Here is a 115,343-nt window from a genome sequence, read left to right on the forward strand (position 1 = left end):
TTATTACAATCGTGAAGTCATCCAGAAGGCGATCAAGATGGCCGCCGCCGCCGGTTTCGGCAAGGTTCTGGTCGGTCAGGGCGGCATTCTCTCCACGCCTGCCGCCTCCAACGTCATCCGCAAATACAAGGCCTTCGGCGGCATCGTGCTTTCCGCCAGCCACAACCCCGGCGGACCGAACGAAGATTTCGGCATCAAATACAATATCGGCAATGGCGGCCCCGCACCGGAAAAGATCACCGATGCGATCTATGCCCGCTCGAAGGTCATCGACAGCTACAAAATCTCCGACGCCGCCGATATCGATCTCGACAGGGTGGGCAGCTTCAAGATGGACGACCTGACGGTCGAGGTGATCGACCCGGTTGCCGATTACGCCGCCCTGATGGAAGAGCTGTTCGATTTCGCCGCCATCCGTGCGCTGATCGCCGGCGGTTTCAAGGTCGTGGTCGACTCCATGAGCGCCGTCACCGGTCCCTATGCCGTGGAAATCATCGAAAAGCGTCTCGGCGCGCCGAAGGGCTCCGTCCGCAACGCAACGCCGCTGCCGGATTTCGGCGGCCATCACCCTGACCCGAACCTTGTCCATGCCAAGGAGCTTTATGACGACGTCATGAGCCCGGAAGGCCCTGATTTCGGCGCCGCTTCCGATGGCGATGGCGACCGCAACATGGTGGTCGGCAAGGGCATGTTCGTCACCCCGTCCGACAGCCTCGCCATCATCGCGGCCAATGCCAAACTGGCCCCCGGTTATGCCGCCGGCATTTCCGGCATCGCCCGCTCGATGCCGACGAGTGCTGCAGCGGACCGTGTGGCCGAAAAGCTCGGCCTTGGCATGTATGAAACGCCGACCGGCTGGAAATTCTTCGGCAACCTCATGGACGCCGGCAAGGTAACGATCTGCGGCGAAGAAAGCTTCGGCACCGGCTCCAACCATGTGCGCGAAAAGGACGGCCTGTGGGCCGTGCTCTACTGGCTGAACATCGTCGCCGCGCGCAAGGAAAGCGTGAAGGACATCGTCACAAAACACTGGGCCGAATATGGCCGCAACTATTATTCCCGCCATGACTATGAGGAAGTGGATTCGGACGCCGCCAACACACTGGTCGCAACCCTGCGCGAAAAACTCGCCACACTTCCCGGCACCAGCTACGGCAATCTGAAGGTCGCGGCGGCGGATGATTTCGCCTATCACGATCCGGTCGATCAGTCGGTGAGCAAAAATCAGGGTATCCGTATCCTGTTCGAAGGCGGCTCGCGCATCGTGCTGCGCCTTTCCGGCACGGGTACTGCGGGCGCCACGCTTCGCCTCTATGTCGAGCGTTACGAGCCGGATGCGGCGCGTCACGGCATCGAAACGCAGGAAGCGCTTGCCGACCTGATTTCCGTTGCCGATACGATCGCCGGCATCAAGGCCCATACCGGCCGCAACGCACCGAGCGTTATTACGTAAGGGCTTGCCGCCCGCTCATGAGGGACGCACTGAAAGCGTCCCTCACTCGGCCTTGCCTCCCTTTTCCATTCTGGAAGAAAAACACCATTTCCCGGAGAGACAGACCATGCAGACACCTTCCGTTTTCCCCAAAGGTGCAATCCAGACGGAAAACGGAACGGAATTCACGGTCTATTCCCGGCACGCATCGCAGATCGATCTCTGCCTTTTCGATACCAAGGGCGAAAAAGAAACGGCCCGTTTGCCGATGACGCGCGGTGAAGATGACGTTCACCGGTTGACCGTCTCCGATGCCGGCCCTAGCACAAGATACGGCTTCCGCGCTCACGGCATTTACGCCCCCGAACACGGCCTCTGGTTCGATCCTGCGAAACTGCTGCTCGACCCCTATGCCACGGAGATCGACCGCCCCTTCCGGCACGATCCCGCGCTTTACGCCTTTGGTGCGGAGACCGGCGGGATCATGCCGAAGGCGATCCTTTCGCAGCATGAGCCGGTCCGGCGTCAACCGCCGCTTTTTGCCGAAGGCGGGCTGATTTACGAACTCGCCGTCAAATCCTTCACCCGGCTGCATCCTGAAGTGCCGGAAGAGATCAGGGGCACCGTTGCCGCCCTTGCCCATCCCGCCATTGTCGCGCACCTTAAAAAAATCGGCGTCGATGCGGTGGAGTTGATGCCGATCACCGCATGGATCGACGAGCGCCACCTGCCGCCGCTCGGCCTTTCCAATGCCTGGGGTTATAATCCCGTCGGCTTCATGGCGCTCGATCCACGCCTCTGCCCCGGCGGCGTGCGGGAATTGCGCGATACGGTTGCGGCACTGCATGCGGAGGGCATCGGCGTCATTCTCGATCTGGTCTTCAACCATACCGGCGAAAGCGATATCGAAGGTTCTATCCTGTCGTTGCGCGGGCTCGATAACCTCACCGCCTTCCGCCATCCGCCGGGAAAGCCGGGTGTGCTGGTCAACGATACCGGCACCGGCAACACGGTTGCCTGCGATCATCCCTATATTCGCCAGATCATTGTCGATTCCCTCCGGCATTTCGTTCTGAATGCCGGGGTGGACGGCTTCCGTTTCGACCTCGCGCCCGTGCTCGGGCGAACGGTCAATGGCTTCGACATGGCAAGCGAAACGCTCGCGGCCATGCATTCGGACCCCTTGCTTTACGACCGCCTGCTGATCGCCGAACCATGGGATATCGGCCCTGGCGGATATCAGCTCGGCAATTTCCCCGAAAGCTTTCTGGAGTGGAACGACCGCGCCCGCGACGATATGCGCCGCTTCTGGCGCGGCGACGCCGGCACCACCGGGGCGCTGGCCGACGCGCTTTCCGGGTCTTCGCCGATCTTTTCCCGCCATGGCCGGTCGAACAGCCGCAGCGTCAATTTTCTCGCCGCCCATGACGGTTTCACCCTGTTCGATCTCGTCAGCCACGAACACAAGCACAATGAGAAAAACGGCGAGAACAATCGCGACGGCCACAATGAAAACCACTCCTGGAACAATGGTTTCGAAGGCCGGACGGATGACCCTGCCATTGTCGCCGCCCGCATTGCGGATGTGAAGGCGCTGCTTTCCACCCTGTTCGTCAGCCGCGGCGTCTTGATGCTGACCGCCGGCGATGAGGGCGGCCGCAGCCAGCATGGCAACAACAACGCTTATTGTCAGGACAATGACATCACCTGGGTCGACTGGTCTTCGCTTGTCCCCGAACTGATCGATCACACCGCATTTCTCGCAGCGCTTCGCAAACGCTTCGGCGTCTTTTCCGAGACCGGCTTCTTTTCCGGCAGCGGCGATGTGACATGGCTTGCCCCGGGCGGGGAACCCATGACGGTTGCGGACTGGGAAAGCCCGAATGGACCGGCCTTCGCCATGGTGCTTTCAACATCGGACCGGGAAACGGGCGACGAGGTCGAGCTTGCGGTTCTCATCAATCGCGGTCGCGAAGTCGTTCCTTTCACGCTGCCCGGCAATGGCTGGCATGCGATCGGCACGGATTTCGGCAATCCCGCCTTCCTGCCAGCCCGCTCCGTGGTGTTTTATCTGCGCAGTTGATCCCTTCGCGTCGCCAGCCGTATAAGTCCCTGGAAACAATGCGGACGAGGTAACATGACAAAAGAAATTGCGCTGGCGGAGATGAAAAATCTGGTCGGCACGGAAATGGGCGTCTCCGACTGGATCACCGTCGATCAGACGATGATTGACGCTTTCGGAAAAGCGACGCTGGACGAACAGTTCATCCACACCGACCCGGAACGCGCCAAAGCGGAAAGCCCCTTTGGCGGCACCATCGCACATGGATTCCTGACGCTGTCTCTGCTTTCGGCGTTGAATTACGATGCCCTGCCCCGCATCCGCGAACAGACCATGGGCATCAATTACGGCTTCGATGCCGTTCGTTTCGTTACGCCGGTCAAAAGCGGTGCGCGGGTGCGCGGCCGCTTCACGCTGGCGGAGGCGCGTTTTCGCGGCGCGGCCATGTTGATGACGACCTATGACGTGACGGTAGAAATCGAAAACGAGAAAAAGCCGGCGCTTACCGCCCGCTGGACCACCATCAGCCAGTTCAATCCGGAGGACAGGCCGGAAGACGACTGAAACCGCCGCAAGGGAGAGACCGCATGCATGACGAAGCCGTAAGGAATGCGTTTCTCGTGCAGGCAAGAGCCTGCGACAGCCTCGGCTCGCCTTTTACCGCACGGCTCTGCCGCGCCATGGCAGCAAGGCTCGACCGCCATACCGAGGTGGGCGAGCGGATTTTATCCTGGCCCGGCGATGTCGGCCCCGCGGGCGATTCCGTTCCCCTGCGGCTGGCGGGCGCCCTGCATGCGCTCGCCATCGAGGAAAAGATCGCGCCGCTTGCCGATATCCCGCCGGAAGACGAAGAAGCGCTCTGGCAGGCCTGCGCCAGCGCCCTGCGTTTTCATTCCCCTTTCATCCTCGAAAGGTTGAAATCACCGCCGCAGACCAACGAGGTTCGCCGCTCCGCCGTTCTGCTGCCGGGCTTTCTTTCGATTGCGAAATTGACCGGAAAGCCGCTGGTGCTTTCCGAAGTCGGAGCCAGCGCTGGCCTCAACCTGCAGTTCGACCGTTACCGATATCGCCTCGGCGATCTCACCTGGGGTGAACAATCCGATGTTTTCCTGTCACCGGAATGGCGCGGCAACACCCCGGCCCATGAGCAGATCGAGGTTATCGAGCGCGCCGGCTGCGATCTCAATCCGCTCGACCCGTCATCCGCCGAAGATCGCCTGCGGTTGATGTCCTATGTCTGGGCCGATCAGACAGACCGGCTGGAGCGAACCGCCGCCGCCCTGCGGATAGCGGTGGAACATGGTCTGCATGTCGAGAAGGCGGACGCGGTCGACTGGCTGAAACGCCGCCTTGCCACACAATATCCGGGCGCCACCCACGTCGTCTATCATTCCGTCGCCTGGCAATATCTGCCCGATGGACTGAAACAGGCCGGCGAGGCTGTGATTGCCGAAGCTGGAACCCGCGCCACGCCGGATGCCCCGCTTGCCCGGTTGCAAATGGAGGCGGACGCGACACCGGGCGGTGCCGCCATTACCCTGCAGATCTGGCCGAGCGGTGAGAAACAGGAAATCGGCCGGGCCGATTTCCATGGGCGATGGGTGGAATGGCGGGGGTGGACAACAAATTAAGACGAATTGATTGCCCAAAAACCAACTAGTACTTGTAAAATGAATACAACCATGCTCCTCTTCTCAATATCTTATCTAGAGGGGAATTTTAATTGCATACTAAACCCCTGAAAATCATAACTATTCTTATGTTTTTGACATCAATTGCGGCTCCAGCGACCGCCCAGCAACAAATGGGATCGCAAGCCGCCATGAATGCATGTGCAAATATTGCCACCTTGCTGCAAATTGGAGGACCGCAACTACAATCCGCATTTGGTCAGCAGGCACTATTTGCAATTTTTCAACAAACAGGCGGAACAGGTCGCTATCCCCCTCTAGTTCAACTTGGACCTGTTCATAATGTAATGATAGGCGGAGAAAACGTACTTCCGTTGGGCAGTTTTTTGACTTGCCGAACCGTTCATCAAAATGGATATGCGGATTGGCAACTTGCATTTTCTCAGATGACGCAAAGGTTTGAGAATTTTCAGTTCAATTCGGTGCCTGGCGGAAATCCGAATCCGACACCGAATCCGATACCCAATCCCAATCCGAACCCCGCGCCCAATCCGGTGCCCAAACCACCTTCGGATAATCAGGCCTGTCAAAAATTTCCCGAACTTTGCCCCTGAGGTGAACGCCATGATCACGAGACGCGGCCTTATTGTCGGATGCGGCGCAAGCCTCGCACTGCCCGGGATATGTCAGTGTCAGACATATAACGGATGCACGCTAACCGCCGCGGAGATTGCATCCGAAACGAACAACAAAACGATGGAGTTCTCCTATGTCGACGGCCAGACTCCAATCGCCACGTCTGGAGACAAAGACTTTGACTATGCGCTGGCACAGACTCTGAACTATCTCAGCAATCTTTTCGATGTCCTGCCCGGCTTCACTTATCTAGACGACGCGAAGGGAAAAAATGCCTATGCCAGTTCGGCCAACTATATGGGTCGCTCGGACGGCACGGTTCTCTTTGGCCTGCGTTTTCTTCAGGAATTCCTCAGTCAACCAGCCTACCCCGCCGCTTACATCGCAGCCGTATGTGCCCATGAATTTGGGCACATTGCACAATATAAGTATGGAATAGACGACCGGTTGCGTGGGCAGCCGACCGTAAAAAGAATAGAATTACATGCGGACTATCTAGCAGGATATTTCGCAGGCCGCCGCAAACTAGATAATACGAATTTTCCAGCAGCGGTTATCGCTCAGGCACAATTCAGCGTCGGAGATCACGCGGTTGATAATCCCGGGCATCACGGCACACCGGATGAACGCGGCAATGCCGTAAAAGCCGGTTTTCTAGCCAGTTATCATCAACGCCTAACATTCAAAGATGCGCTGGAAGCCGGCGTTGCATATGTCCAAACCCTCTAAGTTGAAACAGCATGCGTGATACTGGTTTGAAAACCCGTATCACGCATGCAAGCCGATCTCTTTTCAAGGCGCGTGAAAAGTTCAAACCGCCACGTCCTCAGCCGCTTCCTGCAACAGCCCGCCGACATATTCCGCAAAGGAACGCCAGCATTCCACCCGGAACGTATCGTCCGCCGTGCGCAGCAGCACCACTTCCGCCTTGCCGAAAACAGTGCGCGAGCACGCGCCGACAGGGAACTTTGCGAGAGAAAGATCCTGCGGGCAGCCGGCATTGAGTGCCGCTTCCGCACCGGCGCCGGAGACGATGACGGCCGTATTGCGGTGGGAAATATCGGTTGCCGAAAACAGGCCGGAGACGCCGGCGAGAACCGCCATCAGGTCGCTTTCGCCCTGATCGATCACCAGCCATTCATCCGGGCCGAGCCACAGGGCGGACCGCAGGCCCGAGGTGATAGAGCTCTTCGGGCGGGCAGGCAAGGCAAAACCCAGCGCTTCCGAAAGTGCCGGCAGGGCGCTTTCCCGGGCGCGCAGCGACAGCCGCGATGCGGAAGCCGCGGGCTTCAGCGAAACGAAGGGAGAGCCGCCGTGAAAATCCTCGAGCACGGATTTGCGTTTTGCGTGAAGTTTGTCAGCCATTGAGACGGGCTCCTTCCTTGTCGAGGAAGACCATGTCGGTCACTTCGACGGCAATGGTTTTATCGGCAAGCGGAATATAGAGCGTTTCGCCCATGCGCGCCCTGCCATCCGCTACCAGCGCGAAAGCGACGGAATGGCCGAGATTTTCCGACCAGTAGGCGGAGGTGACATGGCCGAGCATGCTCATGGGTTTCGGCTGGTTTGGATCGACAACGATCTGGCCGCCCTCGTCCGGAACGGTCAGCCGGTCTTTCGTCTTCAGCCCGACAAGCTGTTTGCGGCCGGAGCGCGTGAGATCGGGGCGTTTCAGCCCGCGAATGCCGACAAAATCCGTCTTCTTCTTGGAAACGGCCCAGGCAAGCCCGGCATCGTCTGGCGTCACCGTGCCGTCCGTATCCTGCCCAACGATGATATAGCCCTTTTCCGCACGCAGAATGTGCATGGTCTCGGTGCCATAAAGGCAGCCGCCGACGGCTTCCGCCCTTTCGCGGATCGCCGACCAGACGGCTGCGCCGTAATCAGCCGGAACGTTGATTTCGAAACCGAGTTCGCCGGTGAATGACACGCGGAAGAGCCGCGTCGGCACACCGCAGAATGTGCCTTCGGCCACCGCCATATGCGGGAAGGCCTCCGGCGAGAGATCGATGCCCTCGACGAAGGGAGCGATAACCTCGCGCGCCTTCGGCCCCTGCACAGCAATCACCGCCCATTGTTCGGTGGCCGAGGTGAGCCAGACATTGAGATCGGGGAATTCGGTCTGGAGATAATCTTCCATGTGCTGGAGAACGCGCGGCGCACCGCCCGTGGTCGTCGTCACGTGGAAACGGTCTTCGGCAAGACGTCCGACAACGCCGTCGTCGTAAACGAAGCCGTCTTCGCGGGTCATGATGCCGTAACGGCAGCGGCCGGGTTTCAGCGTATCCCAGGCATTGGTGTAGATGAGGTTCAGGAACTTCGCAGCATCCGGGCCCACCACTTCGATCTTGCCGAGCGTGGAGGCATCGAACACGCCGACGCTTGTCCGAACCGTCTTGCATTCGCGGTTGATCGCCTCATGCATGTCCTCGCCCGCCCGCGGGAAGAACCAGGCGCGCTTCCAGTTGCCGACATCCTCGAACACCGCACCGGCCGCAAGCTCTTCCTCGTGCATCGGCGTCTTGCGGGCCGGGTCGAACAGCGCACCGCGCGAATGGTTGATGAGCGTGCCGAAGGTGACCGGCGTATAGGGCTGGCGGAAGGTCGTGAGACCGACCTTGGGCAAATCCCGGCCAAGCGCTTCAGATGCGATGGCAAGGCCATGCATATTGGACATCTTGCCCTGATCGGACGCCATGCCATTGGTGGTGAAGCGCTTGATATGCTCGACGGAATGCATGCCTTCGCGCACGGCGAGGCGGATATCCTTGGCGCAGACATCGTGCTGGAAATCGATAAAGGCCTTGACGCCGGTGCCCTCACCCGCGCCTTCGGCCGCACCGATCATGCCGCCGGTCCAGGTCCGCGCATTCTCGCCGGAAAACTCCACGACGCCGCCACCGGCAGCCGCAGCCTCGGCGATCAGCGCGGAAAGATCGTCCGTGCCGTTGCAGGCGCCGATGGAAACACCGTTCTGCACATGGATATCCGGCAGGAAACGCTGGTTAGCCGCGTCAAACTTCAGCTTGCCACGCGATTGCGAGAAGAGATGCACCGAAGGCGTCCAGCCGGCGGAAACGACAAGCGCATTGATGGCGATCTTGCGCTTGTTGGAGCCGCCATTGCGGCCGACGGTCATCGAGGAGACGCGCAGGCGGCCGGCGGTGTTGTAAACGCTGTGGCCCGCCAGCACTTCGATGCCGAGCGAGCGCGCCTCATCCAGCAGGCGCTGATCCGGGTTCTCGCGGCAATCGACGATGGCGGCGATCTTCACCCCGGCCTTTTTCAGATCGAAGGCCGTCTCATAGGCCGAATCATGGGCGGTGTAGACCCCGACATTGTGGCCGACGGCGACACCGTAATGGTTGAGATAGGTGCGTGCGGCCGAGGCCAGCATGATGCCGGGGCGGTCATTATTGGCAAAGACCATGTGGCGTTCGATCGCACCCGCCGCCAGCACGACCTTTTTGGCGCGCACCTGCCAAAGTCGCTCGCGCGGCTGGTGTCTCGCGGGCGTGGCGAGATGATCGGTCACCCGCTCGGCCAGCGCCACGAAATTGTGGTTGTAATAACCAAAAGCGGTGGTGCGGGTCAGAACCCGCACATTGGGCAGGGACTTCAGTTCGGCAAAAACCTTCTGCGCCCATTCGTAACCGGGCAGGCCGTCGATGACAGTACCAGTGTCGAAACGCAGCGCGCCGCCGACTTCGGCATTTTCATCGACCAGAATGACGCTGGCGCCGGTTTTCGCGGCAGCAAGCGCCGCGGTCAGACCAGCGACGCCGGCGCCGGCCACCAGCACATCGCAATGGGCATAACGGCCGGAATAATGATCCGCATCCGGCTCGCTCGGCGCCTTGCCGAGACCGGCGGCGCGGCGGATCAGCGGTTCGTAAACCCTGTGCCAGGCGGCCTTCGGCCACATGAAGGTTTTATAATAAAACCCGGCCGCGAACATCGGCGACAGGAGGTCGTTGATCGCGCTCAGATCGAAGGAGAGCGACGGAAAGCGGTTCTGCGAGGCGATAATCGCGCCGTCGAACACTTCCTGCACCGTGGCGCGCACATTGGGCTGCTTGCGCAGACTGTCGCGGGAAACGTCGATCAGCGCATTCGGCTCTTCCGGCCCGGCCGACAGGAAGCCGCGCGGCCGGTGATATTTGAACGAGCGGCCAATCAGATGCACGCCATTCGCCAGAAGCGCGGAGGCGACCGTGTCCCCCTCCAGCGCCTGATAAATCTTGCCATCGAAGGTGAAGCGCGCGGTTCTGGCCGGGGTGAGACGACCGGCCCCCTTGATACGATAATCGCCGCTCATTGCCCGGCTCCCTTTTCTGCGGAAAGGACCGTCTCAGTATCGGGTTTCGGCTCACCCGCCTTGTAGGTCATCAGGAATTTGTCGCTGACCGAATCGCGGGCGGCGTTAAAGAAGCGGCCGCAGCCGTGAATGTGACGCCAGCGCTCGAAAACAAGGCCCTTGTCATTGTCGCGAATGAAGAAATATTCGGCGAAGGCCTCGTCGGAAATATCGGCGATGTTTTCCGGTCGGGCAATATGGGCTTCGCCCGCCCAGCGGAATTCCAGTTCGGAACGGTCTTCCCCGCAATAGGGGCAATGGATCAGAAGCATCGTCGCTCCACCTAGAGAGAATTTTCCGGAAGCGCTGTTCCGGCGGGTTGGTCACACAGCCGCTTTCCCATGGCTACGAAAGGGGAAAGCCGCTTTAAAAGCTGCTCGAAATTATCGAAAGGGCGTAGCGCCGAGGCCCGGCCCATATTGACGATGGCAACCGCCATCATGTCGGTGTCGATCGCGAAGGGGTAATCCTGCTCGCCATCCTCCTTCTCACCGACAAAATAAACCATTTTGTTCGCGAGACTCGGAGCACAGAGAAGCAGGCCTTTTTCCGCCGTGAAGGGCCAGTCTTTCTCACCCTGCATCTTCGCAATCTTCTGACTACGAAAATCCCTGGCCTCGGGAATGACGCTGCCGGCGGGCACGGCCACGGCCGCGCCTGATATGTTGATCGCAAGCATGGCCGCCGCCAGCATCAATGCGCCACCGCGGCAGCGGCAGCCTCATCGATAAGACGGCCGGTACGGAATCGGTCGAGCGTCAGCCCCGCCGCCAGACGATGCGGTTCACCCCGCGCGATGAGATGCGCGAAAAGATTGGCCGAACCCGGCGTCGCCTTGAAGCCGCCCGTGCCCCAGCCGCAATTGACGAAGAGATTCTGTACCGGCGTCACGCTCTGGATCGCGGAGCGGTCGGGCGTGTTGTCGGTAATGCCGCCCCATTGCCGCATCATCTTGACGCGGCGGAAGATCGGGAACAGCTCGCAGATCGCGTCCAGCGTATGGGTGATGATCTGCAGGCCGCCGGTCTGGGAATAGGAGTTATATTGGTCGGTGCCCGCGCCGATGACCAGCTCGCCCTTGTCGGATTGCGAAATATAGGCGTGGACCGTGTTGGACATGACGACGCAGGGGAAGATCGGCTTCAACGGCTCCGAAACCAGCGCCTGCAGCGGGTTGGAATGCAGCGGAACGCGCACATCCGCCATTTTCATGATGACGGAGGAATGACCGGCGGCGGAAACGCCGATTTTCTTCGCGCCGATGAAACCGCGATTGGTCTCCACACCCGTCACCGCCCCGTCCGGCCCACGGCGAATGCCCGTGACCTCGCAGTTCTGGATGATGTGCACGCCGCGATCGGAAGCCGCGCGGGCATAACCCCAGGCAACGGCATCGTGGCGCGCCGTGCCGCCGCGGCGCTGGAGCGCTGCGCCATTGATCGGATACCGCGCATTGCCGGAAATATCGAGCGGCGGGCAATAGGCCTTCGCCTGCTCCGGCGTCAGCCACTCATTGTCGATGCCGTAAAGACGGTTGGCATTGATATGGCGGCTGAAGGACTGCCGGTCATGGATATTGTGCGACAGCATCATCACGCCGCGCGCCGAATACATGACGTTGTAATTGAGATCCTGGCTCAGGCCTTCCCAGAGTTTCAGGGAATGCTCGTAAATATCCATGCTCTCTTCATAGAGATAGTTGGAGCGGATGATGGTGGTGTTGCGGCCGGTATTGCCGCCGCCGAGCCAGCCTTTTTCCAGAACTGCGACATTGGTAATGCCGTGTTCCTTGGCAAGATAATAGGCAGCCCCCAGCCCGTGGCCGCCGCCGCCGATGATGATGACATCGTAATCCTTGCGCGGCTCGGGCGAGGCCCATTGCGCATCCCACCCCTTATGACCCCTGAGCGCCTCACGCGCCACGGCAAAAACGGAATATTTGCGCATTCGCAATCTGCTCCTTAAGAACCGGCCAGAGGCCGGAAACATGGCTCCGGCCCTCATCATACACATGGCAAATCGGGATGGGAGGCAATATCCATTTTGCGACGTCGCAATGATTTTGTTTCGACATCGCAGGCACAATTCCGGGCAAGCCGCATTTTGCTGGGTGATTATGCGCTACCGGCTGGACTTGTTGCAAATGATCTGTTATTGCACGTCACCAATCGCCCGGCTCGACAGCCGAACGAACGATTTTTTATTTGCGTGCGAATGCCTTATTCACATAGCAAATTAACCAAACCAAAGGAACGGGATTCACGTGCAGGTACTAGTCCGCGACAATAACGTTGATCAGGCGCTCCGCGCCCTGAAGAAAAAGATGCAGCGCGAAGGCATTTTCCGTGAAATGAAAATGCGCGATTACTACGAAAAGCCCTCCCAGAAGCGCGCTCGCGAAAAGGCTGAAGCCGTTCGCCGCGTTCGCAAGCTGGCACGCAAGCGTGCACAGCGCGAAGGTCTGGTTGCAGGCCCCCGCGCAGGCCGTTAATAGGCCGTCTTTTGGACGTTTTTGAATGCTTGTTGGGCGGGGGCGATCAATTCGCCGCCGCTCTTTGTGTTTGTGGCCGGAGAACGCTCTTGAAAACGACCGTGAGACCGGCCTGCGAGGGAACCCACACCGAATGATCGCTGTCGACGCCTGTGTTGTGAAAAACTCCGATGCCTCCACGCACCGGGTGCCATTGAAAAACAACAGAGGGTTCCGCGCTTCTCTGGTCGTCTGTACCGTCCTTGCCGGTCTTTCCGGCTGCGCGACATCCAACCAGACGGAAGATGTATTCAGGATCGACCGTGCCCAGGGTTCGCAGGAAAACATCGCCTCGCTCACCTCGGTCATCAACGCCAATCCGCAGGATCCAGAAGGCTATAACGTCCGTGGCTCGGCTTACGGCCGCGCCGGCGATTCGCGTCGCGCCATCGAGGATTTCAACAAGGCGCTGCAGCTCAACCCGCGCTTTTATCAGGCCTATGCCAACCGCGCGCTGGTCTACCGCAACTCCGGGCAGCAGCAGCAGGCCCTGCAGGACTACAACGCCGCCCTGCAGATCAATCCGAGCTACGATGTGGCGCTGATCGGCCGTGGCAATCTTTACCGCCAGTCCGGCCGTGTGAACGAAGCCTTCAACGATTTTTCCCGCGCCATCGAGCTTGAAACCACCGACGGACGCGCCTGGCACAATCGCGGCCTGATCTACCAGCTGCGCAACCAGCATGCCCAGGCCATCGAAGACTTCTCCAAGGCAATCTCGCTGTCGTCGACCTCGCCGGAGCCCTATAACGGCCGCGGCCTTTCCTATGTCGCCTTGAACGACGATGAAAACGCCTTCGCCGATTTCAACCACGCCATTTCGCTGGATGGCAATGTGGCGGAATCCTGGGCCAACCAGGCGCTGGTCTATGAGCGTCGCGGCGAGATGGCCAAGGCCGCCAAGTCCTATGGCCATGCGGCCCGACTCGACCCGAAATACAAGCCCGCACTCGATGGCGTTGCCCGCACACGCGGCGCCAGCGCTTCCTGATCAAACGGGCATAAACAAAAAAGCCGGCAGGTTTGACACCTGCCGGCTTTTTTATGGAAAATGCTGAGGCCTCAATGGCTGTCGCGGCGTGCCTCTGGCGTGGCATCGCCCGCCCACAATTCCGCCTGCACCGCATTTTGAAATTCCATGACCTCACGCCGCATGGCGGCGTCCTCATAGCCAAGCGCCGTCAGACGTGCGGCCAGCTCGCGGCACTCCCTGCGCCAGAAATCATTCGCCTCCACACCATGCAGCCGGTCGAGCATGGTTGCACATCTTTTTACGTCGGCAATACGGTTCTTTGCCGGAAAGGCGATTACTTCTGAACTCGTTGTCACGCGGGCACCTTGCTCTTGCTGAGGAATCAATACCGACTTTTTAAAGGCGAGATGGTTAACGAAGTCTGCAGAGGGCGTAAGACAGCCGATAATGGCGGCAAGAGAACGATTTTACGCCTCTCAAAAGCAGGAAATCGCCTGGCAAGGCAGCCCCGATTTGGGGAAGTCATCGATTACCGAGGAATTTACCAATCAAGATTACCGAAATTTCATGCCGCAACCGTTAGAAGAAGTATATGTGTGTTGAAACAGCACCGGTCTCATCGTATATTTCTTGCAAAGAAGAAAAATGCCGCAGCGCAGTCAAAAATGGAGAAATCGTTCTCGGGAGGAGAGCACCATGTATGCACCTCGTGTTTTTTTCAGCATGATCGGTGCATTGCTTACCTTTGCGGTTGCGACATATTTCATCCACGGCTCGTTCTATACGGCATTCATCCAGACCCTCATCTGCGCGGTCATTCTGCAAGTCGGTTATTTTATTGGGATTCTTGTCCTGGTCGCCCGGGAAAAGCGGCGGATGCGCGAAACCTTCGCGCGGGACCGTGGCGCCGAGGCAATGCAGGCGGACGCCGTAAAAAGCCCGCCGCCGCACGGTGCAAAACTGACCGATATGTGAGCTTTCAAGCAGCTTCTTTTATTGCGTCGCAAAAAAATCGCTTGCATCCATACCCGTGACACTTTCTGCTGGCCAAATCCTGACGGTTGGTCAAAGCAGAAGGACAATACATGGTGAGCGGTTCACAGCCCATTTGCGTCATCATCGCTGCGAAAAATGCATCCGAAACGATCGATATCGCAATACGTTCCGCCCTCGTGGAGCCGGAGGTCGGCGAAGTCGTGGTGATCGACGATGGTTCCACCGACACGACGAGCGATGTGGCGCATGCAGCGGATGACGGCACGGGCCGTCTGCGGGTCGTGCGATTCGAGGTCAATCGAGGCCCTTCGGCTGCGCGCAACCACGCCATCTCGATTTCATCGGCGCCGCTCATCAGTATTCTCGACGCGGACGACTTCTTTTTCAGGGGCCGTTTCGCCGCCATGCTGGCCGATGACGAGTGGGATCTGGTGGCCGACAATATCGCCTTCATCCAGCAATCGGTCCCCGGCGCATCCTCCATGCAGCCGGCCCGTTTCGAACCGCAGGCACGGTTTCTCTCGCTCACGGAATTCGTGGAAGGCAATATTTCCAGGCCCGGCGTCGAACGCGGGGAAACCGGGTTTCTGAAGCCAATCATACGCCGCGCTTTTCTCGACAAACATGCGCTGCGTTACGATGACGGCCTGCGGCTCGGTGAAGATTACGAGCTTTACGTGCGGGCGCTGGCCGCCGGCGCGCGTTACAAGGTCATCCGCCATTGCGGTTACGGCGCGATCGTGCGCGGCAACTCGCTGAGCGGCCGCCATCGCACCGAAGATCTTCGCCGCTTATATGAGGCGGACAAGGCCATTCTCGCCGGCTGCCGGCTTTCGGCAGAGGAAACGGCGATCCTGCGCGAACATGAAAAACACATCCGCGCCAAATTCGAGCTTCGCCATTTTCTCGATGCGAAAAAGCAGAAGGGCATGGGCGGCGCGCTGAGCCATGCCCTTGCGCGGCTCCCCGCCCTGCCCGCCATCACGCGCGGCATCTGGAGCGACAAGACCGCCCGGTTCCGTAAATCGCCGCCGGTGCGGGATGTGCGTTATCTGCTGGACGGTACGCCGGTTTCGTAAGGGCAGATCCACTGCCGCAAGAACCGCGACAAGTCCGCCTTTCCAGCTTCCGTCATGCCGGTCCCCGGAACAAGCCCGAGGATGATCCGGCATCCAGCCACGGCGCGTCTGCGCCGTGAAAAGAGTCTTTCGCGATCAATGACTTGATCGCACTGGACCCCGGATCAAGTCCGGGGTGACGGCCTGCGGATTCTCTGCTTTTGCCAAACGCATAGGTGCCACTGCACTTTATCCGCGGCGCGAAAGCAAGCACCGCCGCGGACTATGTAGACCCTCAGAGATAATCCCGCTTCACCGTTTCCAGAACGGCGGCAAAGCGCTCCTTGCGCTCTTCCAGCCGGCCATCCGGGCTGAGACGCGGCTCCGCGCGGCTTGCCTGCCAGAGCGCCAGCGTGGAAGGCGCGGCCAGCACCTGCTTGGCCAATTTGCGCAATGACCGGGGCTGCGTTTCCTGCGGCCGCACCAGCACGTCCCCCTCATACGCCGGGCCCTCATGCGCCGGCCCCTCATGCGCCGGAACGGAACCGGTCTCGGCAATGACGGGGCCGGGCGGCGGCGGGAAGCTCATGCCCCAGAAGCGCGAGCCCTTTTTCGCCGCCTCGGCGCGGGTCGAAACCGGCACGTATCGCGGCTGATATTCGACACCCACGCTGCCGGCCCAGTCGCTCCATTTGAAGCTGTTGATCGACGGCGAGGTACTGACCGCGACCCATGGCACGCGGAAGGCATCGGCAAGGATTGCGCCGTGCATGGATTCGGCCACGATGAATTCCGATTGGGCGATGGCGCGGATCACCGCTTTCGCCTCGCCGCGCGGGTCGAGATAGGTCAGCCCCGCCGGTTCGCAGACGGTTTCCCACATGCCGAATTCCGCCGATTCCCAGTGCGGAACGAAGGTCTTCTTGTAGAGCTTCGGCAGGCCTTTGAAATCGGGCATCTCGGTGACCATGACGGCCGGGTCGACAATGCCCTTTTCGGGCGCGAGCCCCAGCTTGGCGGCGGTTTTTTCGCCGCGCACGCAGCGAATATCCCAGAACTCGGTGCTGGTATCCGGCACCGCGCCATAACCATAACCGCTGCCGATCACCAGCTTGCGCTGCTTTGCGGGCAAAAGAACATCGTTCAGCACGGTGCCGACGCCGACGAGCATGACGTCGTCATGCACATCGCGCAGGCCCGGAAGCAGAAAATCCCACAGCCACAGGTTGAGATCGTCACCGAAATTTCCGTGATGAGATTCCCAGTGGTAAGGTTTCATGAGGTCACTCCTGGGTGAAAAAACATATAAATTCTTGCGGGCGAGAATTCGCTCATCTGGAGCGGACGATTTTTCCAGCACCGAGTTCAAACGCGGCGCGCAGCAGTGCCGGATCGCGCATTGCCCATTTCAGGAGCAGCCCGAATTCGGGCGCCTTGCGCCGTTTCAGATTGCCCGCCTGGCTCCACAGCGCCTGTTTGCGCGCCGTGTTTTTATAGGAAGCGATGGAGGCGACATCGTCCGGCCTGCGTGAAAAACGCCCCTCCAGCGTATCGAGCGCCACCCAGGTATTGAACTGCTGGCGCAGGAATTCCGGCGAGGTATTGTCGATGCTGTGGAAGATATTGACGCCCATGCCGCGCATCGCGCCGGCGTCGTCACAGAGAAGCGTGCGCTTCGATGCGAGGATGGAATCGCAGAAAAACAGCACGTCTTCCGCCGCCAGACGAAGCGCCGGGTCGAAGCGGATTTTCTCAAAAAGAGGACGGCCGATCACCATGCAGGAGAGATGCAGGAAGCTCCAGTTGCGCAGCATCACACTTGCCAGATCCGGCAGTTCGATCACCAGCGGCTTCTCGGAAAGCCGTGCCGCACCCTCGTTCTTCTCCAGCTCAGAAATGGCGAAATGATAATAAAATTCGTCACTTGCCTGCATGGATGCCCAGTAGCACTCACCGCCATAGGTCTGAAGCGCAAAGGCCGCATTCTGCAGATGATCGGGTGTCCAGATATCGTCGGAATCAAGAAAGGCGACATAGTCGGTGCCGTCAGGCACATTGTCCAGACCGGTGTTGCGGGCGCCGCCCGGGCCGGCATTGGCCTGTTTAATGACGAGAATCCGGTCTTTCTCCCCCTGCGAAAGTTCCGCAAGTTCCTGATCGATCGGGTATGGCGATTCGTCATCGACGATGACAAGATCGAAATCCTGGTAAGTCTGCGCAAAAACCGATGCGAGTGCACGTCCCAAGACACCGTGCTGCTTTTGGTAGTAGGGAATGACGACAGTAAATCTTGCCATTGTTTCGCCCCTTGCGTTGATCAAGAAGTGTCGGGCCCGATCCTAAAAGCGGCCCCGATGGTATCGGCAACTCCCAACCGGCTTTCCTCCCGCCGGCCTCCAGAAACAGGATGCTTGTATGCCCCCAGCGCCAAATGTAAAGACCATCACCACGAATGTCGGCTGGAGCGTTTTATCAAAAACAGGGACATTCGGGCTTAAATTTGTCACGGTCCCAATTCTCGCAAGACTGCTTTCCCCGGAGGAATTCGGGGTGGTTGCGGTAGGACTAACGGTTGTACAGTTTCTGACGATGATCGCCGGCGCGGGGCTCACCTCCGCGCTCATCGTCGAAAAGGAAGAGGATATGGAAACGATCCATACCGTCTTCTGGGCCAATCTCGCCATCTCCTGTACCATGGCCGCCGTCCTCTACATCTTCGCGGAATTTTTCGGCGGGCTGCTGGGCGCGGTGGAAAGCGCTTACCTGCTGCGCATCATGGCGTTCCTCATTCCGCTGCAGCTTGCCGGCGATGTCGCCTATTCGCTGCTCGCCCGGCGCATGAATTTCAGCAAGGACGCGCTTTGGAGCATGGCGTCGGAAAGCATTGCGGCCATCGTCGCCGTCGCGCTCGCCTTCATGGGCTTCGGCGTCTGGGCGCTGATCATCCAGCTTTTTGCCGCAGCCCTCATTCGGCTTGTCGGGCTTTATGCCGTTTCGCGCTATTGCCCGCGCTTCGTCATGAAACCGCGCCGGCTGGTGCCGCTTCTCGGCTTCAGCTCGGGGCTGATGGGCTCGGAAATCGCCAATTTCGTCACCTTCCAGTCGCCGATGGTGGTCATTGCCCGGCATCTTGGGCTTGCGGATGCCGGCGCCTATTCCGCCTCCAACCGCTTTGCCAGCATTCCCAATCAGGTGGTTCTGTCGGCCGTCATGGGTGTCCTGTTTCCCGCCTTCAGCCGCATGATGGACGATCCGCAGCGCCGGCGCGATGCGCTGATGTTCAGCACGCAGGTGCTGACCGTGCTCCTGGCGCCGATGATGTTCGGCCTCTGGGCCGTGGCGGAGCCGGCCATGCTTGTCATCTTCGGGCAGAACTGGGCCTATGCCTGGCCGGTCCTCGGTCTGCTCGCCCTGTCGAAGGCCATTCTGACGCCATGCAGCACCTTCATCCCCTATCTGAAGGGGGCAGGTTACGGCCGCGTGCTGTTCTGGTCGGCAACGATCCGCGCCATCGTCACCACCGTCGCGGTCTGGCTTGCCGCGCTTTATGGCACCCTGATCGACGCGATGGTGTGGCTCTGCATCGTCAATGCGGTAACGCTGGTCGCCTATTCATGGGCCGTGTTCAAGGCAAGCGACACGCCATTTTTCCGTGGCCTCTATGTCAGCAGCCGGCCGATGATCGCGGCGCTGGTGATGGCCGTTTCGGTACGTTATCTGCTTCACCTTCTGGCTGAGCGCGTTCCCAATGCCACGCTTCAGGTCCTCATCGGCGCTGCCGTCGGCGGGCTCATCTATGCGGTGCTGATCCTGCTGACCGAACGGGCGCTGCTGGGGAAAATCCTGGGTATGGTAAAGTCGCGACGGATGCGCGAATCCGCAACCCAGGGTTAGGAAATTCATAAAAAAACGCGCCTCATTTCCGCCGTGAACCGGCTTTTCCGCGGTGATTTCATTCGCCGCGGCAAGGGCGTGCAGGTACGCTTTTTGCAGCGCAACATCACGACAAATGACAATTTCGCACGCTTCAGCGATTTTTAACGATGCGGGAATTTGTATAAAATAAAGTAATTTCAATTGGTTGATTTTTTATAGCCGCCGGAATGGCGTTAACGCCAGACATTCACCCGCAAAATCTAATCTTGTGTTTTTCCCGCGTCGCCACATTTTATCCCAAAGTCGAAACCAGACTTTCCAGTGCGGGCTTAAGTTCGCTCTGGTTGCAACGCGGCGTGGGTGGACGCCGCCCAATAGGGGTGACTGATGTGACTGTCGATCAGAACCTATCCTCCCGTATCAATTTGATGCGCATATTGCTGATCTCCGGGATCGTGTTCGTCCATGTGCCGCACGATGCCGAAACCAGCCCTTTTCTCGGCCTTTACGGTTTCTTCGACTGGCTGCGGGTTTTTCTGGGCGATGCGCTGTTTCGCATCGGCGTGCCCTGTCTCAGCGCCATTTCCGGCTATCTGCTGTTTCGCCGCGGCATGAGCGGTTTCGATTATCCGGCGACGATCCGTTCCAAGTCGAAAACCGTGCTGCTGCCTTTCCTTCTGTGGAATGGCGCGCTGTTTGCGGCCATATTGCTGATCCAGCTCTTCGATGTCGGCGTGGGGTATTTCCCCGATCTGTGGAACGCCAGCCCGCGTGAAATCATCAGCCATGGAACGGCGCTTGAGGAGCTGCCGGTGAATGTGCCGCTTTATTTCCTGCGCGACCTCTTCGTCTGCATCCTGCTGTCGCCGGTGCTCGCCTTTCTGATGCGCCGTTTCGCCCTGCCGACGCTCGCCATCCTGCTCTTCATCACCGCCATGCCTGACCTGACGATTTTCATCGTTCAGAAGAAATCCATTCTTTTCAGCTTCTCGCTCGGCATTGCGCTCGCGCTTCATCGTATCGACGTCAAGGCGCTCGACCCCTATGCCGTGCCGATCATGGCGTTGACCTTTGCCGCCTCGGCCATATTGGCGACGGGACTTTATTTCACCGGCCCGGAATTCACCTTCTGGCTCAACATGTCGCGCAATCTGCTTGCCGTCTTCGGCGCGCTCGGTTTCTGGGCGTCTTCCGCCCTGTTGATCCGCAGCCGGCTTGGCCAGCGGCTTGCCGAAACCGGCAGCCTGAGCTTCTGGATTTTTTGCGCCCACTATCCGCTGCTCGTGATCATGTGGATGGTGTGGAACAAGGGCGGGCCGGATTTCTACCCTGCTTTTTATATCAGCGCCACGCTTTCCGCCTTCGTCATTCTGGTGATCAGCAATGCCCAGACCCGCAAATACCTGCCGGCCGTCTATGCCGTGCTGACCGGAAGCCGCAGCGGCAAAGGCAAGACGAAGGCCGACTTTGCGGCAAAACGGGCCGCCATGATCGGCCCGCCGACATCCGAAACGCTTTATTCGCAACGACAGAGGTGAACCAATGACAACATTTGTCACCCGCGTTCAGGCACGCATTCTTCTCGCCGCGGCCCTTCTGGCCGCTCCCTTCGCGACACCGGGCCAGGCGCAGGAAGGCAATGGCGCATCCTTCATCGAGAACTTCGATTCCATGGATAGAAGCTTCTGGTACGTTTCCGACGGCTGGAACAATGGCGCGCATCAAAACTGCACCTGGTCGAAGAAACTGGCGACGGTGGAAAACGGCCAGCTGACACTCGGTTTCGAAGAAGCCAAGGCCGGCGACCGCAAATTCGCCTGCGGTGAAATCCAGACCAAGGGGCGTTATCGCTACGGCACCTATGAAGCACGCATGAAGGCCGCCACCGGCTCAGGCCTGAACTCGGCCTTCTTTACCTATATCGGCCCGACCGACAAGAAGCCGCACGATGAAATCGACTTCGAGGTTCTGGGCAAGAACACCGACAAGGTGCAGCTGAACCAGTATATTTCCGCCAAGGGCGGCAATGAGAAGCTGGTGCCGGTGGAAGGCGGAGCCGATGCCGGCTTCAACGATTACGCCTTCGTCTGGGAGCCGCAGCGCCTGCGTTATTACGTCAACGGCAAGCTCGTCCATGAAGTGACCGACGAGTCGAAAATCCCTCAGAATGCCCAGAAGATTTTCTTCAGCCTGTGGGGCACCGACACGCTGAAGGACTGGATGGGCGCCTTTTCCTATTCCGGCGCGACGCAAATGATCGTTGACCGGTTTGCCTTCACGGCGCTCGGCGACAAATGCCAGTTCCCGGAATCCATTGCCTGCCCCCTCAACTGATTTTTTTGAACCAAACCGTCATCCGCGGCGTCTCTGACGCATGAACCAACCGGACCCTTGCATGACCCATGTTCTATATCTCGCGCATGATCTGTCGGACCCCGCCATTCGCCGGCGGGTGCTGACCCTGCTTGCGGGTGGGGCGCGGGTGACGCTGGCGGGCTTCCGGCGCGGACAGAACCGGCTGGCAGAGATCGAAGGCGTCGTACCCGTCGTGCTCGGAGAAACCGCCGACGGCCAGTTTCTGCAGCGCATGGCGGCGGTGGCGAAAGCCAGCCTTTCGCTCGGCAAGACATTGAGCCGCATCCCCGCCCCTGATGTCATTCTTGCCAGAAATCTGGAAATGCTGGCGCTGGCAAAGCGGGCCATGTCGATCTATGCCGGGCAGCCGGCGCTGGTTTACGAGTGTCTCGACATTCACCGCCTGCTTCTCAATACGGGCAAGCCCGGACAGCTGCTGAATGCCGCGCAGCGTTATTTCGCACGCGACGCCAAGCTGCTTATCACCAGCTCTCCGGCCTTCGTGGAGCATTATTTCAAGCCCGTGTCGGGCCTCGACCTTCCCGTCCTGCTGCAGGAAAACAAGGTGCTGGCGCTCGACGCCACCGTTGCCGCCACACCGCAGCCACGCGCGCCCGCCCCCGGCGAGCCGTGGAAAATTGGCTGGTTCGGCGCGCTTCGCTGCCGCAAGTCGCTCGAGATTCTCGCCGAATTTGCCCGTCGAATGGAGGGCAAGGTCGAAATCATCCTGCGCGGCCGGCCGGCCTATTCGGAATTTGCCGATTTCGACGGCTTAGTGGCCGCCGCCCCGCATGTGCATTTCCATGGGCCTTACAAGAACCCCGAAGACCTTGCCGCCATCTATAACGAGGTGCAGTTCACCTGGGCGATAGACTTTTTCGAGGAAGGCCAGAATTCCAGCTGGCTGCTGCCCAACCGGCTTTACGAAGGCTGCCTTTATGGCGCCCTGCCGATTGCGCTTGCCGGCACGGAAACCGCCCGCTTCATCGAAAAGCGCGATATCGGCTTCGTCCTGCAAAATGCGGGCGCTGACGATCTCACCGCGCTGTTTAGCCGGATGAACCCGCAAACCTATGCGGACGCCTTCAACACCCTCTCGGCACTCGACAGGAAACAATGGCTGACCGACCGCGACGATTGCCGTCTGCTGGTGCAGCAATTGTCCTCTCTCGCCAAATCCGCTTCCGGCCATGCCCGCGAAGCGCAGTTTTCACCCGTGTAGTGCGTAGGGGGCAAATCATGGAAGGTCTTGGTCATTCCGGCATCAGAACGCTGATCGTCATTCCCTGCCTCAATGAGGCGAAGACGATCGAGGGGCTGCTTGTCAAATTCACCGGTGCGATGCAGGGGCGTCTCTTCCGCATCGTGGTTGCCGATGGCGGCAGCACGGACGGAACCCGCGATATCGTGACCGCCTTCGCCGCGAAGGATGACCGCGTGACGCTTCTTCCCAATCCGAAGCGCATCCAGAGCGCCGGCATCAACCTTGCCGTCGCCACCTTCGGCGAGGATTTCGATTACCTCATCCGCATCGACGCCCATGGCGATTATCCCGATGATTATTGCCAGCGGCTGATCGAGGATGCGGAGCGCATCGGTGCGGATTCCGTCGTCGTCGCCATGGATACGGTCGGCCACGGTCTGTTTCAGAAGGCGACGGCCATCGCCCAGAATTCCAAGCTCGGCAATGGCGGCTCCAAGCACCGCGAAGGCGCGAAAGGCCACTGGATAGACCATGGCCACCACGCGCTGATGCGGATCGCCGCTTTCGACGCGGTCGGCGGTTATGATGAGAGCTTCAGCCATAATGAGGATGCCGAGCTGGATTTCCGGCTGCGCAAATCCGGTTTCCGCATCTGGATGACCGACAAGACCCGCATGACCTATTATCCGCGCGCCAGCGTCATGCCGCTGTTCAGGCAATATCTCGCCTATGGCCGCGGCCGGGCGAAGAACCTCCTGAAACATCGCTCGATCCCGAAAATCCGCCAGATGATCCCGCTCGCCGTGCTGCCGGTTTTCATCCTCGCGCTGCTGTCGCTCGTGCATTGGGCGGCACTTATTCCGCTTGGCCTCTGGATCGCCGCATGTGTGGGTTATGGCTTGTGGATGGCAATAGGTCAGAAAAACCCATACGGCCCGCTCGCCGCCTTTTCGGCGATGGTGATGCATCTGGCCTGGTCCACCGGCTTCTGGCTGGAACTCCTGAAATTCCGGGGAAGAAAGGCTGTCTCATGACCGACAACACCGTCACCCGCACCGATGATTCGAAAACCGTCGATATCGGCATCTGCACCTACAGACGCCCCGCGCTCGTCGCCACACTTCTGTCACTCTTCGAGCTGGACGTGCCGGAAGGCGTGAAAGTTCGGCTGATCGTTGCGGATAATGACGAGGAGCCGAGCGCCAAGGCCAGTGTGGACCGCCTGCGCGAAACAGCACCCTTCGAGATTACCTATGTGCATTGCCCGAAATCGAATATTTCGATTGCCCGCAATGCCTGCCTGTCAGAATGCAGGGCGGATTATCTGGCCTTCATCGACGATGACGAGACCGCCCCGCCGCACTGGCTCTCCGCCCTTCTGGAAAAGGCCGACGAGACCGGCGCGGAAGCCGTTCTCGGCCCCGTTACGGCGGTTTACCGGGACAATGCGCCGGGCTGGATGAAACGCGGCGATTTCCACTCGACCGTTCCGGTCTGGGTCAATGGCGAGATCATCACCGGCTATACCTGCAACACATTGCTCAAGATGGATGCGCCCTCGGTGAAGGGCCGGCGCTTCGCGCTGGCGCTCGGCCAGAGCGGCGGCGAAGACACCCATTTCTTCTCGCATCTTCACGCCGCCGGTGGGCGTATCGTCTTTGCGGAAGATGCCATGCTGTCCGAACCGGTGCCGGAGAATCGTGCAAGCTTCATGTGGCTTGCCAAACGCCGCTTCCGCTCCGGCCAGACCCACGGCCGCGTGCTGGCGGACAGGAAACCCGGTATACGCCGCGTGGTGCAGGTGATGAAAGCGGGATCGAAAGTGCTGTATTGCGCCGTCTTCGCCGCCTTGAACGGTTTCAACGCCGTGCGCCGCAACCGTTATGCGCTGCGCGGTGCATTGCATATGGGCTCGATGAGCGGCGCTTTCGGCGTGCGTGAAATCCGCCAGTATGGCGCGGTGGAGGCAACCTGATGGAAAACCTTGCCTTGCCGCCCGATATCAGCTTCGTCATCGCCGCCTATAATGCCGCCGATACGATTGAAGCCGCCATTCAAAGCGCGCTCGACCAACAGGGTGTGACGCTGGAGGTTATCGTCGTCGACGACCGTTCTGCAGATGACACCATTGCGCTCGTGGAAGGTATCGCCATCGTCGATCCGCGCGTCCGCCTGCTTGCTCTTGCCGAAAACCTCGGTCCGGGCGGTGCACGCAATGCCGGCATCGAAGCCGCGACCGGACGCTGGATCGCCGTGCTCGATTCCGACGATGTCACTCGCCCGGAACGCTCCGCCTGCATGATGTGCCGGGCGGAAGCCGCCAATGCGGCGATTGCGGTCGATAATCTCGATGTCGTTTATACCGACGGCAGGCCCATGGAGACGATGTTTCCGGAAGAATTTCTGGAGGAACGGCCGGTTCTCACGCTGGAGGACTTCATTTCCTCCAACATTCTTTTCCGCGCCACCTTCAACTTCGGCTATATGAAACCGATGTTCCGGCGCGATTTCCTCAATGTCGAGGGACTACGCTTCCGCGAGGATATCCGCATCGGCGAGGATTATATCCTGCTCGCCTCGGCGCTCGCCGCCGGCGGTCTTTGCGTCATCGAACCGAAGCCGGGTTATGTCTACAATATCCGCGAGGGCTCGATTTCGCGCGTGCTCGAACTTCATCATGTCGAAGCGATGATGCGGGCGGATCAGGAATTCCTGAGCCATTACACTTTGCTGCCTGCCGCCATGGATGCGCAGCAGGCGAGAGCCCGCAGCCTGCGGCTAGCGCATAATTTTTTGACATTGGTGGAAAACATCAAGAGCCGCTCGGTACTGGGCGCCTTGAAGACCACGATAAGGGATCCTGCCGTGCTGGGGCACTTAAGAATGCCGATAGCGGTGCGGCTGAGGAGGCTGCGGGACGCCATGTTTGCGCCCGCAGCGAATACTGGGGTGAAAAGACAGATTTCGTGAAATTGACGCGTGGACGAAATCTGCGCGGGGACTGGGGACAGATCAAACCTTGATGAAGGAGAACGCGATGGACCTGAACAAAACTGTCAGAAAAGCCGTCATTCCCGTAGCCGGCAACGGCACGCGGTTTTTGCCCGCCACCAAGGCGATGCCGAAGGAAATGCTGACGATTGTCGACCGTCCGGTCGTGCAATATGCCGTTGACGAGGCCATGCAGGCCGGTATCGAACACATTATTTTCGTGACGAGCCGCAACAAGACCGCCATCGAAGACTATTTCGACAGCGCGCCGGAACTCATCAACACGCTCACCCGCTCCGGCAAGACCGTGCAGGTGCTGCAGCTTGAAAAGATGCTGCCGGTTGCCGGCACCGTCAGCTATACGCGCCAGCAGGTGCCGCTCGGTCTCGGCCACGCCGTCTGGTGCGCGCGCGAACTGGTGGGCAAGGAGCCTTTCGCCCTGCTGCTGCCTGATATGGTTTCCTATGGCGCACGCGGCTGCATCGCTGGCCTGATGGAGCTTTATGACGAAGTCGGCGGCAATATTCTCGGCGTCGAGGAGTGCCTGCCGGAAGAAGTCTCGTCCTATGGTGTCGTCGGCGTCGGTCAGAAGGTCAATCATGGCTTCGCCGTCACTGAAATGGTCGAGAAGCCGGAACCATCCAAGGCGCCTTCGAATTATTACCTGAACGGTCGTTACATCCTGCAGCCGGAAATCTTCGATATTCTCGCCAGGCAGGAGCGCGGCGCGGGCAATGAAATCCAGCTGACCGACGGCATGAAGCGGCTTGCCGAAAAGCAGTCTTTCCATGCGCAGAAATATAGCGGCCGCACCTTCGACTGCGGCAGCAAGCAGGGCTTCATCGCCGCCAACGTCGCCTTCTCGCTGCTGCGCGCGGACATGGAAGCCCAGGTTCTCGCTTCGGTGAAGGAACTGGTGGCGAACCACGAAAGCCGCGTCCAGGCGGCCTGACTTTAATCGCGCCGCCGGGGGAGGCGGCCGGCGCACCAATAACGGGAGGCGGGAAGGCGAGCATTTGTTCGGCTTCCCGCGTACCATTTTAATTCACAAGGTAGGTCCATGCACCACAAGACCTTTAAATCCAATATCGGTTTTCCGGAGTCCGGCAAGGATTCCGACACGTTCATCGACCTCGACCGCCTGTGGGCCGCCGTGGTGCGTCGCGCCAATGTCATTGCCGCCTCCGTCATTGCCGCCGTGGTTCTGGCCGGCCTTTATCTGGTGCTTGCGACCCCCGTTTACACCGCGATGACGCAGGTGCTGCTCGATGAAAGCCTTTCCCGTTATGCGGAAGAGGAATCGCCGGTGCCCGCCGCGCAGATCGTCGACAACCGCATCGCCAGCGCCGTGGAAATTCTGAAATCCAAGGAAATGGCGCTAACGGTGGTCGACAAGGCCAGGCTCGATGAGAACGACACCATCGTCAATCCGCCGATGTCGCCGGTCGAACTCGTCAAATCCTCCGTGCGCGGCATTCTCGATCTCGTCCTGCCGGGCGATCCGCCGGTCTCCGAAGCCGCAATCCGCGCCGGACGCCGCGAAAAGGCCGCCGCCGTGCTGCAGCAGTCGCTGACGGTGGAACGTGTCGGCCGCAGTTCGGTCATCGCCATCTCCACCCGCTCGACCGACCGCCAGCTTGCCGCGCAGATCGCCAAGACCTATGCGCAGGCCTATCTCACCGAACAGCTGAACGCCAATTTCGACGCCAGCGAGCGCGCCTCGGTATGGTTGCAGGAACGCATGACGGACCTGAACCAGCGCGCCCAGGCGGCTGAACTGGCGGTGCAGAAATTCAAGTCGGACAACAACATCGTCTCCTCGCGCGGCGAGCTGATGTCCGAAGGCCAGCTTGCCGACCTGAACGGCCAGCTTATCGCCGCGCAGGCCGATGCCGCGACGGCCTCTGCCCGTTACAACCAGTATAAATCGATCATCGACCGGGGACCGGATGCGGCCGTCGACAATGCCGTGGTTTCGGCCCGCGACACCGATAACTCGGTCATTCAGGATCTGCGCAAACGCTACATCACCATCTCCGACCGGCAGCAGGGCATCGTCCAGCAATTCGGCGCCGACCACCCGCAGGCGGTTGCGCTGGACGCCGAGAAGAAAGAGGTTTCGCGGCAGATCTATCAGGAACTGCAGCAGCTTACCGGCAGCCTGAAGAACGAATACGACGTCACAAATTCCCGCGTACAGTCGCTGCGCGACAATATCGACCGGGTGGCAGGCCGCAATTCCGAAGCCAACATCACCATGGTCCAGCTGCGCGAACTCGAGCAGCGGGCGACGGCGTTGCGCACCCTCTACCAGTCCTATCTCGGTCGCTTCGAGGAGGCTTCCCAGAAGCAGTCGCTGCCCATCGCCAAGGCGCGCATCATCTCCGAAGCGGGCCTGCCGACATCGCCTTCCAGCCCGAAAAAGACCATGACCATGGCGCTTTCGGTCGTTCTCGGCCTGATGCTCGGCGGCGGTATCGCAGCGCTTCTCGAATTCCGGGATCGTTTCTTCCACACCGGCAATGACGTGCGTGACAATCTGCGCATGCGTTTTCTAGGTTACCTGCCCTTCATCGGTGAAAGGGGCGTGGAAAACGCCAAGGCGGGCAACAGCGCCGCCACCCCCGGCAGCGAGAACGCCACGCTTGACGAAAGCGGACAGGTCTCGTTCCAGAAAATGCTGCGCCTTGCCGTCGACAGCCCGCGCTCCAGCTTTGCGGAAACGCTGCGCAACGTGAAACTCACGGCAGATGTCGTCATTCAGGAACGCCAGTGCCGGGTCATCGGCGTCATTTCCTGCCTGCCGAACGAAGGCAAGTCGGTCGTGGCGCTCAATCTCGCCGGGCTGATCGCCTCCACCGGCAAGCGCACGCTGGTGGTGGATGCGGATATCCGCAATCCCGGCCTCAGCCGCATGCTGACGACACGGCAATCCGCCGGTCTGGTGGAGGTCGTCCTCGACGAAATCCCTTGGACGCAGGCGGTGAAGGTGGATACGCGCACGAAAATGGGCATCCTGCCGGTTTCGACCAGCAACCAGTTCGCCCATTCGAGCGAGCTGCTGTCTTCCTCCGGCATGCGCAAATTCATCGACTCCGCTCGCGAGGCCTGCGACTACATCATCGTCGACCTTGCACCGGTGGTTCCCGTCATCGACGCCAAGGCCTTTGCGCCGCAGGTGGACGGTTTCGTCTTCGTCACCGAATGGGGCAAGACGCCGATCCAGATGGTGCAGAACCTGATGGCCAACGAGCCGCAGATCGCCAACAAGACGCTCGGCATCGTGCTGAACAAGACCGACATGACGGAATTGCAGCGTTATGCCGGCCCCGGCGGTTCGGAGCATTATCACGAGAAATTCTCGGCCTATTACGGCGACGCGAAGCCGCCGGTAAAGGAAGATGCGTAATGGTGGAGATTTAACAGGCAGGTTGCATCCACACTCCGTCACCCCGGCCCCGGAGCCGGGGTCCAGCCAGCCCAAGTCCTTGGGCGGAAAAGAAGTCTTGGCGCCGCGCAGACGCGCGGCGGCTGGATGCCGGATCTAGTCCGGCATGACGGAAGAATCACAAATTCCCCCATTCCACCCATGGCATTACCCGCCGAAATTGCGCATTGATGGCGTGAAGCTAAAATCGCAAGCAGGATCAGTCCCATGCCATCACCCATCGCCTTTGTTTCACGGATGAATGCGGAAACGGAAACCGTCTGGAAACAGGTGCTGCGCGCCGCCATGCCGCAGGAGGACATCCTCTCCTTCTCCGAATTGACGGACGAGCAGCGACGGGCAGTGGACTTTGCCATCGTCGCCAATCCCGATCCCGCCGATATCGCCGCTCTTCAGGGCCTCAAATGGATCCACAGCCTGTGGGCGGGTGTCGAGCGGCTGGTGCTGGAGCTGGGCGACAAGGCTCCCCCATCGTTCGGCTGAAGGACCCGGAGCTTTCGCGCGTGATGGCCGAAGCCGTGCTGGCATGGACCTACTACCTGCAGCGCGACATGCCCGCCTATCGCGAAAACCAAAAAAAGGCGCTCTGGCAGGAGCTGGACTACCGCCACCCCGGCGAGATGACCGTCGGTCTCCTCGGCCTCGGGGCGCTCGGCACGGCTGCGGCGGAGCGCCTCATCCATGCGGGTTTCAACGTCGCCGGCTGGAGCCGCTCGGCCAAGGCGATAGAGGGCGTGGAAACGCTGACCGGCTATGACGGGCTGCAGGCATTGCTGGAAAAAAGCGACATTCTCGTCTGCCTCGTGCCGCTTACCGATGCGACGCGCGGTCTTCTCGATGCCGACCGTCTCACCGCAATGAAACAGGGCGCGGCGCTCATCAATTTCGCCCGCGGCGCGGTCATCGTCGCCGATGACCTGATTGCGGCGCTTGATTCCGGCAGGCTTTCGCATGCCGTTCTCGATGTCTTCGAGCAGGAGCCGTTGCCCGCCGCTTCCGCCTTCTGGCAACACCCAAAAGTTACGGTTCTGCCGCATATTTCCGCGCCGACAAGCCGGGAAAGTTCGGCCCGGATCGTCGCCGGCAATGTCCGCACATGGCGGGAAACGGGCGGGCTGCCGGAGACGGTCGACATGGCCCGCGGTTACTGAGCCGGCGGCAAGGCGGCCTATTCGGCCGCCACCGACTTGCCCGTATGGGCCTGTTCAACGGCGGAGACGATCTGCTGTTCGTCATAGGGCTTGGTCAAGAGAACCGCGCTTGCCGGCGCTCCTTCCGGCAAATGGCTGTCTCCCGTCGCAAACACAATGGCAAGCCCCGGCTTGCGGCGCAGAGCCTCCACCGCCAGTTCGCCGCCCTTCATGTCGGGCAGGCCGATGTCGGTGACGAGAACATCGATCTGATCCGCTTCGATAGCCTTCAGCGCCTGCGCCGCATTTCCCGCCTCGACGACGGCAAAGCCGCTCTCCGACAGCATCTCCGTCGAATTCATCCGGATCAACTCGTCATCCTCGACCAGAAGAACGCGTATGGACCGGTTTTGATTTTCGGCTGCCCTGACCGGTTCGGAAAGTTTCGAAGAACCCGGCGCAGATGTCGGCCGCGCTCTCGACAACGAAACCTGCTTGCGGTTGGCGATGACGTGGCGAATGCGCCGCGCCAGCGCTTCGCGCGTATAGGGTTTGGAAAGCAGCTCCACCCCGGCATCCAGCTTGCCGCCATGCACGATGGAGTTTTCAGTATAACCCGAGGTGAAGAGAACGGCGAGATTGGGCAGCCGTTCCTGCGCGCGGCGCGCCATTTCCCGGCTTTTCAGCGGTCCGGGCATTACCACGTCGGTGAAGATGACATCGATCGGAATGCCGCTTTCCACCACCGTCAAACCGGCCTGCGCATCGCGGGCGGTCAGCACGCGGTAACCGAGATCGCTCAAGGTCTCGACGACGGTGTTGCGCACTTCCTCGTCATCTTCCACCACAAGAATGGTTTCCGTGCCGCCCTCCACGGGGCCGGTCGGCATCACCACTTCCCTGTCCTCATCGGCGGCGGAGCGCGGCAGATACATCTTCACCGTCGTACCCTGCCCCACCTCGCTATAGATGTTGACGTGGCCGCTGGACTGTTTCGCAAAACCATAAACCATCGAAAGCCCGAGGCCGGTGCCCTTGCCTTCCGGTTTTGTCGAGAAGAACGGCTCGAAGACCTTTTCGAGAATCTCCGGCGACATGCCAGAGCCGGTATCGGTGACGGCGAGCATCACATATTGCCCCGCCGAAACTTCCGAGTGCTTGCGGGCATAATCGCGGTCGAGAACCGCATTTCCGACCTCGATGGTCAGCTTGCCCTGCCCTTCCATGGCGTCGCGCGCATTGATGGCCAGATTGAGAAGAGCGTTTTCCACCTGGTTGGGGTCGGCATAGGTGTTCCAGAGACCGCCCGAGGTGATGACCTCCACCTCGATCGCCTCGCCGAGCGAGCGGCGAAGCAGATCGTCCATGCCGGTTACGAAACGGGCGATATTGATGACGCGCGGCTCCAGCGCCTGGCGGCGGCCGAAGGCCAGAAGCTGGCTGGCCAGCTTTGCGCCGCGATGAACGCCGGCAAGCGCATTTTCCAGCCGCCGCTCCGCACGTTCATTGCCGATCACATCCTTTGACAGCAATTGCAGATTGCCGGCGATCACCTGTAGCAGATTGTTGAAATCATGCGCCACGCCGCCGGTGAGCTGGCCGATGGATTCCATTTTCTGCGCCTGCTGCAGCGCCTTTTCGGTCTGGCGGCGCTCGGCCATTTCCGCCTCGACACGCGCCTCGAGGCTCTCGTTCAATTGCCGAAGCTGCTCTTCCGCCCGGATGCGGTGGCGAATTTCGCGTTCGAGATTGCTCGCATGTTCCTTAAGGGTGTTTTCGGCCCGCCGCTGCTCGGTGACATCCGTATGGACGCCGACCCATTCGGCGATGGCGCCGGCCTTGTCGAAAATCGGCACGCCACGGATCGCGAACGTGCGGTAGACGCCGTCATGGCGGCGCACCCGATGTTCCCAGATATAGGTCGACTTTTCCGCGACCGCCTTGTTCCAGCTGTCGACAGACCCCTGCCTGTCGTCGGGATGGACCGCATCCGCCCAGCCAAAACCCCGATATTCTTCCGGAGTCTGGCCCGTCAAGGCGCTCCAGGCGGGTTGTTCGCCCAGCATCATTCCTTCGGCGCTGTTGGTCCACAGCACGCCGTGCACGGCATCCACCGCAGCACGGAAACGATTGTTGCTGATGAGGATTTCCCGCTCCGAGCGCTTGCGCTCCTCGATATCGATGATCAGCACATAGATGCCGTCGATGGAGCCATCGGCAATGTAACGCGGAACATAGCGGATTTCGGCGGCGCGCGTGCTGCCGTCCGGTCTGCTGATCACGGTATCCGAAACAATCTTCTCGCCGTTGAGTGCGCGGTCGAGATAGGCCCTGCGGGCCTCGAAAAACGCCTCGCCGACGATTTCGGGAACGCTGCGGCCGATCACGTCCTCGGCGCGGCGGCCGAACCATTCCAGATAGCCGTCATTGGCGAATTTATAAACGTAATCACGGTCGACATATCCGACCAGAATGGGCAGGGCATTGGTAAGCCGGCTCAGTTCCTTGCGGCTCTGCTCCAGCGCCTCCACGGCCTTCACCTTGTCGGTATTTTCAAGCACGGTGCATAAAACGCCGTCTACGGTGCCGCCCTCATTATAGATCGGCGTGTAGAACAGATCGAAGATCACCTCTTCCGGCAGGCCATGCCGCATCAGCGTCATCGGCTGGTCGCGATAGGCCATGACCTCACCGCGAAAACCGGCTTCGAGGATGCGGCTGTTCCAGTCCCATATTTCCGGCCAGATGCCGGGCACGGTTCCGCCCAGCGCCCGCGGGTGATAATTGCCGGCGATCTCCGCATAGCCGTCATTATAGATCATCACATGATCCCTGCCCCACATCAGCACCTGCGGAATGGGGGAATTGACGACGGAATTGGCTTTTTGCCTCAGATTTTGCGGCCATTCGCAAATAGGACCGAGCGATGTCTTCGACCAGTCGAAGCGGCGCACAAGCTCACCCGTTTCACCGCCACCGATCGGCCATACCGGCGCAGCACCAAGATTGGTCATTCAACATCACCACAAAAACCGAGAGAAAATCTCCCGTAATACAGAACAGGATAAAAGTCCAAGAAAACAGAAACTTCCGCTTATTGTTCCCAAGCTTTTCAGAAAATTGAAAAAGTTCCATCACGGCGTAAATGTCGCAAGGCGAGTGCTAAACCATCAGACATTTCAGGACCTTCGTGCGAGAAATTTCTCCAATATATCCCTGCGACCCCGCCTTCGTTTGACAATTGGCATCCTCAATACGCCAGAAATTGCCGCAAACGGGATGGCGACAAAGGAATTATTAAGCCTCAATAAGGGTGCTGGCGGTCGCGGTGCCGTCAGCGCCCGGGTCTTCGCCACACCGCGACCAGAGGGAACAACAATGAAAATACTTTTGGGTGCCACAATTCTTTCCGCCGGCTTCGCCTTTTCAGGCGGCGCAGCCTATGCTGCCGACTGCGGAAACGTGACAATCGCCAGCATGAACTGGCAATCCGCCGAAGTTGCCGCGAACCTGGACAAGTTCATTCTTGAAAAGGGCTATGGGTGCTCCGCCGAAATCGTGACCGGCGACACCGTGCCGACACTGACCTCCATGGCCGAAAAAGGCCAGCCGGATATCGCGCCCGAGGCCTGGGTCAGCCTGCAGCCGGAAATCGTCAAGCAGGGTCTTGAAGGCGGCAAAGTGGTCGCGGCCGCAAAAATCCTTTCCGATGGCGCTGTTCAGGGCTGGTGGATTCCGAAATACCTCGCCGAGGCCAACCCCGATCTCAAGACCATTCCGGATCTCTTCAAACACCCCGAACTCTTCCCCTCGCCGGAAGACAAGTCCAAGGGCGCCGTGTTCAACGGCCCGCAGGGCTGGGGCGGCACTGTCGTCACCGCGCAGCTTTTCAAGGCTTTCGGCGGCGAAAAGGCGGGCTTCACCCTCGTCGACACCGGCTCCGCCGCAGGTCTCGACGGTTCCATCGCCAAGGCTTACGAAGCCAAGCAGCCATGGGTCGGCTATTATTGGGCGCCCACCTCGCTGCTCGGCAAATACGAGATGGTAAAGCTCGAATTCGGCACCAACTATGACGCGGCCGAATGGAAGCGTTGCACCTCGGTTGCCGATTGTCCGGACCCGAAGCCGAACGCATGGCAGGTGGACGACGTGCAGACGCTGGTCAGCAAGTCCTTTGCCGACCGTGCCGGCCCCGCCATGGACTATCTGAACAAGCGCGCCTGGACCAACGCGACCGTTAACAAGCTGATCGCCTGGATGACGGATAACCAGGCGACCGGCGAAGATGGCGCCAAGCAGTTCCTGAAGGAAAACGAAGCTCTCTGGAAGGGCTGGGTTTCTCCCGAGGTCGCGGAAAAGGTCAAGGCCGCCCTTTAACAGCCGGTCCTTACATATCTGCCCGGCAACCGGCGTCCGCCAGCGGCGACGCCGCGCCCGCACCGGCCCTGGAATGCCTCCCGGCTTTCCGGTGACGATGCGCCGGTTCAACAGAGCGTTCCGCCCTGCATCCAGAAGGATGCGCGGCGCTCTGACGATTTTACTCCCGGAGCGCGGAGGATATCGATCCCCGCCTCCGGTTCGTCATGGAGAACAGGATATGGAATGGCTTTTCAAATTTCCGACCATGAATGACGATGCTCTGCGCGCGCTAGAAAAAGTCATCGACGAGGGGTTCCGGGCTTTCACCCGAACCTATGGCGGCGCAATCGAAGGGTTGTTTACCCCCCTTCAGAGCTTCCTCATCTGGGCGGAAAGGCTTTTGATCGGCGCACCCTGGCCGGTCGTTATTCTTATTGTCGGCGCGCTCGCCTGGTTCGGCAGCCGCAGCGCCACCATTGTTTCGCTCTGTTGCGGCATTCTCTTCGCCATCGGCTGGTTCGGCATGTGGGAAGACACGATGAAGACGGTCTCGATGATCTTCGTCTGCGCCGTGCTGTCCATCGTCGTCGGCCTGCCCATCGGCATCGCCATGGCGCGCTCCAACCGCCTGCAGAGCGTGGTCAATCCCGTTCTCGACGTGATGCAGACGATGCCGAGTTTCGTCTACCTCATTCCCGTCGTCATGCTGCTCGGCATCGGCCGCGTGCCCGGCGTCATCGCCGTCGTCATCTATGCCATTCCGCCGATGATCCGGCTTACCAACCTCGGCATCCGCATGGTCGACCGCGACGTGCTGGAGGCCGCCGACGCCTTCGGCTCTTCCAAGCGCCAGAAGCTTTTCAAGGTGCAGCTGCCGCTCGCACTGCCCACCATCATGGCCGGCATAAACCAGACCATCATGATGGCGCTCGCCATGGTCGTCATCGCCTCCATGATCGGCGTTCAGGGCCTCGGTCAGCCGGTGCTGAAGGCCATCGCCAACCAGTATTTCACGCTCGGCGTGTTTAACGGGCTTGCCATCGTCGGCATCGCCATCATCTTCGACCGCATCAGCCAGGCCTATGGCCTTCGCCTGCAAAAACACCGGGAAGTGGCGCATGGCTAGTCAATCGATCGAAATTCGCAGCCTCTACAAGATTTTCGGCCCCAAGGCGGGAGACTATGTCGAACCCGTCAAGGCCGGCATGTCCAAGTCCGATCTCAACGCCAAACATGGCCATGTGCTCGGCCTGCGTGATATCAACATCACCATGCCGGGCGGGCAGATCACCGTTATCATGGGCCTTTCCGGCTCGGGCAAATCGACGCTGATCCGCCACGTCAACCGGCTGATCGACCCGACAGCCGGCGAAATCCTCTATGGCGGCACGGACGTGTGTCGCCTCAACGAAGCGGATCTGCTGGAATTCCGCCGCCACAAGACGGCGATGGTGTTCCAGAAATTCGGGCTGCTGCCGCACCGCAACGTGCTGCAAAACGTCGTCTATGGCCTCGAGGTGCAGGGCGTCGACAAACGCGAGCGCGAAGAAAGGGCAGAGGTCTGGATCAGGCGCGTGGGGCTGGAAGGTTTCTCCAACCATTATCCCAACCAGCTCTCCGGCGGCATGCAGCAGCGCGTCGGCCTCGCCCGCGCGCTCACCAACAATGCCGAAATCCTTTTGATGGATGAAGCTTATTCGGCGCTCGATCCACTCATCCGCGTCGATATGCAGACGGTGCTGCTGGAACTGCAGAAAGAACTGAAGAAGACCGTGGTCTTCATCACCCACGATCTCGACGAAGCGCTGCGGCTCGGCGACAAGATCGCCATCCTGCGCGATGGCGAAATCATCCAGCAGGGCACGGCGGCCGAAATCGTCATGTCGCCCGCCGACAGCTATATCGAGGCCTTCGTGGAAGAGGTCAATCGAGGCCGCGTCATTCGCCTTGGCGCCGTGGTGCAGCCGGAATTTGCCGGCCAGTCCCGCCTTCAGCTCGATGCGGACATGACGGTTGAAGAAGGCCTGCGCGCCCTCGTCCGGGAAAATGTCGGCAGCGCCACGGTCGTCGGAGAAAACGGCAAGGCGCTTGGTGCAATCACCACCGATGCCATCATGCGCTGCCTCGTCAGGACCGCACATGGTGAGGAAGCAGGCACGGCTGAACGTTTGTCAGGCTGAGCCTTCAAGCGACGCGGCCATGCCCTTTGCGGCGGCCTTGCCGGTGGCGAAACAGGCGGTCAGGAGATAACCGCCGGTGGGCGCTTCCCAATCCAGCATTTCCCCGGCAGCAAATATGCCGGGGAGCTTTTCCAACATGTAGTTTTCATCAAGGCCGCTCCACGCGATACCGCCGGCGGACGAAATTGCCTCGGCAATCGGCCTCGTCCGCAAAATCGGTATCTCCGCATGTTTTATTCTCGCGGCGACGAATTCATCCAGCATGGCCGCGATATCGGGAAAGATTTCCCGCAGAAGCCCGACCTTCACCGCCGATAAGCCGGCCGCCTTGCGCATGCGGTTTGCAAAACTCTCCTTGCGCCCGAGCTTCGCCAGATCGCGGCTGAGGCGTTCGACCGTACGCCCCGGCGCAAGATCGATTGCGAGCGATACTTTGCCCACCTCTTCCAGCCGGTCGCGCAGCGCGGCGGAATGGGCATAGATCACGCTGCCCTCAATACCATGCTTCGTGATGACGAATTCGCCCTGAAAGGCTCCGCCCGGCGAAATGGTGATGGTGGATTTCACCGCTTCACCGGCAAAACGCGCGCGGAAGACATCGCTCCAGTCGACGTCGAAACCGCAATTGGCGGGGCGGAACGGGGAAAGCGCCACGCCTCTCTCCGCCAGCGCCGGAACCCATACGGCGTCCGAACCGAGACGCGGCCAGCTTGCGCCACCGAGCGCCAGAAGAACGGCATCGGCCTTGATGATGATCTCGCCCTCCGGTGTCGCGAAAACCAGGTGCTCGCCGGAAAAACCCGTCCAGCGATGCCGCGTCCTGATGGTCACCCCCTGCGCCTCCAGCCGGGCGAGCCATGCCCGCAGCAACGGCGAAGCCTTCATGACGGTGGGAAACACCCGGCCCGAAGTGCCGACGAAAGTTTCCTGCCCCAGCCCCTGCGCCCAGTCGCGCAGCATATCCGGCGTGAAATCATCGAGAGCGGCGCGCAGCCTCGGTTCCGCATCGCCGAACCGGTGACGGAAGCTGTCGTAATCTTCGGCATGGGTGATGTTGAGGCCGGATTTTCCGGCCATCAGCAATTTGCGCGCCACGGTCGGCATCGCCTCGAACACCGTCACGACATGGCCTGCGGCCGAAAGCATCTCGGCCGCCATCAGCCCCGCCGGTCCGCCGCCGATAATCGCGACCTGCCTCGCCTCGCTCAAAACCTTCTCCATCGCCATCTTCGCCATTCCGAGCCTTATACCGATTTCCGCATGCGAATATATGCGATATTGAAACGCCCATGTTCACGCTCGACCGACCCGTCACCTTTTCGCAGGATATCAAGAAAAGCCGCTTCATCGCCTTTGCCGCGCCGGTGACGGGCGAAGAGGATGCGAAAAACTTTCTTGCGGCGCATTCCGATCCGGATGCGAACCATAATTGCTGGGCCTGGCGAAGCGGCCAGACGTATCGTTTCAGCGATGACGGCGAGCCTTCAGGCACGGCCGGGAAACCGATCCTTCAGGCCATCGACGGCCAGGCGCTGGACAATGTCGCCGTTCTCGTCATCCGCTGGTTCGGCGGCATCCTGCTCGGCAGCGGCGGGCTGATGCGCGCCTATGGTGGCACGGCGGCCGCCTGCCTGCGGCTTGGCGAGACCTCGCCGGTCATCGCTTATGTCAGCGCGACGCTGAGCTGCCCTTTCTCCGATCTGGCGCTTGTGAAATCACGCCTTTCCGCCACCCAGAACCTGCGTCTGGAAAGGGAGGATTTCACCGGCACCGGCGCGGATATGCTGCTCTCGGTTCCGGCCGAGGAAGCCGAACGGCTCACCCGTCTTCTCAGCGACCTGACCAGCGGGCGCGTCAATTTGCATATTCCCGACTAGAGTTTTTTCGCTTTTCTTCGAATAGCGAAAAAACTCTAACTCTTTGTTTTGGCGCATTTCCGGACGGAAAACCGGGGTCCACTTTTCCTGGAAATGCTCTAGCGCCTGTCCGAATGCGCAATTCGTGCTAAGGAAGCGACATGTCTCCAGAGCTTTCCAACCCCGTCTATCATCCGCCACTCGAACCCTGGCTCACCATCGTGCACCGCGACGACGATCTTCTGGTGCTCGACAAGCCAAGCGGGCTTTTATCGGTGCCGGGGCGCGATCCGGCGCTTTCGGACAGCCTGATGACGCGGGTGCAGAAACAGTTTCCGAAAGCGCTGATGATCAACCGGCTGGACAAGGACACATCAGGGATCGTGCTGATGTCCCTGAACCGCAAGGCGCATGCGGCGATTGCGTCGCAGTTCGAAAACCGCCAAACGCGCAAATCCTATGTCGCCATGGTCTGGGGAGAAGTTGCCGGAGAAGCGGGAGAGGTGGACCTTCCGCTCGCCATCGATCCGGAAAACAAGCCCCGCCACCGGGTCGACCACGAGAACGGCAAGCCGGCGCAGAGCCTTTGGCGGGTGCTGGAACGATTGCCGCTTCCGGCAACGCGGCTGGCGCTGACCCCGCTTACCGGCCGTACCCACCAATTGCGGGTGCATATGAAGGCGCTCGGCCATCCGATCCTCGGCGATGAATTTTATGCCGAAGGCGAAGCGCTCGCCGCTGCGCCGCGCCTGATGCTGCATGCGCAGGAGGTCGGGTTCCGCCATCCCGATGGCCGTGACGTCACCTATACCGTACCGTGCCCCTTCTGAGGTCCAAGATGAAGGAACAAAACGAAAGCTTCGTGGTGGATTTTGTCGGCGGCGCGGTCGGGCACCGTTTCCGCTCCGGCGAAGGGCGCGGGCAGGCCCTGCCGAAAGCCGCGGGTTTCACCAAAGGCCGCACGCCAAAGATCGTCGATGCCACGGCCGGGCTCGGGCGGGATGCCTTTCTGCTTGCCTCGCTCGGCGCTGAGGTGACCCTCATCGAACGCTCGCCGGACATGCATGCTCACCTTGCCGATGGCATTCGCCGTGCACTGGCAGCAGGCGGCGCTTATGCCGAGGCGGCAGCGCGCATGACGCTGCTCCACGGTGACTCCCGATATCTGCTGAAGGAGCTTTCACCGGAGGTGGTGATTGTCGACCCCATGCATCCGCCGCGCCACAACACGGCGCTGGTGAAAAAGGAGATGCGGGTGCTGAGAGAACTGGTTGGCGCCGACCCGGATCAGGTGGAGCTGATGGAGGCTGCGCTGGAGAATGCGACGAAGCGGGTGGTTCTGAAATGGCCCCTGCGCGCCGAGCCGATGCCCGGCATTCGCAAGCCTTCGCATCAGATAATGGGTAAGAACACCCGTTATGATGTCTTCATGATCTTCGGAAAATCTCTCGACGACGAGGAATGATCAGCGGAAGGTCGGCTTGCGCTGCGCATTCATCAAAAGCTCATGCCGCGAGGCGAACTCGCCGAACAGCTTTCGGAGCCGGGTTTCCTCCGCCTTGTCCAGCCGGTAACGCCGGCAGAATTCCGCAACGTTGAGGATCGGCTTGGTTCTGTTCCCGTCAATGGTCTTGTTATCGATTATCTGCATGGCGCCCTCCGTATAACAGAGGCCAAACGTCGCTTGCGCCTTGCGGTTCCTTATGAATTCGCATGGATGAGAAAAGAGCGTGCCGCCTGCACACGGAGTGATCAAGTTTTCTTGAAACTATCGCAGGAAACGAAATCCTACCCAAATGGTTCTCTGCCTGATGTAAACCATGGAAGGGAGACCCATGTTCCATAACAACCGATTTCTGAGTTCGACGATCCTGTGTGCACTGCTCGCCGTGCCGCTCGCCGGTATCGCACAGGCCCAGACCCCGGCCGCCGAAACGAAACGGCCGAATGCGCCGGATCAGAAACCGGCTTTTGAGGGTCAGACCCGCGCGCCGCAGGCCGCCACCCAGCCACGCGTCGAAAAAACCGTCATCGCGGACGGCCTGCCGCATCTGTGGTCGATGGAGTTTCTGCCCGATGGCCGCATGATCGTCGCGGCCAAGGAAGGCGCCATCCATATCGTCGCCGACGGCAAGGCCGGCCCGGCGATCGCCGGCGTGCCGGAAGTGGCGTCCGATGGGCAGGGCGGACTTCTCGACATCGCGCTGGCTCCCGATTTCGAAACATCGCGCACCATCTTCTTCTCCTTCTCCGAACCGCGCGATGGCGGCAATGGCACGTCGGTAGCCTCGGCAAAACTGACCGAGGAGGGAGGCGCGGCAAAGCTGGACAATGTCTCGGTGATTTTCCGCCAGACGCCGACCTATGACGGCGACAAACATTTCGGCTCCCGCCTCGTTTTCGGGCCGAACAACGAGCTTTATGTCACTGTCGGCGAACGTTCGGATTCGAAGCCGCGTGTGCAGGCGCAGGATCTGTCGAGCGGGCTCGGCAAGGTCTTCCGCATCGATGCGCAGGGCAAGGCCTTTGAAGGCAATCCTTTCGCCAGCCAGCAGAACGCCCTCCCCGAAATCTGGAGCTATGGCCATCGCAACCTGCAGGCCGCGGCACTTGATGGTGACGGCAGGCTCTGGACCGTGGAACACGGCCCGAAGGGCGGCGATGAGCTGAATATGCCGAAAGCCGGCCTGAACTACGGCTGGCCCATCATCACCTATGGCGTCGAATATAGCGGAAGGTCGGTTGGCGAAGGTGTTACCGCAAAAGAAGGCATGGAACAGCCGGTCTATTATTGGGACCCGGTCATCGGCCCCTCCGGTATGGCCTATTATGACGGCGACCAAATCCCCGAATGGAAGGGCGCTTTCATCGTCGGCGGTCTGGTAAGCCAGGGTCTCGTCATCCTGCATATCGATGGCGACAAGGTTGCCACCGAAAGCCGGTTGCCGCTGGAAGCGCGCATTCGCGACGTGAAGGTCGGTCCGGATGGCGCGATCTATGCCGTGACCGAAGAGCGCGGCGGCGGGAACTCGCAGATTCTGCGCATCGCCAAGGCCGGCTGATTAAAAAGGCCGGCTGAGAAAACTCACGATTGGAGCGACAGGCCGCCGGAACGAAGGCGGCCTGTTTTTCGTTTGCCGCAGCGTGAAACCTGCCGGAAAAAACAATGCCACAACCGCCCACCCGCCTTCTTGCCAAAATCGGACTTGCCTATGTCAACGATCAGGAGCCGGGTATTTCCCGCGAGAAACGCGGACGCGGTTTCTGTTACCGTCTGCCGGGCGGCGAACTTCTCTCCGACAGCGTCGAGCTGAAGCGCATCAAATCGCTCGGTGTGCCGCCCGCCTATAAGGACGTGTGGATATGCATCGACCCATCAGGACATTTGCAGGCAACCGGCTTTGATGCCCGCGGGCGAAAACAGTATCGTTATCACCCCGACTGGCATGCGCTCCGGGGCGAGACGAAATTCTTCCAGCTCAAAAGCTTCGGCAAGGCGCTGCCCGCCATCCGCCGCCGCGCCATCGCCGATATCGAAAAACAGGATCATGGGCCGGAAATGACGCTCGCAGCACTCACGCTGCTGCTCGATGCCGCCTATCTGCGCGTCGGCAATCGCTCCTATCTCGAAACCAACGGCACCTATGGTGCAACGACCTTGCTCAAGCGGCACGTCTCCTTCGGTGAAACCATCGAGTTGCGGTTTGCCGCCAAAGGCGGGCAGAAGGTGAAACGGCAATTGCGCCACCCGCGCCTGCAGAAAATCCTCGAGGAGATCGCCGATCTGCCCGGCAAGGAACTCTTCGTTTGGCAGGACAGCGAAAACCGGGTGCATTCGGTCGATTCCAGCGATCTCAACGCTTACCTCTCCCGTATCGGCGGGCAAGGCATTTCCGCCAAGACCTTCCGCACCTGGGGCGGAACTTTGGCGGCCTTCTGCAACGCGATGGAACATGTGGCGGCGGGCGACAAGCCGAGCATAAAGGGCATGTGCCAGGCAGCGGCGGCGGAGCTTTCCAACACGCCCGCCATCTGCCGCAAGAGCTATGTGCACCCGGCCGTCCTCGATATAGCCACGGAAGAGAAAGCGCAGAAAAAACTTGGCCGCATCCTGAAGGTCGGGGCAAAGCCCGTTTCCGGCCTCAGGGCCGATGAAAGACGGCTGCTTGCCTTCCTGCCCTGAGGATCAGCGGCCGCCCGCCCATTCCGCCAGCTCTCGCTCGGCTCTTTCCAGCGCGCTGTAATTCAACAGCTTGCGCAGGAAAGCGACGGTAACGGCGCGGGTTCTGAGATTATACCGGCCTTCCGCCTCGTCGTCGCCGGCCGCCTGATGCACGTTCAGCTTCTCATAGAGGCTTTGCAGCCGGTTCTGCACACTGCGCAGCGACAGGTTGCGGCGGCGGGCAATCGCCTTGTCGGTGAGGCCGAGCGCGACATCGACAAGAATTTCATATTCGGAATCGGTAAAGCCATGGGCCTTGCCGAGGCTCTTTTCCTGCAGGCCGCGCACCTCCCGGTCGATCACGCATTGCGCCTCAATGAAGATGCTGCGCAGCGCCAGCCGCAGGCGGTCATCGGAGGCGGATTTCAGCACGTAGCCATAGGCGGCCCCTTCCGGCACGATGCGGGAGACACCGCGCACATAGGCCTCGTCGGAATAGTTGGACCAGAACAGGATGCGGGTATCGGGCCTTTCCTTCCAGATGGTGCGTGCCGCCTCGATGCCGTTGCGCTCGTTCATCTGCAGATCCATGACGATGTGAGCGGCCCGGTTTTCCCGCGCGAGCTTTTCGCCGGTTCTGCCATTGGCCGCTTCCAGCACCTTGTCGCATTCCGGCAGCGCGGCACGAACCGCCTCGTTCAGATAGGCGCGGTGCAGCGCATCGTCCTCGACGATCAGCACATCCATGTCACAACTCCTCCCGCCGGTCGAAAGCGCCTGCCGGCAAGGTGACGGTGATGCGGGTTCCCGCTCCCGTGCCATTGCCGCCAATATCGAATCTCGCCGAAATCAGCCTCGCCCGCGTCTTCATATTGCCGATGCCGAGGCCGCCGGAGGCCCCGCCTTCGCCGCCGCCGCTGCCGTCGTCGCTAACCGTCACCCGCAAGCCGCCGTCGATTGCGGTCAGTTTCACGGCAATCTCTTCGGGCTGGGCATGGCGAATGGCGTTGTTGACCGCCTCCTGCACGATGCGGAACAGTGAGATGGCCACCGTCTTGTCGAGCTTTTCCACCAGCCCATCCGTCTCATCCGTCACCGACCAGTCGATTGCCGATCCGCTGTCGCGCACGGAGCGGTCCACATAGGTTTCGATGGCTTCAACGACGCCGAACAATTGCAGGATCGAGGGTTTTGCTTCCTCGATGATCTCGCGCAAATCCTGCATGCAGTGCTGCAGGCTGCGTACCACCGGCTCCAGCATCTCGCCCGACAGGTCGGGGGTATGGCTCATGCGCTCGATGCGCCGCGCCAGCCGCGTCAGGTCCGCCAGCGTCTGGTCGTGCAAATCCATGCCGATGCGCTGCCGCTCGGCCTCCAGCGCCTCGGTCAATTGCAGCGCGCCCAGCCGCAGGCCCTCCTCGCGGGCATTGGCGCGCGCCTCTTCGATGGCGGAGCGTTTGGCCTGCTCGGCGGCGCGGATGGCGTAGAAATAAGGCGCCAGCAAATCCGCGACCGCGCGTGCATTCGCCACATCCTCCATCGTATAGGCGTTCGACTGATGCGAGGAACAACTCAGCGCGCCGATGATATCGCCATGCACCTTCATCGGCACATGCAGCCGGCTATGCAGGTTGAGTTCGATGATCGGGCTCGAAAACGACCCTTCAAAATGAAAGCGCGGATCGGAGCAGGCGTCGCCGCTCAAGAGGTATTCCACCTCGCCTGACAGCAGTGTCCGGATCGGGCTACCGGTCAGAAGGGCGGGCGGCTGCCGGCTCCAGGCGCTGACGAGACCGCTCTCATAGGCGATGTGATATTTGTCATCCAGCTGCTTGATGCAGACATCCATATGGTCGTGCGGGATGATGTGGCTGATCTCGGTGGCGACCGCCTGGATGATGGCATTAAATTCGAGCTGCCCGGCAAGCAGCCGCGAAATGCCCATATAGTGATGAAAAAGAGCGCTTTTCGGCGTATCCAGCATGTGCGGACGCCCTCCCAAGCGCCTGCCTTCGACCATCGCGGCAAGATTCAACCCCTAGGGCGCCGCATCATCCATTCTGCGCCCGGCAGTGGCGTTTCGTCCTGCGGGTTCCCGCAAGCTTTCTGCGGAAACCCGCAGGAAGATTGCCGCGATCCGCCTATACAAGCCAAATCTTCTTGGTCATTCTCGCTTCTACTGGGGAAAGGAGCTCCAGTGCAAAGGAATTCCACCTGCCGCCGAGGAGATTTGCGGCGTGCGAGAATTCCGGGCTCGAAAAGGGCAAGCCACGAGGGAGGAAATCAAATGGCTTTCAGGAAGATGCTTCTGGCATCGGCCGCTGTCGCATGCGCAGCTCTGCCGATCACCGCTCATGCCGATACGTCGGCCAAAAAAATCGCGCTTTCAAACAATTATGCCGGTAATTCCTGGCGTCAGGCGATGCTGACGAGCTGGGACAAGATCACCAAGCAGGCGGTTGCCGACAAGCAGGTCGCCGCCGCTGACGCCTTCACCACAGCCGAAAACCAGGCGACCGAACAGGCCGCGCAAATCCAGAACCTCATTCTTCAGGGTTACGACGCCATCGTCATCAATGCCGCTTCGCCGACCGCGCTTAACGGCGCGGTAAAGGAAGCCTGCGATGCCGGCATCACCGTCGTATCCTTCGACGGCATCGTCACGGAGCCCTGCGCATGGCGCATCGCGGTCGATTTCAAGGCGATGGGCGAAAGCCAGATCGACTATCTCGCCAAGGCCATGCCGAAGGGCGGCAACCTGCTCGAAATCCGTGGCCTCGCGGGCGTTTCGGTGGACGATGAAATCCACGCCGGCATCGCCGCCGGCGTCGCCAAGAACCCGCAGTTCAAGATCGTCGGTTCCGTCAACGGCGACTGGGCGCAGGATGTGGCGCAGCGGGCCGTCGCCGGTATTCTGCCGAGCCTTCCAGAAGTCGCGGCCGTCGTGACGCAGGGCGGCGACGGTTACGGCGCGGCACAGGCTTTTGCCGCCGCCAAGCGCCCGACACCCACCATCGTCATGGGCAACCGTGAAGACGAACTGCAATGGTGGAAACAGCAGAAGGACGCAAGCGGTTACGAGACCATGTCCGTCTCCATCGCCCCCGGCGTCTCGACGCTCGCTTTCTGGGTGGCGCAGCAAATCCTCGACGGCAAGGATGTGAAGAAGGACCTGACCGTGCCCTTCCTGCGCATCGACCAGGCCAATCTCGAGGAAAATCTGAAGACGACCCAGAAGGGCGGCGTGGCGAATGTTGAATATTCGCAGGAAGATGCTGAGAAGGCCATCGCATCGGCCAAATAGGCCGGATCGGCCCAGAGCCTGACTATTGCGGCGCTCCCGTAAAGGGCGCCGCAATAGTCACCACATTGTCTGATTTTCACATCAATGGCGTAGTTGCTCATGAATGACATCATCGAGGCGGAAGAAGTCGTCGCTGCGCGCGGCGTGAAGGTCGTGTTCGGCGCGGTAAGAGCGCTGGATGGGGCCGATCTCGTCATCCGCACGGGGGAATGCCTCGGGCTCGTCGGCCATAACGGCGCGGGAAAATCCACCATCGTCAACGTCATCAATGGCGGGCTGACGCCGCATGAGGGTTCCGTTTCCTATGGCGGCAACGAAAACCGCCATGGCATTGCCGCCGCGCGCGCGAGCGGCGTTCGCTGCGTGTTTCAGGAACTGTCGCTCTGCCCGAACCTGACGATCAGCGAAAATGTCCGCATCATGCATGCCGCCACGGGTGGGCGAAACTGGCGCGGCCGTGCGCTGACGACGATCCGCCAGACACTGGATGAAATTTTTCCAGGCCACGGCATTGATTGCGAGCTGACCATCGCCGAACTTTCCATCGCCGAACGGCAGATGGTGGAAATCGCCATCAATTTTTGCCGCATCCCGAACGCGCCGAGACTGGTGATCCTCGATGAACCCACCTCTTCGCTGGATGCCGGTCTCGCCGAGCAGCTGATGAATTATGTCCGCCGTTTCGTGCGTGAGGGTGGGTCGGTTCTGCTGATCTCGCATATTCTCGGCGAAATTCTTTCGACAGCCACCCGTATCGTGGTGATGAAGGACGGCCGGGTGGTAGCCGACCGGAAGGCCGCCGACTTCACCACCCGCTCGCTGGTTGAAGCCATGGGCAGCGTCGTCAAGGAACAGGACAGGCGGCGGGGTGAAAGCCGCAAGGCAGGCGAGAAGGTGCTTTCCATGCCGGCACGCCGGGGCGAAGGCCTTGCCTTCGAGGCCTTTCGCGGTGAGATCGTCGGCCTTGCCGGTCTCGGCGGCCATGGCCAGACCGAAGCGCTTCTCGATCTTTATCTTGCCCGCAACAATAGCTGGCTGCCCGCACGCAAGACCGATATCGCCTTCGTGGCGGGCGACCGCAGCCTGAACGGCACTTTTCCGCTGTGGAGCATCCTCAAAAACCTGTCCATCGCCTCGCTCAGGGATATTTCAGCCGCAGGCATGGTGGACAGAGCCAAGGAAACCGAGCTTGGGGCGCAATGGAAAAAGCGCATCGAAATCCGCACGCCCGACATGGGCAACAAGATCCTCTCCCTTTCCGGCGGCAACCAGCAGAAGGTGCTTTTCGCCCGCGCGCTCGCCACCACCGCCAGCACCGTCTTGATGGACGACCCGATGCGCGGCGTCGATATCGGCACCAAACAGGAGGTCTATGACATCTTGAGAACCGAAGCTTCCCACGGCCGCACCTTCATCTGGTACTCCACCGAAATGGATGAAATCCGTCTCTGCGACCGGGTCTATGTGTTCCGCGACGGCGCCATTCAGGCAGAACTCGTCGGTGACGACATTACCGAGCAGAATGTGCTGGCCGCCTCCTTTGCCGGAGAAGACCACGCATGAAACTCTCGGCAAACGCGCTCCGCCTCATCATTCCCGCCGCCTCGCTCGCCTTCCTGCTTGCCGCCGTCTTCTACATGCAGCCGCGCGCCATGAGCTATACCGGCATGAACCTGCTGTTCAATCTGGCGGTGCCGATAGCGCTCGCCACCATTGCGCAGATGCTGATCATGTCGGTCAACGATCTCGATCTGTCGATGGGCACCTTCGTCAGTTTCTGCGCCTGTGTGACCGCCACTTTCCTGCAAACCACGCCCATCCTCGGAATTGCGATCTTTGCCAGTGCGATTGCGGTCTATGCATTGCTTGGCGCCATCATCCATATCCGCGCCCTGCCCTCCATCGTCGTCACGCTCGGCATGAGCTTCGTCTGGGGCGGCCTCGCCGTTCTCATTCTTCCCTCGCCCGGCGGCCAGGCCCCCGCCTTCATCCGGGCGCTGATGACGGCAAAACCGCCTTTCGTGCCGATCGCGATCGTCGCCAGCATCCTGATTGCGGTGGTCGCCCACTATATCGTCATGCGCTCTTCCTTCGGCGTGCTGATGCGCGGCGTCGGCGGCAATTTCCGCTCGGTCGAGCGCTCGGGCTGGTCGGTCGTCGGCATTCGCGCCGCCACCTTTGCGCTGGCAGGTTTCTTCGCGGTGCTGTCCGGTATCGCCCTTGTCGGGCTGACGACATCGGCCGACGCCAATATCGCGCTGCGTTACACGCTGCTCTCGATTGCCGGCGTCATTCTCGGCGGCGGCGAATTCGTCGGCGGAAGGGTATCGCCCATCGGCGCGGTCATCGGTGCGCTGACGCTGACGCTTGCCGGTTCGTTCCTCTCCTTCATGCGCATTTCGCCGGACTGGCAGATCGGCGCGCAGGGGGCGATCCTCATCATTGTGCTGGCGCTGCGCATCCTGCTCAACCGTCTTGAAAAGCGGGAGAAAAACCAATGAACGCGCTGTCTTCCCTCACCAGAAAACCATGGATCTGGTCTTTCGCCGCAACGATTGCGGTCTGGATCATCACGGTACTCTTCACCGGCGGTGCAAGCTCCTTCGGCCTGTCGCATGCCGCACTCACCTTCGCGGCCTTTTCGGTCATCGTCGGTATCGGCCAGATGTTCGTCATCACGCTCGGGCCGGGCAATATCGACCTCTGCGTTCCCGCCACGATGACGCTGTCAGGCACGCTGGCGCTCAAATTCATGGATGTGTCGGACGGTCTCATCCTGCCCGGACTGCTGATCGCCATCCTGATCGGCATCGCCATCGGCATCGGCAATTATGCGCTGATCAAGCTCCTGCGCATCCCGCCGATCATCGCGACGCTCTCCATGAGCTTCATCGTGCAATCCATCGCCATCTGGTCGAACCGCGGCCTGCGCATCAAGCCGCCGGAAACATTGGCCACATTCGCCACGTCAAGTTTCTTCGGCATTCCGAACGTCGCCCTCGTGGCCCTGCTGCTTTCCGTCATCGCCTGGCTGCTGCTCGACCGCTCGTTTTACGGACGCTGGATTTCCGCCATCGGCCAGAGCACCTTTGCCGCCCGCATGACCGGCATTCCGGTGGATGGCACACGTTTCGTCACCTATGTGCTCTGCGCGGTGCTTGCTGCCATCGCGGGTTATCTGCTCGCCAGCTTCTCCGGCGGTGCTGCGCTCAACATGGGCTCGGAATATCTGCTGATGTCCATCGCCGTCGTCGTCATCGGCGGAACGGCGGTGGCGGGCGGCGATTCCAACGTTCCCGGCATCTGGGGCGCTTCGCTCTTCATGTTCCTGGTGGTTTCGATGCTGAATACCTATGGTTTCGGCGCCGGCATCCGCCTCATCCTCACCGGCCTCATCATCATCTCCGTCATTCTTCTGGCAAGCGGCCCCAAGGCCACGCGCTGAACCATAACGACAAGCCCCCAAGCGGACCACGCTCATGACCACAGACAAGACCTCCCCTTACGAAATCCACGACGACCGCTTCCGCCATCTGATCGTCGGCAATGCCGAATTGGAAGAGCTTTATTCCGGTTGCCGCTGGGCCGAAGGCCCGGTGTGGTTTGCCGATCTCAACTGCCTGCTGTTCAGCGACATTCCCAATGAGCGCATGCTGCGCTGGGTGCCGGATGGCGGGATATCGGTATTCCGCCAGCCCTCCAACTTCACCAACGGCAACACGCGCGACCGGCAGGGGCGGCTCGTTTCCTGCGAACATGGCGGCCGCCGCGTCACCCGCACCGAAGTCGACGGCTCCATCACGGTGCTTGCCGACAGCTACGGCGGCAAGCGGCTGAACTCACCCAATGACGTGGTGGTGAAATCCGATGGCAGTGTCTGGTTCACCGACCCCACCTACGGCATTCTTTCGGACTACGAGGGCTACAAGGCCGAGCCGGAACAGAAGACCCGCAATGTCTACCGGCTCGATCCCGCAACCGGAAAGATCGACATCGTGATTGACGACTTCGTGCAGCCGAACGGGCTTGCGTTTTCGCCTGATGAGACGAAACTTTACGTTGCCGACAGTTCCTATAGCCACGATGTCTCCCGCCCGCGCCATATCCGCGTCTTCGACGTGGCGGACAGCGCGAAGCTCACCAACGGCCGGGAATTCTGCAATCTCGACAATGGCCTGCCGGACGGCTTCCGCCTGGATACGGCCGGCAATCTGTGGACCAGCGCCGGCGATGGCGTTCACTGCTTTTCCCCCGAAGGTACGCTCCTCGGCAAGATCAGGGTGCCGCAGACGGTCGCGAACCTCACTTTCGGCGGCCCGAAAAAGAACCGCCTGTTCATCACCGCGACGAAATCGCTCTATTCGGTCTATGTCGCCGCAACCGGCGCGCAAACGCCTTGAGCTACTGAAAAACCGGAGGAAACGGGCCGGGAAGGAACTGGCAAGACGGCTTCACCGCGCTATAAAAGCGGAATGAACGACGATTCCAGCCCCTTCCTGACCGACGACATGGCCGTGGACGGCGACGCGCCGGCCGTTGAGCCCACCAGCCGCATGCTTTCCTGGGCCCGCAATTCCGCTCTTTACCGGCTGGAACAGCGCATGATGACGGAAAAGCAGCTGCGCGACGCCATCATGCGCAAGGCGCGGGAAAAATTCGAGGATATCAGCCCGGCGCAGGTCAGGGCGCTCGGCGAATTTGCCGTAACCTTCGCTTATGGCATCAAGGCGCTCGATGACACGGCCTATGCGGAAATCGCCGTGCGGAGCGGCCTGCGCAGCGGCAAGTCGAAACGCGGGCTCGCGCAGAAACTTCAGGTCAAAGGCGTCGCCCGGGAAACGGCTGCGGTCGCGTTGCAGGGAACAAACGATCTCGTCGCAGCCGTCATCTTCGCCCGTAAGCGCGCCTTCGGGCCGTTTCGGCGTGTCGAACTGGACGAAAAGCGCAACGCCAAGGAATTTTCCGCCTTCGCCCGCAACGGCTTCAGTTTCGAGATCGGCGCGAAGGTGATGGAGATGACCTTCGAAGAAGCGGAAGAGATTATCGCTGAAGCACCGCTCTGACCGCTATTGCGGCATGGGATGCGTTTTCAGATAGGCGATCAGATCCGCAATATCGGTTTCGCTCCACAGCCCGAAAAAGCGCATGGCATTTCCCGGTATCGCCTTTTTCGGGCTGGCGATGAATTTTTGCAGTTCCTCCTCCGACCACACCCGGCCGGCTGCGCCGGCATCCTTGAGCGCCTGAGAATAGTGGCCGTAATCGGCCACGGAAGCCATCGGCCTGCCGACGACACCCATCAGATGCGGCCCCATGCGGGTGCGTGGCGTGTCGATGCTGTGACAGGTGGAACAGCGGCTGAAGACCTTCTCCCCATGGGCCGCATCGCCCTCGGCAAAAGCGGCTGTCGCCAAAAGGAAAGAACAGGCGGTCACTGCCGCCACACTTCTGAAAATGGAAATCATGGCCCGGATAATACAACGCCCTCTCCGTCTGACAACGAAGAGGGCGTTTTTTGATATGCGACAGAATGCCCGGCCAGGGCCGGACACTTTGCCGATCAGTTCATGGCCGTGAGCGTCACGGAAGTGCCGGTGGCGGCGAGGTTGAGACCGACCTGGCCGGTCACGCTGACCGTCTGCAGCTGGATGGAGCCGGACGTGCCGCCAACGAGAACGTTGGTGCCGACGCCGAGACCGACGGTGACTTCAGCCGTTGCGCCCTGATAAAGGCCGCCGAGCGAACCGCGGTGGTAACCGGCGGTCGGGGCGAAAACGGCCCAGACCAGACGGCCCTGCGTGGTGAAACCGAGGTCGACACCCATCTTGCGGATGGCGCCGGTGTAATGGTCGGTGCGACGGGCGCCCATGGTGGACTGGAAGGTGCAATCCAGTTCCTTGGCCGAGCCGAGAACGTAACCGACGCCGCCGCCGATATCGCAGGTGAGGTAGCCGATTTTGACGCCGTTGCGATCGTCCTGCTCCTGCGGAGCCGGCTCATATCTTGCAAGGTCGGCAGCGAGGGCGGATGCGGTTCCGCCGAGGCCCATCGTCAATGCGGCAAAAGTTACGGCAACAGCCTTTTTCATCTGATTTTCTCCTGTTTTATTCCTACCCGCAGCAGCCCTTCTTGCCCTCTCCGGATATTGAATTCCGCACTGTTAACGTTTGTTCCCTGAAATCGATCCAAAACAACTTAATTGGAGGCGATGAAAGCGGAACGGTTAACAATGTCTGATGGCGGTAGGATGCCATTAAGACATTGTTAGGGCGGGAAATGCGTGCGGAATCGCCATCAACAGCCAGCGTTGCCGGCCGTTGTTTTGCTGCAACAACCTCAAAGCGGCAGGGCGACGGGAAAGCCGGTGGCGGCATGGGTCATGACATCCATGCGAACGCCATAGATGCGCTGCAGCGTCTCCGGCGTCATGATCTCCTGCGGCGTTCCCCGCGCGATAAGCTGGCCGGAATGAAGCGCGACGATCTCATCGCAGAAGCGCGCCGCCATATTGACGTCGTGCAGCACGACGATGACGCCGAGACCCTTTTCGCGCGACAATCTCTGCACCAGCGAAAGCACTTCGATCTGGTGCGCCATGTCGAGTGCGGAGATGGGTTCGTCGAGAAGCAGGCTTTCGGCGTTCTGGGCCACCAGCATGGCAAGCCACACGCGCTGGCGCTCGCCGCCGGAAAGCGTATCCACCAGCCGGTCGCGGAATGCGACGGTGTCGGTGAGTTCGATGGCTTCGTCCACCTTCTCCTGATCCGCCTTGGTGAACTGCCCAAGCGCGCCGTGCCAGGGATAACGGCCGAGCGCCACCAGTTCCTTGGCCAGCATGCCGGAGGCGGCCGGCGTATATTGCGGCAGATAGGCGAGCTTTCGCGCAAATTCACGATTGCCCCAGGCGCCGAGAGCCTTCCCTTCGAATGAGACCCTGCCCGCCGTCGGCTCCTGAATCCGCGCGAGAATCTTGAGCAGCGTGGATTTTCCCGAACCGTTATGGCCGATCAGGCCGATGGTCTTGCCCGTCGCAAAACTGGCCGTCAGCGGCTGCAGTAATGTCCTGCCCGGCACTTCCATCGTCACGCCGTCGAGAGAAAAAAGCGGAATATCGTCATAATCGACGGCAAGTGCTGCCTGACCCATGGTTCTCATCTCCGTACATCGTTCAAAAAATTCATCATCGCCTGCCTGAAAGCCAGATCAGATAGGGCGCGCCGGCAAGCGCCGCAAAAAGCCCGAGCGGCAGTTCATAAGGAAAGGTGACTGTCCGTGCGCCGAGATCGGAAAGCGCCATCAGCACCGCGCCGAACAGGAAGGAGGCGAAGAGATGGTCGCGCGGCGTGGTGAACCCGGCGCGAAGCGCAATATGCGGCGCCATCAATCCGACGAAACTCAAGGGACCGACGAGCAGCGAGGCAGCCCCGGTGGCAATGCCCGCCACCGCGATGACGGCGATGCGGGCCGGGCCGAGCGGCAGGCCGAGGGAGAGCGGCACATCGCGTCCGAGCGGCAGGATCGTCAGCCAGCGCGTGACCGATAGCGCGCCCGCCAGCAGCACGATGGAAAGAATGGCGAGAAAGATCGCCGAAGCCGGCGTCGCCGTCGAACCCGAGCCGCTGAGCCAGGCGAGGATCTGCCATGCCCGCTGGTCGCCAATGGCAAGCAGCGCCGAGAGAACGGCTGAGCAGAGCGAACTGATGGCAATGCCCGCGAGCAGGATTTTTTCCGGCGCGAGGTGCCGGCGCATGGAAAACAGCAGGACGAGGATCATGACGGCCGCAGAGCCGATGCCTGCGCCGCAAAACAGTTCGAAAAGACCGGCGGCCGGAAAAATCGTGATGGCGGCGGCAAAACCGAGGCCTGCACCGCCGCTGACGCCAATCACCTCCGGGCTTGCCATGGGATTGCCGGTAAGCCGCTGGAGAAGCGCTCCCGCCATGGCCAGAAGACCGCCTGCGGCCACGGCCGCCACCAGCCGCGGCCAGCGGAAGGGCAGCAGGCTTTGCAGATCGTCAGCCTTCAGCACCGTCCAGCCATCGGGCCCCTTGCCGATGGCAAGCACTGCAAAAACCAGCCCCGCCATGACGGCCAGTACCGGCAGCAGGGCCGTAAGCCGGCGTCTTGTCGCCAGCTCGACGCCTTCACCGCGATGCACATCGGTCGGCCGGATTTTCGGCAGCAGCCACAAAAGCAGCGGGCCGCCGATCAGGGCCGTTACCGCGCCGGTCGGAAAAACTTCGGCGGTCGTGCTTGCCAGAAGCTGCACGAGACCGTCGCAGAACCACAGCAGCAGACCGCCCAGAAGCGGGGAAACCAGGAGCACTGAAGACGAACGCCGCACACCGAGCGCCCGGGTGAGCGCAGGTGCTGCAAGGCCGATGAAGCTGACGAGGCCGACCGCCGAAGCAACGAAGGCGGCCAACATGACCGCGACGGCGGCGACCGCCAGCCTGATCGAAAACAGCGAGACGCCGAGCGATCGCGCACCGGCATCGCCGAGACCGAGGACCGTCAGCGGCTTAATCAGCAGGCCGGTCAGAACGAGCCCGGCAACAAGCTGAAACGCGAGGGACAAGGCGTTCGACCAGTCCTGCTGGCTGAGCGAGCCGCCGTTCCAGACAACCAGCGACATCAGATATTCGCCCTGTGCCAAAGTCAGCGCGGCGGAAACGGACGCGGCGGTGATGCCGACCAGCAGCCCCGACACCACCATGGTCACCGGCTCGAAGGCGCGTCGCCAGCCGAGAAGGAACACGATACCGGCCGCACCGGCCGCGCCGGCGAGCGCCACCAAGGCGCGGTTGCCATCCAGCACCGAGGGAAAGAACAGCGTGGCGATGACAATGGCCAGTTGCGCGCCGGCCGAGATGCCGAGCGTCGAAGGATCGGCAATCGGATTGCGCAGCAATTGCTGGAACAACGCGCCCGACAGGCCGAGCATCGCCCCCGCCAGAATGGCGACCGCCACGCGCGGCATCAGGCTGAAGGCAAAAATCACCTGATCCATCGACATGGTGGCGGCATCGAACGGCAGGCCGGGCCATGCACCGAAAGGCAGCCGCAGCAGCCCGGCATGCAGGGAAAGCCCGCAGGCCAGAACGAACAGCAGCCCGAAGAAAAGCTGGAGAGGCCGCGCCGTCACAGGGCTTCTCCCTTCGCCGAGAGCGCTTCGGTCAGAAGCCGCGCAAAGCGCATGCCGGCGGTGATGCCGCCATAGGGGCCGACATTGCCGAGCGTGACCACCCGGTTTTCCCGCACGGCGGGCAGCGCGCGCCATATGGCGCTGCTGCGCAGGGTTTCCCGCGCCTCGACCGGAATATCGGAGACGATGACGATGCGCGCATCGGGCGAAGCGGCGAGGTTTTCAAGCGGCACCGGGGCCGCGAAGGTGAATTGCGAACGATCCACCCAGGCATTGGCGAGCCCCAGCCGGCCGAGCACATCCCCGAACATGCTATCCGCACCGAAAGCGCGAAAATGCCGGGCGTCGCCGATATTGATCACATAGGTCGGCCGCGCCGCAAAACCGGCAAGGCGGCTCCGCATGGCTTGCAGCGCCGCTTCCGTTTCGCCCAGCACCCTGCGCGCCTCATCGGCCCTGCCGAGCTTGTCGCCAAGGGCGGAGACCGCCGCCAGCGCCTTTGCGAAAGGCGGCTCGCCCTTCACGTAAAAGGGCAGCGAGAAGACCGGGGCAATCGCTTCCAGCCTGCCGGTATAGCGGGTGTAGAAGGGCGAAATCAGAATGAGATCGGGTCGGCTCAGTTGCAGAAGCTCGAAATTCGGCGCACCGCGCAGGCCGAGATCGGCGACGGTTGCGGGGATTTCCGGCTCGACCGCATCCACCCGGAACTGGATGAGCTCGGTCGCCGCCACCGGCATGACGCCGAGCGCAACGGTGGTTTCCAGCATGGCCCAGTCGATGGCGGCAAGGCGTGGCGTGACCGCCGCGCGCGCCTTGCCAGCAAGAGCCGAAGCAGCGAGCAGGCCTAAAAATTCCCGCCGCCCCCAAAGGGGGGACATCCATCGATCCTTGCGCGTCATGCCCCTGCTGCTTCACTTTGATATGGCGTCACCAACGATAGGTCAGCTTGCCCATGACCGTTCTTCCGTCACCGTAATAGCATCCGAAAGTGGAGCAACTAGAAATATATTCTTTATCAGTCAAGTTTTGCACCAGAAGCGAGGCGCGGTAGCCGTTCTTCTCGTAATGCACACCGAGATCGAGCAGGGCGAGGCCCTTCATCTCGAAGGTATTGGCGGCATCGCCATAACGTTTTCCGACATAACGCACACCGCCGCCGATGCCGAAACCCTCAAGGGCGGTATCTTCCGGGAAAGTGTAATCCAGCCAGAGGCTTGCGGCGTGCCGGGGCGTGCTGTCCAGCTCCTTGCCGTTATTCACGCGGCCGGAGACCTCGCTGTCCATGTAGGTATAGGCCGCGCGCAGGTCGAGCCCGTCGGCAAGGCTTGCGACGCCTTCAAGCTCGAGGCCTTTCACATGCGCCTCGTCCATCTGCTGCGTCACGCCGCCCACCGTCGTCGTGACGTTTTTCTGTGTCAGATCGTAGACCGCGGCGGAAAAGAAACCGTCGAAACCCTCGGGCTGGTATTTGACGCCCGCTTCCCATTGTTCGCCGGTGGTCGGTTTCGGCGCATCGCCGACAGCCGGCTGCGGCACCGGTTCGAAGGAGGTCGCGTAGCTGACATAGGGCGCGATGCCGCCATCGAACAGATAGCTGACGCCGACGCGGCCGGTCAGCTTGTGATCGTCCTTGTCGAGCGAGCGGTAGGTGGTGCCGTTGAAGGTCGTGCCGCTGGTGCTTGCCCAATCCTGCCGCAGGCCGGCGGTAACGCGCCAGTTCTCGAAGGCCATCTCGTCCTGCGCATAAAGGCCGATCTGGGAAATATCCGTCTTCACATCGGCATAAAGCGTGCGCGAGGTGAGGCTGATCGGCCCGCCATAGACCGGATTGACGGGATTGAGCGGCGTCGCGGCCCAGAATTCGGTTTTGACGTTATTGTCGAAATAACGGTAGTCCAGCCCCACAAGCAGGGTGTGGTCGATCGGCCCCGTGGAGAACTCCGCCTGCAGGCTGTTGTCGATATTGAAGGTGTTCAGCAGCTCGTCCTGGAACGTCGCATTGCGGCGGATGAGATTGCCGATCATGCCGCCGCTGGTCGAGGACATGCCGAGCGCGCGGTAGGACCAGTCGAAATTGGAATAACGCGCATTCTGCCGGAAGGTGAAGGTCTCGTCGAAACGGTGCTCGAATTCATAGCCGATATTGGTGAATTTGCGGCTCGACGTATCGAAGGACGGATCGCCGACATAAAAGCTGCGGTCCAGCATATTGCCGGGCCTGAAATAGGTCAGCGCCGACGGCAGGCCGGAGGGCGAACTCGGATTGTCGTGCTGATAGGAGGCGAGAACCGTCAGCTTCGTATCCTCGTCCGGCTGCCAGGTGAGCGCCGGTGCGATGAAATAACGGTCGTTCTGCAAGTTGTCCGTCTGGGCATGGGCGTTGCGCGCAAGGCCGGTCAGGCGATAGGCGAAACTGTCGCTATCCGCCACCGGGCCGCCAATATCGAACATCGACTGGTAATAGTCGAAGCTGCCGATCTGCACACCGACTTCGCCGAATCGTTCGAAGGTCGGCCGCTTGCTGATGAGATTGATGAGGCCGCCGGGATTGCCCTGACCGAAAAGAACGGAAGCAGGCCCGCGAATGACTTCCACGCGCTCCAGGCCGTAAACCTCATAGGAGGGCGCACCGGCGGTACGCATCAGCCGCAGACCATTCAGGAACTGCAACTGGTTTCCCTGGAACCCGCGAATGCGCGGCGCATCGAAACGCGGATCCGCCCCAAACGGCTGCGCGACGACACCCGGAACATAATTCAGCGCCTCGCTGAGATTGCGAACGTTCTGAGCATCCATCTGGTCCTTGGTGATGACGGATACGGATTGCGGCGTCTCGATCAGGGATCGCCCCGTCTTGGTGGCGCTGGCGCTGGTTTTCGCCACATAGCCTTTCACGGGCGCCTTGGGATCCTGATTTTTGGCGCCCTCCACGGTGATGGTCTGCAGCACCGTCGTACCGGCTTCCTGCGCAAGGGCGGAAGCCGGGGCCAAAAACGCCACATAAGCGATGACGGCGCAACCGCCAGCCAGAATGGAAATGTGTTTGGTTTTTCCCTGCACCTCAAGACCCTTCATCACCCGCGCCACCATAAGGCGGCATTTTTCTGGAGAATTTAAGTCATCTTATTACGCAAGGGACGAATTGCGATCCAATAAGCGCAGCCGGTTTTTTTCAGAACTATTGATTATGAAAACTCACAGCGATAATAGCCTGGAATTATTCAAATCTGCCGCGAAAGGCCGTGACGATGGGCAGGAAACCGGCAAGCCGGGCAGAAACATTCGAATTGCGCCACCTGCGCTATTTCACCACGCTGGTGGATGAGCGCAATTTCGAGCGCGCCGCCGCCCGCCTCGGCATTGCCCAGCCGGGCTTGAGCCAGCAGATCATGGCGCTCGAGCAGATTGTCGGCATGCCGCTTCTCGACCGGACGCGCCGCTCGGTTAAGCTGACCACGCCCGGCCAGCTTCTCTACGAGGATGCCCGGAAGATCCTCGCCAATGCCGAGGCGACGCTTGCGGCGCTCAAACGCGTCGACCGCGGCGAAACCGGGCGCATCTCCATCGGTTATGTCGCCTCGGCCGCCTATTCCGGCCTGATGACCCGGTCCATTGCCAGTTTCCGCGCTTCCCATCCCGATGTGGAGCTGCAACTGATCGAGATGGAGATGCGGCTGCAACTGGCCAAGATTGCCGACGGCAATCTGGACTTCGCCTTCATTCGCCCGCCCGCGCCTGTTCCGGAAGGTGTGACGACCCATGTGGTGCTGCGCGAACCGCTGATGGCCGCACTTCCCGAAAACCATCCCCTGGCCTTTGCGCTGCAGGTCGATCTGAAAAACCTTGCCGGCGAGACCTTCATTACCCCGCGGCAGCCGCCGGATGTCGGCTTTCACTACAATACGATAGAAGCCTGCAATGAAGCCGGGTTCCAGCCGGCGATCACGCCGGAAGGCAGGGACTACACCACGATTGCCAGCATGGTGGCCATCGGCCTCGGCGTCGCGCTGGTGCCGCGCTCGCTTAATTGCCTGAGGTTGCCCGGCGTGCGCTATGTGCCGCTTGCCGCCAGTTCCACGACCTCGGACCTCGCCATCGCCCACCGGAAAACGGAAGCCTCTCCCGCCGTCAGGGCCTTCATTCTCCATATGCGCAATTGAAGCGGCAGCACCCGCCCGCCTGTCGGTCCCGTGGACGAAAAATCCGTCATCACCCGTCTGCGCCGCATCGACGGCAACAGGCGGGGGCGGCGTAACCGTATGGGATTGCGAAAAGAATGACGCTCTCGCGGGCCGGCCGAAAACAGGAACGAAATCCTGTCCGGATATTTCCTGTCCCCGCTTTTCCCCGTGCCCGCGGCGCACCCCATAATCGCGGCAGATTTCAATTTACGGGAGACAGCAATGGCTGAGACTTACGAACACCACGCCGCCGGCCTCGAATCCCCGGCATCCCACGCTTTCGATGTGGTTCCGGACGATACGAGCCCGCTTCCTTCCCCCACCCGCGCCATCTATGTGGGCAATGGCGGCCATCTCTGCCTGACCCTGCTTTCCGGGGCGACGGTGACCTTCCAGAACCTACCCGCAGGCAGCCTGCTGCCGGTCAGGGCCACACGCATATTTGCAACGCGCACCACCGCCACAGGCATCGTGGGCCTCAATTAAGGGCTCTATCGTCTCGACGATCTGAAACACCCCCGCCAAACGGCCGCCACGGAGTGTGACACTTTCATGACAAGCTTTCAGGTTGATGTCAGCAAAATGACGCATCCGCCATTGATCGGCCCATGCGGCAGCCTGGACGGCGGCGTTTTCGCCCCGTCTCCGTTGCCGCCGGCCTATTGGAAATCTGGTGGATCTGACAGTGGCTCTTTTTACCGCGAAAGCGACGGGAACAGTAACATATCGTCCGGAAATCGGCAGCGTGCCGCTCAGCCTGCTGACGGCGGCCTATCTGCTGTTTTTCACGAACCGGACATTCTGGTCGAAGGTTCACACCTATCTTTCCGCCTATCCGGTCGCCATCGTCGCGCTTTATGCCGCCATGGCCGCCTTTCTCGGCGCCCTCATCATTATTTTTTCCGCCAAATATCTCATCAAGCCGTTTTTGATCTTCCTGGTCTTCGCGGCGGCCGCCGCTTCCTGGTTCATGGATCGCTACGGCATCGTCATCGACAGCGACATGATCCGCAACGCCATGGAGACGACACAGGCGGAAGCCGGCAATCTGATCACGCCCGGCTTTCTCTGGCACATGGCGATTTACGGACTGGTGCCGTCCCTCCTCATCGCCGCCGTGCGTGTGCGCCACCGCCCGATCCTCGACAAGCTTTTGTGGAACACGATCAGCATCCTGATCTGTCTTTCCATCGCCGGCATCATCAGCTTCGCCAATTCCAAGACCTTCACCACCGCCGTGCGCCAGCACAAGGATATCGTCAAAAGCGTCAATCCGCTGTCGCCGATCATGTCGGCCATTCATTACTTCACGCTGGCGGGCAAGGAAGTCGATATTCAGGTCAGCCCGGTCGGCGGGGATGCGAAGGTCCTGCCTTCATTGGGCGGCGTCCGCAAACCCCGTATCACCGTCATCGTGGCGGGCGAGACCGCGCGGGCCGCGAATTTTTCCCTGAACGGCTATGGGCGCGATACCAATCCCGAACTCGCAAAACGCGGCGTGATCTATTTTCCGAACACGACCAGCTGCGGCACCGCGACGGCGATTTCCATTCCCTGCATGTTTTCGAAGTTCCCGCGCTCGCAATATAGCCACAAAAAGGCGCTCGCCAATGAAAACGTCATGGATGTTCTTGTCCATGCCGGGGTCAGCGCGACATGGCTCGATAACAATACCGGCAGCAAGAACGTGGCCGACCGCATCCCTTATTTCGATCTGCCCTCCACCAATGACAGCCGCTTCTGCACCGGCGGGGAATGCCGCGACGATATCTTCTTCGACAAGCTCGACTCCTGGCTCAACAACGTCACCAGGGACAGCGTCATTGTGCTGCACCAGATGGGCAGCCACGGGCCGACCTATTATCTGCGCTATACCGACGAATTCCGCAAATTCACCCCGGATTGCCGCACGGCCGAGCTTGGCAATTGCTCCGACGCGGAGATCGTCAACTCCTACGACAACACGCTTCTTTATACCGACCATTTCCTCTCCACCGTGATCGACAAACTGAAGGCCCGCTCCGACAGGCTGGCGACGGGCATGATCTACGCGTCTGACCACGGCGAGTCGCTTGGCGAGAACGGCGTCTACCTGCATGGCGCGCCCTATCTGCTGGCGCCCGACCAGCAGACCCATGTGCCGTTTCTCGTCTGGTTCGACGACGACTTTGCGAAATCCATGGGGCTCAACAAAGCCTGCCTCGCAAGAACCGCGGCGGAGGGCGGGCGCTCGCACGACAATTATTTCCACAGCATCCTTGGCATGATGAACGTCTCCACTTCGGTCTACGATCCCTCGCTCGATGTATTCGGCGGCTGCACCCAGCGCCAGAACAGCTGAAACACCGTGCTTGACGCTTATCCGGAGAAAGAGATACGCAGGACAAAGCGATAGAGGGAGCTGTCTTGCGGGTTCTGCTTGTTGAAGACGATCATGTGCTGGGCGAAGCGCTGCGGGACCATGTCGCGGCGGCGGGTCATGCTGTCGACTGGTTCAAGACGCTGGGCGACGCCGTGGCGGCGACGCTGACGATGGGTTACGGCCTCATCCTGCTCGACATGCGCCTGCCGGATGGCGAGGGCATCACCCTTCTGCAAAGCCTGCGCCAGCGCGATGACGCAACGCCGGTGATCATTCTGACCGCCCATGACCAGGTCTCCGACCGGATCGCCGGGCTGAACGCCGGTGCGGACGATTATCTGGTCAAGCCTTTCGATCTCAACGAGCTTTCGGCCCGCATGCTGGCGGTCTCGCGCCGTTACGAAGGGCGTTCCGCTCCCGTCATCCGCCTGCCCGGCATCGAGATCAACCAGGTGGCGCGCAATATCACGGTCGATGGAACGGCGCAGACGCTGAGCGCCCGGGAATGGGCCGTGCTGGAAAAACTCGTCGAACATCCCGGCGCGGTCGTCTCGAAAGCGCAATTGCACGACACGCTTTACGAATTCGGCGCGGAAATAGAAAGCAACACGGTCGAGGTCTATATCAGCCGGCTGCGCAAGAAAATCGGCCATGACCGCGTCGAAACCGTGCGCGGCGTCGGCTACACCATCCGATAGTCAGAATTACAAGCAGGCAGAAATGGCCAGACCGACCAGCATGACCCGCAAGCTCGTGACGGCGCTGACCAGCGTTGTCGCCATATCCTGGCTTCTCGCCTGCGGGCTGGGCGTCATGGTGATGCAGGACGAATTCGCCGAAATTTTCGACGCCGGCGTTGAGGAAACCGCCGAAAGACTGCTGCCGCTGCTGGTGGACGACCTCCGGGAAAACAATACCGCGCCTGCCGCGCAAAAGCTCAACCAGACGTCGGAACGGGCGGAATATCTGACCTATCAGGTACGCGACCGGGAAGGACAGGTGGTGCTGCATTCGCATGACAGTTCGACGGAGCCTTTCGAGGTCTCGCTCGAACCCGGTTTTTCTGAAACCGCGACCCAGCGCATCTTTACGGTTGCGACGCCGGACGGAAACTATTTCCTGCAGGTCGCCGATGCCTTCGCCAATCGCCGCGAGGCGATCGAGGAGGCGGGCACCGCGCTGCTGCTTCCCGTTCTCATCCTCATTCCCGCCAGCATTTTCGCAGTCATTGTCGTGGTGCGCAGAACGCTGCGACCGATACAGACCCTGCGCGACGAAATCGGCAAAAAGGACGGCGGCAATCTCGCGCCGCTGCCGACGCAACCCTTTCCGGGCGAGCTCCATCCCATTGCCCGTTCGGTCAATCTGCTGCTCGGACGATTGCGGTCGGCAATCGAGGCGGAACGGGAATTCACCGCCAACAGCGCCCATGAATTGCGCACGCCGATTGCCGGCGCGCTGGCGCAGGCGCAGCGGCTGCATGCCGACATTCCGCCGGAACTTGCGCCGCGCGTGGAAAACATCGAAAAATCCCTGCAGCATCTCGCCCACCTGGCCGAAAAACTGCTTCAGATGTCGCGCGCGGAAGCGAGGATCGGGGTCACCGACACGGCAAACGATCTCATTCCCGTTCTCGAGCTGGTTATCGACGACATGATGAGAACGGCCATCGGCTCATCCCGAATCCGCTTCACCAATCGTTGTGAAGGCGGCCTCTCCTGCAGGATCGGCGCGGATGCCTTCGGCATCGTCGTCCGTAACCTCCTCGAAAACGCGCTGATCCACAGCCCGGCGGAAAGCCCGGTGCAGGTCGTCGCCGAAGCGGACGGCACGATCCGCGTCGTCAATTCCGGGGTAGCGGTCGACGCGGCGCTCCTGCCCAAGCTGACGACGCGTTTTACCAGGGGCCAGACCACGGCGGACGGAACCGGGCTTGGCCTTGCCATCGTCAAGAGCCTGGTGGAGCAGGCCGGCGGAGAGCTGGTGCTTTCCTCGCCGGCGCCGGGCCGGCAGGACGGTTTTGAGGCCCGCATCGTCCTTCCCGCCGAAACCGCCTGAATGCCGAAAGAAAAAAGCCCCGTCGGAAGGACGGGGCTTTTGCCGGTCTGGATGACGGTCGCTCAATCCTCGTGGATATGGCTGTGATCGCGCGTGTCGCGCATCTTCACATAAACCACCAGCGACAGGGCGATCATGATCGTCACATACCAGAAGAACCAGTTTTCGTGGCCGATCTGCTTGAACTTCAGGGCCACGAATTCCGCCGTTCCGCCGAATATGGTGTTCGCCAGCGCATAGGGCAGAGCCACGCCAAGCGCGCGGATATGGGCAGGGAACATTTCCGCCTTCACCACCGCATTGATGGAAGTATAGCCGGTGACGATCAACAGGCCGACCAGAACGAGGGCGAAAGCCATGATGGGATCGGTCGTCGTCGAAAGCGTGCTGAAGATCGCATAGGTGAACAGCGCTCCGAGAATGCCGAAGCCCACCATCAGCGGCTTGCGGCCGATCCTGTCGGACAGCGCACCCGCAATCGGCTGGCACAGCATGAAGACGAAGAGCGCCGCCGTGGTGATTTCCGTGGCGCTTTCCTTGCTGAAACCGGAGGTGTTGACGAGGAATTTCTGCAGATAGGTCGTATAGGCATAAAAGGCGAGCGTGCCGCCGGAGGTGAGCGCCATGACCATCAGCGCTTCCCTTGGATAGTGCTTGAACAGCGCCCATCCGCTGGACTTCGGCTTGTCGGCAGCGCCGGTCTTGGCATTTTCGAAGGACTGCGTCTCGACAAGGCCGCGGCGGATATAAAACACCGCAATCGCCAGAAGGCCGCCAATGAAGAAGGGAATGCGCCAGCCCCAGGAGCCGAGCTGTTCCGGCGTCAGAACCCGCTGCAGCACCAGAAGCACCGCCAGCGCCAGAAGCTGACCGGAAATAAGCGTCACATACTGGAAGCTGGAGAAGAAACCGCGGCGGTTCTTGCCGGCCATTTCGCTGAGATAGGTTGCGCTGGCGCCATATTCGCCGCCGACGCTGATGCCCTGCAGAAGTCTTGCGAAAACCAGAATGGCCGGCGCGGCAATGCCGATCGCCTCATGGCCGGGCGTAATCGCGATCAGCAGCGAACCGAGACACATCAGCGTGACGGACAAGGTGAGACCGGCCTTGCGGCCCTTGCGGTCGGCATAGGTGCCCATGAACCAGGCCCCGATGGGCCGCATCAGAAATCCGACGGCGAAAACGGCGGCTGCACTCAGGAGCTCGGCGGTCTGGTTTCCGGAAGGGAAAAACACCGGCGCGAAATAAAGGGTGAAGGCCGAATAGACGTACCAGTCGTACCATTCGACGAGGTTGCCCGCCGATCCGCCGATAATGGATTTCAAACGGGTTTTCTGGTCCGGCGCGGTGGCGGGACCATTTGCCATAATATTCACGGGTAAACTCCAATTCATCTTCGTCTGGAGATGGAAGGGCGAACGGAAGGTGTGATAATTTGTCGCTCTCGGTGGGGGTATATACCCGTCATGTTGCAGTGCGCAAGTTTATACCGCATCGCGATATTGCCGAAAATCCAGCCATGGCGACTGAAGCCCTGCCGATTCCCGGCCTTCCGCCACCCTTTTTTCAGCGGATTTTCGGGTGGAAACCTCAAAAGTAAAACCGCCCGACTGTGATCCGCCTTGTAAGCCGCCCGCGCTCAAACTAAAAAATATCAATGATTTACGATATATCGGACGTCCAGATCGAAAAGCTCCTCATTGCCGCCGCCCGTGCCGGCGAGGCGCTGGCGCGGCTGGACGAGCGGATCGACAGGTCACCGATGAAACACGGCTTCATCGAAAGACAGGATTTCACCGATGCGATTTCCTCCATGTGGGTGGATGGCGAACTCGTTCACATGGAAGATCTGGTGCTGCATGACGCGCATATGGATGTGCGCGCGCCAACCCATGAAATGACGGCGGCGCACCGGATTCTCCGCTCGAGACGGCTGATCTTTTCCAATGCCCCCGGCTGGGCCTTTACCGCGCCGGGCCTTTCAAGGCTACGCGGCAGGGCGGCACTTGCCGAAGAACCAGCGCCTTCCAGACAAGCGCCCGATCACTCCCGCGATGAAGACACCGACGCGGGAGGAGGAAACATCGCTGGACGGCGCTTTTTCCGAGCTGGACGCGCTTCTGGCGCGAAGCGCCGCAACGCTCGATGCGATCACCACCGGCAGCGCGCTTCCGCCAATGCACAGGGAGGAAAGCCATGCGATCATCAACGAACCCGACTGGGACGAGGATGAGCGGCTGAAAGAATGGTGGGCCGTCCATGCGCGGACAGAGGAACTGCCGGCGATTCTTCGCACCGCCATCCTGCTCGACGCCTGGAACATGATCGAGGTGCTGCAACGCAGCCCCTGGCTCGGCCGGCTTCTGGCCTCCGCCTTTCTGCGCGACGGCGCCGTCACGCCAGATCACCTGCCGGCCCTCAGCGCCGGTCTCCGCGCGGTCCCACGGGAGCGCCGGCACGCCCGAAACCAGACGCAGCGCGTTCTCGCACTTCTCGACAGCTTTTACGAAGCGGCACAGGCCGGCATGAAGGAACACGACCGGCTGACCCATGCGCGTGAACGCATGATGCGCAAGCTGGCAGGCCGGCGTTCCTCCTCGCGCCTGCCGGAACTCGTGGAGCTTGTCGTCTCCCGACCGGTGGTTTCGGCGGCGATGATCGTCAAGGAACTCGGCACCACGCCGCAGGGCGCGATAGGGCTCGCCAACCAGCTGGAACTGCGGGAAGTGACGGGTCGTGGCCGGTTTCGCGCCTGGGGCATGCTGTAGCGAAAGCTGCCCCACCCCTCGCAAGAGCCCCGAAAAACGGCGGTATCTCGGCCTTTTTCCGGCAAAGACGTGCCGCAGGAATGCAGCGATCACGAATCTTAACAAAATTTAACTATTGCGTAGGTCGGTGAAGCCGCTATGTTCCTCGCTGCGTTGCAGCACCGATTTTCTTCTCCGGCAACGCGGTCGCATTCGGCCCCGGCAACTTTTCTTTGCCGCCCGCATTTAAGTGTCCATTCTGAGGGAGATGCAATAATGACAATTTCAATCTCACAACCCGATTCCGATCACGAAACCGATGCTCCTTTTGCCAAAAAGGTTCTCACCGCGCGCAATCTCGCCGGATATACGGTCGAGCAGCTTGCCGTGACCTGCGGCCTGACGACCAGCGAAATACGCGCGCTCGAAGACGGCACGGACAGCGATCCGCTGCGCATCAGACGCGTTGCCGCAGCACTTCATATTCCTGTCGAAACCGTTATCTGATCCGCCTTAGCGATCATCAAAAATCTCAGCGCCGCCGGGGACGATGTTCCAGGGAACATCCGGGCGGCGCGCGCGGCCTGATGCCGCCAGTCCCTTCCGGAACATTTTCCGCGCCCCTCTCTTAACATTTTCGTTATCCGGCACCACATGGGGTTCACGAGCGACCATGTTCGGCCGAGTGCGACATGTGCCCCGCTTGTGCGAGAGCAGCAACAACCTCCGGAATCCTGCCATGACACTAAGTCTCGACACCGAAGAACGGGTTTCTTCAGCATTGGATGAATTGTGGCCAGCGGAAAAGACGGATATTCTCGACTGGCTGATCACCGGCACCAAGGACGAACGCTTTATCGACGAGATATTCGTCGAGCTCTGCAGCAGGCTGCGGGCGAGCGGAATTTCCGTGGCCCGGGGCGTGCTCGCTTTCCGCATTCGCCATCCGCAATGGCTTGGCGCGCGCATTCTGTGGAAAGCCGGCCTGTCCTCCGCCGAAATCGCCACCTATGGCTATGGGTCTGAAAATACGCCCGAATATCTGAACAGCCCTATCAACGACATTCATCAGGGCGCCACCGAAGTTCGCCACCGGCTGAACGGAGAGGACATCGATGAGCCCGGCTATACGATCTACGAAGACCTGCGGGCCGAGGGGCTGACGGATTATTGCGCCTGGCCGATCGAGCACACTTTCGGCAAGCGCCATGTCGCCACCTTCTCCAGCGACCGGCCCGGCGGTTTTTCCGACAGCGAAATCCTCGCCTTGAAAAACCTGCTTCCGGCGCTCGCGCTCGTCAGCGAAATACGCCTGAAAAACCGCATGACGCGCACCCTTCTGGAGACCTATGTGGGGCCGCATGCCGGCGAAAAGATCCTCAATGGCGCCACCACGCGCGGTAGCGGCATGACGGTGGGTGCGGCGATCCTGATCTGCGACCTGCGCAATTTCACCCATATTTCCGACCTTTGGCCGCGTGACGATGTCATCGAGCTTCTCAACGGTTATTTCGACGCCATGTGCGATCCCATCGAGGAATTCGGCGGCGAAATCCTGAAATTCATGGGCGACGGGCTGCTGGCGATTTTCCCGCTCAGCGACCCGCAGGCCTGCGAAAACCTGCTGAAAGCCATCGCCAGCGCGCAGAAGAGCCTCGTTGCGCTGAATGAAATCAATTGCCGCAAGGGCCACGATCCCCTGGGTTACGGCATCGGCGTGCATGTCGGCGATGTCATGTATGGCAATATCGGCTCGAAGACCCGCCTCGATTTCACCGTCATCGGCCCCGCCGTCAATATCGCCTCGCGGCTGGAAACGCTGACCAAGGAGACCGGGCGCAATGTGCTTTTCTCCGAGGAATTCGTGCGCATGGCCGGATATCAGGGAAAGCTGGAAAATCTCGGACCATGGCTGCTGCGCGGCCTCGAAACCCCGGTCGAAGTATACGCCCTGCCCCACAATGCGGCCCTGACAGCTTCGGCCGATTGATTATCGCGAGGGGCTTTTAACGACACCGGCCATCCGCGCCGCATGACCTTCCCGAAGGAGTGATTTCGGCCGTCTGGACCATCGTCAAAACGCTTGACACATCTGCAATGTCGATCTAGCAAAATGGAACATATATTCCATATCGAAACATTGCTTGCATTCATATTCTGTCTTTCCGGGAGTGAGGGACGGGTGTGAGAAACCGGAGGAAAGATGGTTACGAAATTGGCACTGCTCGGCGCTGGACGGATCGGCAAGGTCCACGCCAAGGCGATCACCACCGACAGCCGTGCTCAGCTGGTGGCCGTTGTGGACGCCATGGCCGGTGCTGCGGAAGCAATCGTCCGCGAGGCGCAGTGCAAGGTCAGCACGATCGATGAGGTTCTGGCCGACAACACGATCGATGCCGTCATCATCTGCACCCCGACCAACACCCATGCCGACCTGATCGAGCGTTTCGCCCGCGCCGGCAAGGCGATCTTCTGCGAAAAGCCCGTCGATCTCGATGTCGCCCGCGCGGAAGCCTGCGCCAAGGTGGTCGAGGAAACCGGTGCGAAGGTGATGCTCGGTTTCAACCGCCGTTTCGACCCGCATTTCCAGGCCGTTCACAAGGCCATCGACGATGGCCGCATCGGCAAGGTGGAAATGGTGACCATCACCAGCCGCGACCCCGGCCCGCCGCCGGCCGAATATATCAAGGTCTCCGGCGGCATTTTCCGCGACATGACCATTCATGATTTCGATATGGCCCGTTTCCTGCTCGGCGAGGAAGTGGAAAGCGTATTCGCCACCGGTTCCGTTCTCGTCAATCCGGAGATCGGCGCGCTGGGTGATTTCGACAGCGCCAGCATCATCCTGACGACGAAAAGCGGCAGGCAGGCGATCATTTCGAATTCACGCCGCGCGACCTATGGTTACGACCAGCGCATCGAAGTCCACGGTTCGCTCGGTTCGGCAGCGGCCGAAAACCAGCGCCCGGTTTCCATCGAAATCGCCAACGCGGATGGCTACACCCGCCCGCCGCTGCATGATTTCTTCATGACGCGTTACACGGCGGCCTATGCCGCGGAAATCACCGCTTTCATCGACAGCATCGAAAACAACGTCGCGCCGTCACCCTCCATCAAGGACGGTCTGATCGCGCTGAAACTGGCCGACGCCGCGCTGAAATCCGCGACCTCGAAGACGGCCGTGAAGATCGGCTAAGGGCCTTAAGCGCGACGCCGGATGTGGGCATGAACCCCTCCAGACATGTTGCCGTCATCCTCGGCCTTGTGCCGAGGATCTGAACACGTCGAATACAACCAGCAGATAGCAGATCCTCGGGACAGGCCCGAGGATGACGTCGGCGCAATTGGCTTGAATTAAAGACTTACGCCTTTTCGAGAAATCTAAACCAGACAGTAGCGCAGGCTAAGCCGGCAATCCGCCCGCCAAAAACGCAGCTTCCACACTTGCATGGCAGCTATTCGGAAAATAAGGTTGTCTGACAAGGTACGGCCGTAACATATGGCTGTTACCCACCTCATTCACCCCGAATACTCTTTTGCCGGCGGCAGTCGGATAGCGGTTTTTTCATGCCATCACCCAGGACCGGCTTTCTTTATGCGCTTGTCGCTTTCACGATCTTTGCGGCGCAGGATGGCATATCGAAACATCTGGGCAGCGCCTATCCGCCGGTTTTTATCGCCATGCTGCGATACTGGGCCTTTGCCGTCTTCGTTCTTTTGATGGCCGCAAGGTCGGCGGGCGGCATTCGGGGCGCCGTCATGGCCAACCGTCCCTGGCTGCAGATCGGCCGCGGCGTGCTTCTCGCGGTACAGATCGTCATTTCGATCTTCTCCTTCGCCGTCGTCGGGCTGGCGCACAGCCATTCCATCCTTGCCTCCGCACCGCTGATCGTTGCGGCGCTGTCCATGCCTTTGCTGGGAGAACATGTGGGCTGGCGGCGCTGGAGCGCCATTTTTGTCGGCTTCATCGGCGTTCTCGTCATCCTCAAGCCGGAGGGCGAAGGTTTCGACAACCGGCTGATAATCACCTTCGTGGCCACCTTCATGCTGGCGCTCTACAGCGTCCTGACCCGCCTGGGCAGCAAAAGCGATTCGGCGATGACGAGCTTTTTCTACACCGGCGTGGCCGGTGCGGCGGCCCTGACGCTGGTCGGTCCATTTTATTGGGTCAGCATCGAGCCGCAGGATTGGGGCTGGATGCTGGCGCTGTGCATTACCGGCATGAGCGGCCATTATTGCCTGATAAAGGCGTTCGAACTGGCGGATGCAGCCTCCGTGCAGCCCTTTTCCTATTACCAGCTGGTGCTCGTCTCCATCATCGGCGTCACCATCTATGGCGAAGTGGTGACGTCCAACATGGTCATCGGTGCAGCGATCGTCATTGCCGCCGGCCTCTTCACGATCTGGCGGGAGCATGTGGTTGCCCGCAAGAACCGCCAAACGGCAAATAAGGAAACGGAATAGGCAGCCAGCGCTGGAAATGCCCTAGACGAGCGCCGCCTCACACCGCAGCAGCATCCCGAACAGGTCACGCGGCTCATCCGGGTCGGCCAGCAGATCGAGCTCGGTATAAAGCCCGGTGGATGGCAGTTTCGAGCGCACGTAACGCAGCGCCGAAAAATCTTCCGTCGCGAAACCGACGCTGTCGAACAGCGTGATCTGCCGCTCGCTTGCCCGCCCCTGCTTTTCACCGGTTATGACCTGCCAAAGCTCGGTGACGGGATAATCCGCCGGCAATTGCTGGATTTCGCCTTCAATGCGCGTCTGGGGCGGATATTCGACGAAAATATCGGATCGAAGCAGAATATCCCGGTGCAACTCCGTCTTGCCGGGGCAATCGCCGCCAACGGCATTGATGTGAATGCCGGGCCCGACCATGTTGTCGGTCAGGATCGTCGCATATTGCTTGTCGGCGGTGACGGTGGTGATGATATCCGCCCCTTCGACCGCTTCCTGTGCGCTCTCACAGATCTTGATGGCAAAACCCTGCCCGGCGAGATTGCGGGCGCATTTTTTGCTGGCGGACGGGTCGATATCAAATAGCCGCAGCGTGTCTATGCCAAGAATTGCCTTGAAGGCGCGTGCCTGGAATTCGCTCTGGGCGCCATTGCCGATGATGGCCATGGAGCGGGAATTCCTGCGGGCGAGATATTTTGCGGCGACGGCGGAGGTGGCGGCGGTGCGCAGCGCCGTCAGGATGGTCATCTCGGTCAGAAGCAGCGGATAACCGTTGCCGACATCGGAAAGCACACCGAAAGCCGTCACCGTCTGGCGGCCTTCCTTCATGTTCTTCGGATGGCCGTTGACATATTTGAAGCCGTAAAGCGTGCCATCGCTGGTGGGCATCAGTTCAATGACGCCTTCCTTCGAATGCGAGGCGATGCGCGGCGTCTTGTCGAAGCTTTCCCAGCGGCGGAAATCCTCTTCCACCGCATCGGCAAGCTCGCGCAGGAACGTGTCGATACCCACGCGCAGCACAAGTTTCATCATGTGATCGACGCTGACGAACGGCACGATATTGAGGTTCGGTATCACGGTCATCGCATCACCCCTTTCAGCCGGCCCGTGTCGGGCGGTCCATGACCCGCTTGCCCATCAGGCTGGCGGCGAGATCCACCATCAGCGTCGCGGTTCTGCCGCGCTCGTCGAGAAACGGGTTGAGCTCCACCAGATCGAGACTGCAGACCAGCCCGCTATCATGCAGCATTTCCATGACCAGATGCGCCTCGCGGAACGTAGCACCTCCCGGAACCGTGGTGCCGACGGCCGGCGCGATGGACGGCTCGAGAAAATCGACATCGAGACTGACATGCAAAAGCCCGTTTACCGCCTGAACCCGCGCCAGAAACGCCCGCAGCAGAACGGCGACACCATGCTCGTCTATCGAGCGCATGTCGTGCACGGTGATGCCGCTCTTTTCCAGTGCGGCCCTCTCGGCCGGATCCACGCTGCGGATGCCGATCATGCCGATATTGTCTTCCGGAACCGCATGGGAAAGCGGCGGGAAATAACCGGCAAATCCCTCTCGCCCACTGAAATAGGCGACCGGCGTGCCGTGCAGATTGCCGCTGCGCGTCGTCTCAAGCGTATGGTAATCGGTATGGGCATCGAGCCAGAGCACGAAAAACGGCCGGCCGGTCTCAGCCACCCGGCGCGCCATGCCGGCGACCGTCCCCGCGGAAATCGCATGGTCGCCGCCGAGAAAGATCGGCACGGCATCCGCGCTCTCACGATAGGCAGCCTCCGTCAGCGCCTCGGTCCAGGCCACGGTTTCAGACAGATGGTGCACGGCGGGATTGGGATGGTTAAATTCGCGGAAGGTCGCCGGCGTCACATTGCCGGTATCGACCACGCGATGCCCCAGTTCTTCAAGGGCATGCGCAAGCCCCGCGACGCGATAGGCGCTCGGCCCCATTTCGCATCCCAATTGCCCGGCCCCGATCTGCAGCGGCGCACCGATCAACCTGATTTCCATTCCCGTCCTCGCTTTCCTGCCAACAAGCCCAGTTCAACACAGTGATCTGGCGAAATGAACATCAAATATTGGCAATATTATCGAAATAAGCTATCGATCTGGTAAAATTGATTTACCGAATTGGTCATCATGGATAATCTCGACGAACGGCTCATCACCCTTTTGCGACACAATGGCAGGCGCAGCATTTCCGATCTCGCAATCGAGACGGAAACCTCTCGCGCCACGGTGCGCTCACGCATCGAAAGAATGGAGAACGACGGCACCATCATCGGTTACACCGTCATTTTGCGCGCCGATGCGGTGGAGGCCGCGATCCGCGGCATCATGATGATCGAGATTGAAGGCCATGTGACGGACCGCGTCATCCGCACCCTTGGCGGTTTTCCGGAAATCTCCGAAATCCACAGCACCAACGGCCGCTGGGACCTGATCGTGGAACTCAACGCCGCCACCCTCAGCGATTTCGACGCGGTACTGCGCCGCATCCGCCTGGTGCCCGGCATCACCGGCAGCGAGACCAGCCTTTTGCTCTCCACCCCACGCTCCACCCGGGCACGGCTCTGAACCGGGGAGCAAAACGCAAAACAGGGATAAAACGCATTTTTCGATTTTTTCGACTTGCGCCCCGGAATAAATCATCTATATGACGACCCACCAAAGCGAACGCGCCACGCGCTTTAAAGCTTTTGGGGAATAGTTCAATGGTAGAACAGCGGACTCTGACTCCGTCGATCTTGGTTCGAATCCAGGTTCCCCAGCCAACGCTTCTCTATATCAAAATCAGTTTTATCAAAGAATAAATTTTGTCGCCTACTCCGTTATGCTTGTTTAAATCTATCTCCACCTTCATTACTGAAAATTGTAAGCCCTATGGATCGCAACGTTCGAAACATTGCTAGTAAATCTAAGACTGAATATCTTGGCTTATGCCGATTCGCTATCCCGTCTCCCCTGGTACAGTTTTACTTTGTGACTATGCTAGAGGCGGATTTGTGCCTCCAGAAATGGTGAAAAGGCGGCCCGCCATAGTAATATCGCCGCGTTTGCCACACCGGGATGGCTTATGTGCTATTGTCCCACTCTCCACTACTCAGCCCGCGCACGCTGTTCCTTACATTGTTGAAATTAGCCTGGACCCTGTTCTTCCCACCCCGTTTGATTCGGCTGTGATGTGGGCGAAATGTGACATGGTGGCTAGCGTTTCTTTTGAGCGTCTTGATCTTTTTTAGAACCGGGCGCGATCAGAAAGGACAACGTAAGTATTTGACACGAAAGCTGGACGCAGAAACATTCGAGCGAGTTATAGCCGGTGTTCGAGCCGGCCTGGGAATTTAACTTGACGTTAACGAAAGAATACCCATATTCACCTTGATCGCTGGCGGTGAAAGCCGCTCAGCCTCAAGACCTCTATGGAGGCAGACCCCGCCAAGGCGATAACAAGCGTGGCGGGGTTTCTTTTCAAGCCTTTGGCGAGACTTCGTATGGAGCACCTGTCTTCGAGGCCTGGAAGAACTCACCCGCGATAAACCACCGCTCCACCCGTCATACCGGCACCGGCGGCCGTCAGAAGCAAGTTTTCGGCTTGCCGGAAAGGCCTTTCGGCATTGGTGACGGAGAGCGAAAGCGGAATGGTTGCGGCGGAGGAATTGCCGAAGCTTTCTATGGTGCGAACCGTCTTTTGCCTGTCAATGCCGAGATTGCCACAGACGGCGTCGAACATGCGGGCATTGGCCTGATGGGGCACGAAACGGTCGATATCGGTTGCTGTCATTCCGGCTTGATGCAGCACCCGCTGCGAGGTCTCGGTCATCAGCGCCACGGCACGGGAGAATACTTCGCGGCCGTCACGCATCGTCATCAGCACCTCCTCAGTCGATGTATCGGCAGAGAATGGCTGGCTGCTGCCTCCCGCCGCTATCTGGATCAGATCGTAACCGTCGCCATCCGCAACGAGATCGGCTGACAAAAGCCCACGCTGCGCCTCGCGGCAGGGCTTGAGGACGACGGCGCCGGCGGCATCGGCGAACAGGACCGCGCTTGCCCTTTCCGCCGGATTGATACGGCGGCTCAATATATTGGCGGCAACGATGAGGACGGCGCGGCCGTGGGTGCGGACAAAGCCATCCGCAAGGGTAAGCGCATAAAGAAAGCCAGAACAGGCCCCGGCGAGATCGATCGCGCCGGATCGGGCAAGGCCCAGCCTGTGGGCGAGCAGCGGCGCCGAGGGCGGCAAGAGGTGATCCGGCGTGGAAGTCGCAAGCAGCGTCAGAGCAATGTCGTCGGAGCCGATTTCGGCGTCTTCCAGCGCCATGCGGCCGGCGCTCGCGGCAAGGCCGCTCAGAGTGTCGCCCTCTTGCGCCCAATAACGCGTGCGGATGCCGGTTCGCCGCTCGATCCAGCCGGCTTCCAGCCCGAGACTGGTCTCTATCTCGGCATTGTCGACGCATCGTGACGGAACGGCATGACCAAAACCGGCCATGCGGGAAGAACGGGTCTGCATTGTCAGGACTTTCGGAAACGGTTCTGGAACAGGCTGAACATGGCCACACCCCGTTTTCACGCGATGCCGAGCGCGCGCGATTTTAGCGAAGCGGTTTCGGTGACGATCCCGGCCACTTCATCAATGGCGTCAAAGGCACGGCTTAAATCTTCCGCCGTCGAACAATAGGGCGGCATCAGGTAAAGCACATTGCCGAGCGGGCGGATGACGAACCCGCGCTCGCGGAACGATTGCCGCATGCGCGGCCCCGCCTCGGCGAGATACCCGCCGGCGGGCACCACGAGATCGAGGGCCGCGATGGTCCCCATTTGCCGGATGCCGCTGAAACGCCGGTCATCGGCAAATCGCCGGAGATTGTCGCTCAGCACCTGTTGCAATTGCCTGATGCGTTGAAGCACGGGTTCATCCCGCCAGACCTGAAGATTGGCTGCGGCCGCAGCACAGGCAATCGGATTGGCCGTATAGGAACTGGAATGGAAAAAGGTCTTGCGGCGATCCGTCGAAAAATGCGCGTCGAAAATCTCCGCGCTGCACAGCGTTGCCGCCAGCGGCAGGGAGCCGCCGGTCAGGCCCTTGGAGGTGCAGAGAATATCCGGCGAAATACCGGCCTGTTCGCAGGCGAACATGGTGCCGGTTCTGCCCCAGCCCGTCATCACCTCGTCTGCAATGACAAGGCAGCCATGGCGTTCGGCGATCTGTTTCATCCCGGCCAGAACATCCGCACCGTAAGTCCTCATGCCGCCCGCCCCAAGCACCAGCGGCTCAACCAGCAGGGCGGCGATACGGCCAGAACGGCAGAAGCACTCGAACATGTCCAGCGTGTGCTGTTCGCTGCCCGCTTCTGGAAAAGCCAGCCGGTCGACGCCGAAGAGCAGCGGTTCGTAAGCAGCATTGAAGACACCGCGCTCACCGGTCGACATGGTGCCGATGGTGTCGCCGTGATAGCCGTGCTCCATCACCACGATACGGTCGCGCTTTTCTCCGCGATTGTGGAAATATCCCAGCGCCATTTTCAGCGCCACCTCAACCGCCGTCGAGCCGCTATCGGAATAAAACACGTGGCTTAGCCCGGCGGGCGCAAGCTCGATCAGCCCGCGCGCCAGCGTTTCGGCGGGTTCATGGGAAAACTCGGCGAAAATGACCTGGTCGAAGGCCTCTGTCGCGGCGCGGATGGCCGCCATGATCGCGGGATGCCGGTGCCCGTGGGTGATGACCCACCAGGAGGAAATGGCGTCGAACAGGCGATTGCCGTCCTCATCGACGAGAAATGCGCCTTCCGCAGAAACAACGCGTTTCATCGGCGGTTCCAGCCCATGCTGGGTGAAGGGATGCCAGACAGGGGAACGGCTCATGCCGGCGCCTCCAGAAAATCAGCGAGATTGAAGTGTCGGGCAAATGCCCGATGCAGCACCTCTGATGTCATCTCCGGCAGGCGCGGCAGGCGGCCGAGCGGGCGAACGGCGCCGATATTGGCGATGACGCGCTCATTTTCCCGGTTCTCGTCGCCGATGAAGACCACGCCCTGCACGGGAATGGCGCGGTGCCGCAACGCCTCGAGCGAGAGCAGCGTGTGGTTGATGGTGCCGAGAGACGTTCTTGCGCACAGCACAAGCGGAATTTGCCAGCGGGCGAAGATATCGGCGAAGAGCACCGTGTCCGTCAGCGGCACCAGAAGCCCGCCGGCCCCCTCGATCACCAGCGATCCATCCGTTTGCGGCGGCAGCAGCTGCGCGGGATCGATCGTTACATTCTCGAGACGGGCCGATAGATGCGGCGAAGCCGGCATTTTCAGGCGATAGGCCTCCGGCAGGATGCGCGCGCGCGGCACGCCACCCAGCCGTTCCACCGTCTCGCTGTCTGTTTCTTCCTCCAGCCCGGATTGCACGGGTTTCCAGTAACAAGCCTGCAGGGCGTGGGTCAGCGCTGCGGAAAAAACCGTCTTGCCGATGCCCGTATCGGTGCCGGAAATGACGAAACGAGGGCTCATCTCCGCTCCTGCGCCAAGGAAAGGGCAAGCAGCCCGATCATATCGGCGATCTGGCTCTCATCCACATTGAGCGTGATGGCGATGCGCAGGCGCGCAGTGCCCTCCGGCACCGTCGGCGGGCGGATCGCGCGTACATCGAAACCGCCCTCCCGCAGATGCGCGGCAATACGAAGCGAACCGGCATTGTCGCCGATCATCACCGGCAGGATCTGCGAGCCGCTGGGCTCAACGCCGAGCCGAGAGCGAAGCTCCTCGCCGGCAAAGTTTACCAGCTCCGCCAGCCGCAGGCGTCGCCATGGTTCATCGGCAACGATGCGCAGGGCTTCGCGCACCGCCGCCGCCATCAGCGGCGAAGGCGCGGTCGAATAGATGAAACCGCGGGCGCGGTTGACGAGGTAATCGGCAAGCACCGCCGGCAGGCTCAAAAGCGCGCCGGAAAGACCGAGCGCCTTGCCGCAGGTGTGCAACGCCACCACATTGCCCCGGCCTTCCAGCTCCGCGGCAAGGCCGCGCCCGCCGGGGCCGAACACGCCGGTGGCATGGGCCTCATCGACAATAAGGAAGCCTCCGTGTTTCCCGGCAAGATCAGCCAGGGCCGAAAGGGGCGCACGGTCGCCATCCATGGAATAAAGGCTTTCGACGGCGATCCACGGGCGGCCCCGGCCACCCTCCTGCCGCCAGCGGATTATTTCCCGTTCGAATGCCTCGACCTGATTATGCGGCACGGCGATCGCCTTCGCCTTGCCGGCCGCGATCCCGTCATGGACGCTGGCATGGATCAGGGCATCGTGAAGAACGAGGTCTTCGCGCAGCGGCAATGTGGAGAACAGCGCGACATTGGCGGCAAAACCGCTGCCGAAATAGATCGCTTTTTCCGCACCGAAAAGCGTCGCCGCTTCCGCTTCCAGCGCCTCATGTTCGCGGTGGTTGCCGCGCAGCAGCCGCGAGCCGCCGGCCCCTGCCGGCACGCCCCTTCCGATAGCGTCGGCAAATGCCGCCTTCAGCCGGGGTGAATCGGCAAGGCCAAGATAGTCATTGGAGGTGAAATCGATCCCCTGTTGAGGAGCGAGCGCGCGCAGCCGCGATTTGCGCTCCAGGCCAGCAAGCTTCGCCTCATAGGGGGAGAACGCCGCGAGGTTCACCGGCACCCTCCCGGCTCCCCAGACTGCAACTCAGTTGGCTGCAGTTCCATCGGCTTCAGCCCCAGACGGCGGAAAAGCGCCGTATCGTGGTCCTCACCCGGATTATCCGCCGTCAGCAGCGTCTCGCCGATGAAGATGGAGTTGGCGCCGGCCAGGAAACAGAGCGCCTGCGTCTCATCGCTCATCTCCGTGCGCCCGGCCGAAAGCCGCACATGCGAACGCGGCATGAGGATACGCGCCAGCGCGATGGTGCGGATGAAATCGATCGGATCGACGGGATCGGCCTTGGCAAGCTTCGAGCCGGGGATCGGGATCAGCATGTTGATCGGCACGCTTTCCGGCGGCGCTGGCAGGTTGGCGAGCGTCACCAGCATCGAGATCCGGTCTTCCACCGTTTCCCCCATGCCGAGAATGCCGCCGGCGCAGACCTTGATGCCGGCATCGCGGACATTGGCGAGCGTTTCCAGCCGGTCCTCGAAGGTGCGGGTGGTGATGATCTGCGAATAGAACCGCTCGGAAGTGTCGACATTGTGGTTATAGTAGTCGAGACCGGCATCGGCCAGCCGTTCGGATTGCTCCGGCGTCAACATGCCGAGCGTCATGCAGGTTTCCATGCCGAGCGCCTTCACGCCCTCGACCATGGCCACCACGGCCTCCATGTCACGCTCCTTGGGATTGCGCCAGGCAGCACCCATGCAATAACGCGTCGCGCCGCCTTCCTTCGCCTTGCGCGCTTCAGTCAGCACCCGCTCCACTTCCATGAGTTTGGAGGCCTTGAGGCCGGTGGGGTTGCGGGCGGACTGGCTGCAATAACCGCAATCCTCCGGGCAGCCGCCGGTCTTGATGGATAAAAGCCGGCTCATCTGGATGGCATTGGGATCGAAATGACAGCGATGCACCTGCTGGGCGCGGAACAGAAGATCGTTAAAAGGTAAATTATAGATAATTTTGGCTTCTTCGAGCGACAAGCCGTCGCCGAAACCCGTAATCGGCGCTGGATTTCTGTCGATTTGCGTGACGATCTGGTCCATCTGTCGATCTTTCCCTCAAAATAAATAGATAGAAGTTCTTTTTATCTATTTTTTTCGAACCGCTTTTTGCAAGCATTTTTTTCGAGAAAAATTTTTCGGAGGGAGAGATGGCGGCATATGCGGAGATCGGAATCGCCGGCTTTTGACGCTGAAATTCATTGAATACGCACGTGCTCACGGAAAGGATCGGGCCGGCCCATGGCGTGAAAAGTCCGCACTTGCTAAGGGTGAGGCATGATCACACTTCGTCCCTCCGAGAGCCGCGACGCTTCCCGCATCCTCGACATATGGAGCAAAGCAGTCGACGCCACCCACGGGTTCCTTCTGCCGTCGGATCGCGCCGCAATCGGGCAGGAAGTCGAAGCTTTTCTGCCGCAGGCGCCGCTCACGCTGGCGGTCGATATTGCTGACCGCCCCCTCGGTTTCATGTTTCTGCATGAGGGGCATATGGAGGCGCTTTTCATCGATCCGGACCATCATGGCCAGGGAATCGGCAAGGTTCTGGTTCAGCGGGCGCTTGCGCTCCACCCCGCCTTGACCACCGACGTCAACGAACAGAACGCCGGGGCCATGGGTTTTTATCGCCGCCTGGGATTTGAGCCGACGGGACGCTCCGCCCTCGACGGACAGGGACGACCCTATCCGCTCGTTCATCTTCGATTTCGCGCAACGGAAAAATAGGCCGCCGGGATCGTCGGGGAGGATCAAGCCACGAACACCATAGTCCGCTTCGCAACCGACGATTTTCTGCCCGAACACCGCTTCGACCAATGGCGCGAAGTGCGTGGCAAAAGCCTGTTTGGCGTGACGATCGAGCTTGCGCGGGACCTTCGCCACAGCTTCAGGGGTTCGTTTCAGGCGCGCGCCGTCGCCGGCGCCGTGGTGACCGAGATGCGCGCCTCCTCTTACCGGGTGAACCGCACCGAAGCCGATATTGCCCGCATTGCCGGCGACAGCCTCTGCATCGGCCTGCAGGTCAGGGGCTCCGGCTTTCTGCATGCCGGCAAAAATCAGGTTCACGCGGTTGGCGGGGGCGATATCACCATCAACTATTCCGACTTGCCCTACGATGCGATACCGGGAAACGAGGCGGATTTTCACTACAGGATGCTGAAGATCCCCGTGGATTACGAGGTCATGCTCGGTCAGGCCACCGATGACCTGTTTGCGACGCGTTATGCGGAAAACAACAGTTTCTCCCTGCCCTTCCGGGCCCTTTTCAACGCGCTGAACGCCGACCCCGGCAGGCTCATCGACCCCGCACGCGATGTCACGCATATCGCCCGGCTCGCCATGACGGCGCGCGGGCGGCTTTCGTCCGCCATGCCGGAGGTGCGCGCCGCGCTCAGGACCGGGCTCTGTTATGCGGCACAGGACATCATGATACGGAAAAAATCCCGGCAGAACCTCACCCCTGCCGCCGTAGCAAGGGAACTGGGGATTTCGCTTCGGCAATTGCATGTGGTTTTCGAGGGTGCGGAACTGTCGTTTTCCCGCACGCTCTCCTCCATGCGGATCGAGGAGGCGAGGCGGTTGCTGCTGGCATTCCCCGCCTTGCCGGTCACGCAGATCGCCTATGGCTGCGGCTTTGACAGCCTCGCTACTTTCTACAGGGTATTTGCCGGCACCTATGGCATGACGCCCGGCGACGCCCGCGCTGCGGATATGCCGCCGGCTTAAAATTTCACCTCTGCGCGCAATGAGAAGACGCGCCATTTCAGCTCCTGTAAGGCCGATTGGATCATCCCATCCCGGAGCGCGGCCCATGACCAATTTTTTCGACTTTGCGATTTCCCGGTTGCCAGCCGCGACAGCCGATTGCCGCAGGCCAGCGCCCGGCGAAATAGAGGCGCTGCTGCAAAAAGAGTCCTTCCCGGCGGCGCTGCGTCTGCTGGCGGGAAGTTTCATCGCCCTTTACGAAGGCTCGCCCGAGATGACTGCACTTTTTGCGACACGCCAGAGCCGGCTTCTGTGTCACGCGCTTCTGGCGCTCTATTTTCAGAAATGCGGCGCCCGTGAAACAGGAGGGGGAGAAGCCGCGCTGACGCGGGAAGATTTCGGCCATCTGGCGCTTCGGCATGGGCTCGCCAGCCATAGTGTCGCTTATGCCTTCTTCAAGGAGGCGCTGAAACGCGGAATGACACGCCCGGCAGACCGGTCCGGCGACGGGCCGGACAATGGGCCCGGCAATGGGCTCGGCAAAGGGATCGTGCCTTCAGCCCCGGCGCTGGCGATGCTTGCGCAATGGTACGACGTGCATTTTCAGGCGCTGGATCTGCTGGATGAGGGCTTCAGGGCATCACGTTTCATCAAGCGGTCGGAGGCCATGCTTCCCCATATCCACCCCCGCGTATCGCAGGCGTTTCTGTCGCATCCGGAGGTGCGCTGCCCCGGCCCGCTTTCCATCATCTTCAACTGGTTCGATGCGGGCGGACTGCTGATGGATCGCCTTATCGCCGGCATCGACTGGGAAAGGCCGACCGAACACGGCAGGCGCCTGACCGATGTGGAAACCGTGACGCAACTGGCGACATCCCTCTCCCTGTCGCGTATCCACATCGGCCGCAAGCTTGCGGCGGCCGAACTGATCGGCGGCATCGGCTGGAGCGGACGACGCGGCCGTTCCGCGCTCTGGATTTCGCAGGGTTTTTACGAGGAATATGCCCGCATGCAGGCCCGCAAGCTCCTTATTCTCGATGAAGCCTTCATCGACTTCGTGTGAGGTGCGGGCAGGCTGCAGGCCCTGCCATTCCGCTTGCCGGCCCTGCTCCGCGTGAATGCGACATAACGGCTTTCGTCGATGGTTATGAGGGATATCCATTGACAAATCACAGGACTACAGCTTTTCTACGAAGCATGCGTGAGATGTTGCGAGCATCGAAATTGCTGGCCCTGTTGTTTAGACTGGTGATGATACTGTCACTGGCTGGCTATAGTGTTTCCACCGTCAATGCCGCAATGCATCCCGCCGAAGCCGGTGGAATGCAGCACGATCAGTCCGCCATGATGGATCACGGCGCGACGATGGACCATGACGCCTCAGCCATGATGTCCGACAGTCACGATCACAACGATATGGCCGAACAGGACGGCGGCGTCAAAAAGCCCGTCAAGCCGCAATGCTGCGGCGATTTCTGTCTCGGCATGGCGGTTCTGATCAGCCACGACACCATTGGCAGACCCGTCGTCAACAGCATCCGTTCCTTCCTCGACGACAGCAAGGCGCTGGGCCAGACCCCGCTCCTTCACCGCCCCCCGAATATCTGAACAGGCAAAGCCCGCCTTTGGGCAATGACCGTGCGTGAGCGGCTTTAGCGCCGCCGCGCCGTTGCATCTCCTGTTCGGAAAATACCCATGAACCCGATTTACATTGTGGTTGCGGCGCCCCTGCTTCTGGGCGGCTGCACAGCCACATCCCTGATGAACGACGCCGCCTCCTATGACGACGCGGCAAACCCTTCGCTCGGCGCGGCCCCCATCCGCTATCAGACCCCGGTCGCGGGTTACACGCACCGCGCGCCGGCGGACCCGAAGCCCTGGCGTAACCAGAACGATGCGCAGGCTCCGAAAGGAGACGCATCATGACGATACTTACCTTCAAACTCGGAGCGAAACTCGCGACCGCCCTTTGCCTGCCGTTTCTTCTCGGCGGCTGTGTCACGGCCGCCCAATATGCGTCGCGTGACGCCGGTTTCACCAATGTTTCGGCCAGGACATCCGAGGCGACAGGCAAGCAGGCGGTCTGGGTGCAGAACCGGGCCGAGGCGCAGGCGACGCAGGCCCGCGTCAAATCGCTGATGGCCGCCGGCAAAAGTCTCGATGTCGAGACGGCGGTGCAGGTTGCGCTCCTGAACAACAAGGGCCTTCAGGCAGCCTATGCCGATCTCGGCGAATCCGCCGCCACCGCATGGCAATCGACCATGCTGGTCAATCCGCGGGTCGGCATCGGGCTGACGGGGATCGGCACCCCGGGGCTCAGGGCCTATCAGGCGATCGAGGGTGTCGTCGTCACCAATGTTCTGGCGCTGGCTACCCTCAAGAAAAATGTCGAGATCGCCGATACCGGCTTCCGCAAGGCGCAGCTTGGCGCCGCGCTGAAGACGCTGCAACTGGCGGCCGATACCCGCCGCGCCTGGATTACCGCGGTGGCGGCATGGGAAAATGTCGGCCAGCTGGCGCAGGCACAGACCGCGGCGGATGCCGCCTCGGAACTTGCCGTGAAGCTTGGCGAGGCGGGTTCGCTCAACAAGGAGGGCCAGGCCCGCGAGCAGGTCTTTTACGCCGAGTTGACCGGCCAGATCGCAAGGGCGCGGCTTGAGGCCCGTCTTGCCAAGGAGGAACTGACCCGGCTGATGGGACTGTGGGGAGCGGATATCGAATATACCATTCCCAACCGCCTGCCCCCGCTTCCGAAGGCGCTTACCAAACGGGACATGATCGAGGCCGAAGCGCTGCAGCGCCGCGTGGATTTGCAGATGGCAAAGCTCGATCTGGAGGCGACCGCCCGGTCGTTCAAGCTCACGGAAGCCACCCGATACGTGACCGATCTCGAAATCCGTTCCGGCTTCGAGACCGAACGCGAGCTGGAAGACGGCGAAATCCACAAGCAGACCACCGGCAATGCCGAGCTGGAATTCGTCATTCCGATCTTCGATTCCGGTCAGGCGCGCATGCGGGAATCCGAACTCGCCTATATGCGCGCGGCGAACCTGCTGGCGGAAAAGGCGGTCAATGTCCGCTCGGAAGCCCGCTCCGCTTATCAGGCCTATCGCTCGAACTATGACATCGCCCGGCACTACCGCAACAGCGTGGTGCCGCTGCGCACCAAAATCGAAGAGCAGTCGCTGCTGACCTATAACGGCATGATCACCAATACCTTCGAGCTTCTGGCCGACAGCCGGGAAAAGGTCAATTCAAGCCTGCTCGCCATCAATGCGAAACGTGACTTCTGGCTCGCCGAGGCCAGCCTCGCTCCCGCCATTTACGGTGGCGGCACGGGTGCTGCGGCAGGCGCGGAGACCGAGGTTGCCGCCGCTGGCGGCGGCGGTGGCGGACACTGAGAAAGGAAACGACCATGTTTAACAGAAGAAACTTTCTGGGTGTCGGCGCTGCAATGGTCTCCTCGGCGGCTTGGGCGAAAACATCCAACACCAGCCTGCCGGAAGCGGCAGTGATGGAAACGGCTGCGACCCAGGCCCCGGTCAAGCCCACCACCGGCCCGGATTACAACCCCGTCGTCACCCTCAACGGCTGGACCCTGCCCTTCCGGATGAACAACGGCGTCAAGGAATTCCATCTTGTCGCCGAGCCGGTGGAACGCGAAATGGCGGAGGGCATGACCGCCCGCCTCTGGGGTTATAACGGCCAGTCGCCCGGTCCGACCATCGAGGCCGTCGAAGGCGACCGGGTGCGTATTTTCGTCACCAACAAGCTGCCGGAACATACGACGATCCACTGGCACGGCATGATCCTGCCGTCCGGCATGGATGGTGTGGGCGGGTTGTCGCAACCGCATATCCCGGTTGGCAAAACCTTCGTCTACGAGTTCGACCTCGTGAAATCCGGCACCTTCATGTACCACCCGCATTCGGACGAGATGGTGCAGATGGCGATGGGCATGATGGGCTTCTTCGTGATCCATCCGAAGGACCCGGCCTTCATGCCGGTGGACCGCGACTTCGTGTTCCTCATCAACGCCTTCGACATCGATCCCGGCTCCTATGTGCCGAAGATCATGACCATGACCGACTTCAATCTGTGGTCATGGAACAGCCGGGTGTTTCCGGGCATCGATCCGCTGGTGGTTTCCAGGGACGACCGGGTGCGCGTGCGCGTCGGCAACCTCACCATGACCAACCATCCGATCCACATGCACGGTTACGATTTCGAAGTGACCTGCACGGACGGCGGCTGGGTGCGGCCCGAGGCGCGCTGGCCGGAGGTGAGCATCGACATCCCCGTGGGTGCGATGCGGGCCTATGAATTCGACGCCAAATATGTCGGCGACTGGGCGATCCATTGCCACAAGTCGCACCACACGATGAATGCGATGGGACATGACGTCCCGACCTTCATCGGCGTCGACAAGAAGACCGTCGCAGAGAAAATCCGCAAGGTGCGGCCGGAATATATGCCGATGGGCACCGCCGGCATGGCCGATATGGGCGCGATGGAAATGGAAATCCCTGAGAATACCGTGCCCATGATGACGGGTTGGGGTCCGCACGGCCCCATCGAGATGGGCGGCATGTTCTCCGTGGTGAAGGTCCGCGAAGGCATCTCCGCGGGCGATTACTCAGATCCCGGCTGGTACGAAAACCCGCCCGGAACCCAGGCCTGGGAATGGACCGGCGAGTTGCCGGATACGACCAAGACCAATGACCCCAAAACGCAGATCACGCCGAAACCGATGAAACACGGCTGATCGTGCAGACCCAACCCCACAAGAACCCCCACCAAAATCAAGGAAATATGGAATGACCAAACTGAAACTTGCACTGCTTCTTGCCGCTCTCGCCACACCCGCCCTTGCCTCGGGCACCCACGGCGGCGGCCATGAAGCAATGGCGATCGGCGAACCGGGCGACAAGGCCAAGGTGACCCAGACCATTCAGGTGACGATGAAGGAAACGCCTGACGGCAAGATGCTCTTCACTCCCGCCAAGTTCGACTTCAAGAAGGGCAAGACGGTTCGCTTTGTCGTGAAGAATGTCGGTGAACTGGACCATGAATTCATTCTCGACGAACAGAAGGCCAATCTGGAGCACAAGGCCGCCATGGAGAAGGCTCCGGAGATGGAGCACGACAATCCGAACGCGATCAGCCTCGCGCCCGGCGAAAGCGGCGAAATCATCTGGAAATTCACCAATGACGGCATGTTCGAATTCGCCTGCCTGAAACCCGGACATTACGAGGCCGGCATGCGCGGCGATCTCAAAGTTTCTGCAAAGTAACCCGGCAACAAAGGAATCTGACCATGAAGACCATCGTTAAAATCACCGTCGCAGCAGCACTCCTGCTCACCGCTCCCCTCAGCGCATTCGCAGAGGAATTCACCAAGGGAACGGTAAAGAAGGTCGATGCCGCAGCCAGGAAGGTCACCATCATCCATGAAGAACTGAAGAACCTCGACATGCCGGCCATGACGATGGTGTTCCGCGTCAAGGACGATGCGATCCTCGCCAAGCTCAAGGAAGGCGCCAATATCGAGTTCGTCGCCGAACGCGCCGACGGCAAGCTGGTCGTCGCCCAGGTGAAATAAGGCCTCCGGTCGCCCGGCAGGAAACAGCAAGGGCAGCGGCTTTCCGCTGCCCTTTTTGATATTGGGCGGAGGGGATTCCCCGCAGCCTTATTGTTCCGCAAATGGCCTTGTTTCCGCGGCGGGCCGCGTCCCGTCGACCCTGCGCGAGAAGGCGGCGTCTATCGCCTGCCGGTTGTTCATGAACGGCCGCTGGAGCAGAAGAAACACTGCGAGCATCAAGGGCCATGCAATCAGGACATCGGAGAGGAAGTGAGCGCCCATTGCCACCCTGTTCAGGGAGACAATCACGACAAATGGCGCCAGTATCGCGATGCCGATCAGGCGAAATTTCTCTGGCAGGAGAATGGTGAAGGCCAGAAGGGCGGCTGCGGAAGCGCTTTCACCGGAAGGAAAAGAGCAATTTCGGGCGCAGCCACCGTCAAGGGAAAGAACCGGTGTAAACAACAGGTCTCCCCCGAACTCGCCAAGATGGCGCGGCCTTGCCCTGCCAAACGCATTTTTCAGTATATGAACCGAGGCGCCCGGTCCCAGAGCAAAAAAGACGCCAATAAGCAGCAGCTTGTGCGGTGGAAAAACCCGGGGCAGGCCGCCAGAAAATGGCATGAGGACAAGCATGCACACCAGCCCGGACAATAAGACCGGCGGAAGCATGCGGTTCAGATCTCGGACGAAAATCAGGAACTCATCCTCGCCAAGGTGGAAACGGTCCGTCCAGAATTGCCGGCTCACCTCAAGATCGATATCCGACCTGATCGTGAAGACGATCATCATCGCAAGAGCGACCAGAAGGGCCAGCAGGGAGGAACTGCCGGAGGCACGCAAAAAAGCCTGACGGGCGACATGGATGGCGCCTGCGCGAAATTTCGACCTCTGGGTCCAATTCCGCTTTTTCCGGTCGGTTTTACTGGCGAGAGGCTGGTGCATGGCCAGTTCTCTTCCGCAGAAATGTCAAGGCTTTGCGGAGAAAGAGACAAGACTGCAAGGAAAGCGGCACCGATAGTGTTTATTCGGGGACGGAGGCTCTTGCCCGATGTTTCGCATCCGCTTAGCGTCCCGGCGTTACCACGGCTTACAGAAGCAGATTTGCGGATCGAGTATGGACAAAGGACTTATTCTGATCGTCGAAGACGACCCCGATATTATTCAAATTCTGGACGCCTATCTCATTCGCGAAGGGTACAGAACCGTCAGGGCGAGCGATGGAGAAATAGCGTTGACGCATTTCTCCATGCTGAGACCGGATCTGGTTCTGCTCGACATTCGTCTGCCGAAGTTCGATGGCATCGAGGTGTTGAACCGCATCCGGCGGGAACGGGATACGCCTGTCATCATGGTCACCTCCCTTGCGGAGGATATGGACAAGCTGACCGGCCTTCGCCTCGGCGCGGACGATTACATCGTCAAACCTTTCAACCCCCACGAATTGATCGCGCGGGTGAATGCCGTGCTGAAACGCACGCGACAGCCCGCCGCCGGTGGGGTCTTGCGCTTCGGGGCCATTGAAGTAGACACCGAAGCCTACGTCGCGGCCGTTTGCGGCGATAGGGGACGGACCGTTCTACCCCTGACGCTGAGCGAGTTCAGGATACTCGCCCATATGACGCGCCGCCCGACCCACGCCTTTCAGCGCGCCGATATTCTGGATGCCTGCCTGCCGGAAAGCGATGCGCTGGCGCGCACCATCGACACGCACATCGCCAATCTGCGCAAGAAATTGGCGGATCATGGCGCCTGCGGTTATCTGGTCTCGGTGCGCAGCGTCGGTTATCGGCTGGCCGGGGAGCAGAAACCATGAAACTCTGGCGACTGCGCCTGCGCACGATGACGGCGATCACGATCACCACGATGCTCATCTTTGCCGTCGCGTTGGTCTATTTCGGCGTTTCCTGGTATGCGGACAATATTGAAGAGCGCATCATCGCCCAGCTGTCGCCCGATGCCTCCAAGGCCTTCTCGGATATCGACCGGGGCGTGATGCCGGATCAGCGCCAGCTTCAGGCCCTTATCGAGGTTTTGCCGGGCCTGGAGGATGAGGCGGATAACGAGCTTATCAAATCGGTATTCCTCTTCGGATTGCTCGCTGTCCTTCTGTGCAGCCTGCTCGGTTATTTCATCTCGCGGCGCATTGCAGCACCTCTCGGCGAACTTGCAGACGCGGCGCGGCGCATGGCGACCGGCGATTTCAGCGGAGGTGCAAAGATCAAGGCGAACCCCATCGCCGAAGTCGCATTTCTGGTCGACAGTTTCGAGAGTCTGACGCGGGAACTTCAGATGATGGAGCGCCGGCTGAAGTTCAACACGATGGCGGTGGCCCATGAATTGCGCACACCGCTGACGATCCTCCAGGGCCGTTTGCACGGCATCGCGGATGATGTCTTTCCCCTCGACAAGCAAGCCATTCGCCACCTCATCGTCCATGTGGAAGGACTCGCGCGTCTTGTCGATGATTTGCGCACACTTTCCCTGGCGGAAACCAACAGCCTCGTCAAAGACACGCAGCCGCTCGATCTTGCCGCCGAATGCGCGGCCGTGGCTGAAGCGGCGCGGCCGCTGATGGATGAGGCCGGCATCGATATCGATATGTCGCTGGAGCCCGCTCCCATTTGCGGCGACCGCCAACGTCTTCGGCAGCTATTGCTGATCCTGATCGACAATGTGCGCCGCTATGCCGCGAGCGGCAAGTTTCTGCGCTGTTCGACCGGGCTTCAGGACGGGCGGCCCTTCGTCACGATCGAGGACAAGGGACCGGGCTTTCCCCCCCGGCGTCGAGGCACACGGTATCGAACTCTTCTGGCGCATGGAACCGTCACGCGCGCGCAAAACCGGTGGCACGGGGCTCGGCCTGTCGATTGCCCGCGCAATCGCACGGGCGCATGACAGCGATCTGCAGATAAAGACACGACCAGACGGCGGAACCATCGTAACGGTTCTCTTCGCGCGAACGCCCTGAAAGATTTCCGCGGGCAATCCGTTGCGGCAACGAACCGGTCTTCATTGAAGACAGGCTGTTTCTCGACAGAATCTCGACAATTCCGGCGCATGCCCCGGCTGAACGCTCAATTTCTGCCGGAAGCCCGTGTATGTCGCGCATTCAAGATGCTGCCGTTCTGGCAGAGAAACGCCCGGTCACCGATGAGGTGGTCCAGACGGTTTCGGAAACACCTCATTTTTTGCTGTTCCGGAGAATTATGACCTTTGCCGGACGTGCCCACTGGAAGCGGGCAGTCCTTTTCTGGATGCGTTTTGCAGCCAATCCATTGGTCACCTTTCGGTGGTGGTGGTTTCTGGTCCGGTTTTCAGCGGAGCGAGAATTACCGCTCCCGCATGACGACCTTCTCCAAAAACCGCTGTCGAAATTCCTGATCAATAAAGTTTCCCGGAAGAGACGGCTGGCTTTTCTCATGGACAATTTCGCAATTGCGGACCGGCATTTTCCCAGAAGCACCACGGCCGGGCTATGGGCGGGAAAAACCATGGACATGGGCACCGTTCGCGGCCGGAACGATGAATATCGGTGCATCCTGGCGTTGGCGGATCGTTGCGGCGGCCGGCACGAGGGCGCTTTGGCTGTCAGGCTCGTGCGCGACCATGACAACGCCGTTTTGTGGACGGCGACTTTTACTTTTCTCGAAGGATGCGAAACGCAGCACCACACGATTGTCGTTGGAGGCATGCAGGGTCCGCGCGCCGCAAAAGAGCAAATGGTGTCGGTGACGCGCGATCTCTCGGGACTTCGCCCCAAGGAAGCAGCGCTGATGGTTCTGCAAGGTCTCGCCTGCGAGGGTGCGCTCAGCTACTTCGCTGTCGCCCAATCCAGACACCCCATTCGCTACCGTCGCGCCCGGCGGCAAAAAATGATGGTTTCAGACATCGACGCCTTCTGGCGGGAACGCTCCGGCGAACCGGACAAGGCATTCGGTTTCAAAGTGCCATTCTCCAGCCTTGAGGGGAGAGACAAGCGCAGCCACATGAAATTGTCTTTTTTCAACCTCGGCGAACGCTTCCGCGAGGGTAAGGCAACCGAAAGCGCCTAGCGATATCGCGGAGAAAGTCTTGCGGGGAAGGGTCGGGAGGCTCCGCCCATCCCATATTTTCGCGCCGCGTCGTGGTGCGAAAGTTACAGCTAATAAATATGATAAAAAAAATCATCTTTATCGGCTCGGCCGTCTTGCTGCGCGCGGATGGCCGGTGTTATCCAGAGACCATGCAGCAAATTGACAGCCCGGATCTTCTGGACGCGTTTTTGAATGTGAAGAGCAAGCTTGCCGCGGCGATCTATCACCGCGTGCGTTGCCACGCGACCACCTTCGATCTCGTGCAGGACACGTTCCTGCGATTGTGGGAGCGGCGGAAGCTGCTTGGCCTCACCGGCGATCTTTGCGGTTATGTCATCATCACCGGCAGAAACCTTGCCATAGACCATGAGCGGCGCAAGCGTATCGCCCCGGTCTTTACCGGCATCGAACATCTTGCTTTCGTCGCCGACCCCTCGCCCACGCAGGAAACCTGCATGATCGGGCGGCAGGAGCTGGAACGCCTGCAAATGCTCGTCGATGCCCTGCCGCCGCGATGCCGGGACGTGTTTCTGCTTTCGCGCATCGAAGGCCTGACCTTCGTGGAAATCGGCCAGCGGCTGCATATTTCGCCGAAAACCGCTTTCGGCCATATGGTCACCGCTCTTGAAAAGCTGAAGTCCGGCATGACGCCGCCGGGCGAGAGATGAAGGTGGCCGCGGGCAAGGATGCGACCGCGGAGACGCCGGCCGGCCGCGAAACCGCAGCCCAGGGTGACGAAGCGGCAATAGCGCATGCGGCGGCAAGCTGGTTTGCGCATTTTCTGGAACCCGGCGCCACCGCAGCCGACGAAAGCGAATTCCGGCGCTGGATCGAGGCGGATGAGCGACATGCACGCGCCTATGCCGATATCGAACGCATATGGCTCGGCGCCGGCATGGCGCCGCAGCTTGCCCAGGCTCAGCCGCTTGGCCGCCGTCGGCTGCTGAAAAACGGCGCGGCGGGACTTCTGCTGATCGGCGGTGTCGGAGCCGCGGCGTGGCAGGCGACACGCCCGGCGGGTGACTATGAAACCGCGATTGGCGAGACCCGCAGCATCGCACTTTCCGACGGCTCGACCGTCGAGCTTTCCACATCGAGCGCCATTTCCGTGAATTTCACCCCGCAACGGCGGCAGATCACGCTGCTGTCGGGTGAGGCGTTCTTCCGGGTTGCGCCGGATCGCAACCGGCCATTTTCCGTGATTACGGAAGACCTGGTGACCACGGCGCTCGGCACCGCCTTTTCCGTCTGTCGCGCGGGTTCCTCCGTCTCGGTTTCGGTGGCCGAACATGCCGTCGAGGTCGCCGCCAGACAGTCGCGGCAGGCGGTGGAGGCCGGTTACAGCATCTCCTACCGGGACGGTGTTCTCTCGCGACCCGAAGCAACCGATATCGAAACGCGGCTTGCCTGGCGGCAGGGCAAGCTGGTCTTCATCTCAACGCCCTTGAAAGAGGTCGTCGCGCGACTGGAGCAATGGCGTCGCGGCCGCATGATCGTTCTGGGCGATGCGCTCGGCAGACAGCCGGTGACGATGATCGTCGATGTCAGACGCCGGGAAAAGATCGGGCAGATCCTCGAAGAAGGCCTGCCCGTCACGGTCACCGATTACTCCCCCTGGCTGTCGGTCATCCGCCAGCGCTAGAGCACTTGCAGGAAAAGCGGCGCGCGGTTCTCCGTCTGGAAATGCGAAAACACTCCAGGGGCATCGCCTGCACACGCGCTTAAAAAAATTTTGTCCGGGGACCGAGGTTTTGCGCAAACGGAATCGTACTCGTGTTTTGAGGCCGTCATTGCGGCAACAGGAGCAGGGGAAGGTATATTACCGTGTCTAAGCGTAAAAATCATTTCAGCCACCGTCATTCAGCAACCGGATCATTTCGTATACTGCTTCTCGCCACCGTCGCCGGCCTTGCCCTGATCGGCCCTCTGCCGGCGGCCGCACAGACGGCGACGCAGGCAAGCGCGCTGCAATTTTCAATCGCGCCGCAGCCGCTCTCGAGCGCGCTGGTGCGTTATTCCTCCATCACCGGTGTCGATGTCGTGTTCAACGGCGAAATTCCGGCGACGGTGAGGACGGCGGGTGTCACAGGCGCGTTCAGCCGCAAGGATGCCCTCACGCGCCTGCTTGCCGGCACCGGCCTTTCCTACACCTTCACCAGCGCCAACACCGTGCGGCTCAGCAACCCCCGCGCCGCAGCAGCGCCGGTTGCGGGCTCCACCCTGCTCCAGCCCATCGAACTGACAGGCAACAGGGGCGGTGGTGACAACGCCACCGTGGCGGCCAAGAACAGCTCCGGCGCCACCAAGCTCGATACGCCGCTCATCGAGACGCCCCGCTCGGTTGCGGTCGTCACCAAAAAGGAAATGCAGCAGCGCGGCGTGCAGGACATCATCGAGGCCGTGCGCTACTCCGCCGGCGTCACCACCGGCACCGCCGCCGGCTTCGACCCGCGCTTCGACCAGATCTATATTCGCGGTTACGACGCCACCACCATGGGCGATTACAAGGACGGACTGCGTCAGCCCTATTTGAACTACGGCATGTTCCGCACCGATCCCTATTCGCTGGAGCGTGTGGAAATCGTCCGTGGCCCGATCTCCGTTCTTTATGGCGCAGGCACACCCGCCGGCATCGTCAACAAGACGTCGAAGCTCGCAAATGGCACGCGCATTCGCGAGGTTGAGGCGCTTTACGGCACGGAAACCCGCAAACAGGCCGCCTTCGATATCGGCGACACGATAGACGCTGACGGCACACTGTCATACCGCGTGGTCGGGCTGGCGCGCGCCGGCGACACCAATTTCGATATTGCCGACGACCGCTATTTCCTTCAGCCGTCCTTTACCTGGAAGCCGTCCGACCAGACCAGCCTCACCGTTTACGGGCTCATCCAGTCTACCGAAACCGACGCTTCGGTCGCGGCACTGACCGATCCCGCCGGCAATGTCCTGCGGCTGCGTGGAAGCGATCCCGACTACGACTATCAGAAAATCCGCCAGCAGCAGGTGGGCTATAATTTCGAGCACGAATTCAACGATACCCTGACCTTCAGGCAGAATCTGCGTTATTCGCATATGGATCTGCGCAGCCGTTATCTCGGCGTATCGAGCTGGACCGGCACCGTCGCCCATCGCGATCCCTGGGCGATCCGCGACGACATGAAGGCCTTCCAGGCCGACAACCAGCTTGAATGGAGCTTCGACACCGGCCCCGTTTCCCATACGCTGCTGACCGGCCTCGATTACAGCAATGTGAAATCTTCATTCGCCTATGGTTACGCATCCGGCGGCTCCGCCTTCGACTTCGATATCGCCAATCCGCGCTACGGCTTCTCCGGACCCACGCCCGCCTACAGCGCCTATCAGTCGGAAGCCGATCTGCGGCAGGTCGGGCTTTACGCCCTCGACCAGATGGAGCTGGACAAATGGCGTTTCACCCTCGGCGGACGGCAGACCTGGGTGGACCAGACCCGGCAGGGGGCTGCCACCGAGGATGTGCAGAAGGACGTCTTCACCGTTCAGGCAGGCGCGCTTTATGCCTTTGACAACGGCGTTTCGCCCTTCTTCAGCTACGCCACCTCCTTCGATCCGGTTACCAAGCTTTCCGCCACCGGCGAAACGCTGAAGCCCACCGAAGGCGAACAGTTCGAACTGGGCGTGAAATATCAGCCACCCGGAACCGACATCATGCTTTCGGCGGTCGCCTATCATCTGGCGGAAAAGAACAAGCCCGTGGCGATCGATCCCGCCGGCCTGATATTCCGCTCGCTCGGCGAGGTGACCAACAAGGGCTTCGAACTGGAGGCGAAGGCCAATATCGCCACCGGCTGGGATGTGATCGCCGCCTATAGCTACACCCATTCCAGGATCACGGCGGGCGACGATGCCGGCAATACGCCTTCCTCGGTGCCGACCCATGTGGCCTCTCTCTGGGCGAACTATACCTTCCAGGAAGATACGCCTCTCCATGGCCTCTCGGCCGGAGCGGGCCTGCGCTATGTCGGTGAAAGCTATACCAGCACCAAAAACATCGCGAAGAACGATGCCGCAATCTATCTCGACGCCGCTCTTTCCTACGATTTCGGCGCGCTCGACAAGGATTATGACGGCCTCGTCGCCTCCTTCAACGTCCGCAACATCGCCGACGACCGCAATGTCGCCTGCACGGACGGTTATTGCTATCTCGGTCAGGGCAGGAACATCACGGCGTCCCTGAAATATCGCTGGTAACCGTGGCGACCGCAGGCGGCAACCCGGCGGCGGGGCGCATGGCGAAGACCATGGCGCCCTGCCCGCAATCGGCGCATGAAAGGCTGCCGGACTTCGCGTCCGTCGGCTCTTTCAGCTATTGCACGGACAAGTTCCTGCTTGCACCGCCCTGCGGTGCGGAGGTTCTGCCCTGCCGGCAGCTTGCCTGCGAAGATGTTTTTTGCGGCTTGATGACCCGCCACCACGCCGCCCATCCGGACGCCGACCCGAGAGCCACGGCATCGCTCTGGACACTTTATTATTTCAGCCTGCTGACCATCACGCCCACCGTCTGCCGTCTCGTTCACGGCCGCCGCCTGCCCCTGGCTCTCGGCGATCTGAGCGTGATCATCGATCCGGAAAACGCCCTGCCGGTCGCATTCCTGCTCCCCCATGCCGGCGATCAGGCCGGCAAGGCATCCGCGCCCGAAGATCTGCATGGGCTCTTGCGCGATCACCTCGCGGCACTCATCCCCTCCATCGCCAGGGCTGCGAAACTTGCTCCCAAATTGCTGTGGAACAATGCCGCCGTCTATCTGTCTTGGATCATCGGGGAAATCGAGGCGCAGGCCGATCCGGCGCTCGCACGCGCCTGCCGGGCGGTGATCGACGATCCCCTGTGGCCGGATGGCAGCCGCAATCCCATGTCCGGCATGGTGGTCAAGGGCAACAGGCGCGTTTGCTGCCTGCGATACATGATCCCCACCATTGGCGGATGCGGCGCAAGCTGTCCCCTGCCCTGCGGACAAAACCGGGACACGCACGATGCCTGACCATTCGCCCACTCGCCGGCTGCTGATGGCCACGGCGCTGACCCTGCCATGGCAGAGCGGGGTGAAAGCGGCGATGCCGAAGGGTGGCATCGTCTCGCTCGATTACGGGCTTGCCTCCACCCTGCTCGCGCTCGGCACCGCGCCGGCGGCAATCGCCGCGCGCGCCGACTGGGACACATGGATGGTGGAGCCTGCCATGCCGGAAGGCGTGGCCGACCTCGGCTTGACCGCCGAAATCAATTTCGAAGTGCTGGCGAGGCTGAAGCCCGACGTCATCCTGTCAACGCCTTTCCTTGCCTCGCTTACCCCGAAATTACAGTCGATCGCTCCGGTGATGGAATTTTCCATCTATACACCGGACAGCGACGCCCTGACGGCGTCCTACGCCGCGACCCGCAAGCTTGCCGCGGCCCTCAACAGGGAACAGCGGGGAGAGGATTTCCTCTCACGGGCCGAAGCCTGCTTTGACGATTGCCGCCGCCGGCTTGAAAAATTGCGGCCGCCGCCGGTCGCCGTCATCAATTTCATGGATGAGCGCCATGCGCGGGTCTATGGCGGCCCCGGTCTTTATCAGGGCGCCATGGAAAAGATCGGTCTTGCCAATGCCTGGCCGGAAAAGACCAATTATTGGGGGTTCGAAACCATCGCGCTGGAGGCGCTGGCCGTCCTTTCGGCGGATGCCCGGCTCATCGCCTTCGAACCGCTGACGCCGCCCGACATTCTCTCGCGGCTCGATCAAAGCCCGCTCTGGAGCAACCTGCCCTTCGTCCGGGCGGGCCGGGTCTCCACCCTTCCCGGCGTGCTGATGTTCGGCATGGTGCAGGAAGCCATGCGGTTTGCCCGGCTGGTGACCGATCATCTGGAAAGCCACGCCTGATGCCGCCGGTCCTCCTGCGCCTCCTCACCCCCGCCGGTGTTGCCGCCAGCCTCTTCCTCCTCGGCGCCATCTTTGCCGTCAGCGATATCTGGCCGGATCTGCATCGATTGAGCGGCGGCGGTGCGCAATATGATGTTGAGCGGCTCATGCTGCTCTATTCCACCCTGCCGCGCATGGTGACGGCGCTTCTGGCCGGCGCTGCGCTGGCTCTGGCCGGCGCATTGTTGCAGCAGGCTTTGCGCAACCCCCTCGCCTCACCCTCGACGCTCGGCATTTCAGCGGGCGCCAATCTTGCCGTTGCCGCAACCATGTTCGCCTTTCCCACCCTGGAAGGCATCAGCCGTGATGTAGTGGCGATGGCGGGCAGCGCATTGGCCGCCCTTGCGGTGTTTTCCATCGGCGCAAGACGCGGATTTTCACCGCTGTCGCTCGTCCTCGCCGGCCTGATGATCGGCATCTGGTGCGCCGCCGCCTCGGCCATTCTCGTCCTCCTCAACGAACGGTATCTGAGCGGCCTGTTCATCTGGGGTGCGGGGTCGCTGTCTCTGCAAAGCTGGGCCGTTCCCGTCACCCTCTTTCCGAAAATTCTGGTCTTGGCCGCGCTTGCCGGGCTGATCATGCGGCCTTTATCGCTGATGGAACTGGGGGATGTCAGCGCCGGAGCGCTCGGCCTTTCCGTCGTGCGGCTGCGGGTTCTTGCGGTATCGATCGCGGTTGCATTGGCCGCGCTTGTCACCAGCGCCGTCGGCGTCATCGGTTTCGTCGGCCTTGTCGCGCCCGCCGTAGCACGGCTTGCGGGTGCCCGCCGCATCGCCCAGCAAATCCTCTGGTCGCCGCTCATCGGCGCAGGGCTGCTGCTTCTGACGGACGAAATCGTCAAACGCCTTTCGGATATCACCGGCGGGCTGATACCGACCGGCGCCATGACGGCCCTGTTCGGCGCGCCGCTGGTGCTGTTTCTGCTGCCCCGCCTGAAAGCCATGCAGAGGGAATTGCCCGCTCCGCCACCGGGCATCGTTAAACAGCGTCGCCTTTCCCCCATCATGGTCCTGTCTTTCGTTGGCCTGCTGGCTGCGGGCGTAACCGCCGCCATTCTTTTCGGCCGTGCGCCGGATGGAAGCTGGGGTTTGCTGCCTGTCGGTGAATGGAGCGAAATTCTGCCCTATCGCTGGCCGCGGGTCGTCGCGGCCTTCGCAGCCGGGAGCCTGCTTGGTGCAGCCGGCGCCATTCTCCAGCGCCTGACCGGCAATGAGATAGCAAGCCCGGAAGTGCTTGGCGTTTCAGCCGGTGCAACGCTTGGCATGGCCGTCGCGCTTTTCGCCTTCACCGCCTCCGGGCCGATGCTGCAACTGGGTTTTGCGAGCGCCGGCGCCGCCGCGGTTCTTTTCGCCATCCTGTCGCTCGGCCTCAGGTCAGGCTTCACGCCCGAGCGGGTTCTTCTGACCGGCGTGGTGCTGACGGCCATGCTCGACGCGGTGATCGGCGTGCTGGCGGCCGGCGGCGACCCGCGCGCCATGATGATCATTCGGTGGATGGGAGGCTCGACCTATCTCGTCGATGATTTCACCGCCCGGATCGCGGCCGTTTGCGCAGTGGTTTTCGCAACCTTCGCCATTCTGGCGCATCGCTGGCTTACCCTGCTGCCGCTCGGCGCGGGTGCTGCGCGGGAACTCGGCGTCCATATTGCTTCGGCACGGGCCGCACTGTTCATTCTCGCGGCCGCCATGACGGCGGCGGCGACGCTCATCATCGGCCCCTTGAGTTTTGCCGGGCTGATGGGGCCGCACCTTGCCCGTGAAATAGGATTTCGCCGCGCCGGCCCGCATCTCATCGCGGCGGCACTCGCCGCCGGCTGCCTGATGGTGCTTGCCGACTGGGTGGGACGAATGGCAGCCTTTCCCTACCAATTGCCCGCCGGTCTGGTTTCCGCTCTCGTCGGCGCACCGCTGCTCATGGTCCTGCTGGGCGAAGGAAATAGCCTTCCCTTTGCAGCCGTCGCCCTAACCTTGGGCAGGCTTTCGCGCCGGGCCAAAGATCGTGAAGCTGATGGCGGCGAGCATCCAAACACTGATGCCGGCATAGAGCATGACGAGGCCGAACCCATCCGCAAGCGCCCGATGGACGAGTTCTTCCGAAACGCCCTGCGCCGAGGCGCCGGCAGTTCCCGCCGCGATCTTTTCCGCCAGCGACTGCAATTCATGCACATCCGCACCGGACGACAGATTCGCCCGAAGCGAAGCCCGGACGCCCTCCACCAGTATAAAGCCCATGATCGGGATGTTGATGGCGAGCGAAATCATCCGTGCGCTCATGTCGATGCCCGAGGCCATGCCGGAACGGGCGGGGGAAACCGCTCCCGTGGTGGTGTTGGTAACAGGCGTATTGGTCAGCCCGAGCCCGATACCGGCGAGGATGCAGCCGGGCAGCATGGTGAGCCAGTTCGCATTTTCGATGCCGCTTCCCAATTTCATCAGCATGAAACCGAGGCCAATGGTGAACAGCCCGGCCGGAATGACGAGGCGCGGCTGGTAGCGCAGCGACAGGCGCTCCGCCAGCGGCGGCATCACCAGCGCCGGCAGCGTATAGGCAAGCAGGCCGAGGCCGGCGGTGACGCTGTCATAACCGAGGCCCGCCTGAAACCAGATCGGCAGATAGATCATGAACGGCCAGAAGCTGATATTCATCGCCGCAGAACCGATGATCGCCCCGGAAAAAGGCCGGATGCGAAACACGGAGAAGTCGAACATCGGTCTTGAACTAAGCTTTTCAGCAATCACGAAGGCAATGAAGCTCGCAGCCGCGACGCCAAGGATCAGAAGCGCCGCCGGGCTCACAAAACCGAGCGCGGGTCCCTGCGTGATAAAAAAGGCAAGGCAAAAAACGGCGACCGAAAGGGTGACCATGCCGGCAAGATCGAGACGCGCCGCTTCCGGATCGCGGGATTCTCCGACGCCGCCGGCGGCAAGCAGCCATGTTCCCGCGCCAAGCACGACGTGAACGAGGAACACCCATTCCCAGCTCCACAGCGCAACGATGGCGCCGCCGATGATCGGGCCGAAACCCAGCCCCACGCCCGAGACGATGCCCCACCAGCCGAACGCCATGCCGCGTTCGCGGGCCGTGCGAAACTGATGCGACAGGATGGCGATCTGGCACACCAGCATCGCCCCGCCGCTCAGCCCCTGAAGGAAACGGGCGCCGATCAGCACCGAGACGTTTTCCGTCATTCCGCAGGCCAGAGAGGAAAGCGCGAAAGCGACGATACTGGCGATAAAGACACGTTTACGGCCGAAGCGATCTGCCAGCGCCCCCGTCGCCATCAGCACCATCGTCACGCCGATGGTATAGGCATTCATGATCCACTGAAGCTGACGGAAATCCGCATGCAGCACCTGTTCGAGTGTTGGCAGGATCGCCGGAACGCTGGAGATTTCCAGTCCGAACATCAGGGCGGAGAGACAAACGGCAGCGAGCGCCATGGCGCTTCTGCTGCCCGCTTGGGCGGTAACGGCAAGGGTCATTCTTCAGCCTTTCATGGGTCGGCCCGCAATGCGAAAACCGATCTGTGGAGGAGGCACGCTAGACAAAGCTTGACCATAACTGAATTGGATGATTGGCTATTTCAGAGACAACAAATTGGAGTAATCGATATGAGCACGCTGGATGTGGAGGCCGTCGAGGCCTTTGTCACCATCGCCGATATGCAAAGCTTCACCCGTGCTGCCGAAGCGCTCGGCACCACCCAGGGCGCCATCAGCGTCAAGCTCAAGCGGCTGGAAGACAGGCTCGGCCAGCGGCTGCTCGAACGCACACCGCGTTCGGTGCGGCTTTCAGCGCAGGGTGCGGTGTTTCTGGCGCCCGCCCGCGAGTTTCTCGCCGCGCATGACCGGGCACTGGCGGGCCTTTCTTCCCCACGCCGCCGCTTCGGCCTTGGCATTGCCGCCCATGTGGCGGGACCGGAGGTTCCGACCCTGCTTGCACGCCTCAACGACCACGACCCCGGGCTTACGATCGAAGTGCGCATGGATCATTCCCGATCCCTGCTTGATGCCTTCGACCGTGGGGAGATCGATGCGGCAATCATCCGGCGCGAGGATGATCGGCGCGACGGCGAGGTGCTCGGGCCGGAACATTTCGGCTGGTATGCAACCCCGCAATTCGAACACCGTCAGGGTGAACCCCTGCGGCTGGCGGCGCTCTCGCCCGCCTGTGGCGTGCGTGACATCGCCACCCGCGCCCTGGATGCGGCTGCGATTGCGTGGACGGAGGTGTTTCTTGGCGGCACATCGTCGATGGTGACCGCCGCCGTCTCGGCCGGGCTCGCGGTTTCCGCCTTCTCCTCCCGTCTCGCACCGCCCGGCACAGTGGAGGTCAGCCAGCGTTTTGGCCTGCCGCCCCTGCCCTCCACGGAAATCATCATGTTCTCCACCCTGACGGACAGCAGATCCCGGGAGGCCTTACGCACGCTCGCCGCCGCCTTTCGCGAACATCGGCCGGGTTAGTGGCGCAATTCCGCCTGACACCGGCTAAACGCCGAACGCTTCCGGCGTCAGTTTTCCGCCCCTCAGGAGATGTTGCAGCGTATAGGAAACCGAAAGCGCATCATCGAGCGCATCGTGCCCCTGCAATGGCGGATGCTCGACGCCGTAATAATCGGCCAGCCTGTTGCTCGGCGTTTTTGCCAGATCCTCCGCCGGCATTGCCGCTGCAAGCAGAAGTTTGACGGCATTGTCGAAACGCCCGGCAGGGATGGGCGGCTGTATTCCGGCGACATAACAGCTGATCGCCACCATATTCAGTTCGTCCTTACCCCATGACCAGCATTGGGCACCTTCCGAGAAACTGTCGAAGCTTGAAAGGGCCTGCTGCAAGGGAACGCCTTCCGTTTCGATGATCTCCCCGGTGATCCCCGTCAGTCGGGTGAAGAACGGATCGATCACATATCTTCCGCCATGACGGTCGACCGGACATATATAGGCCTTATAGGTCCCCAGAAGCGGAAAATCGCCCTCCAGCCCAAGCCTGACGGCGCCAATCTGCGCAATGACCGGATCGGGATCATGAGCCGCACACCAAAACCTGCGCTGGGAACCTTCCAGGCAGAGGAACTCGCAGTCGAATATGATTGCTTTTTTCATGAACCAACCTCTCAATTCGCGCGGGCCAAATCTTGAAAGCACAAATGAAGTGCTTTATATATTTCACATGAGCACGAAACTTTTGTCCAACGTTGTCCTGGCACTGAATCTCTCGGAGGGGAACCGCTCTTCTCTGGAAGAGACGCTCCTTGCCTATCGGCGAGCGATGGCGATCCTTGACCGGACTGAAGGCGCCAATCTCGTAGCCTTGCATGCGGCAGCTTATGAAGAGATCAGGGTCAAGACCAGCCTTCCTTCCCGCATGGTGACGCTGGCTCTGCGCGACCATAGCCAGCGCGATCCGCAAGAGCCGGTGCGGGACATTCCGCTCGACAGCAAGCTCTTTTCGGTCAAGGGGCCGGACACGGTAAGCATCGCCACCCTCTCGGGCCGCGTCGTGGTGCCCTATACCGTCCGTGGCTATCACGACGGCTGGAATGACTTTTCAGAAGCGCGCCTCGTGTTCGAGGGCGAAACCATCAGCATCCATGCCGGAATAAAAACCGGCTTTCAACCGAACAAGGAGGCTTCGATGAACAATGAAGGTATTCTTGGGCGACTCGGGCGTGTCATCGCCGGCGTTATGAACAACGCTGTCGATGCGGCGGAGGCGTCCAATCCGGTTGCGGTAGCGCAGCAGGCGGTGCGGGAAATCGCTCAGATCGCCGATGAGGCCCGATCCGCGCTTGGCGTGGCGGTCGCAGCCGGCCATCGCCTGAAAGCCAAGGCCGCCGATCTCGACGAAGAAATTCGTGACCTCGACGACAAGATCAGGATCGGACTTGAAAACGGCCGCGAGGATTTGGCCCGTGCGGCAACCGGGCTGCAGATCGATCTGGAAGCGCAGCGGGAAGCGCTGAACAAGGCGATTCTCGAGAACGCTGCCGAAATTGCCGAGGCGGAAACCACATTGCGCAGCATCGCCTCCGCAAAGGCGGATGCGCAAAAGCGGCTTGAGGACGCCAAGCGCGCCGAACGCATCGCGCCGGCAACCGACACGACCCCATCCCAGCGCAACGACCGCCGTCTGGCTGACGCGCTCGACGCCATCGAAAGAGTAACCGGCACCCCCGCCAAGCCCAATAACGGAGCGGCGGAGGTTGAAGAACTCGGCCGGATGCAGCGCCAGAGCGCTATCGAAGCACGGCTCAAGGCATTTCGTGAGGGGCAGCGCTGATGGAGAGCATTGTCCAGCCAGGCACTGCTCCCTTCTGGATCGCCTTGCTGACGGTCTTCGGCCTCGGCATCGTCGAACTCGTCTCGGTTCTTCTTGGTGTATCGGCTTCGGGACTGCTTGACGACAACTTCAGTTACCACGCACCCGGCGATACCGAGGCGGGGTTACTCGGCAGCTGGATGTCCTGGCTCAATGCGGGCGGCGTGCCGCTTCTTGTTCTGGCGGTCATCCTGCTCTCGGCTTTTTCCGTCGCCGGGTTCTTCATTCAGGGGATCGCTTCCGCAACGCCGCTCGGGCCATTGCCGCCCAATCTGGCCATGACCGGCGCCATTGCCGCCACCCTGCCGGCCACGCGGTCACTCAGCCGCGCCGTTGCGAAGGTCATTCCACGCGATGAGACAAACGCGCTCGAGCAGACCGATTTTCTGGGACTTGTGGGCACTGTCACCATCGGGCCTCTCGATCAGGGCAAGCCCGGCACCGTGCGGGTCAAGGACCGGCACGAGAATATTCACTTCCTGCGCGCTCAGGCAGCATCCGGTCACACGATCGATACGGGTGCGCAGGTATTGATCGTCGACGGTGCGGATGGGCTTTTTCAGGCCATTCCCGCGCCGCCGGATCTGGAAGTTCACCATAGCGGGCATCATAGGGGCTAACTCACCATGGATTTCTTTTCTCTGGGCCTGATTGCGGGGGCCATCGTCACGGCCATCGTCGTCATCGGCATCATCATGACATCGCTCTACACGCGGTCGACACGCGACAAAGCCTATGTAAGGACCGGCCTCGGCGGCAAGAAAGTCGTTCTCGATGGCGGCGCCATCATCCTGCCGATCTTCCATTCCTATTCCTGGGTCTCTCTCAGCACATTGCGACTGGAAGTGAAAAGATCAGAACATGAATCCCTGATCACCAAGGATCGCATGCGGGCCGACATCACCGCCGAATTTTACGTGCGGGTTAAACCCGATGCAGAAAACATCGCACTTGCCGCCCAGACACTCGGCGACCGGACAAATGATGCCGATGCGCTGAAGTCACTGGTCGAAGCGAAATTTGTCGACGGTTTGCGCTCGGTTGCAGCCACCATGTCGCTGCGCGATCTTCAGGAGCAGCGTGCCGAATTCGTCAAGTCCGTGCAGGCGGCCGTCGCGCACGATCTGCAGTCCAACGGTCTGGAACTGGAATCGGTCTCGCTGACACGCCTCGATCAAACCGACATCAAGCACTTCAACCCCAACAACTCGTTCGACGCGGAAGGCCTGACGGCACTCACCCGGATCACCGAAGAGCGTAAACGCGAACGCAACCAGATCGTCCGCGACAACGAAGTCGAAATTGCCACGAAGGACCGCGAAGCGGTGCTGCGGCGCTTGACCATCGAACGCGAACAGCGCGATGCGGAGCTGACGCAGGAGCGCGATATCGCCAACAAGACGGCGGAAACGCGGGCGGAAGCAGCCAGGGCCGAGCAGGCGGCCCGCCTCAACGAGGAAACGGCAAAGCTCGATACGGAGCGCGGCATCGCCGAACGGGACGCCCAAGCCCGCCAGGCGCGTGAAACTGCCCGCATCGAAGCCGAGCGCGGTATTGCCGAACGCGAGGCGGAAGCGCGCAAAATCACCGAAACGGCGCGAATCGAAGCCGCTATCGCCGTGGCGCAGAAGGTGGAGCAGGAACAGGCTGCCCGCGCCAAGGCGGACGAAGCCAAGGCTTCCGCCATCACTGCGGAAGAACAGGTGGCAACAGCCCGCGAAGTGGAAATCGCCGAACGCGCCAAGCGCATCGCCGTGATCGACGCCCGCAAGGCGGCAGAGCAGGAAGCGACGGCCATCACGGTAAAGGCAGAAGCCGAACGGCAAGCCGCCGAAAACCTGGCTGCTGCCACCAAGATCGGTGCCGAAGCCGAGGCACAGGCCGCGAAAATCCGTGCCGAAGGCGTCATCGCGCTCGGCGATGCAGAGGCGCAGGCGGAACGCGCAAAGAACGATGCACGCAATGCCCTGTCGGGCGACATCATCGCATTCGAACTCGCCCGTGCTAGGATCGCCATCATTCCCGAAGCACTTTCCGAGGCGATGAAGCCCATCGAGAAAATCTCCGATATCCGCATCTTCAGCGCGGGTAATCTGGCGGGCGCCCTCGGTGGCGGCGGCGACGCCAAAAACGGCAATGGCCTCGGCGATCTTTCGAGCCAGCTTCTCAGCTTCACTGCGCAAAAGCCGGTTCTTGACGAAATCCTTGCACAGGCCGGCTTCAGGGGTACGGACCCGACACAGGCTCTGTTGGCTGCATCAATCGCGAACGCCACGGATCAGCCGACGCAGGGAAAACAGCAACCTAAAGAGACGTAAAAGTCCTATTCTCTTCTCCGACAACACGCGCGGTCAGCCTGAAAGCGGCCGCGCTTTTCATTTGCTCCGCAGCATGCGGCACCACAAGCACCGATGGCTCCGATCAGGCCTCTGCGTGAAAACGCACCGGCATACGCCTAGGCAGACTGAAGCAGGCTGCTCTCCAGCGTCTTAAACGACGTGACATCCTGGCGCGCCAGCGAAACAACCCACGCGCCCTGCAGCCCGATCACCAGTCTTTCGGCATCGGTCTGCGGATCGTGACTGCCCAGGCGCCTTGCCTGAGCTACAATCCTTGCGGTCCAGTCATTGAGCACATCCGCACCGATCTGGCGCAAATCGGGCTTTTCATCGCCGGCCTGAATGATGCTGAGCACCGGGCAACCCATGATACGGCCATTTTCCTGCGAGAGGCGGGCTATCGCACGGGATAACGTCACCGAGCCCGAAGCGAAGCTCTCCGCGTCCTTGAAACTCGCGTCGATCAGCTCTGCCACCTTCCGGCCCGCCCATCGCGTCGCCTCGGCGGCGAGCTGCTCTTTGCCGCCGGGAAAATGATAATAGAGAGAGCCTTTCGGCAGGCCCGTCTCCGCAAGAATTTCAGCCAGCCCCACACCCGCATAACCGCGCCGCCGAAACAGCGCGGAGGTGGCCCGTATCAGAGCTTGGCGGTTCTTGCTTTCATCCATTCGCCTGTTTTAAGCGCCATAGACCGTTTGGTCTAGAGATGTTATTAGACCAAACGGTCCAGGAGGAGGAAGTGATGGATGACTGATATTGCAGAGAGCCGGGAGATCGACATTGTTTCGGAAGGGCACAGGCTCGCCGGCCGGTTCTTTCCGCCCAGGGGTCCAGCCCGCGCGCATCTTGTCCTTCATGGCGCAACGGGTGTTCCGGCGCGCTATTATCGCGCCTTCGCCATATGGGCGGCCGGTCAGGGCATCGGTGTCCTGACTTATGATTATCGCGATTTCGGCGCATCCCGACAGCACCCCGTCCGCGAAAGCCGGGCCACGATGGCCGACTGGGGAATTGCCGACCAGACGGCAGCCGAGGCCGCACTTTGCCAGATAGCACCGCAAGGCCCCCTCTGGCTGCTCGGCCATTCCCTCGGCGGGCTGACATTTCCTTTTCGACGCCATGACGAGCGGCTCGAGCGTGTCATCACCATCGGCTCGGGCTTTGCCCATGTCAGCGACCATCCATGGACCTATCGGCCCACGGTCATCGCCTTCTGGTATCTGCTCGGGCCTGTCAGCACGACACTCGCGGGCTATCTTCCCGGCCGAAGGCTGCTGCTGGGTGCGGATCTGCCCGCCGGAATCTACTGGCAATGGCGGCGCTGGTGCACGAGCCGGGATTTCTTCCGGCGCGATATCGGCAAATCACTGCCAGAACCGGATTTTTCCGCCACCCGCTTCGATCTGCGCATGATGACGATGGCAGACGATGTGGTGGTGCCGCCCGCCGCCGTCTGGCGTTATGCCGACGTTTTCCCGCAGGGAAGCGTCAACCGCAGAACCTTGCGCCCGGAAGAATTCGGCCTCACCTCGCTGCGCCATATCGAGGTCATGTCAGAGCGTGCAGCACCGGCATGGCCGGCGATATTGGGGCTGGAAGAGCCGGCATAAACCGGGCACGGCTCCGCCTCGACCGCAAATTTCCCCCTCTGCTTGTCGACAATTCCGGACGGAAAAATTAGCATCACGCGAAACGCCGCAGCGGAGCAATCATGTCACTTCCCCAGAAAATCGGTTTTATCGGAACAGGAGCCATCACCGATGCAATGGTAAGGGGCCTGCTCGCCAGGCCTGCCGCCGTGCCGCATGTCATGGTGTCCCAGCGCAGTGCCGATATCTCGGCGAGGCTTGCCGCCGATTTCCCGCAGGTGATCGTCTCCAGCGACAATCAGGCAATCGTCGATGGCTGCGATACCGTCATGCTGGCTATCCGGCCGCAGATCGCTGAAGAAGTCATCCGGCCGCTCCGGTTCCGGGACGGGCAGAAGATCGTCAGCGTCGTTGCCGCAACCGGCCGCGAGGCGCTTCTGGACTGGATCGGCGCGGATGTGCGTCTCAGCCAGGCGATCCCGCTGCCCTTCGTTGCCCGGCGCAAGGGCGTCACCGCCATTTATCCTGCCGATACGGATACGGCTGCTATCTTCAACGTGCTCGGCAATGCGGTGGAATGCGAAACCAAGGCGGAATACGATCTTCTGGCCGCCGCAAGCGCTTTGATGGCCACCTATTTCGGCATCATGCAAACGACGACGGAATGGCTTGCCGAAAACGGTCTGCCGGAAGAAAAGGGGCGGGCCTATCTTGCGCCCCTCTTTGCCGGCCTTTCCGAGGTGGCCCTGCTCGCCGGCAGCAGGACGGATTTCATCGATCTCAGCCGTGAATTCGCCACCAAGGGCGGGCTCAACGAGCAGGTACTGCTGGATTTCGACAACAAGGGCGGTTCAGGGGTGCTGAAAGAGGCACTGAGCCGTGTGCTGGCGCGGATCACGCAATAATCGGACAGTCGCATGGCAACAACGAAAAAGGGGCCTTTTCGGCCCCTTTCCGTTTTACGCCTTTCCCGGACGGTTGATTGTGAGGAAGTGCCGCACCACCGGCTTTTCCAGCCCGGAATGATAAGCGAGCACCTTGCCCTGCAAATCCGCATCCGCGTGGGAAACCCGCTTGTGCTGGCGCAGATGCTCGGCCCAGGATTCCACCATGAACCATTCGACGATCTTCTGCGGATCGGCGGAGTCCTCCGTCACGCCCCAGCCATAGGCGCCATCGCGCCGGCGCTCCTGTGAAAGCTCGTCCAGTGCATGCAGGAAAGCGGAGCGGTGATGCTTTTCGACATTATATTCGATGAGGATCAGAACCGGGCCGCGATCATGGGCCACCGGCTCGGCAACGAGCGGTTCGGGCCAATGGTTGGACGGCACCATATCCGCATCACCGGCCGGCAGTTTCACGCGGTGCATGACGAGACCGGCAATGAAAAGGCCGGCCGCACCGATGAGCAGCGTGCCCGGCACACCCACCGCTTCACCCACCGCACCCCAGCCGATGCTGCCCGCTGTCATCGCGCCGTTGAAGACGGTGAGATAGACGGCGAGACCGCGGCCGCGCACCCAGTTCGGCAAGATCGCCTGGGCTGCGCCATTCAGCGTCGTCAGCGCCGTGATCCATGCGCCGCCGAGAAACAACAGGATGACGATGGCAAGCCACTTTGGCGGCGCGAAGGACAGCCCGGCCATGACGAGCGCAGTGGTGAGAGCCGCACCCAGCAGCAGGGCATCGGCATCGAAACGGTCGCGCAATTTCGGCATGAGCAGCGCACCGCCGATGGCGCCGGCCCCGACAGCACCGAGCAGGATACCGTAGAAGCTCGCATCTCCGCCGAGCAATTGCCGGGCGACCAGAGGCAACAGCGCCCAGACGGCACTGGCAAATGCAAAGAAGATCGCAGCCCGCAACAGGACGACATGCAGCGGCCGGCTGGCGCGGGTGTAACGAAGGCCGGCCCGGAATGCGCCGAAGAAACCTTCCGCCAACGCATCATTGGCGTTCTTTGCCCGCGGCCACCATAAAAGGGCGGCGATGACCACGAAATAGCTTGCAACATCGGCGCCATAGGTAAAGGCCGCCCCGAAAGCCGCAAGCAGGATGCCGCCGGCGGCCGGGCCGATGGAACGGGCGATGTTGATGCCCAGCGAGTTCAGCGCCACGGCGCTCTTGATGTCCTCACGTTTCACCAGTTCCGGCACGATGGCCTGCCAGGTCGGCCCCATCAGTGCCGCACCGATGCCGCCGAGGAAGGTTAGCCCGATCAGCGCGCTGACGGACAACAGGCCGGTATGGGAAAGAACCATGAGGGTGACGCTGACCGAGGCCAGCAGAAGCTGCACCGCGATCAGGAACTTGCGGCGGTCGAGAATATCGGTCAGCACGCCGGCCGGGATCGCCAGAAGAAAGATCGGCAGGGTTCCGGCCGCCTGAACCATGGCGACGGCCGCCGGCGATGCCGAAAGATCGGTCATCAGCCATGAACTGGCGACATCGCGCATGAAACTGCCGGTATTGCCAAGCACCGTTGCGGCCCAGAGGACTGCGAAAACCGGTTGTGCAAGCGGAGCAAAGCTGCTCGCGGAGGATTTTGCAGCACTCATTTGCCTGTTCCTTTCGTGAGATCGATTGCGGCGACCATGATAAAGGCCCCGGCAAGGCCAAGATGCTCGAAGAAGGCGTTGGTGGCCATCATGCGGTCCATGCCGGGCGCCATTTCCCAGAAGCGAAGAGCGATGAAGGTGGCGAGAAGCGTGAAGCCTGCAAGCGCCAGCGCACCGGCCCAGCGCAGGAAGCCCGACACCACCAGAGCGGAGGCGGTGAGCTCGAACAGGATGACGACAACAGCGAAGGCGACCGCCGGCTGAAGGCCAAAATGGTTCATCTCGGCAATCGCGCCGGGGAAGTCGAAGATCTTGGTCAGCGGCCCCTGAATATAGGCCGAGCAGAGCGCCAGAAGCGCTAAGGTTTTCGTGGCGGGTGCGGCAACGATATCCGCGAGAAGCCCGCGAAGGCGAAGGGTTGAAGACGGCTCGGTCATTTTTTGCTCCTGCGATCTGGCCGGTCGGTTCGAGCGGCGCTGCGTTCATCTGATGGAGCGATATTGACGCAAAGGATTATCGCCAACAATTGCATCAATAGTTTCGATATAATTGCGTAATTTGCAATATACCTATTCCCGGGCCCACCGGGCAGCGGCGATCCGCTGCCCGGTGGATTTTCTGCTGGCCGGGCTCAGACTGCCCAGCAGGAGCAGCCCAGCGCTCCGAAGAAGCCCTTCAGATCGGCAATCGGCAATTTCGACGTCCATGCGCCGGCATGGTCGTGGCCATGCACACCGCAATCATTGGCGCAGCCGCAGGAGGTGATAGCTGCGCGTCTGAGCGAATTCTTTCCAGCGCCCTGTGGCTCTCCCCAGGCGGCATAACCGCCGAAGGTTCGCACAGGCGACCAGTCGGGCATCGCCGGCGGAATATTGCTTTCATCCAGCGTTCTGAAGTCACCGGCGCCATAAACGATCTTGCCGCCCACCATGGTCAGTTCCGAGGTGAGGAAGGAAATCTCATCTTCCGCGCAGGAGAAGAAGTCCTTGTCCGGCACCACGAGATCGGCGAACTGGCCTTTTTCGATGCGGCCCTTCTTGCCTTCCTCATTCGAGAACCAGGTGACTTTTTCGGTCCACATGCGCAGCGCCGTCTCGCGGTCGAGGCAATTGGCGCGTGGATAAAGCTGCATGCCGCCGACCGTCTTGCCCGTCACCATCCAGAACAGCGACACCCACGGATTATAGGAGGCGACGCGCGTCGCATCCGTTCCGGCCGAAACGTTCACACCCCTTTTCCAGCATCCGCGCAATCGGCGGTGTGGCTTCCGCCACGCCCTGGCCGTAACGCTCGACGAAATATTCGCCCTGATAGGCCATGCGGTGCTGGGTGGCGATGCCGCCGCCAAGGGCGGCAATGCGGTCGATGGAGCGGTCGGAGATGGTTTCGGCATGGTCGAAGAACCAGTTCAAGCCTTCCAGCGGAATGTCCCGGTTGACCTTTTCGAAGACATCCAGCGCCCGCGAAATCGTCTCATCATAGGTGGCGTGCAGACGCCAGGGCCAGCGGTTTTCCGCCAGAATCCGGACGACGTCTTCGAGCTCGCCTTCCATTTCCGGCGGCATGTCCGGGCGCGGCTGGCGGAAATCCTCGAAATCGGCAGCGGAAAAGACCAGCATTTCGCCTGCGCCATTGTGCCGGAAATAGTCGTTGCCCTGCTTGTATTTGACCGATGACGTCCAGTTGAGGAAATCTTCCTTCTCCTGTTTCGGCTTCTGCGTGAAGAGGTTGTAGGCCAGCCGAACCGTCATCTGGTTCTCATCCGACAGCTTCTGGATCACCTCGTAATCGTCAGGATAATTCTGGAAGCCGCCGCCCGCATCGATCACGCCGGTCACGCCCAGCCGGTTCAGCTCACGCATGAAATGGCGGGTGGAATTGACCTGATAATCGAGCGGCAGCTTCGGCCCCTTGGCAAGCGTCGAATAGAGGATGCCGGCATTCGGCTTGGCGAGCAGCAGGCCGGTCGGATTGCCGTTCGCATCGCGGGTGATTTCGCCGCCGGGCGGGTTCGGCGTATCCTTGGTGTAGCCGACGGCGCGCAGCGCCGCGCCGTTCAGCAGCGCCCGGTCATAAAGATGCAGCAGAAAGACCGGCGTATCCGGCGCGACCGCATTGATCTCCTCGATGGTCGGCAGGCGCTTTTCGACGAATTGATGCTCGGTGAAGCCGCCCACGACCCGCACCCATTGCGGGGCGGGCGTGATTGCCACCTGACGCTTCAGCATGTCCATGGCGTCTGCCAGCGAGCGCACGCCGTCCCAGCGCAGTTCCATGTTGAAGTTCAGGCCGCCGCGCACGACGTGGGTGTGGTTGTCGATCAGGCCGGGCAGAACCCGCTTGCCCTTGAGGTCAATGATCTTCGTGTCCGGCCCGGCAAGGGCCATGACCTCGGCGTCGCTTCCCACCTCCAGGAACAGGCCGTCCTTGATGGCGACTGCCGTTGCATTCGGATTGCCGCGGTCGAGCGTCGTGAAGCGGCCATTGTGAAGGATCGTATCTGGATGCATGGAAGAACCTCCGGTCTTGATGGGATCAGCGGCCTTAGCCGGTGAAAACAGATTCGGAAAGGCAAGGCTCGAGGCCGCGCCAAGAAAGGTGCGTCGTGTGGGCATCAGCTTCTCTCCCGCTCGGTCGGCTGTTTAACTTCGGCGAGACCCGTGGTTTCAACGCCACCCTTCGGCATATGGCCGAACATGTGCGGCTTGATCTGGTTGATCCACGAAACGACGACCGGTTCCTTGCCGGCGATCGTCTTCGCGAAAGGAATGATCTGCTCCCCAACCAGGATGCCGAGCAGGCCGACGAGAGCGATGACGGGCGGTGCGGGAGAACGCACATTGAGCAGGCTGTAAACGATGCCGACCAGCAGGCCGGCGCCGAGGGACAGAAGATAGACTTTCATGGGAACCTCCTCGATGGGTGAAAGCCGCACCGGGCTGGATGGCGATCCTGCCGGTGCGGCGCGGTTGAAAGCTTATTTCTTGGCCGGGTTGGGGCCGATGCGCTTGCCATGCTTGACGCGCTCTTCGCCGCCATGGACATGGGTGACGGCATAGTCGATGCCCATGCCGTAGGCGCCGGAATGTTCCTTCACCAGCGAGGTGACGGCGTCATAGGTTTCCTTGCGCGCCCAGTCGCGCTGCCATTCGAGCAGCACCTGCTGCCAGGTGACGGGAATGATGCCGGCCTGCACCATGCGGTCCATGGCATATTTGTGCGCATCGACGGAGGTGCCGCCGGAGGCGTCCGCCACCATGTAGATCTCGTAATCTGCGACATCGTGGAGCGCGGAGAGCGCAAAGGTGGTGTTGCACACTTCCGTCCACAGGCCGGAGACGACGATCTTCTTGCGGCCACCGGCGGCGTTTTTTGCCAGCGCATCGCGGACATTCTGGTCATCCCAGGAATTCATCGAGGTGCGCTCGAGAATGTCGTTTTCCGGGAAGACCGCGAGCAGTTCCGGAAAGGTGTTGCCGGAGAAGCTTTCCGTTTCGACCGTGGTGATGGTCGTCGGGATATTGAAGATCTTTGCCGCCTTGGCGAGGCCGACGACATTGTTCTTAAGGGTCTGGCGGTCGATCGACTGCACACCGAAAGCCATCTGCGGCTGCTGGTCGATGAAGATGAGCTGGCTGTTAGCGGGGGTAAGGACTTCGAGCTTGGACATTTTCAGTTCTCCGTTCAGGTGGTGGTTGCCGATCTGCGGCGGTGGAAATTGAGAAGGCTTCGCCGGCCGGCCGCCCGGCAGGGGCAGCCGTCTTGAAAAGCGAGGATCTATCTTGGTCAGTGGATGCGGATCAGGGACCCGCTTTATGCCGCAAGCGGAGCGAGATTCGCCTCGATCTGATTGCGGAAAGGCTCGTAGCGGTTCGGCAGCTTGAGCGCTTCGCCCAGATGCGCGGTATCCTCGTCGCGGTCGAAACCGGGTTCATTGGTGGCGATCTCGAACAGGATGCCGCCCGGCGTGCGGAAATAGATCGCCCAGAAATAATCGCGGTCGATGACGGGGGTGACCTGATAACCCGTATCCATCAGCGCCTTGCGCACTTCCAGCTGCTTTTCGCGGTTTTCGACTGCGAAGGCGATATGGTGGACCGAGCCTGCTCCCGACCGGGCAAAGGGTGTCTTGGGCAGGGCCGCAAGATCGATCGTATCTGCCCCGTTGCCGCCGGGAATGACGAAGCGCGTCACGTTGCCTTCAACTTCAGTCCGCTCATAACCCATGAAACGCAGCAGTTCTTCGGTTGCGGCCGTATCGTGCAGATTGAACCGTGCGCCGGTGAAACCGCGTATGGCGTTGTCTTCGGAAATTCCCTCGGCCAGCCAGGCGGCACGGGCGTCGTCGCCTGTTTCGATCAGAGCAAGACCATCGCCATCGGGACCGGTGAAGCGCAGGCGATTGGCGCCGAAGACCGTGTCGGCCTGAATGCCGGCGGCGCCTTTGGCAAGGAGACGCTCTTTCCAGAAACCCAGCGAACCCTTCGGGATGGAAAACTGCGTCTCGCCCACTTCGCCGACGCCGGGACGGCCGGCCATCATGTTGGCGAAGGGAAAATAGGTCATGACCGTGCCGGGCGTTCCCTTTTCGTCACCGTAATAAAGGTGATAGACGCTGGGTTCGTCGAAGTTGACGGTTTTTTAACCCGGCGCAGGCCGAGCGTATCGGTGAAGAAACTGTTGTTCTGCCGCGCATCCGACGCCATGGAGGTGACGTGGTGCAGGCCCTTGATATCCTTGATCATCGTCGGCGCCTTTCGTTGTTGGTGTGCCCGTTTCGATGGACAAAGATATAACCCGCTTGATTGCATCGCAGAATTGCAATATTTCTCTCGAGTGAATTGCGATTTTTGAAATAATAAAGATGAACGACCATAAAGCTCTCAAAACCTTTCTGATGGCGGCCGAAAAGCGCAACTTCGCGCAGGTGGCCCGCGAACTGGGCATGACCGCAGCTGCCGTCACCCGGGCCATTGCCGCACTTGAATGCGATCTCGGTGTGCAATTGTTTGTCCGCACCACCCGACAGGTGTCGTTGACGACGGACGGAGCCATCTTTGCCGCGCAGATCCAGCCGGCGGTCGAGGCGCTGGAGAATGCCCGGCGCGATGTCCGCAA

The 115,343-nt window shown here is 60.8% G+C and carries 101 protein-coding genes, 1 tRNA gene and 7 pseudogenes (2 of these 109 running past the window's edge); 72 read left to right on the forward strand and 37 right to left on the reverse strand.

The window, feature by feature from the left end; translation table 11 throughout:
• The 6 genes from O3W47_RS03970 to O3W47_RS03995 form a co-directional block, all read left to right on the forward strand.
• A protein-coding gene (locus tag O3W47_RS03970; RefSeq protein ID WP_127757840.1) for an alpha-D-glucose phosphate-specific phosphoglucomutase crosses the window boundary here: on the forward strand, nt 1–1,453 show its 3' portion. The gene continues 176 nt to the left of window position 1, outside the view; the window shows 1,453 of its 1,629 coding nt (coding positions 177–1,629); the start codon falls outside the window, past its left edge; its stop codon occupies nt 1,451–1,453.
• A gap of 106 nt (nt 1,454–1,559) precedes the next feature.
• Complete coding sequence (gene glgX / locus O3W47_RS03975) at nt 1,560–3,515, forward strand: glycogen debranching protein GlgX (protein ID WP_269313046.1); 1,956 nt, start codon at nt 1,560–1,562, stop codon at nt 3,513–3,515.
• Between the two features lie 54 nt (nt 3,516–3,569).
• The gene (locus O3W47_RS03980; RefSeq protein ID WP_269313047.1) at nt 3,570–4,058 is read left to right on the forward strand and encodes a MaoC family dehydratase; all 489 of its coding nucleotides are present in this window, start codon (nt 3,570–3,572) and stop codon (nt 4,056–4,058) included.
• Between the two features lie 23 nt (nt 4,059–4,081).
• Nucleotides 4,082–5,125, forward strand: a complete 1,044-nt coding sequence (locus tag O3W47_RS03985) for a DUF2332 domain-containing protein (RefSeq protein WP_269313048.1) — start codon at nt 4,082–4,084, stop codon at nt 5,123–5,125.
• Between the two features lie 92 nt (nt 5,126–5,217).
• Nucleotides 5,218–5,739, forward strand: coding sequence for a hypothetical protein (locus O3W47_RS03990; protein WP_269313049.1), 522 nt, complete (start codon nt 5,218–5,220; stop codon nt 5,737–5,739).
• A gap of 10 nt (nt 5,740–5,749) precedes the next feature.
• Entirely contained in the window at nt 5,750–6,490 is a 741-nt protein-coding gene (locus O3W47_RS03995) for a metalloprotease (protein ID WP_269313050.1), read from the forward strand.
• 81 nt (nt 6,491–6,571) lie between these two features.
• On the opposite strand, the gene O3W47_RS04000 is transcribed toward O3W47_RS03995, so the two are convergent.
• The 5 genes from O3W47_RS04000 to O3W47_RS04020 are packed head-to-tail and all read right to left on the reverse strand — an operon-like array spanning nt 6,572 to nt 12,065.
• The gene (locus tag O3W47_RS04000) at nt 6,572–7,126 is read right to left on the reverse strand and encodes a sarcosine oxidase subunit gamma (RefSeq protein ID WP_137453383.1); all 555 of its coding nucleotides are present in this window, start codon (nt 7,124–7,126) and stop codon (nt 6,572–6,574) included.
• A complete protein-coding gene (locus tag O3W47_RS04005) occupies nt 7,119–10,079 on the reverse strand; it encodes a sarcosine oxidase subunit alpha (RefSeq protein ID WP_137453384.1) in 2,961 nt (986 codons plus the stop codon). Before O3W47_RS04005 ends, O3W47_RS04000 begins: the two co-directional genes overlap by 8 nt.
• Nucleotides 10,076–10,390, reverse strand: coding sequence for a sarcosine oxidase subunit delta (locus O3W47_RS04010; RefSeq protein ID WP_003508553.1), 315 nt, complete (start codon nt 10,388–10,390; stop codon nt 10,076–10,078). Before O3W47_RS04010 ends, O3W47_RS04005 begins: the two co-directional genes overlap by 4 nt.
• A gap of 11 nt (nt 10,391–10,401) precedes the next feature.
• Nucleotides 10,402–10,812, reverse strand: coding sequence for a hypothetical protein (locus O3W47_RS04015; RefSeq protein WP_164865504.1), 411 nt, complete (start codon nt 10,810–10,812; stop codon nt 10,402–10,404).
• A complete protein-coding gene (locus O3W47_RS04020) occupies nt 10,812–12,065 on the reverse strand; it encodes a sarcosine oxidase subunit beta family protein (RefSeq protein WP_059756984.1) in 1,254 nt (417 codons plus the stop codon). Before O3W47_RS04020 ends, O3W47_RS04015 begins: the two co-directional genes overlap by 1 nt.
• A gap of 316 nt (nt 12,066–12,381) precedes the next feature.
• Between O3W47_RS04020 and rpsU the strand changes: the two genes are divergently transcribed.
• Both rpsU and O3W47_RS04030 read left to right on the forward strand, forming a co-directional pair.
• On the forward strand, nt 12,382–12,609 hold the full coding sequence (rpsU, locus tag O3W47_RS04025) for a 30S ribosomal protein S21 (RefSeq protein ID WP_003508541.1): 228 nt from the start codon (nt 12,382–12,384) through the stop codon (nt 12,607–12,609).
• Nucleotides 12,610–12,742: 133 nt separating this feature from the next.
• Nucleotides 12,743–13,639, forward strand: coding sequence for a tetratricopeptide repeat protein (locus O3W47_RS04030; protein WP_269313051.1), 897 nt, complete (start codon nt 12,743–12,745; stop codon nt 13,637–13,639).
• A 71-nt stretch (nt 13,640–13,710) separates the two neighbouring features.
• On the opposite strand, the gene O3W47_RS04035 is transcribed toward O3W47_RS04030, so the two are convergent.
• Nucleotides 13,711–13,977: a DUF6074 family protein gene (locus O3W47_RS04035; RefSeq protein ID WP_077984785.1), complete on the reverse strand. Its 267-nt coding sequence runs from the start codon at nt 13,975–13,977 to the stop codon at nt 13,711–13,713.
• 340 nt (nt 13,978–14,317) lie between these two features.
• Between O3W47_RS04035 and O3W47_RS04040 the strand changes: the two genes are divergently transcribed.
• Together O3W47_RS04040 and O3W47_RS04045 are read left to right on the forward strand one after the other, a co-directional pair.
• A complete protein-coding gene (locus O3W47_RS04040) occupies nt 14,318–14,596 on the forward strand; it encodes an exopolysaccharide production repressor protein (RefSeq protein WP_080819945.1) in 279 nt (92 codons plus the stop codon).
• A 110-nt stretch (nt 14,597–14,706) separates the two neighbouring features.
• Complete coding sequence (locus O3W47_RS04045; RefSeq protein ID WP_127757833.1) at nt 14,707–15,696, forward strand: glycosyltransferase family 2 protein; 990 nt, start codon at nt 14,707–14,709, stop codon at nt 15,694–15,696.
• Nucleotides 15,697–15,970: 274 nt separating this feature from the next.
• Here the strand turns inward: O3W47_RS04045 and O3W47_RS04050 are convergent, their stop codons facing one another.
• Both O3W47_RS04050 and O3W47_RS04055 read right to left on the reverse strand, forming a co-directional pair.
• A complete protein-coding gene (locus O3W47_RS04050) occupies nt 15,971–16,954 on the reverse strand; it encodes a polysaccharide pyruvyl transferase family protein (protein ID WP_137453386.1) in 984 nt (327 codons plus the stop codon).
• Nucleotides 16,955–17,006: 52 nt separating this feature from the next.
• Nucleotides 17,007–17,972, reverse strand: a complete 966-nt coding sequence (locus O3W47_RS04055; protein WP_059755880.1) for a glycosyltransferase family A protein — start codon at nt 17,970–17,972, stop codon at nt 17,007–17,009.
• Nucleotides 17,973–18,090: 118 nt separating this feature from the next.
• Between O3W47_RS04055 and O3W47_RS04060 the strand changes: the two genes are divergently transcribed.
• From O3W47_RS04060 to O3W47_RS04105, 10 genes and pseudogenes are all read left to right on the forward strand, one after another.
• Nucleotides 18,091–19,569, forward strand: coding sequence for a lipopolysaccharide biosynthesis protein (locus tag O3W47_RS04060; protein ID WP_269313052.1), 1,479 nt, complete (start codon nt 18,091–18,093; stop codon nt 19,567–19,569).
• Nucleotides 19,570–19,940: 371 nt separating this feature from the next.
• A complete protein-coding gene (locus O3W47_RS04065) occupies nt 19,941–21,089 on the forward strand; it encodes an acyltransferase family protein (RefSeq protein WP_269313053.1) in 1,149 nt (382 codons plus the stop codon).
• Nucleotides 21,090–21,093: 4 nt separating this feature from the next.
• Entirely contained in the window at nt 21,094–21,885 is a 792-nt protein-coding gene (locus O3W47_RS04070) for a glycoside hydrolase family 16 protein (RefSeq protein ID WP_269313054.1), read from the forward strand.
• Between the two features lie 61 nt (nt 21,886–21,946).
• Nucleotides 21,947–23,128: a glycosyl transferase family 1 gene (locus tag O3W47_RS04075; protein ID WP_269313055.1), complete on the forward strand. Its 1,182-nt coding sequence runs from the start codon at nt 21,947–21,949 to the stop codon at nt 23,126–23,128.
• A 17-nt stretch (nt 23,129–23,145) separates the two neighbouring features.
• Nucleotides 23,146–24,144, forward strand: a complete 999-nt coding sequence (locus tag O3W47_RS04080; RefSeq protein WP_137453393.1) for a glycosyltransferase family 2 protein — start codon at nt 23,146–23,148, stop codon at nt 24,142–24,144.
• On the forward strand, nt 24,141–25,085 hold the full coding sequence (locus tag O3W47_RS04085) for a glycosyltransferase (RefSeq protein ID WP_269313056.1): 945 nt from the start codon (nt 24,141–24,143) through the stop codon (nt 25,083–25,085). The genes O3W47_RS04080 and O3W47_RS04085 overlap by 4 nt, the downstream gene beginning before the upstream one ends.
• Nucleotides 25,085–26,080 (forward strand): glycosyltransferase family 2 protein, encoded by a 996-nt coding sequence (locus tag O3W47_RS04090; RefSeq protein ID WP_269313057.1) that lies wholly within the window; start codon nt 25,085–25,087, stop codon nt 26,078–26,080. Before O3W47_RS04085 ends, O3W47_RS04090 begins: the two co-directional genes overlap by 1 nt.
• 67 nt (nt 26,081–26,147) lie before the next feature.
• Nucleotides 26,148–27,053, forward strand: coding sequence for a UTP--glucose-1-phosphate uridylyltransferase (locus tag O3W47_RS04095; protein ID WP_142846026.1), 906 nt, complete (start codon nt 26,148–26,150; stop codon nt 27,051–27,053).
• 108 nt (nt 27,054–27,161) lie between these two features.
• The gene (locus tag O3W47_RS04100) at nt 27,162–29,510 is read left to right on the forward strand and encodes a polysaccharide biosynthesis tyrosine autokinase (RefSeq protein ID WP_269313058.1); all 2,349 of its coding nucleotides are present in this window, start codon (nt 27,162–27,164) and stop codon (nt 29,508–29,510) included.
• 246 nt (nt 29,511–29,756) lie between these two features.
• Nucleotides 29,757–30,700: pseudogene (locus tag O3W47_RS04105) on the forward strand (2-hydroxyacid dehydrogenase).
• 17 nt (nt 30,701–30,717) lie between these two features.
• Here the strand turns inward: O3W47_RS04105 and O3W47_RS04110 are convergent.
• The gene (locus O3W47_RS04110) at nt 30,718–33,693 is read right to left on the reverse strand and encodes a PAS domain-containing protein (RefSeq protein WP_269313059.1); all 2,976 of its coding nucleotides are present in this window, start codon (nt 33,691–33,693) and stop codon (nt 30,718–30,720) included.
• Between the two features lie 364 nt (nt 33,694–34,057).
• Here O3W47_RS04110 and O3W47_RS04115 point away from each other — a divergent pair, with 364 nt between their 5' ends.
• From O3W47_RS04115 to O3W47_RS04125, 3 genes are all read left to right on the forward strand, one after another.
• Nucleotides 34,058–35,056 carry an ABC transporter substrate-binding protein gene (locus tag O3W47_RS04115; protein WP_135398656.1) on the forward strand — a complete coding sequence of 333 codons (999 nt, stop codon included), beginning with the start codon at nt 34,058–34,060 and terminating at the stop codon, nt 35,054–35,056.
• 220 nt (nt 35,057–35,276) lie between these two features.
• A complete protein-coding gene (locus O3W47_RS04120) occupies nt 35,277–36,164 on the forward strand; it encodes an ABC transporter permease (protein ID WP_269313060.1) in 888 nt (295 codons plus the stop codon).
• Nucleotides 36,157–37,218, forward strand: a complete 1,062-nt coding sequence (locus tag O3W47_RS04125; protein WP_127758324.1) for a quaternary amine ABC transporter ATP-binding protein — start codon at nt 36,157–36,159, stop codon at nt 37,216–37,218. Before O3W47_RS04120 ends, O3W47_RS04125 begins: the two co-directional genes overlap by 8 nt.
• Here O3W47_RS04125 and O3W47_RS04130 read toward each other — a convergent pair.
• Nucleotides 37,210–38,454, reverse strand: coding sequence for a TIGR03862 family flavoprotein (locus tag O3W47_RS04130; protein ID WP_269313061.1), 1,245 nt, complete (start codon nt 38,452–38,454; stop codon nt 37,210–37,212). The two genes, O3W47_RS04125 and O3W47_RS04130, sit on opposite strands and share 9 nt — an antisense overlap.
• Nucleotides 38,455–38,507: 53 nt before the next feature.
• Here O3W47_RS04130 and O3W47_RS04135 point away from each other — a divergent pair, with 53 nt between their 5' ends.
• The 3 genes from O3W47_RS04135 (at nt 38,508) to O3W47_RS04145 (ending at nt 40,539) form a co-directional block, all read left to right on the forward strand.
• On the forward strand, nt 38,508–39,095 hold the full coding sequence (locus O3W47_RS04135; protein ID WP_080857664.1) for an IMPACT family protein: 588 nt from the start codon (nt 38,508–38,510) through the stop codon (nt 39,093–39,095).
• A gap of 140 nt (nt 39,096–39,235) precedes the next feature.
• On the forward strand, nt 39,236–39,904 hold the full coding sequence (locus O3W47_RS04140; RefSeq protein WP_137005245.1) for a pseudouridine synthase: 669 nt from the start codon (nt 39,236–39,238) through the stop codon (nt 39,902–39,904).
• Nucleotides 39,905–39,912: 8 nt separating this feature from the next.
• Nucleotides 39,913–40,539, forward strand: a complete 627-nt coding sequence (locus O3W47_RS04145; RefSeq protein WP_080819912.1) for a class I SAM-dependent methyltransferase — start codon at nt 39,913–39,915, stop codon at nt 40,537–40,539.
• Here the strand turns inward: O3W47_RS04145 and O3W47_RS04150 are convergent, their stop codons facing one another.
• The gene (locus tag O3W47_RS04150; protein WP_149743367.1) at nt 40,540–40,725 is read right to left on the reverse strand and encodes a hypothetical protein; all 186 of its coding nucleotides are present in this window, start codon (nt 40,723–40,725) and stop codon (nt 40,540–40,542) included.
• A gap of 184 nt (nt 40,726–40,909) precedes the next feature.
• Here O3W47_RS04150 and O3W47_RS04155 point away from each other — a divergent pair, with 184 nt between their 5' ends.
• Nucleotides 40,910–42,136 carry a PQQ-dependent sugar dehydrogenase gene (locus O3W47_RS04155; RefSeq protein WP_269313062.1) on the forward strand — a complete coding sequence of 409 codons (1,227 nt, stop codon included), beginning with the start codon at nt 40,910–40,912 and terminating at the stop codon, nt 42,134–42,136.
• A 104-nt stretch (nt 42,137–42,240) separates the two neighbouring features.
• The gene (locus tag O3W47_RS04160) at nt 42,241–43,257 is read left to right on the forward strand and encodes a DNA topoisomerase IB (protein ID WP_269313063.1); all 1,017 of its coding nucleotides are present in this window, start codon (nt 42,241–42,243) and stop codon (nt 43,255–43,257) included.
• A gap of 3 nt (nt 43,258–43,260) precedes the next feature.
• Here the strand turns inward: O3W47_RS04160 and O3W47_RS04165 are convergent, their stop codons facing one another.
• Both O3W47_RS04165 and O3W47_RS04170 read right to left on the reverse strand, forming a co-directional pair.
• On the reverse strand, nt 43,261–43,983 hold the full coding sequence (locus O3W47_RS04165; RefSeq protein WP_135398672.1) for a response regulator transcription factor: 723 nt from the start codon (nt 43,981–43,983) through the stop codon (nt 43,261–43,263).
• A gap of 1 nt (nt 43,984) precedes the next feature.
• Nucleotides 43,985–45,220 carry a GAF domain-containing sensor histidine kinase gene (locus O3W47_RS04170; RefSeq protein ID WP_269313064.1) on the reverse strand — a complete coding sequence of 412 codons (1,236 nt, stop codon included), beginning with the start codon at nt 45,218–45,220 and terminating at the stop codon, nt 43,985–43,987.
• Nucleotides 45,221–45,523: 303 nt separating this feature from the next.
• Between O3W47_RS04170 and O3W47_RS04175 the strand changes: the two genes are divergently transcribed.
• The 6 genes from O3W47_RS04175 (at nt 45,524) to recX (ending at nt 51,603) form a co-directional block, all read left to right on the forward strand.
• On the forward strand, nt 45,524–46,540 hold the full coding sequence (locus O3W47_RS04175; protein ID WP_078053674.1) for an ABC transporter substrate-binding protein: 1,017 nt from the start codon (nt 45,524–45,526) through the stop codon (nt 46,538–46,540).
• A 99-nt stretch (nt 46,541–46,639) separates the two neighbouring features.
• Complete coding sequence (locus tag O3W47_RS04180) at nt 46,640–48,103, forward strand: ATP-binding cassette domain-containing protein (protein ID WP_269313065.1); 1,464 nt, start codon at nt 46,640–46,642, stop codon at nt 48,101–48,103.
• Nucleotides 48,100–49,041, forward strand: a complete 942-nt coding sequence (locus tag O3W47_RS04185; RefSeq protein ID WP_269313066.1) for an ABC transporter permease — start codon at nt 48,100–48,102, stop codon at nt 49,039–49,041. The genes O3W47_RS04180 and O3W47_RS04185 overlap by 4 nt, the downstream gene beginning before the upstream one ends.
• Complete coding sequence (locus O3W47_RS04190) at nt 49,038–49,985, forward strand: ABC transporter permease (RefSeq protein ID WP_269313067.1); 948 nt, start codon at nt 49,038–49,040, stop codon at nt 49,983–49,985. Before O3W47_RS04185 ends, O3W47_RS04190 begins: the two co-directional genes overlap by 4 nt.
• A gap of 34 nt (nt 49,986–50,019) precedes the next feature.
• The gene (locus O3W47_RS04195; protein WP_269313068.1) at nt 50,020–50,940 is read left to right on the forward strand and encodes an SMP-30/gluconolactonase/LRE family protein; all 921 of its coding nucleotides are present in this window, start codon (nt 50,020–50,022) and stop codon (nt 50,938–50,940) included.
• A gap of 72 nt (nt 50,941–51,012) precedes the next feature.
• Entirely contained in the window at nt 51,013–51,603 is a 591-nt protein-coding gene (gene recX, locus O3W47_RS04200; RefSeq protein WP_269313069.1) for a recombination regulator RecX, read from the forward strand.
• A 3-nt stretch (nt 51,604–51,606) separates the two neighbouring features.
• On the opposite strand, the gene O3W47_RS04205 is transcribed toward recX, so the two are convergent.
• From O3W47_RS04205 to O3W47_RS04230, 6 genes are all read right to left on the reverse strand, one after another.
• Nucleotides 51,607–52,005, reverse strand: coding sequence for a c-type cytochrome (locus tag O3W47_RS04205; RefSeq protein WP_262531938.1), 399 nt, complete (start codon nt 52,003–52,005; stop codon nt 51,607–51,609).
• A 95-nt stretch (nt 52,006–52,100) separates the two neighbouring features.
• Nucleotides 52,101–52,628 (reverse strand): DUF992 domain-containing protein, encoded by a 528-nt coding sequence (locus O3W47_RS04210; protein WP_003522107.1) that lies wholly within the window; start codon nt 52,626–52,628, stop codon nt 52,101–52,103.
• 248 nt (nt 52,629–52,876) lie between these two features.
• On the reverse strand, nt 52,877–53,686 hold the full coding sequence (locus O3W47_RS04215; protein ID WP_035263594.1) for an ATP-binding cassette domain-containing protein: 810 nt from the start codon (nt 53,684–53,686) through the stop codon (nt 52,877–52,879).
• A gap of 34 nt (nt 53,687–53,720) precedes the next feature.
• Entirely contained in the window at nt 53,721–55,685 is a 1,965-nt protein-coding gene (gene fhuB, locus O3W47_RS04220; protein ID WP_269313070.1) for a Fe(3+)-hydroxamate ABC transporter permease FhuB, read from the reverse strand.
• Nucleotides 55,682–56,584: an iron-siderophore ABC transporter substrate-binding protein gene (locus O3W47_RS04225; RefSeq protein ID WP_269313071.1), complete on the reverse strand. Its 903-nt coding sequence runs from the start codon at nt 56,582–56,584 to the stop codon at nt 55,682–55,684. The genes fhuB (O3W47_RS04220) and O3W47_RS04225 overlap by 4 nt, the downstream gene beginning before the upstream one ends.
• 28 nt (nt 56,585–56,612) lie before the next feature.
• Nucleotides 56,613–58,775 (reverse strand): TonB-dependent siderophore receptor, encoded by a 2,163-nt coding sequence (locus tag O3W47_RS04230; RefSeq protein WP_269313072.1) that lies wholly within the window; start codon nt 58,773–58,775, stop codon nt 56,613–56,615.
• Nucleotides 58,776–58,933: 158 nt separating this feature from the next.
• Between O3W47_RS04230 and O3W47_RS04235 the strand changes: the two genes are divergently transcribed.
• The 5 genes from O3W47_RS04235 (at nt 58,934) to O3W47_RS04255 (ending at nt 64,286) form a co-directional block, all read left to right on the forward strand.
• The gene (locus O3W47_RS04235; protein WP_080819888.1) at nt 58,934–59,845 is read left to right on the forward strand and encodes a LysR family transcriptional regulator; all 912 of its coding nucleotides are present in this window, start codon (nt 58,934–58,936) and stop codon (nt 59,843–59,845) included.
• Nucleotides 59,846–60,088: 243 nt separating this feature from the next.
• Nucleotides 60,089–60,352, forward strand: coding sequence for a spike base protein, RCAP_Rcc01079 family (locus O3W47_RS04240; protein ID WP_059755951.1), 264 nt, complete (start codon nt 60,089–60,091; stop codon nt 60,350–60,352).
• A gap of 187 nt (nt 60,353–60,539) precedes the next feature.
• Complete coding sequence (locus tag O3W47_RS04245) at nt 60,540–62,207, forward strand: phosphoethanolamine transferase (protein ID WP_269313073.1); 1,668 nt, start codon at nt 60,540–60,542, stop codon at nt 62,205–62,207.
• Between the two features lie 65 nt (nt 62,208–62,272).
• Nucleotides 62,273–62,926: a response regulator transcription factor gene (locus O3W47_RS04250; RefSeq protein WP_080819886.1), complete on the forward strand. Its 654-nt coding sequence runs from the start codon at nt 62,273–62,275 to the stop codon at nt 62,924–62,926.
• Between the two features lie 22 nt (nt 62,927–62,948).
• Nucleotides 62,949–64,286: a sensor histidine kinase gene (locus O3W47_RS04255; protein ID WP_269313074.1), complete on the forward strand. Its 1,338-nt coding sequence runs from the start codon at nt 62,949–62,951 to the stop codon at nt 64,284–64,286.
• A gap of 62 nt (nt 64,287–64,348) precedes the next feature.
• Here O3W47_RS04255 and O3W47_RS04260 read toward each other — a convergent pair whose 3' ends face one another.
• A complete protein-coding gene (locus O3W47_RS04260; RefSeq protein WP_162936951.1) occupies nt 64,349–65,653 on the reverse strand; it encodes an MFS transporter in 1,305 nt (434 codons plus the stop codon).
• A 290-nt stretch (nt 65,654–65,943) separates the two neighbouring features.
• Between O3W47_RS04260 and O3W47_RS04265 the strand changes: the two are divergent.
• The 5 genes and pseudogenes from O3W47_RS04265 (at nt 65,944) to O3W47_RS04285 (ending at nt 71,497) form a co-directional block, all read left to right on the forward strand.
• Nucleotides 65,944–67,054 (forward strand): annotated as a pseudogene (locus O3W47_RS04265) (RHE_PE00001 family protein).
• 255 nt (nt 67,055–67,309) lie between these two features.
• Entirely contained in the window at nt 67,310–67,540 is a 231-nt protein-coding gene (locus tag O3W47_RS04270) for a helix-turn-helix domain-containing protein (protein ID WP_003522093.1), read from the forward strand.
• Between the two features lie 232 nt (nt 67,541–67,772).
• A complete protein-coding gene (locus O3W47_RS04275) occupies nt 67,773–69,023 on the forward strand; it encodes an adenylate/guanylate cyclase domain-containing protein (RefSeq protein ID WP_269313075.1) in 1,251 nt (416 codons plus the stop codon).
• Between the two features lie 213 nt (nt 69,024–69,236).
• On the forward strand, nt 69,237–70,229 hold the full coding sequence (iolG, locus tag O3W47_RS04280; RefSeq protein WP_269313076.1) for an inositol 2-dehydrogenase: 993 nt from the start codon (nt 69,237–69,239) through the stop codon (nt 70,227–70,229).
• Nucleotides 70,230–70,600: 371 nt separating this feature from the next.
• Complete coding sequence (locus O3W47_RS04285; RefSeq protein WP_269313077.1) at nt 70,601–71,497, forward strand: DMT family transporter; 897 nt, start codon at nt 70,601–70,603, stop codon at nt 71,495–71,497.
• Nucleotides 71,498–71,518: 21 nt separating this feature from the next.
• Here O3W47_RS04285 and O3W47_RS04290 read toward each other — a convergent pair whose 3' ends face one another.
• Both O3W47_RS04290 and rocF read right to left on the reverse strand, forming a co-directional pair.
• On the reverse strand, nt 71,519–72,574 hold the full coding sequence (locus O3W47_RS04290; protein WP_137453440.1) for an ornithine cyclodeaminase: 1,056 nt from the start codon (nt 72,572–72,574) through the stop codon (nt 71,519–71,521).
• 13 nt (nt 72,575–72,587) lie between these two features.
• Nucleotides 72,588–73,508 carry an arginase gene (gene rocF / locus O3W47_RS04295; protein WP_137453441.1) on the reverse strand — a complete coding sequence of 307 codons (921 nt, stop codon included), beginning with the start codon at nt 73,506–73,508 and terminating at the stop codon, nt 72,588–72,590.
• A gap of 129 nt (nt 73,509–73,637) precedes the next feature.
• Here rocF and O3W47_RS04300 point away from each other — a divergent pair, with 129 nt between their 5' ends.
• The 3 genes from O3W47_RS04300 (at nt 73,638) to O3W47_RS25350 (ending at nt 74,740) form a co-directional block, all read left to right on the forward strand.
• Nucleotides 73,638–74,075: an Lrp/AsnC family transcriptional regulator gene (locus tag O3W47_RS04300; RefSeq protein WP_003508428.1), complete on the forward strand. Its 438-nt coding sequence runs from the start codon at nt 73,638–73,640 to the stop codon at nt 74,073–74,075.
• Nucleotides 74,076–74,198: 123 nt separating this feature from the next.
• Nucleotides 74,199–74,272: transfer RNA gene (locus tag O3W47_RS04305), tRNA-Gln, on the forward strand.
• Nucleotides 74,273–74,437: 165 nt separating this feature from the next.
• Nucleotides 74,438–74,740 carry a type II toxin-antitoxin system PemK/MazF family toxin gene (locus tag O3W47_RS25350; RefSeq protein ID WP_442864605.1) on the forward strand — a complete coding sequence of 101 codons (303 nt, stop codon included), beginning with the start codon at nt 74,438–74,440 and terminating at the stop codon, nt 74,738–74,740.
• A gap of 284 nt (nt 74,741–75,024) precedes the next feature.
• Here the strand turns inward: O3W47_RS25350 and O3W47_RS04310 are convergent, their stop codons facing one another.
• From O3W47_RS04310 to bioB, 5 genes are read right to left on the reverse strand one after another with little or no spacing between them, the layout of a single operon-like run.
• Nucleotides 75,025–76,011, reverse strand: a complete 987-nt coding sequence (locus tag O3W47_RS04310; protein WP_269313078.1) for a beta-ketoacyl-ACP synthase III — start codon at nt 76,009–76,011, stop codon at nt 75,025–75,027.
• A gap of 56 nt (nt 76,012–76,067) precedes the next feature.
• The gene (locus tag O3W47_RS04315) at nt 76,068–77,363 is read right to left on the reverse strand and encodes an adenosylmethionine--8-amino-7-oxononanoate transaminase (RefSeq protein ID WP_269313079.1); all 1,296 of its coding nucleotides are present in this window, start codon (nt 77,361–77,363) and stop codon (nt 76,068–76,070) included.
• Entirely contained in the window at nt 77,360–77,998 is a 639-nt protein-coding gene (gene bioD, locus O3W47_RS04320) for a dethiobiotin synthase (protein WP_269313080.1), read from the reverse strand. The genes O3W47_RS04315 and bioD overlap by 4 nt, the downstream gene beginning before the upstream one ends.
• Entirely contained in the window at nt 77,995–79,140 is a 1,146-nt protein-coding gene (locus O3W47_RS04325; RefSeq protein ID WP_137453445.1) for an 8-amino-7-oxononanoate synthase, read from the reverse strand. Before O3W47_RS04325 ends, bioD begins: the two co-directional genes overlap by 4 nt.
• A complete protein-coding gene (gene bioB / locus O3W47_RS04330; protein ID WP_137453446.1) occupies nt 79,137–80,171 on the reverse strand; it encodes a biotin synthase BioB in 1,035 nt (344 codons plus the stop codon). Before bioB ends, O3W47_RS04325 begins: the two co-directional genes overlap by 4 nt.
• A 234-nt stretch (nt 80,172–80,405) precedes the next feature.
• Between bioB and O3W47_RS04335 the strand changes: the two genes are divergently transcribed.
• The 9 genes from O3W47_RS04335 to O3W47_RS04375 all read left to right on the forward strand — a co-directional run bounded on the left by O3W47_RS04335 (nt 80,406) and on the right by O3W47_RS04375 (nt 87,432).
• Nucleotides 80,406–80,852: an acetyltransferase gene (locus O3W47_RS04335; RefSeq protein WP_137453447.1), complete on the forward strand. Its 447-nt coding sequence runs from the start codon at nt 80,406–80,408 to the stop codon at nt 80,850–80,852.
• A 99-nt stretch (nt 80,853–80,951) separates the two neighbouring features.
• The gene (locus O3W47_RS04340; protein WP_170985903.1) at nt 80,952–81,851 is read left to right on the forward strand and encodes an AraC family transcriptional regulator; all 900 of its coding nucleotides are present in this window, start codon (nt 80,952–80,954) and stop codon (nt 81,849–81,851) included.
• 85 nt (nt 81,852–81,936) lie between these two features.
• The gene (locus tag O3W47_RS04345) at nt 81,937–82,893 is read left to right on the forward strand and encodes a hypothetical protein (RefSeq protein WP_269313081.1); all 957 of its coding nucleotides are present in this window, start codon (nt 81,937–81,939) and stop codon (nt 82,891–82,893) included.
• A gap of 134 nt (nt 82,894–83,027) precedes the next feature.
• Nucleotides 83,028–83,438: a hypothetical protein gene (locus O3W47_RS04350; protein WP_137453449.1), complete on the forward strand. Its 411-nt coding sequence runs from the start codon at nt 83,028–83,030 to the stop codon at nt 83,436–83,438.
• An 87-nt stretch (nt 83,439–83,525) separates the two neighbouring features.
• Nucleotides 83,526–83,756 (forward strand): hypothetical protein, encoded by a 231-nt coding sequence (locus tag O3W47_RS04355; RefSeq protein ID WP_127758148.1) that lies wholly within the window; start codon nt 83,526–83,528, stop codon nt 83,754–83,756.
• Nucleotides 83,753–85,231 carry a TolC family protein gene (locus tag O3W47_RS04360; protein WP_137453450.1) on the forward strand — a complete coding sequence of 493 codons (1,479 nt, stop codon included), beginning with the start codon at nt 83,753–83,755 and terminating at the stop codon, nt 85,229–85,231. The genes O3W47_RS04355 and O3W47_RS04360 overlap by 4 nt, the downstream gene beginning before the upstream one ends.
• Before the next feature lie 14 nt (nt 85,232–85,245).
• The gene (locus O3W47_RS04365) at nt 85,246–86,595 is read left to right on the forward strand and encodes a multicopper oxidase family protein (RefSeq protein ID WP_080819835.1); all 1,350 of its coding nucleotides are present in this window, start codon (nt 85,246–85,248) and stop codon (nt 86,593–86,595) included.
• A gap of 52 nt (nt 86,596–86,647) precedes the next feature.
• Nucleotides 86,648–87,124, forward strand: a complete 477-nt coding sequence (locus tag O3W47_RS04370) for a cupredoxin domain-containing protein (protein ID WP_137453451.1) — start codon at nt 86,648–86,650, stop codon at nt 87,122–87,124.
• Between the two features lie 23 nt (nt 87,125–87,147).
• Nucleotides 87,148–87,432, forward strand: a complete 285-nt coding sequence (locus O3W47_RS04375) for a copper-binding protein (protein ID WP_080819831.1) — start codon at nt 87,148–87,150, stop codon at nt 87,430–87,432.
• An 87-nt stretch (nt 87,433–87,519) separates the two neighbouring features.
• On the opposite strand, the gene O3W47_RS04380 is transcribed toward O3W47_RS04375, so the two are convergent.
• On the reverse strand, nt 87,520–88,356 hold the full coding sequence (locus O3W47_RS04380) for a phosphatase PAP2 family protein (protein WP_137453452.1): 837 nt from the start codon (nt 88,354–88,356) through the stop codon (nt 87,520–87,522).
• A gap of 172 nt (nt 88,357–88,528) precedes the next feature.
• On the opposite strand from O3W47_RS04380, the gene O3W47_RS04385 reads away from it, so the two are divergent.
• The 9 genes and pseudogenes from O3W47_RS04385 to fhuB (O3W47_RS04430) form a co-directional block, all read left to right on the forward strand.
• Nucleotides 88,529–89,227: a response regulator gene (locus O3W47_RS04385; RefSeq protein ID WP_137453453.1), complete on the forward strand. Its 699-nt coding sequence runs from the start codon at nt 88,529–88,531 to the stop codon at nt 89,225–89,227.
• Nucleotides 89,224–90,382, forward strand: a pseudogene (locus O3W47_RS04390) (ATP-binding protein). Before O3W47_RS04385 ends, O3W47_RS04390 begins: the two are co-directional and overlap by 4 nt.
• A gap of 130 nt (nt 90,383–90,512) precedes the next feature.
• A complete protein-coding gene (locus O3W47_RS04400; RefSeq protein WP_269313083.1) occupies nt 90,513–91,466 on the forward strand; it encodes a DUF535 family protein in 954 nt (317 codons plus the stop codon).
• A gap of 170 nt (nt 91,467–91,636) precedes the next feature.
• The gene (locus O3W47_RS04405; protein ID WP_236774692.1) at nt 91,637–92,155 is read left to right on the forward strand and encodes an RNA polymerase sigma factor; all 519 of its coding nucleotides are present in this window, start codon (nt 91,637–91,639) and stop codon (nt 92,153–92,155) included.
• Entirely contained in the window at nt 92,152–93,129 is a 978-nt protein-coding gene (locus O3W47_RS04410; protein ID WP_269313084.1) for a FecR family protein, read from the forward strand. The genes O3W47_RS04405 and O3W47_RS04410 overlap by 4 nt, the downstream gene beginning before the upstream one ends.
• Nucleotides 93,130–93,311: 182 nt before the next feature.
• Complete coding sequence (locus O3W47_RS04415) at nt 93,312–95,717, forward strand: TonB-dependent siderophore receptor (RefSeq protein ID WP_269313085.1); 2,406 nt, start codon at nt 93,312–93,314, stop codon at nt 95,715–95,717.
• 38 nt (nt 95,718–95,755) lie between these two features.
• Nucleotides 95,756–96,508, forward strand: coding sequence for a siderophore-iron reductase FhuF (gene fhuF, locus O3W47_RS04420; RefSeq protein WP_269313086.1), 753 nt, complete (start codon nt 95,756–95,758; stop codon nt 96,506–96,508).
• The gene (locus tag O3W47_RS04425) at nt 96,501–97,385 is read left to right on the forward strand and encodes an iron-siderophore ABC transporter substrate-binding protein (RefSeq protein WP_269313087.1); all 885 of its coding nucleotides are present in this window, start codon (nt 96,501–96,503) and stop codon (nt 97,383–97,385) included. Before fhuF ends, O3W47_RS04425 begins: the two co-directional genes overlap by 8 nt.
• A pseudogene (gene fhuB / locus O3W47_RS04430) lies at nt 97,385–99,349 on the forward strand (Fe(3+)-hydroxamate ABC transporter permease FhuB); the annotation flags it as partial. The gene O3W47_RS04425 and the pseudogene fhuB (O3W47_RS04430), both read left to right, overlap by 1 nt.
• A 36-nt stretch (nt 99,350–99,385) precedes the next feature.
• On the opposite strand, the gene O3W47_RS04435 reads toward fhuB (O3W47_RS04430), so the two are convergent.
• A complete protein-coding gene (locus tag O3W47_RS04435; RefSeq protein ID WP_269313088.1) occupies nt 99,386–100,906 on the reverse strand; it encodes an MFS transporter in 1,521 nt (506 codons plus the stop codon).
• A 129-nt stretch (nt 100,907–101,035) separates the two neighbouring features.
• Here O3W47_RS04435 and O3W47_RS04440 point away from each other — a divergent pair, with 129 nt between their 5' ends.
• On the forward strand, nt 101,036–101,887 hold the full coding sequence (locus O3W47_RS04440; protein ID WP_162936893.1) for a LysR family transcriptional regulator: 852 nt from the start codon (nt 101,036–101,038) through the stop codon (nt 101,885–101,887).
• A gap of 24 nt (nt 101,888–101,911) precedes the next feature.
• Here O3W47_RS04440 and O3W47_RS04445 read toward each other — a convergent pair whose 3' ends face one another.
• Entirely contained in the window at nt 101,912–102,523 is a 612-nt protein-coding gene (locus O3W47_RS04445) for a 3'-5' exonuclease (RefSeq protein WP_137453461.1), read from the reverse strand.
• 82 nt (nt 102,524–102,605) lie between these two features.
• On the opposite strand from O3W47_RS04445, the gene O3W47_RS04450 reads away from it, so the two are divergent.
• The 3 genes from O3W47_RS04450 to O3W47_RS04460 are packed head-to-tail and all read left to right on the forward strand — an operon-like array spanning nt 102,606 to nt 106,057.
• Nucleotides 102,606–103,700, forward strand: coding sequence for a PspA/IM30 family protein (locus O3W47_RS04450; RefSeq protein WP_135398740.1), 1,095 nt, complete (start codon nt 102,606–102,608; stop codon nt 103,698–103,700).
• On the forward strand, nt 103,700–104,359 hold the full coding sequence (locus O3W47_RS04455) for an OB-fold-containig protein (RefSeq protein WP_269313089.1): 660 nt from the start codon (nt 103,700–103,702) through the stop codon (nt 104,357–104,359). The genes O3W47_RS04450 and O3W47_RS04455 overlap by 1 nt, the downstream gene beginning before the upstream one ends.
• Nucleotides 104,360–104,365: 6 nt before the next feature.
• A complete protein-coding gene (locus O3W47_RS04460; protein ID WP_137005209.1) occupies nt 104,366–106,057 on the forward strand; it encodes a flotillin family protein in 1,692 nt (563 codons plus the stop codon).
• A 137-nt stretch (nt 106,058–106,194) separates the two neighbouring features.
• Here O3W47_RS04460 and O3W47_RS04465 read toward each other — a convergent pair whose 3' ends face one another.
• Nucleotides 106,195–106,746, reverse strand: coding sequence for a TetR/AcrR family transcriptional regulator (locus O3W47_RS04465; RefSeq protein ID WP_137453463.1), 552 nt, complete (start codon nt 106,744–106,746; stop codon nt 106,195–106,197).
• A gap of 78 nt (nt 106,747–106,824) precedes the next feature.
• On the opposite strand from O3W47_RS04465, the gene O3W47_RS04470 reads away from it, so the two are divergent.
• Nucleotides 106,825–107,688, forward strand: coding sequence for an alpha/beta hydrolase family protein (locus O3W47_RS04470; protein ID WP_269313090.1), 864 nt, complete (start codon nt 106,825–106,827; stop codon nt 107,686–107,688).
• Nucleotides 107,689–107,789: 101 nt separating this feature from the next.
• On the forward strand, nt 107,790–108,572 hold the full coding sequence (locus O3W47_RS04475; protein ID WP_269313091.1) for a pyrroline-5-carboxylate reductase: 783 nt from the start codon (nt 107,790–107,792) through the stop codon (nt 108,570–108,572).
• Nucleotides 108,573–108,626: 54 nt separating this feature from the next.
• On the opposite strand, the gene O3W47_RS04480 is transcribed toward O3W47_RS04475, so the two are convergent.
• From O3W47_RS04480 to O3W47_RS04510, 6 genes and pseudogenes are all read right to left on the reverse strand, one after another.
• On the reverse strand, nt 108,627–110,225 hold the full coding sequence (locus O3W47_RS04480) for an MFS transporter (RefSeq protein WP_137453465.1): 1,599 nt from the start codon (nt 110,223–110,225) through the stop codon (nt 108,627–108,629).
• The gene (locus O3W47_RS04485) at nt 110,222–110,662 is read right to left on the reverse strand and encodes a DoxX family protein (protein ID WP_269313092.1); all 441 of its coding nucleotides are present in this window, start codon (nt 110,660–110,662) and stop codon (nt 110,222–110,224) included. The genes O3W47_RS04480 and O3W47_RS04485 overlap by 4 nt, the downstream gene beginning before the upstream one ends.
• Nucleotides 110,663–110,856: 194 nt before the next feature.
• Nucleotides 110,857–112,840, reverse strand: a pseudogene (locus tag O3W47_RS04495) (amidohydrolase).
• Entirely contained in the window at nt 112,840–113,130 is a 291-nt protein-coding gene (locus tag O3W47_RS04500; protein WP_269313094.1) for a XapX domain-containing protein, read from the reverse strand. Before O3W47_RS04500 ends, O3W47_RS04495 begins: the two are co-directional and overlap by 1 nt.
• A gap of 72 nt (nt 113,131–113,202) precedes the next feature.
• Entirely contained in the window at nt 113,203–113,895 is a 693-nt protein-coding gene (locus O3W47_RS04505; RefSeq protein WP_065657452.1) for a hydrolase, read from the reverse strand.
• Nucleotides 113,896–114,038: 143 nt separating this feature from the next.
• Nucleotides 114,039–114,970, reverse strand: a pseudogene (locus O3W47_RS04510) (VOC family protein).
• Between the two features lie 119 nt (nt 114,971–115,089).
• Between O3W47_RS04510 and O3W47_RS04515 the strand changes: the two are divergent.
• Nucleotides 115,090–115,343: pseudogene (locus O3W47_RS04515) on the forward strand (LysR family transcriptional regulator); it runs 645 nt beyond the window's last position.

This window comes from Agrobacterium sp. LMR679 (genome assembly GCF_027157905.1).
Classification (GTDB): Bacteria; Pseudomonadota; Alphaproteobacteria; order Rhizobiales; family Rhizobiaceae; genus Agrobacterium; species Agrobacterium leguminum.

Coding starts and splice junctions, on each gene's coding strand:
- O3W47_RS04260 (WP_162936951.1), bottom strand. CDS start 65,653: ATGGCAAATGGTCCCGCCACCGCGCCGGACCAGAAAACCCGTTTGAAA.
- O3W47_RS03995 (WP_269313050.1), top strand. CDS start 5,750: ATGATCACGAGACGCGGCCTTATTGTCGGATGCGGCGCAAGCCTCGCA.
- O3W47_RS04230 (WP_269313072.1), bottom strand. CDS start 58,775: ATGGTGGCGCGGGTGATGAAGGGTCTTGAGGTGCAGGGAAAAACCAAA.
- O3W47_RS04145 (WP_080819912.1), top strand. CDS start 39,913: ATGAAGGAACAAAACGAAAGCTTCGTGGTGGATTTTGTCGGCGGCGCG.
- O3W47_RS04465 (WP_137453463.1), bottom strand. CDS start 106,746: ATGGATGAAAGCAAGAACCGCCAAGCTCTGATACGGGCCACCTCCGCG.
- O3W47_RS04380 (WP_137453452.1), bottom strand. CDS start 88,356: ATGCACCAGCCTCTCGCCAGTAAAACCGACCGGAAAAAGCGGAATTGG.
- O3W47_RS04275 (WP_269313075.1), top strand. CDS start 67,773: ATGACACTAAGTCTCGACACCGAAGAACGGGTTTCTTCAGCATTGGAT.
- O3W47_RS04255 (WP_269313074.1), top strand. CDS start 62,949: ATGGCCAGACCGACCAGCATGACCCGCAAGCTCGTGACGGCGCTGACC.
- O3W47_RS04335 (WP_137453447.1), top strand. CDS start 80,406: ATGATCACACTTCGTCCCTCCGAGAGCCGCGACGCTTCCCGCATCCTC.
- O3W47_RS04175 (WP_078053674.1), top strand. CDS start 45,524: ATGGCTTTCAGGAAGATGCTTCTGGCATCGGCCGCTGTCGCATGCGCA.
- O3W47_RS04470 (WP_269313090.1), top strand. CDS start 106,825: ATGACTGATATTGCAGAGAGCCGGGAGATCGACATTGTTTCGGAAGGG.
- glgX (WP_269313046.1), top strand. CDS start 1,560: ATGCAGACACCTTCCGTTTTCCCCAAAGGTGCAATCCAGACGGAAAAC.
- O3W47_RS04355 (WP_127758148.1), top strand. CDS start 83,526: ATGAACCCGATTTACATTGTGGTTGCGGCGCCCCTGCTTCTGGGCGGC.
- O3W47_RS04110 (WP_269313059.1), bottom strand. CDS start 33,693: ATGACCAATCTTGGTGCTGCGCCGGTATGGCCGATCGGTGGCGGTGAA.
- O3W47_RS04055 (WP_059755880.1), bottom strand. CDS start 17,972: ATGGCAAGATTTACTGTCGTCATTCCCTACTACCAAAAGCAGCACGGT.
- O3W47_RS03985 (WP_269313048.1), top strand. CDS start 4,082: ATGCATGACGAAGCCGTAAGGAATGCGTTTCTCGTGCAGGCAAGAGCC.
- rocF (WP_137453441.1), bottom strand. CDS start 73,508: ATGGAAATCAGGTTGATCGGTGCGCCGCTGCAGATCGGGGCCGGGCAA.
- O3W47_RS04000 (WP_137453383.1), bottom strand. CDS start 7,126: ATGGCTGACAAACTTCACGCAAAACGCAAATCCGTGCTCGAGGATTTT.
- O3W47_RS04455 (WP_269313089.1), top strand. CDS start 103,700: ATGGAGAGCATTGTCCAGCCAGGCACTGCTCCCTTCTGGATCGCCTTG.
- O3W47_RS04505 (WP_065657452.1), bottom strand. CDS start 113,895: ATGTCCAAGCTCGAAGTCCTTACCCCCGCTAACAGCCAGCTCATCTTC.
- O3W47_RS04350 (WP_137453449.1), top strand. CDS start 83,028: ATGCGTGAGATGTTGCGAGCATCGAAATTGCTGGCCCTGTTGTTTAGA.
- O3W47_RS04070 (WP_269313054.1), top strand. CDS start 21,094: ATGACAACATTTGTCACCCGCGTTCAGGCACGCATTCTTCTCGCCGCG.
- O3W47_RS04235 (WP_080819888.1), top strand. CDS start 58,934: ATGGGCAGGAAACCGGCAAGCCGGGCAGAAACATTCGAATTGCGCCAC.
- O3W47_RS04270 (WP_003522093.1), top strand. CDS start 67,310: ATGACAATTTCAATCTCACAACCCGATTCCGATCACGAAACCGATGCT.
- O3W47_RS04440 (WP_162936893.1), top strand. CDS start 101,036: ATGAGCACGCTGGATGTGGAGGCCGTCGAGGCCTTTGTCACCATCGCC.
- O3W47_RS04080 (WP_137453393.1), top strand. CDS start 23,146: ATGGAAGGTCTTGGTCATTCCGGCATCAGAACGCTGATCGTCATTCCC.
- O3W47_RS04170 (WP_269313064.1), bottom strand. CDS start 45,220: ATGCTGGATACGCCGAAAAGCGCTCTTTTTCATCACTATATGGGCATT.
- O3W47_RS04405 (WP_236774692.1), top strand. CDS start 91,637: ATGCAGCAAATTGACAGCCCGGATCTTCTGGACGCGTTTTTGAATGTG.
- bioB (WP_137453446.1), bottom strand. CDS start 80,171: ATGGACCAGATCGTCACGCAAATCGACAGAAATCCAGCGCCGATTACG.
- O3W47_RS04030 (WP_269313051.1), top strand. CDS start 12,743: ATGATCGCTGTCGACGCCTGTGTTGTGAAAAACTCCGATGCCTCCACG.
- O3W47_RS04285 (WP_269313077.1), top strand. CDS start 70,601: ATGCCATCACCCAGGACCGGCTTTCTTTATGCGCTTGTCGCTTTCACG.
- O3W47_RS04060 (WP_269313052.1), top strand. CDS start 18,091: ATGCCCCCAGCGCCAAATGTAAAGACCATCACCACGAATGTCGGCTGG.
- O3W47_RS04215 (WP_035263594.1), bottom strand. CDS start 53,686: ATGGGTCAGGCAGCACTTGCCGTCGATTATGACGATATTCCGCTTTTT.
- O3W47_RS04005 (WP_137453384.1), bottom strand. CDS start 10,079: ATGAGCGGCGATTATCGTATCAAGGGGGCCGGTCGTCTCACCCCGGCC.
- O3W47_RS04120 (WP_269313060.1), top strand. CDS start 35,277: ATGGAATGGCTTTTCAAATTTCCGACCATGAATGACGATGCTCTGCGC.
- O3W47_RS04345 (WP_269313081.1), top strand. CDS start 81,937: ATGACCAATTTTTTCGACTTTGCGATTTCCCGGTTGCCAGCCGCGACA.
- O3W47_RS04160 (WP_269313063.1), top strand. CDS start 42,241: ATGCCACAACCGCCCACCCGCCTTCTTGCCAAAATCGGACTTGCCTAT.
- O3W47_RS03980 (WP_269313047.1), top strand. CDS start 3,570: ATGACAAAAGAAATTGCGCTGGCGGAGATGAAAAATCTGGTCGGCACG.
- O3W47_RS04210 (WP_003522107.1), bottom strand. CDS start 52,628: ATGAAAAAGGCTGTTGCCGTAACTTTTGCCGCATTGACGATGGGCCTC.
- O3W47_RS04445 (WP_137453461.1), bottom strand. CDS start 102,523: ATGAAAAAAGCAATCATATTCGACTGCGAGTTCCTCTGCCTGGAAGGT.
- O3W47_RS04410 (WP_269313084.1), top strand. CDS start 92,152: ATGAAGGTGGCCGCGGGCAAGGATGCGACCGCGGAGACGCCGGCCGGC.
- O3W47_RS04225 (WP_269313071.1), bottom strand. CDS start 56,584: ATGACGCGCAAGGATCGATGGATGTCCCCCCTTTGGGGGCGGCGGGAA.
- O3W47_RS04315 (WP_269313079.1), bottom strand. CDS start 77,363: ATGAGCCGTTCCCCTGTCTGGCATCCCTTCACCCAGCATGGGCTGGAA.
- O3W47_RS25350 (WP_442864605.1), top strand. CDS start 74,438: ATGCCGATTCGCTATCCCGTCTCCCCTGGTACAGTTTTACTTTGTGAC.
- O3W47_RS04100 (WP_269313058.1), top strand. CDS start 27,162: ATGCACCACAAGACCTTTAAATCCAATATCGGTTTTCCGGAGTCCGGC.
- O3W47_RS04300 (WP_003508428.1), top strand. CDS start 73,638: ATGGATAATCTCGACGAACGGCTCATCACCCTTTTGCGACACAATGGC.
- bioD (WP_269313080.1), bottom strand. CDS start 77,998: ATGAGCCCTCGTTTCGTCATTTCCGGCACCGATACGGGCATCGGCAAG.
- O3W47_RS04130 (WP_269313061.1), bottom strand. CDS start 38,454: ATGGCGAAGATGGCGATGGAGAAGGTTTTGAGCGAGGCGAGGCAGGTC.
- O3W47_RS04135 (WP_080857664.1), top strand. CDS start 38,508: ATGTTCACGCTCGACCGACCCGTCACCTTTTCGCAGGATATCAAGAAA.
- O3W47_RS04125 (WP_127758324.1), top strand. CDS start 36,157: ATGGCTAGTCAATCGATCGAAATTCGCAGCCTCTACAAGATTTTCGGC.
- O3W47_RS04185 (WP_269313066.1), top strand. CDS start 48,100: ATGAAACTCTCGGCAAACGCGCTCCGCCTCATCATTCCCGCCGCCTCG.
- O3W47_RS04435 (WP_269313088.1), bottom strand. CDS start 100,906: ATGACCCTTGCCGTTACCGCCCAAGCGGGCAGCAGAAGCGCCATGGCG.
- O3W47_RS04425 (WP_269313087.1), top strand. CDS start 96,501: ATGCCTGACCATTCGCCCACTCGCCGGCTGCTGATGGCCACGGCGCTG.
- O3W47_RS04010 (WP_003508553.1), bottom strand. CDS start 10,390: ATGCTTCTGATCCATTGCCCCTATTGCGGGGAAGACCGTTCCGAACTG.
- O3W47_RS04195 (WP_269313068.1), top strand. CDS start 50,020: ATGACCACAGACAAGACCTCCCCTTACGAAATCCACGACGACCGCTTC.
- fhuF (WP_269313086.1), top strand. CDS start 95,756: ATGGCGAAGACCATGGCGCCCTGCCCGCAATCGGCGCATGAAAGGCTG.
- O3W47_RS04205 (WP_262531938.1), bottom strand. CDS start 52,005: ATGATTTCCATTTTCAGAAGTGTGGCGGCAGTGACCGCCTGTTCTTTC.
- O3W47_RS04240 (WP_059755951.1), top strand. CDS start 60,089: ATGGCTGAGACTTACGAACACCACGCCGCCGGCCTCGAATCCCCGGCA.
- recX (WP_269313069.1), top strand. CDS start 51,013: ATGAACGACGATTCCAGCCCCTTCCTGACCGACGACATGGCCGTGGAC.
- O3W47_RS04165 (WP_135398672.1), bottom strand. CDS start 43,983: ATGGATGTGCTGATCGTCGAGGACGATGCGCTGCACCGCGCCTATCTG.
- O3W47_RS04480 (WP_137453465.1), bottom strand. CDS start 110,225: ATGAGTGCTGCAAAATCCTCCGCGAGCAGCTTTGCTCCGCTTGCACAA.
- O3W47_RS04400 (WP_269313083.1), top strand. CDS start 90,513: ATGTCGCGCATTCAAGATGCTGCCGTTCTGGCAGAGAAACGCCCGGTC.
- O3W47_RS04095 (WP_142846026.1), top strand. CDS start 26,148: ATGGACCTGAACAAAACTGTCAGAAAAGCCGTCATTCCCGTAGCCGGC.
- O3W47_RS04115 (WP_135398656.1), top strand. CDS start 34,058: ATGAAAATACTTTTGGGTGCCACAATTCTTTCCGCCGGCTTCGCCTTT.
- O3W47_RS04090 (WP_269313057.1), top strand. CDS start 25,085: ATGGAAAACCTTGCCTTGCCGCCCGATATCAGCTTCGTCATCGCCGCC.
- O3W47_RS04370 (WP_137453451.1), top strand. CDS start 86,648: ATGACCAAACTGAAACTTGCACTGCTTCTTGCCGCTCTCGCCACACCC.
- O3W47_RS04375 (WP_080819831.1), top strand. CDS start 87,148: ATGAAGACCATCGTTAAAATCACCGTCGCAGCAGCACTCCTGCTCACC.
- O3W47_RS04180 (WP_269313065.1), top strand. CDS start 46,640: ATGAATGACATCATCGAGGCGGAAGAAGTCGTCGCTGCGCGCGGCGTG.
- O3W47_RS04040 (WP_080819945.1), top strand. CDS start 14,318: ATGTATGCACCTCGTGTTTTTTTCAGCATGATCGGTGCATTGCTTACC.
- O3W47_RS04460 (WP_137005209.1), top strand. CDS start 104,366: ATGGATTTCTTTTCTCTGGGCCTGATTGCGGGGGCCATCGTCACGGCC.
- iolG (WP_269313076.1), top strand. CDS start 69,237: ATGGTTACGAAATTGGCACTGCTCGGCGCTGGACGGATCGGCAAGGTC.
- O3W47_RS04140 (WP_137005245.1), top strand. CDS start 39,236: ATGTCTCCAGAGCTTTCCAACCCCGTCTATCATCCGCCACTCGAACCC.
- O3W47_RS04045 (WP_127757833.1), top strand. CDS start 14,707: ATGGTGAGCGGTTCACAGCCCATTTGCGTCATCATCGCTGCGAAAAAT.
- O3W47_RS04290 (WP_137453440.1), bottom strand. CDS start 72,574: ATGACCGTGATACCGAACCTCAATATCGTGCCGTTCGTCAGCGTCGAT.
- O3W47_RS04385 (WP_137453453.1), top strand. CDS start 88,529: ATGGACAAAGGACTTATTCTGATCGTCGAAGACGACCCCGATATTATT.
- O3W47_RS04155 (WP_269313062.1), top strand. CDS start 40,910: ATGTTCCATAACAACCGATTTCTGAGTTCGACGATCCTGTGTGCACTG.
- O3W47_RS04475 (WP_269313091.1), top strand. CDS start 107,790: ATGTCACTTCCCCAGAAAATCGGTTTTATCGGAACAGGAGCCATCACC.
- O3W47_RS04150 (WP_149743367.1), bottom strand. CDS start 40,725: ATGCAGATAATCGATAACAAGACCATTGACGGGAACAGAACCAAGCCG.
- O3W47_RS04190 (WP_269313067.1), top strand. CDS start 49,038: ATGAACGCGCTGTCTTCCCTCACCAGAAAACCATGGATCTGGTCTTTC.
- O3W47_RS04020 (WP_059756984.1), bottom strand. CDS start 12,065: ATGCGCAAATATTCCGTTTTTGCCGTGGCGCGTGAGGCGCTCAGGGGT.
- O3W47_RS04085 (WP_269313056.1), top strand. CDS start 24,141: ATGACCGACAACACCGTCACCCGCACCGATGATTCGAAAACCGTCGAT.
- O3W47_RS04015 (WP_164865504.1), bottom strand. CDS start 10,812: ATGCTGGCGGCGGCCATGCTTGCGATCAACATATCAGGCGCGGCCGTG.
- O3W47_RS04075 (WP_269313055.1), top strand. CDS start 21,947: ATGACCCATGTTCTATATCTCGCGCATGATCTGTCGGACCCCGCCATT.
- O3W47_RS04500 (WP_269313094.1), bottom strand. CDS start 113,130: ATGAAAGTCTATCTTCTGTCCCTCGGCGCCGGCCTGCTGGTCGGCATC.
- O3W47_RS04485 (WP_269313092.1), bottom strand. CDS start 110,662: ATGACCGAGCCGTCTTCAACCCTTCGCCTTCGCGGGCTTCTCGCGGAT.
- O3W47_RS04360 (WP_137453450.1), top strand. CDS start 83,753: ATGACGATACTTACCTTCAAACTCGGAGCGAAACTCGCGACCGCCCTT.
- O3W47_RS04050 (WP_137453386.1), bottom strand. CDS start 16,954: ATGAAACCTTACCACTGGGAATCTCATCACGGAAATTTCGGTGACGAT.
- O3W47_RS04365 (WP_080819835.1), top strand. CDS start 85,246: ATGTTTAACAGAAGAAACTTTCTGGGTGTCGGCGCTGCAATGGTCTCC.
- O3W47_RS04310 (WP_269313078.1), bottom strand. CDS start 76,011: ATGCAGACCCGTTCTTCCCGCATGGCCGGTTTTGGTCATGCCGTTCCG.